We start from the raw sequence: 115,343 nt of genomic DNA on the forward strand, positions 1-115,343 counted from the left end.
CCATGGCGTCCGCCGGTAAGACCCTGGTCGAGCTGTTCGGTCTCGCCCGCGAGCTCAACATCGACGCCGAGGGCATCGACATGGGCCCGTCCCCCACGGACGCCGCCCTTGCCGCCGACCTGGCGCTGCCGATCGAGGAGCTGGAGCTCACTGTCCGCTCCTACAACTGCCTCAAGCGCGAGGGCATCCACTCCGTGGGTGAGCTCGTGGCGCGTTCCGAGGCCGACCTGCTCGACATCCGCAACTTCGGTGCGAAGTCGATCGACGAGGTCAAGGCGAAGCTGGCCGGCATGGGCCTGGCCCTGAAGGACAGCCCGCCCGGATTCGACCCGACCGCCGCCGCCGACGCCTTCGGCGCGGACGACGACGCGGACGCCGGGTTCGTGGAGACCGAGCAGTACTAAGAGCTCGGGCCTTACGGTCCGTACTCGGGTGCGGGTGCGCTGTGCTTGATCGCGCAGTTCCCCGCGCCCCTTCCGGACGACAACCCCTTCGGGGATTGTCGTCCGGATCTCTGACAGACGACCGTCTGCTCAGATACTGACCCCGGTACCTGATACGGCCGGGGCAGACACCTAGGAGAAGTACCATGCCGAAGCCCACCAAGGGTGCCCGTATGGGCGGCAGCGCCGCGCACGAGAAGCTGCTCCTCGCGAACCTCGCGAAGGCGCTCTTCGAGCACGGCCGCATCACCACCACCGAGGCGAAGGCGCGCAAGCTGCGTCCGTACGCCGAGCGTCTGGTCACCAAGGCGAAGAAGGGCGACCTTCACAACCGTCGTCAGGTGCTCCAGGTCATCACGGACAAGAGCATCGTGCACACGCTCTTCACCGAGATCGGCCCGCGCTACGAGAACCGTCCGGGTGGCTACACCCGCATCACCAAGATCGGTAACCGCCGTGGCGACAACGCGCCCATGGCTGTCATCGAGCTGGTCGAGGCGCTGACGGTGGCGCAGGAGGCGACCGGCGAGGCCGAGGCCGCGACCAAGCGCGCCGCGAAGGACAACGAGGCTGCCGAGGCCCAGGTCGACACGACCAAGGCCGAGGACGCCGAGGAGTCCAAGGACGCGTAAGCGTCTGCCGGGGCTGTTCGCGCAGTTCCCCGCGCCCCTGAGGGCGTTGTTGGCGGGCCCGTTCCCTCTTGGAGGGGGCGGGCCCGCCTTCGTGTGGGTGAGAGGATCCTGGGGTGAGTGACGAAGTAGAGGCCGGGCACGTCCGGGTCCGGCTCGATCTGTCGTACGACGGGAGCGAGTTCTCCGGGTGGGCCAAGCAGGCCGGGGGGCGGCGGACCGTGCAGGGGGAGATCGAGGACGCCCTGCGGACCGTGACGCGGTCGCGGGAGACCTACGAGCTGACCGTCGCGGGGCGTACCGATGCCGGTGTGCACGCGCGGGGGCAGGTCGCGCACGTCGATCTGCCGCGTGAGGTGTGGGCCGAGCACCACCAGAAGCTGCTCAAGCGGCTCGCCGGCCGGCTGCCCCGGGACGTCCGCGTCTGGGCCCTCAGGGAGGCCCCCAGCGGCTTCAACGCCCGCTTCTCGGCGGTCTGGAGGCGCTACGCGTACCGGGTGACCGACAACCCCGGGGGCGTGGACCCGCTGCTGCGCAGTCATGTGCTGTGGCACGACTGGCCCCTCGACGTCGACGCCATGAACGAGGCTGCCCGGGGGCTGCTGGGCGAGCACGACTTCGCCGCCTACTGCAAGAAGCGGGAAGGGGCGACCACCATCCGCACGCTCCAGGAGCTGAGCCTGGTGCGGGGCGAGGACGGGATCATCACCGCCACCGTGCGGGCCGACGCCTTCTGTCACAACATGGTGCGCTCGCTCATCGGGGCGCTGCTGTTCGTCGGGGACGGGCACCGGCCCGCCGACTGGCCCGGGAAGGTGCTGGCGGCCGGTGTGCGGGACTCCGCCGTGCACGTCGTACGGCCGCACGGGCTGACGCTGGAGGAGGTCGGCTACCCGGCCGACGAACTGCTCGCCGCGCGCAGCAAGGAGGCGCGCAACAAGCGGTCGCTGCCGTCGGCCGGTTGCTGCTGACGTCCGGTCACTCGTCGGCCGCGGCCGAGGCCTGGGCCTCACCGCGGCGGCGGATCTGGTTGAACGTGAACTGGCCCAGGTCGTCCCCGGTCTTGTAGACCGCGGTGTCCTTGGGCGTCACGTCCTTGCCGGTGGTGAAGCCGGCGTTGGTGAAGTAGGCGTAGCGGCCGTAGGAGTTGCTGGTCGTGCGGCAGAAGCCGGACTCGCAGAACGGCTTCACGCCGCCGCCGGAGAGCGACTTGATGAAGCTCTTCTTGGTGCTCTGCCCCTTGGCCTTGGTGGCCTGGGCCTCGGTGTCGAAGACGGCCACGCCGACCGTGACCGCCATCTGGTCCTTGAGGTAGGTCACGCGTATCAGGCGGGTGCAGTCGTTCCCGGTGAGGATCTTGGGGAGCGTGCCGCCGGCCGCCGAGGCGCAGGTGCGGGTGTCCGCCGTGGGGCCCTTCTTGTAGACCGTCTCGCCCATGGTGAGCTGGGTCCCCGGGAAGAGGGTCTCCGGGCTGAGCGGGGCCTTGTCCTTCTTCGCGCTGGCGATGAAGTCCTCGGGGTCCAGCGGGGGCGGGGCGCTGGTCGGGGCGAACGAGGGGGCCGAGGCGCTCTGGCTCGGGATGTCGGCCGACGGCAGGGAGGCCGGGTTCCCCTTGTTGTCGCCGCCCGCCGAGACGACGGCCACGGCGACGGCGGTGCCGATCGCGGCCGTGGCCAGCGCGCCACCGCCGATCAGCAGCACCCGGCGGCGCTTGTTGCGGGCCTCGGAGGCTTCGGCGAGCGCCGCCCAGTCCGGCGACTGGCCGCCCCCGCTGCTCCAGGGCTGCTGCGACTGCGGTTTCCAGGGATCCCACTGGGACTGAGGTCCCCCCTGCTGCCCATAGCTCATGGGCCGCATCTTAGACGGGACAAGGGGTGTGCTGGTCCGCCCGGATCGGCTCTCCAGCCCCTAGCGTTCCTTCCATGCGCACGGGCAAAGGCGACATCTCCGGGTGGTTGGGGCGACTGCTGCCGGCCGTGCTGTTGCTGGGGTGCCTGCTGTCGTGGCCGGTCCTCGCGGGCGGGGTGTGGCCGTCCGCCGTGGTGGCGGCGCTGGGGGCGTACCGTCGTCCGCGCGGTGGTGGATCCGTGCTGCGGTGGTGCGCCGCGGTCGCCGTGGAGGTGGCGCTGTCGGCGGTGTTTCCGTTCGCGCGGCCGGTGCGGCGCCGGACGCTGCGCAGGGTCGTCACGCTCTGTGCGGTCCTGTACGCCTCGGTGACCGAGCGGCTGCGGTGATACCGCGTTTTGACCCTTGTGGTGTACCCCGGTATTCTGCTTGTTCGTTGTGTATTGGCTTGCTCATTCTCACGGGACGGGCCCTTACACCGGTCCACCGGGCCGATGACCAGCGACCCCACGTACGCGGTATGCGTCGCCGCAGTGCGGTCCAGGCTGTCGTGATCGTTTCGGTGACCAGTTATGGACCATTCACTCGAAGCGAAGGCTACGAACCGTGCGTACGTACAGCCCCAAGCCCGGCGATGTGACGCGCCAGTGGCACGTCATCGACGCCCAGGACGTTGTCCTGGGTCGTCTCGCCACCACTGCCGCGACGCTCCTCCGGGGCAAGCACAAGCCGATCTACGCCCCCCACGTCGACGCTGGTGACTTCGTCATCATCATCAACGCGGACAAGGTGCACCTGTCCGGCAACAAGCGGACCCAGAAGATGGCGTACCGCCACTCCGGCTACCCGGGTGGTCTGCGCTCCGTCCGTTACGACGAGCTCCTCGACAAGAACCCCGAGAAGGCCATCGAGAAGGCCGTCAAGGGCATGCTCCCCAAGAACACGCTGGGCCGTCAGATGCTCTCGAAGCTGAAGGTCTACAAGGGTGACCAGCACCCGCACGGCGCGCAGCAGCCGCAGCCGTACGAGATCACCCAGGTCGCGCAGTAAGTCCGGCCACCCCCTAAGACTGAACAGAATCTGAGGAGAATCGTGGCCGAGACCACTGCCGAGCAGCCGCTCGAAGAGCTTGACATCGACAGCTACACCACCGAGTCCGAGGTCCCCGTCGAGGGTGAGTACACCTCGGAGTCCATGGCCTCCCGCTTCGGTGAGCCCCAGCCGGCCGCCGGCCTGGGCCGTCGTAAGAACGCCATCGCCCGCGTCCGGATCGTCCCGGGCACCGGCAAGTGGAAGATCAACGGTCGCACCCTCGAGGACTACTTCCCGAACAAGGTGCACCAGCAGGAAGTCAACGAGCCCTTCAAGGTGCTCGAGCTCGACGACCGCTACGACGTCGTCGCCCGCATCTCCGGTGGCGGTGTCTCCGGCCAGGCCGGTGCGCTCCGTCTCGGTGTCGCCCGTGCGCTGAACGAGGCGGACGTCGACAACAACCGCGGCCCGCTGAAGAAGGCCGGCTTCCTCAAGCGCGACGACCGTGCGGTCGAGCGCAAGAAGGCCGGTCTGAAGAAGGCCCGCAAGGCTCCGCAGTACAGCAAGCGCTAAACGCGACGCCCGTCCTGGCGACTGGCTTCGCAACGATCGCCCCGGCGGCACGGTTGTGCTGCCGGGGCGGTCTCGTTTACACAACCCCTACAGCCCCCGGACAGTCTCAGGGGGTGCACATCGGGGATGTGAGCCGCATTCTCTTCAGCAATTCGGAGGACACCACTGTGGGACGACTCTTCGGCACGGACGGCGTGCGCGGTGTCGCCAACGCGGATCTGACGGCGGAGATGGCCCTGGGCCTCTCCGTGGCCGCGGCACACGTACTGGCCGAGGCGGGCACGTTCGAGGGCCACCGGCCGAAAGCCGTGGTCGGGCGTGACCCCCGTGCGTCCGGGGAGTTCCTGGAAGCCGCCGTGGTGGCGGGCCTCGCCAGCGCCGGCGTGGACGTCCTGCGGGTCGGCGTGCTGCCGACGCCCGCCGTGGCGTATCTGACCGGGGAGCTGGGCGCCGACCTCGGTGTGATGCTCTCCGCGAGCCACAACGCCATGCCCGACAACGGCATCAAGTTCTTCGCCCGCGGTGGGCACAAGCTCGCCGACGAGCTGGAGGACCGGATCGAGTCCGTCTACGAGGAGCACCGCACCGGCGCCCCATGGGACCGGCCGACCGGGTCCGGGGTGGGCCGCGTGCGTGACTACGAGGAGGGCTCCGACCGGTACGTCGCGCATCTGCTGGGCGTCCTGCCCAACCGGCTCGACGGGCTGAAGGTCGTCCTCGACGAGGCGCACGGCGCCGCCGCCCGGGTGTCGCCGGAGGCGTTCCAGCAGGCCGGTGCCGAGGTCGTCACGATCGGGGCCGAGCCGGACGGGCTCAACATCAACGACGGGTGCGGTTCGACGCACCTGGACAAGATCAAGGCCGCCGTCGTCGAGCACGGTGCCGATCTCGGCATCGCGCACGACGGTGACGCCGACCGGTGCCTCGCCGTCGACCACAGCGGCGCGGAGGTGGACGGGGACCAGATCCTCGCCGTGCTCGCGCTGGCGATGCGGGAGCGGTCCGTGCTGCGGTCCGGCACGGTCGTGGCCACGGTGATGTCCAACCTCGGGTTCAAGCTCGCCATGGAGCGCGAGGGCATCCGGCTGGTGCAGACCGCCGTCGGTGACCGGTACGTGCTGGAGGAGATGAAGGAGCACGGGTTCGCCCTCGGCGGCGAGCAGTCCGGCCACGTCATCATCCTCGACCACGCGACGACCGGGGACGGGACGCTGACCGGGCTGATGCTGGCGGCGCGGGTGGCGCAGACCGGGCGTACGCTCGCGGATCTGGCCGGGGTCATGGAGCGGCTGCCGCAGGTGCTGATCAATGTGCCGGACGTCGACAGGGCCCGGGTGGGGACGTCCTCGGAGCTGGCGTCGGCGGTCGCGGATGCGGAGCGGGAGCTCGGGCAGACCGGGCGGGTGCTGCTGCGTCCCTCCGGGACGGAGCCGTTGGTCCGGGTGATGGTCGAGGCGGCCGATATCGAGCAGGCTCGGTCTGTTGCGGGGCGGTTGGCTGATGTGGTGAAGTCCGCGCTCGGCTAGAACCGGGTCGGAGGTGGGGGGTTCTGTCGTAGGCGGGCCGCGGGTTCGTCGTGGCTTGTCGCGCAGTTCCGCGCGCCCCTCAGGCGTCGGCCTTCTGGCGTTGTCTTGTCCAGAACCACTTCTGGGCCAGCAGAGTTGCCGTGCCGGCGACGATGATGCCCAGCAGGTTCAGCAGGAGCTGCTGGGTGGAGCCCCAGGTCTGGCTCGTGTCGCCGTAGCTCAGGGCCACTGCCGCGTTCGCCGCCGCGGGGACCGTGGTGACGGAGATGGCGACGCCCACCAGCGCGCCCGACTTGGCCGAGGTCAGGGAAAGGGTGCCGGCGATGCCGGCCAGGACCGCCACGACGAAGGAGAACCAGTCGGGGGCGTAGATGAAGCCGGTGTTGGGGCGGTCGGCTTCCAGCTGGGCCTCGGTGAACAGGCCGACCGCGTCCATGAAGAGGCTGAAGAGGACCGTCGTCGCCATCGCCACCGCGAAGCCCACCAGCAGGGCGATCAGCGAGCGCAGGGCGAGGCGCGGCCCGCGCTGGACGATCGCGGTGCAGATGCCGGCGAGGGGGCCGAACTCGGGGCCCACCGCCATGGCGCCCACGATCAGGATCGCGTTGTCCAGGACCACACCGCAGGCCGCGATCATCGTGGCGAGCGTGATGAACGCCAGGTAGGTGACGGAGAGGGTGGACTCCTCGTGCGTCGCGTCGCTCAGGCCCTCCCACAGGACGGCGTCCGCGCCCTCCCCCGGGGCGTCCGCCTCGGCCTTGTCGGCCCGCTCCGACAGGGACAGGTCGATGGTCTCGACCGCGATGGAACCGGTGGTGTCGATGCCCAGTTCCCGCAGCCCGGCGAGCAGTTCGTCGCCCGCCTCCCGCGCCACGTCGCACAGCACCACGTCCCCGGCGGGGTCACGGGCGGCGCCCGGCAGCACGACGAGGTGGGTGGTGCCGACCGTCTTCTCGATCAACCGGACCACCTCTTCGGTCCGGTCGGACGGTGTGATCAGACGCAGATGGAGCATGGCGCCCATCTAACCCGCCTTTCCCACCGGCGTCACAGCTTGCGCAGGCTGAGCCGCTGCACCTTGTGGTCCGGGCCCTTGCGCAGGACGAGGGTGGCGCGGCCGCGGGTCGGGGCGATGTTCTCGACCAGGTTCGGCCGGTTGATCGTGCGCCACATCGTCCGGGCGTAGTCGAGGGCCTCCTCCTCCGAGACCTGGGTGTACTTGCGGAAGTACGAGGAGGGGTCCTGGAAGGCGGTCGCGCGCAGCTTGCGGAAGCGGTTGAGGTACCAGGTCTCGACGTCCTCGACGCGGGCGTCGACGTACACGCTGAAGTCGAAGTAGTCGGCGAGACCGACCCGGGTGCGGCCGTCCTTGCCGGGCAGGGCGGGCTGGAGGACGTTCAGGCCCTCGACGATCAGGATGTCCGGGCGGCGGACCGTGAGCCGCTTGTCGGGGACGATGTCGTAGATCAGGTGGGAGTAGACGGGCGCGGTGACCTCGTCCTTGCCGGCCTTGATGTCGGCGACGAAGCGGGTCAGGGCGCGGCGGTCGTAGGACTCCGGGAAACCCTTGCGGGACATCAGGCCGCGGGCCTTGAGCTCCTTGGTGGGGAGCAGGAAGCCGTCGGTGGTGACCAGCTCCACGCGCGGATGCTCGGGCCAGCGCGAGAGCAGGGCCTGGAGGAGGCGGGCGACCGTCGACTTGCCCACCGCGACCGAGCCGGCCACCCCTATGACGAAGGGGGTGCCCGACTGGGAGCCCTGCTCGCCCAGGAACGTGTTCAGCGCGCCTCTGAGGCCGTCCGTGGCGCCGACGTAGAGATTGAGCAGGCGGGACAGCGGGAGGTAGATGTCCCGCACCTCGTCGAGGTCGATCACGTCGCCGAGACCGCGCAGCTTCTCGACCTCCTCAGCCGTGAGCGGCAGCGGCGTCTTGTCACGCAGCGCGCTCCACTCGGCTCGGGTGAGGTCGACGTAGGGAGTCGCCTCCGGGCGGGGCCGGTGGGCGCTCCGGGGCATCGAGGAGACCGGAGAGATCACAGTCCATTGTTACGGGCGTACGAACAGATGGTGAGGTGGGATCCGTCACGCCTGGTGTTCGACCGGCTTGCTCCTGATGAGGGCTGGTACAGGGGGGAATGTCAGTGGTGTGCGTCACAGTTGTGGGAGAGGTGGGCCCGGTCCGGGGTCCACGAACGCCTGGGGGTACCCATGACGTACGCGATTGAGGCGGAAGGCCTGGTCAAGCGGTTCAAGGAGACCGAGGCGCTGGCCGGCGTCGACCTGGCGGCCCGCAAGGGGACGGTGCTCGGGCTGCTGGGGCCCAATGGTGCGGGGAAGACGACCGCGGTGCGGATCTTCGCGACACTGCTGCGCCCGGACGGGGGCAGAGCCCGGGTGGCCGGTCACGACGTGGTCCGGGAGGCCGGGTTCGTCCGCTCCCTGGTCGGGCTGACCGGGCAGTACGCGGCGGTCGACGAGAACCTGACCGGCACGGAGAATCTGCTGCTCATCGGCCGGCTGCTGGGTCTGCCGAGGCGGGAGGCGAAGGCGCGGGCCGGTGAACTGCTGGAGCGGTTCCAGCTGACCCACGCGGCCGGGCGGGCCGCGAAGACCTTCTCGGGCGGCATGCGCAGACGCCTGGACCTCGCGGCCAGTCTGGTCGGCCGGCCCAGCATCCTCTTCCTCGACGAGCCGACCACGGGGCTTGATCCACACAGCCGTGGTGAGCTGTGGGACCTGCTGCGCGGCCTGGTCGCAGACGGTGCGACCGCCCTGCTGACCACGCAGTATCTGAACGAGGCCGATGTCCTCGCCGACGACATCGTGGTGATCGACAAGGGCCGCGTGATCGCCGAGGGCACGCCGGACCAGTTGAAGGCGCAGGTCGGGGGCCAGGTGCTGGAGCTCAGGCCGCTCGCCGGGCAGGACCTCGCGCGGGCGCACACACTGGTGGCCGGGGCCGCCGGGCCGCACGCCCGGATCGAGGGCGAGATGGTCACCGCCCCGGTGAAGGACCCCGAGCTGATGCCGGCCGTCGTGCGCGCGCTGGACCGGGAGGGCATCGCGGTCGGGGAGCTGGCCCTGCGCCGCTCCTCGCTCGACGAGGTCTTCCTGTCCCTGACCGGCCACCGCGCCGAGCCGGGCGCGGCCGAGGAGGACGGCGGCGCGGCCGTCCGGGAGGATCAGGAACTGGAGAAGGCGGTGAGCCGGTCATGACCGCAACCGCCACCACCCTCACCGCGCCGGTGACCGCGTCGGGCCGGGTGCCTCCTCTGGCCGGGCTGCGGCAGACCTTCACGATGGCCTGGCGGAGTCTGGTCGCCGTCAAGCACAACCCGCTCGAACTGGTCGACTACAGCATCACGCCGATCATGTTCGTGTTCCTGTTCACCTATGTGCTGGGCGGGCAGATGGCCGGCTCGCCCGAGGCGTATCTGAAGTACGCGCTGCCCGGGATCATCGTGCAGAACACCCTGTTCATGACGATGTACACGGCGATGGCGCTCAACACCGACCTCACCAAGGGCGTCTTCGACCGGCTGCGCAGTCTGCCCATCGCCCGCTCCGCTCCGCTGATCGGCCGGATCACCGCGGACCTCGCGAAGCACCTGTGGGCGCTGCTGCTGATGATCGGCCTCGGTCTGGCGCTCGGTTTCCGCATCACCGGCGGCTTCGGCGGCTTCCTGCTCGGCACCCTGCTGGTGGTGGTGTTCGCCGCGGCCGTCTCCTGGAGCGCGGTGCTGATCGGGATGCTGGCCGGCGACGCCGAGAAGGTCCAGGCGTTCGCGTTCACGATCATCTTCCCGATCACCTTCACCAGCAGCGCGTTCGTCGTCGTCGACACGATGCCCGGCTGGCTCCAGGCGTGGAGCGACGTCAATCCGGTGACCCATCTGTCGGACGCGTTCCGGGGGCTGCTGCTGGGCGGGGCGGTGGCGGAGCCGGTGCTGTGGTCGTTGGTGTGGGCGGCGGGCATCGCCCTGGTGTTCTATCCGTTGGCCATGCGGGCCTATCGGGCGAAAGTCTGATCCGGGCCTTCGTACCCCGGTGGGAATTTCCGAATTCGGGCACGCGACGGCCTGTTCGGGGCGTGAATCGACCCTAAGCTGCCGCCCATGTGTGGAATCGTGGGATACGTGGGGCCGCAGTCCGCGCTCGAGGTCGTGATGGCCGGGCTCAAGCGGCTGGAGTACCGGGGGTACGACTCGGCGGGCGTCGCCGTCCTGGCCGACGGCGGGCTGGCGACGGCGAAGAAGGCCGGGAAGCTGCTCAACCTGGAGAAGGAGCTGGACGGCAGGCCGCTGCCGGCCGGCACGACGGGCATCGGGCACACCCGGTGGGCCACGCACGGCGGGCCTACGGACACCAACGCCCACCCGCACATCGACAACGCGGGCCGGGTCGCGGTGGTGCACAACGGCATCATCGAGAACTTCGCCCCGCTGCGTGCCGAACTCGCGGAGCGCGGCCACGACCTGGCCTCCGAGACGGACACCGAGGTCGTCGCGCATCTGCTCGCCGAGGAGTTCTCCTCCTGCGCGGATCTCGCCGAGGCGATGCGGCTGGTGTGCCGGCGGCTGGAGGGCGCGTTCACGCTGGTCGCGGTGCACGCCGACGAGCCGGACGTGGTGGTGGGCGCGCGGCGGAACTCACCGCTGGTGGTCGGCGTCGGTCAGGGCGAGGCCTTCCTCGCCTCGGACGTCGCCGCGTTCATCGCCCACACCCGTTCGGCGATCGAGCTCGGCCAGGACCAGGTGGTGGAGCTGCGCCGGGACGGCGTGACGGTGACGGGCTTCGACGGCCGCCCGGCCGACGTGCGCTCCTACCACGTCGACTGGGACGCCTCGGCCGCCGAGAAGGGCGGCTACGACTACTTCATGCTCAAGGAGATCGCCGAGCAGCCCAAGGCGGTCGCCGACACGCTCCTGGGCCGGATCGACGGGTCCGGTTCGCTGACGCTGGACGAGGTGCGGATCCCCCCGCGGGTGCTGCGGGAGACCGACAAGGTCGTCATCGTCGCCTGCGGTACGGCCTTCCACGCCGGGATGATCGCCAAGTACGCGATCGAGCACTTCACGCGGCTGCCCTGCGAGGTGGAGCTGGCGAGCGAGTTCCGCTACCGGGATCCGATCCTGGACGCGCAGACGCTGGTCATCGCCATCTCCCAGTCCGGCGAGACCATGGACACGCTGATGGCGCTGCGGCACGCCCGCGAGCAGGGCTCCAAGGTGCTGGCGATCTGCAACACCAACGGTTCGACGATTCCCCGTGAGTCGGACGCGGTGCTGTACACGCACGCCGGGCCGGAGGTGGCCGTCGCCTCGACCAAGGCGTTCCTGACGCAGCTCGTGGCGTGCTACCTGGTCGCCCTGTACCTCGGTCAGGTGCGGGGCACGAAGTGGGGCGACGAGATCCGGGCGGTGATCCGCGACCTGTCGTCGATCTCCGGTGCGGTGGAACAGGTGCTGGGCACGATGGAGCCGGTGCGGGAGCTGGCGCGCACGCTGGCCTCGAAGAAGACGGTGCTGTTCCTCGGCCGGCACGTGGGGTATCCGGTGGCGCTCGAAGGGGCGCTGAAGCTCAAGGAACTCGCCTATATGCACGCGGAGGGGTTCGCGGCCGGGGAGCTGAAGCACGGGCCGATCGCACTGATCGAGGAGGACCTGCCGGTGGTCGTGGTGGTGCCGTCGCCGCGCGGGCGGTCGGTGCTGCACGACAAGATCGTGTCCAACATCCAGGAGATCCGGGCGCGGGGTGCGCGCACGATCGTGATCGCCGAGGAGGGTGACGAGGCGGTCGTGCCGTACGCGGATCACCTGGTCCGGATCCCCGCCACGCCGACCCTGCTGCAGCCGCTCGTCGCGACGGTGCCGCTCCAGGTGTTCGCCTGCGAGCTCGCGACGGCCCGGGGGAACGAGGTGGACCAGCCGCGGAACCTGGCCAAGTCGGTCACGGTGGAGTGAGCGGGCAGCCGGAGTGAACGCCGAGGGGCGAAGGGCCGGATGCCCTTCGCCCCTCGGCTCAGCCGGTCGGGCCGTCAGGTGCTCAGACGGGCAGGCAGGTCGCGGGGACCTCAGATGGGCAGGCAGGTCGCGGGGACCCAGCCCTCCACGCTGGTGCTGTTGGGGCCGCCGAAGTACCACTTGTTGCTCGTCTTGCCGCAGGCCGTGTAGCTGCCGCCGGTGACGGGCTTGCTGCCGCCGAAGCAGATGCCGCCCTTCTGGCCCTTGCCCCAGGTGCCGAGCGCGGTCGAGCTCGTCTTGGGCTGGCTGCGGAGGTTGACGGTCGCCTTCGGCTTGACGTTGGTCAGCGCGCTGCTGCAATCGGGCTTGGTCGCCGCGGCGGCGGTGCCGGCGGTGGCGACGGTGCCGGTGAGGGCCGTGGCGAGGAGAGCTATGGCACTGGCCGCGGTCCCCAGCGACGTGAACTTCATGGACTGTGTCCTCCCGTTTGGTGCGATGCCGTTTGCACATCGCGGTCAGCGCGAACTCTATAGCGGGGAGGGACAGTTGAGGATCACGGGGGTCGGCCGGGCGGTGTCCGGGAGTCGTTCGCGCCGGACCGGGCCCGTCACCGTAGGGTGCTGCCCATGAGCATCATCGGGGTCGGCATCGACGTTGCCGAGATCGAGCGGTTCGCGGCTTCACTGGAGCGTACGCCCGCGTTGGCGGCGCGGCTGTTCGTGGCGCGGGAGTTGCTGCTGCCCAGCGGGGAGCGGCGGGGCGTCGCCTCCCTCGCCGCGCGCTTCGCGGCCAAGGAGGCACTGGCCAAGGCGCTCGGCGCCCCGCCCGGGCTGCTGTGGACGGACGCCGAGGTGTGTGTCGAGGACAGCGGGCAGCCCCGGCTGCGGGTGAGCGGGACGGTGGCCGCGCGGGCCGCCGAGCTCGGCGTGCGCGGCTGGCACGTCTCCCTGAGCCATGACGCGGGGGTGGCCTCCGCCGTGGTGATCGCGGAGGGCTGAGGGGCTAGGCCAGGGACCAGAGCAGCGTGATCGTGCCGATGAGGCCGATCGCGCCCAGGGCCGTACCGGCCGCCGCGGGCCACAGCCGGCCCGTGCCCTTGCGGGCGTAGTGCAGGCCCATCGTCCCGAACGTCACCGCGAGGGCGCCGGCCAACGCCGTCCACGGGATGAGGAACGCCCAGGTGCCCACCGCCGAGAAGGCGCCGAGGACCAGGGCCGTGGGGCCGAGGGCGGTGGCGGGGGTGTCCGTGTCGCCGGGTGCTGCCGAGCTGGTCATGTCTCGTCGATCCCCTTTTTGAACGAGTTCAAAACACGGCTCGATCGTACGCCCGGGGCGTCGTCCGTGGGGCAGGACCCCCGAAAACCCCCCGCCGGGTGTGGTGGACGGGTTCCGAGGCATGTGTGGTGCCGGGGGAATGGGCCTGTGTGTGCGGAGAACGGGTCTGCGTGTGAGGGGGAGTGGGCCGGTGGTCCTGCGGGAAACTCGACCGCATGCGTACTGCGTACAGCGTGGAGACGGTCCGGAACGCCGAACGGGAGCTGATGGCGCGGCTGCCGGAGGGGGCGCTGATGCAACGCGCCGCCGCCGGGCTCGCCGCGGCCTGCGCCGACCTGCTGGGGCGGGTGTACGGCAGCAGGGTCGTGCTGCTGGTCGGCAGTGGTGACAACGGGGGTGACGCCCTGTACGCCGGGGCCAGGCTGGCCCGCCGCGGGGCCGGGGTCACGGCGGTGCTGCTCGCGCCGGAGCGGACGCACGCGGCGGGGCTCGCGGCGTTGCGGCGGGCCGGGGGGCGGGTCGCGGGCGCCGGCGACGGGGAGGCGCTCGTCGAGGGCGCGGACCTCGTCGTCGACGGGATCGTCGGGATCGGCGGGAAGGGCGGGCTGCGGTCGGACGCGGTGCCGTTGGCCGCCGCCGCCGGGCGCTCGCGCGGTGCCGTCGTCGCCGTCGACCTGCCTAGCGGTGTCGACGCCGACACCGGCGAGGTGCACGGGCATGCCGTACGGGCCGATCTGACCGTGACGTTCGGGACGCACAAGCCGGGGCTCCTGATCGATCCGGCACGGGAGTACGCGGGGTCGGTGCGGCTCGTCGACATCGGGCTGGAGCTGCCGGTCGAGCCGGAGCTGGAGGCGTTGCAGCACGAGGACGTGGCCCGGCTGCTGCCGGTGCCGGGGGCGGAGAGCGACAAGTACCGGCGGGGCGTGGTCGGGATCGCCGCCGGATCGGCGCGCTACCCGGGGGCCGCGGTGCTCGCCGTCTCGGGCGCGCTGCGGGGCGGGGCCGGGGCCGTGCGCTACGTCGGGCCGGCCGGGCACGCCGTCATCGCGCGGTTTCCCGAGACGCTCGTGTCGGATCAGGGGCCGAAGCACGCCGGGCGGGTGCAGGCGTGGGTCGTCGGGCCGGGGGCCGGGGACGACGCGGTGACGGTGGCGGAGGTACTGGCGGCGGACGTGCCGGTGCTGATCGACGCGGACGGGTTGCGGCTGGCGGACGCGGAGGTCGTGCGGGGGCGGCGGGCGCCGACGCTGATGACGCCGCACGCGGGGGAGGCGGCGGCCCTGCTGGGTGTGGAGCGGGCGGAGGTCGAGGGTGGCCGGCTGGCGGCGGTCCGGGAGCTGGCGCGGCGGTACGGGGCGACGGTGTTGCTGAAGGGATCCACGACGCTGGTGGCCGACTCGGGGGGTGGGGCGGTGCGGGTGAATCCGACGGGGACGGGGTGGCTGGCCACGGCCGGGAGCGGGGACGTGCTGTCGGGGCTGGGCGGGTCGTTGCTGGCGGCGGGGTTGTCGGCGGTGGACGCGGGGAGTGTGGGGGCGTATCTGCACGGGCTCGCCGGGCGGTTGGCGGCGGATGGGGCGCCGGTGGGGGCGCATGATGTGGCGGATGCGGTTCCGGAGGCTTGGCGGAATGTTCTTGGCTGAGTGAGTGACGGTGGCTGCGGAGGTCGCGGTGGCTGTGGAGGTCGCGGTGGCGGTGGGCGGTCGGTGCGGGTGGGTGGGGGGTGCTGTGGGGTTGGGTCGCCCCCTCCCCCCTTCCCTTCCCGACTCCGGGGGCTGCCGCCCCCGGGCCCCCGCTTCGGCCTGAACGGCCCCGTCCTCGAGCGCCGGACGGGCTGAGGGGCTTCGGTCGGCTGAATGGCATCGGGCCGAAACCGAATCGCCCGGCGGCGGTAGCCGGCCCGGCGGTGGGCCTGCCGTCGCAGTGGGGTCCGGGGGCTCTGAGACACTGGGCGCGATGAGCGAGAGAACAGCCACGTCCGCGCCCCTGCGGGCCCGGGCCGAGATCGATCTGGCCGCCCTGCGGGCCAATGTGCGGGCTCTGCGCGCCCATGCGCCGGGCGCGGCCGTGATGGCCGTGGTGAAGTCCGAGGCGTACGGACACGGGGCCGTGCCGTGTGCCCGGGCCGCCGTAGCCGCCGGGGCGAGCTGGCTGGGCACGGCCACGCCCGAGGAGGCCTTCGCCCTGCGCGCCGCCGGGCTGCGGGGCCGCATCATGTGCTGGCTGTGGACGCCCGGCGGCCCCTGGCGCGAGGCGATCGAGGCCGAGTTGGACGTGTCCGTGAGCGGGATGTGGGCCCTGGAGGAGATCGTCGCGGCGGCCCGGGAAGCCGGCCGGCCCGCCCGCGTCCAGCTCAAGGCCGACACCGGGCTCGGACGCAGCGGGTGCCAGCCCGGGGACGACTGGGCCGCGCTGGTCGGTGCGGCGCTGCGGGCCGAGGCCGAGGGGCTGCTGCGCGTGACGGGGCTGTGGTCGCACTTCGCCTGTGCCGACGAGCCCGGGCATCCCTCCATCGCCGCCCAGCTCGGCGTGTTCCGCGAGATGGTCGCGTACGCCGAGGGACAGGGCGTACGGCCAGAGGTCCGGCACATCGCCAACTCGCCGGCCACGCTCACGCTCCCCGAGAGCCACTTCGACCTGGTCCGCACCGGCATCGCCACCTACGGCATCTCGCCCAGCCCCGAGCTGGGCACCCCGGCCGACTTCGGGCTGCGCCCCGTGATGACGCTGTCCGCCTCGCTGGCCCTGGTCAAGCGCGTACCGGGCGGGCACGGCGTCAGCTACGGCCACCACTACGTGACACCCGGCGCGACCACCCTCGGCCTGGTGCCGCTGGGCTACGCCGACGGCATCCCGCGGCACGCCTCCTCGGCCGGGCCGGTCCTCGTCGAGGGCAAGTGGCGCACGGTCGCCGGGCGGGTCGCGATGGACCAGTTCGTGGTCGATCTTGGGGGCGACGAGCCCGCGGCGGGGGACGAGGCGGTCCTCTTCGGGCCCGGGGACCGCGGGGAGCCCACCGCGGAGGACTGGGCCCAGGCGGCCGGAACCATCGCCTACGAGATCGTGACCCGGATCGGAACGCGTGTTCCGCGCGTCTATGTGAATGAGGAACGGGACGGGTAACCAGGACGGGGAACCCGTCACACGAGACACAGCACGAACCTCGGCAACACCAGCACCATCCGACCCAGCAGGTCATCCCACCGGCACCCCGGCGAAGAGGAGCGGTACGTGAGCGAGAGCAGTGCGGAGGTCGTCGCGGACGTCGCCTCCGCAGCCGTCGCGGCCTCCGCCGCGGGGGCGGCGGGAGGCTGGCGCCGTGCGACCGGCATCGCCGGCGTGGCGATAGGCGTGGTGGCCACGGGCGCGGCCGCCGGTGTCGCCCTGGAACGGATGACGGTCGGCCGCGGCATGCGCCAGAAGGCCCGGCTCGCCCTGGACTCGGCCGGGCCGTACGGCTCGCTGCGCGGCATGCCGGGCAAGGCGTTCGCCGACGACGGCACCGAGCTGTACTACGAGGTCGACGACCTCGACCCGGAGGCCGCACCGGCCGCCATCGGCCCGCGCCGCCGGCGGCTCTTCGGCCGCAAGTCACCCGCTCCCGTCACCGTGGTCTTCAGCCACGGCTACTGCCTGAGCCAGGACTCCTGGCACTTCCAGCGGGCGGCCCTGCGGGGCGTCGTGCGGACCGTGCACTGGGACCAGCGCAGCCACGGCCGGTCCGGTCGTGGCGTGGCCCAGGGGCGGGACGACGAGCCGGTCACGATCGAGCAGCTGGGCCGGGACCTCAAGGCCGTCATAGACGCGGCGGCCCCCGAGGGCCCGCTCGTGCTCGTCGGGCACTCGATGGGCGGCATGACGGTCATGGCGCTGGCGGATCAGTACCCCGAGCTGATCCGCGAGCGGGTCGTCGGGGTCGCCTTCGTGGGGACGTCCTCCGGGCGGCTCGGCGAGGTCAACTACGGCCTGCCGGTCGCCGGGGTCAACGTGGTGCGGCGCGTGCTGCCCGGAGTGCTGAAGGCGCTGGGGCAGCGGGCCGAGCTGGTGGAGAAGGGACGCCGGGCGACCGCGGACCTGTTCGCCGGGATCATCAAGCGGTACTCCTTCGCGTCCCGGGACGTCGACCCCGCCGTCGCCCGGTTCGCCGAGCGGATGATCGAGAGCACGCCGATCGACGTGGTCGCCGAGTACTACCCGGCGTTCAACGACCACGACAAGACCGAGGCGCTCGCCCACTTCGCGGAGCTGCCCGTGCTCGTCCTGGCCGGGGTGCAGGATCTGGTCACGCCGAGTGAGCACAGCGAGGCCATCGCCGACCTGCTCCCCGACGCCGAGCTGGTCCTGGTGCCGGACGCGGGCCACCTGGTGATGCTGGAACACCCGGAAGTGGTCACCGACCGCCTCGCCGACCTGCTCACCCGCACGGGTGCCGTGCCCGCAGGGGCTACCGTGAAGGGCTATGGAAGCACCAGCACCGCACAGCCCGGCTGAGTCCGGATCCGTCCAGATCGTCGTCACGTCCCCCGAGCAGATGCGGGAGCTGGGCCGCCGGCTCGCGAAACTGCTGCGCGCCGGTGACCTGGTGATGCTCAGCGGCGAGCTCGGCGCGGGCAAGACGACGCTGACCCGTGGTCTGGGCGAGGGGCTCGGCGTGCGCGGGGCCGTCACCTCGCCGACGTTCGTGATCGCCCGGGTGCACCCCTCGCTGGGCGAGGGGCCGCCGCTGGTCCACGTCGACGCCTATCGCCTCTCCGGCGGTCTGGACGAGATGGAGGACCTCGACCTCGACGTCTCGCTGCCCGACTCCGTGGTGGTCGTGGAGTGGGGCGAGGGCAAGGTCGAGGAGCTGACCGAGGACCGGCTCCAGGTCGTGATCCACCGGGCGGTCGGCGACACGACCGACGAGGTCCGGCAGATGACGGTCACCGGTCTGGGGGAACGCTGGGCCGAGGCGGACCTGAGCGTGCTCGCCGCCTGAGCGCGCTCTGCCCGGGTACCCGCCGCCCGAAGCCCCCGGGTGAGTCCCGGCGTGCGGTCATTTGATGGACGTTCCGACAAGACGTCGGCAAGATGTTGCGTCCGGCGTCTTGTGCGTGGTCACATGGTATCCAGTCCGTAGTTAGGTGTGCCTAACTTCGTTTGCCCCGGCCCTTCGGGAGGCGTCCATGTCGGCTACAGAGAGCAAGGGGCAGCCGCAGCGGTTCGCGGTCGCCGGGGTGTCCATGCGCGACCTGCTGGCGGCCGGCGAGGCGGCGGCGCTGATCTCCACGCCCCCGCGCGCTCCCGACCCGGAGTTCTCCGATCGAGTCCCCGAGCACCGCGAAGCCGCCTAGGACCTGTCGTCACATTCCCGTCTGCCGCGCGACGCCCGGACCTGGGACCGGCCCGGACGGCTGGTCCTAGCGGACGACCACGACCGTGCGGCCGATCGTCGCGAACGTCCACATCGCGTCGCCGTCCGCGCGGGACTCACGGATACCGCCCGTGCGGGCCTTCGGACCGGAGGCCGGGGCGGAGGCGGCCGGGCCTCCCACGGCCGAGCTGAAGCCGATCACCACGCCGTCGACGGTCGCGAAGCGCACCACGTGCTCGATCGGGACGCCGTCGGACCCGGTGACCGAGTTCGAGCGGGACGTCACCGAGTAGCTGCCCGGCGCCGGGTCCACCGCGCTCGGAACCACCTTGAACGTACGGCTGACCGCCTCGTCCGCGGCGACCAGCCACACCCGGTCGCCGCGCAGCGAGTACACGACCCGGGCGCCCTTGCCCGAGTCGCCGGGCAGTGCCGTGGGGTCCTTCTTCACCTGGGGCGCCTTCGACGTGCCCGCCGCCGGGGCGGCGCCCGCGTGCGCCGCTCTGCCGAGGCCGGGGGGAAGGGACTCGGCTGCCTGATGGGCGAGGTAGCCGACCGTCGCGAGGGCCGCGGCGGTGAGCCCGGCCACGATTCCCGAGCTGCTGGCTGACACCGGAGTCCACCTCACGTCGTATCGCTGTCGTGACGGTAGGTGACGGTAGCAGCACGTGACGACCCGACAGGTGCGGCCGTGCCGGGCCCCGGGGAGCCGTAGGCTGTTTGCGTGCTCTTGCTCGCTCTGGATACCGCCACGCCCGCCGTCACCGTCGCGCTGCACGACGGACGCGATGTCATCACCTCCTCGAGTCAGGTGGACGCGCGCCGGCACGGGGAACTGCTGCTGCCGGCGATCGACCGGGTCTTCGCCGAGGCCGGTCTGCGGCTCGACGCCGTCACGGGGATCGTCGCCGGGATCGGTCCGGGACCGTACACCGGGCTGCGCGTCGGCCTGATGACCGCGGACACCTTCGGGCTCGCGCTCGGTGTCCCCGTGCACGGCGTGTGCACGCTGGACGGCCTCGCCTACGCCGCCGACCTGGAGGGCCCGTTCGTCGTCGCGACCGACGCCCGCCGCAAGGAGGTGTACTGGGCCCGCTACAGCGACTCCCGGACCCGGGTCACCGACCCGGCCGTGGACCGGCCCGCCGACATCGCCGAGCAGGTCGAGGGGCTGCCCGCGATCGGTGCGGGCGCGCTGCTGTACCCGGACACCTTCCCCAAGGCGCACGAGCCGGAGCACGTGTCCGCCGCCGCCCTCGCCCGGCTGGCCGCCGAGAAGCTGGCGGCCGGCGAGGAACTCCCCGCGCCCCGGCCGCTCTACCTGCGCCGCCCCGACGCCCAGGTCCCCAAGAACTACAAGGTGGTCACCCCCAAGTGACCGAACCCGTGACGTGTGCGCTGCGCGAGATGCGCTGGTGGGACATCGACTCCGTGCTGGAACTCGAGCGGGACCTGTTCCCCGAGGACGCCTGGTCCCGGGGCATGTTCTGGTCCGAGCTGGCCCATGCGCGGGGACCCGGGGCCAACCGGCGCTACGTGGTCGCCGAGGACGGCTCCCGGATCGTCGGCTACGCCGGTCTGGTCGCCACCGGCGAGCAGGCCGACGTCCAGACCCTCGCCGTCTCCCGCGAGCTGTGGGGCACCGGCCTCGGCGGCCGGCTGCTGGCCGAGCTGCTGCGGGCGGCCGGTGCCTTCGAGTGCGCCGAGGTGATGCTGGAGTGCCGGGTCGACAACGTCCGCGCACAGAAGCTGTACGAGCGCTTCGGCTTCGAGCCCATCGGTTTCCGGCGCGGCTACTACCAGCCCGGGAACGTGGACGCCCTGGTGATGCGCCTGACCGCCCCCGAGAACTCCGTACAAGGAACCGAGATCAATGGCTGACGAACCCCTCGTACTGGGAATCGAGACCTCCTGCGACGAGACCGGCGTCGGCATCGTGCGGGGCACCACCCTGCTGGCCGACGCCGTGGCCTCCAGCGTCGACGAGCACGCCCGCTTCGGCGGCGTCGTCCCGGAGGTCGCGAGCCGCGCCCATCTGGAGGCGATGGTCCCGACCATCGACCGGGCGCTGAAGGAGGCGGGCGTCACCGCCCGCGACCTCGACGGCGTCGCCGTCACCGCCGGACCCGGGCTCGCCGGTGCCCTGCTGGTCGGCGTCTCCGCGGCGAAGGCCTACGCCTACGCCCTCGGCAAGCCCCTCTACGGCGTCAACCACCTCGCCTCGCACATCTGCGTGGACCAGCTGGAGCACGGCGCGCTGCCCGAGCCGACCATGGCCCTGCTGGTCTCCGGCGGCCACTCCTCGCTGCTGCTGTCCTCGGACATCACCTCCGACGTCCGCCCGATGGGCGCCACCATCGACGACGCGGCCGGCGAGGCCTTCGACAAGATCGCCCGCGTGCTGAACCTGGGTTTCCCCGGCGGCCCGGTCATCGACCGGTACGCGAAGGAGGGCGACCCGAACGCGATCGCCTTCCCCCGCGGTCTGACCGGCCCGCGCGACCCGGCCTACGACTTCTCCTTCTCGGGGCTGAAGACCGCCGTGGCCCGCTGGATCGAGGCCAGGCGGGCGGCGGGAGAGGAGGTGCCGGTACGGGACGTGGCGGCGTCCTTCCAGGAGGCGGTCGTCGACGTGCTGACCCGCAAGGCCGTCCGGGCCTGCAAGGACGAGGGCGTCGACCACCTGATGATCGGCGGCGGCGTGGCCGCCAACTCGCGGCTGCGCGTCCTCGCCCAGGAGCGCTGCGAGGCCGCCGGCATCCGGTTGCGCGTGCCGCGGCCCAAGCTGTGCACGGACAACGGCGCGATGGTCGCCGCCCTCGGCGCCGAGATGGTCGCCCGCAACCGGGCGGCGTCGGCCTGGGACCTGTCGGCGGACTCGTCCCTGCCGGTCACCGAGCCGCACGTGCCCGGGCACGACCACGACCATGTGCACGAGGTCAGCAAGGAGAACCTCTACTCGTGACGGTCGCGTTGATGTGGGAGGCCCGGGCGTCCGAGGGGCGGGGTGCGGACCTGCTCGCCTGGGCCCGGGCGCAGGAGCTCGTGCGTGAGCCCCTGCGCCGGGAGTTCCTCCGGGCGCCGCAGGACCGGGTCCTCGTCATCACCTGGTGGGACGCGCCCTACGACGCCGAGCTGCCCGAACTGCCCGAGCCGGACGGGGAACTGGTCACGCGGGCGGTGCACCGGTGGCGGTTCGAGTCGGTCTCCGAAGGCTGACCGGGGCCGGCCCGGGTCTCACGCCACCTCGGTCTCGCAGCGCAGCCGCCGGTCGGGGCCGAGCACCCGGACCGGGCCCGTCAGGGTGAGGTGCGCGGTGTGCCGTACGTCCGCGCTCGACGCCGCCAGCCTCAGCTCCACGGCGCCCGGCTCGACCACCCGGCGGCCCGAGCGGTCGGTGAAGGACGACAGGTCCGCGTGGAAGCGGAAGGTCACCCGGGCCGCGTCGCCCGGGGCCGCAGTCACCCGCTGGTAGCCGATCAGCCGCATGTCGGGGCGCGTCACGGACGCCACCGGGTCGTGCAGATACAGCTGCACCACCTCCGCGGCCTCACGAGCGCCGGTGTTGCGGACGGTTACCGACACCTCGTACGAGCCGTCCGTGCCGATCTCGACCGGCCCGGTGGCGGCGGGCACCTCCCAGGCGAACGCCGCGTACGAGCGGCCGTGGCCGAAGGCGTACAGCGGGGTCGGGTCGAGGTTGCTGACCTCGCCCGCCAGGCCCAGGGGCGGCTGGAGGTAGGTCCAGGGCTGCCCGCCGGGCAGCCGCGGGACGCTGACGGGCAGGCGACCGGAGGGGTTGACCCGGCCCGACAGGACGCCCGCGACCGCCGGGCCGCCCTCCTCGCCCGGGAAGAACGCCTGGACGACCGCGCCCAGCCGGCCGTGCCAGCGGCCCAGCGCGTAGGGGCGGCCGGTCAGCAGCACCAGCACCACCGGGACGCCGGTGGCGACCAGCGCGTCCAGCAACTCGCCCTGGGCGCCCGGCAGGCCGAGGTCCGTCGCGTCGCAGCCCTCGCCCGAGGTGCCCCGGCCGAACAGGCCCGCCCGGTCGCCGAGGACCGCCACGCACACGTCCGCCTCGGCGGTGCGGGCGATCGCCTCCTCGAAGCCCCCCGTATCCGGGTCGGTCACGTCGCAGCCCTGCGCGAACGTCACCTTGGCGTCGGGGAGTTCGGAGCGCAGGGCGTCCAGGACGGTCGGGATCTCGATGCCGACCGGCACGTCGGGGTGGTGGGGCAGGACATGGGACGGGAAGGAGTAGCAGCCCAGCATGGCCAGGGAGTCGGCCGCCCGGGGGCCGACCACCGCGATACGGGTGTCGGGGGCCAGCGGGAGCAGGCCGTCGGGGTTGTCGAGCAGGACCACCGACTCCTCGGCCAGGCGGCGGGCCAGGATCCGGTTGCCCGTCGAGTCGAGATCGACCGCCGCGGCCGGCTCGGGCGCCCAGTCCTCGTCGAGCAGGCCCAGTTCGCACTTCTGGAGCAGGACGCGGCGGGCCGCACGGTCCACGAGCTCCTCGGGGACCGCACCCGAGCGGACCGCCTCCAGCAGCGGCCTGCCGTAGCACTTGACGGTGGGCAGCTCGACGTCGATGCCGGCGGTGAGGGCCGCGTGGGCCGCCGCGGCCGGGGTCGCGGCGACCCGGTGGAGGGTCTGGAGGAAGCCGACGCCGAAGTAGTCGGCGACGACCGTGCCGGTGAAGCCCCACTCCTCGCGCAGGAGACGGGTCAGCAGCCCCGGGTCCGCGGAGGCCGGCACCCCGTCCGTCTCGGTGTAGGCGGCCATCACCGAGCGGGCCCCGCCCTCGCGCAGGGCCATCTCGAAGGGCGGCAGGGTGACGTCGGCGAACTCGCGGACCCCGGCCCGCACCGGGGCGAGGTTGCGGGCGCCGGCCGAAGAGGCGTACCCGGCGAAGTGCTTGAGCGTGGCGACGACCCCGGCCGACTCCAGGCCCCGCACATAGGCCGTGCCGACCGTGGCGACCAGGTACGGGTCCTCGCCGATGGTCTCCTCCACGCGGCCCCAGCGCGGATCGCGGACGACGTCCAGCACCGGGGCGAGGCCCTGGTGCACACCGGCCGAGCGCAGGTCGTCGCCGATGCGGCGGGCCATCTCCTCGACCAGCGGCGGATCCCAGGTCGCGCCCCAGGCCAGCGGAACCGGGTAGGCCGTGGCCCGCCATGCGGTGAAGCCGGCCAGGCACTCCTCGTGCGCGATCGCCGGGATGCCGAAGCGTCCGGCCGCGGTGATACGGCGCTGGGCACGCGCCAGGGCCTGCGCGCCGACTGCCGGATCCACGGGGGCGGTGCCGAAGGAGCGCGTCAGCTGGCCGAGGCCATGGGTGATCAGCTCGTCCCAGTCGTAGTCGACGGTCATGTCGTGCTGGTGCGGAGCGACTCCGTCGCCGTCCGTCGCGGCGCCCACCCACACGCCGTACAACTGGGCGGTCTTCTCCTCCAGGGTCATCCGGGAGAGCAGGTCGTCGACGCGGGCGGCGGCGGGCAGCGCGGGGTCACGCCAGGGCGCGGTGGTCATGAAGCTCCTGTCGGGTGGACGGACGGCCCTCTCACGAACGTTCCTACTCACGAACATTCCTACGAATGTTTCGTAATGAACTTCGAATGTTCCGGGAACCTATGGCGGTGTGAGGACTTCGTCAAGGGGGCCCGCAGGGTTACGATCGCCGCCATGACATCCCCGGAGCCCGTTGAAAGCCGGACGCAGACCCGGATGCGGGGGCGCACGGCGCAGACCGCGACGCTCGCTGAGATCGCCCGAGAGGCGGGCGTCTCGGCGCCGACTGTTTCGAAGGTCCTCAACGGCCGGGCCGACGTCGCCCCGGCCACCCGGTCCCGCGTCGAGGACCTGCTGCGCGCCCACGGCTACCGGCGTCGCCGTGCCGAGGCGACCCGCTCACCCCTGATCGACCTGGTCTTCCACGAGCTGGAGAGCGCCTGGGCGATGGAGGTCATCCGGGGCGTGGAGAACGTGGCCCGGGACGCCGGGCTCAGTGTCGTGCTGTCCGAGAGCGCGGGGCGGCTCACGCCGGGGCGGACCTGGGCCGACCAGGTCGCCGCGCGCCGGCCGCACGGCGTGATCCTGGTCCTGTCCGGGCTCGACGAGTCGCAGCGCGCGCTGCTGACCAGCCGTTCCATCCCGTTCGTGGTGATGGACCCGGCCGGCGACCCCGGCGCCGACGTGCCGTCGATCGGCGCGACCAACTGGCAGGGCGGCCTCGCCGCCACCCGGCATCTGGTCGAGCTGGGACACCGCAGGATCGGCGCGATCAGCGGGCCCTCGCAGATGATGTGCAGCCGGGCCCGGATCGACGGCTACCGGGCCGCGCTGGAGACGGCAGGGCTCCCGGTGGATCCCGCCCTGATCGCCACCGGCGACTTCCACCACGAGGCCGGCTACCGGCGGGGCCTGGAACTGCTGCGCCGCCCGGACCGGCCGACCGCCGTCTTCGCCGGGAACGACCTCCAGGCGCTCGGGCTGTACGAGGCCGCGCGCGAACTGGGGTTGCGCATTCCGGAGGACCTGAGCGTGGTCGGCTTCGACGATCTGCCGGTGGCGCCCTGGGTCGGGCCGCCGCTGACGACCGTACGGCAGCCGCTGACGGAGATGGCCGAGGCCGCGGCCAAGCTGGTCCTCGACCTCGGGCGGGACGAGGGGACGGAGGCGGCGACGAGGGTGGAGCTGGCGACGACTCTGGTGGTGCGCAGCAGCACGGCGGGGCCGCCGGAGGAGTAGAAGCTGTGTTGACGGGTGTGCCGGACGCCTCCGCACCGCACCGAAGCCAATCGGTTGCACCGCCGAAACTTTCGGCGACAGGGCTCAACGGCTCGGTGCGGGAGCCATCCGGTGCCGCTGGTGACACCGGTGTGAGCCCGGGCCATGAAATCTGAGAATTTCCGAAGAAAGGGCGCCCTGGGCTCCCTGCCCGTAATAATTCGGACTTACGTTCCTGCCCGTGACGGGACTCAACGGGGACGAGGGTACGGACGTGGGCCGGCGGTCGAGAGCACTGAAGATCGCCGGCCTCACTCTGGCGGGGACGCTGGTGCTGGGCGCCGGAGCCGCGGGCTGGGCCTACTGGCATCTCAGCGACAACATCAAAGGCGTCGACATCGACAACGCGCTGGGCGACGACCGGCCGCCGAAGCCGATGACCACACCGTCGCCCTCCGGCCCGGCCCTGCCGAGTGAGGCCCTCAACATCCTGGTCCTGGGCTCGGACTCGCGCAGCGGCGAGGAGAACCGCCGGCTCGGCGGCGGGGACAGCTCCGGCGCCCGCTCCGACACGACGATGGTCGTCCACCTCGACGCCGGGCGGACCAGTGCGACGGTGGTGAGCATCCCGCGCGACACCCTGGTCACCCGCCCGTCCTGCCCTCGGCCGTCCGGCGGTTCGACGGCGGTCGCCCACCACTCCATGTTCAACAGCGCGTACGAGGTCGGCGGGCCGGTCTGTGCGGTGAAGACGGTCGAGGAGATGACGAACGTCCGCATGGACCACTACCTCGAGATCGACTTCTCGGGCTTCGCCAAGCTGGTCGACGCGCTCGGCGGTGTCACCGTCACCACGGACGAGGACATCGCCGACGAGGACAGTCGGCTGCGGCTCGAGGCGGGCACCCACCACCTCGACGGCACCCAGGCCCTCGGGCTGGCCCGCACCCGGCACGGCATAGGCGACGGCAGCGACCTGGGCCGTATAGGTCTCCAGCAGAAGCTGGTGAAGGCCCTGCTGGAGCAGATCGCCTCCCAGGACCTGCTCACCGATCCGGCGAAGCTGTACCGCGTCGCGGACACGGTCACCGCCGGCCTCACCACGGACACCGGCCTGGACTCCCTCGCCGAACTGACCCGGCTCGCCCAGAGCCTGCAGGGCCTCCCGGCGAGCGGGGTGCGGACGGTGATGATGCCCGTGGTGCAGGCCCCGTCGGACCCCAACCGGGTGGTGGCCGAGGAGCCCGAGGCGGGGAAGCTGTGGGAGTCGCTGCGCTGACCTGTGTGAACGTGTCCCGGAAAAGATCTCCGAGAAATTCCGGCGAGCATGTCGATCCGTCGTTCTCCCGATCGACGCAGGGGTGAGAGCGGGGAACAGCCCCGCCGGCCGAAGACCCCGAGGAGTCACCATGCCGCGCTTTCTCACCCTGATCCGCATCGACGAGAAGAACGCGCCCGCGGACGGCCCGAGCCCCGAGCTCATGGAGCGGATGGGCACGCTGCTGGAGGAGATCACCAAGGCGGGCGTCATGCTCGACACGGCCGGGCTCACGCCGACCTCGGACGGCAGCCGGGTGACCTGGGAAGGCGGACAGCTCTCCGTCACCGACGGTCCCTTCACCGAGTCCAAGGAGGTCATCGGCGGCTACTCGATCAGCCAGTGCAAGGACAAGGCCGAGGCGATCGAGTGGACCAAGCGGTTCCTGTCGCTGCACGAGGACTACTGGACGATCACCGCCGAGGTCCGGCAGATCGCCGAGGACTGACGGGTCCGAGCGGCCGCTTCCGCTTGGCCGGGCGCCACGCGGGGTGTCTGATGGTGGGCTGTGACCCCGCAGCCCACCCCGGCCTCGCAGCCCACCCCACCCCCGCCACCCCGGCCCGGCCGTACAACCGAGGGCGCGGAGGGCGCCGAGGGCGCCGAAGTCGTCGAGGGCGCCGAAGTCGTCGAGGTCGTCGAAGTCGTCGAGGTCGTCGAGACCGTCTTTCGGATGGAGTCGCCCCGGATCATCGCCGCAGTCGCACGGGTCGTCCGGGACGTCGGGATCGCCGAGGAACTCGCGCAGGACGCGCTGGTCGCGGCACTGGAGCAGTGGCCGCGGGACGGGGTGCCCGACAACCCGGGCGCCTGGCTCATGACCGCCGCCCGGCACCGCGCCGTCGACCTGGTCCGGCGCCGGGAGAACTACGCCCGCAAGCTGGCGGAGATCGGCCGGGACCTGTCGGAGACGGCTCCCCCTCAGGAGCCCGCCGACCCCGACGACATCGACGACGACCTGCTCCGCCTCGTCTTCACGGCCTGCCACCCGGTGCTGTCCACCGAGGCCCGCACCGCCCTCACCCTGCGCCTGCTCGGCGGCCTGACCACGACCGAGATCGCCCGCGCCTTCCTGGTCCCGGAGCCGACGGTCGCGCAGCGCATCGTCCGCGCCAAGCGCACCCTCGCGACGAGGAACGTCGCCTTCGAGGTGCCGCACGGCCCCGACCGCGAGGCCCGCCTCGGCTCGGTCCTCGACGTCATCTACCTCATCTTCAACGAGGGCTACGCCGCCACGGCCGGCGACGACTGGCTCCGCCCCTCCCTGTGCGAGGACGCCCTGCGCCTGGCCCGGGTGCTCTCGGCCCTCATGCCGAAGGAAACCGAGGTGCACGGCCTCACCGCGCTCCTGGAGCTCCAGGCCTCCCGCACGGCCGCCCGCACCGGCCCCTCCGGCGAGCCGGTCCTGCTGAAGGACCAGAACCGCGCCCGCTGGAACCGCATGCTCATCGCCCGCGGCATCACCGCCCTGGGCCGGGCCGAGGCCACCTCCTCCGGCGCCCCGGGCCCGTACCTCCTCCAGGCGGCCATCGCCGCCTGCCACGCGCACGCGTACACCTACGAGGAGACCGACTGGTCCCGCATCGCCACCCTCTACGGCCTCCTGGCCGCCCGCTCCCCGTCCCCCGTCGTGGAGCTGAACCGCGCGGTGGCCGTCTCGATGTCCGAGGGCCCGGCCGCCGCCCTCGCCCTCGTCGACGCCCTGACCGGCGACCCCGCCCTGCGCGACTACCACCTGCTGCCCAGCGTCCGCGGCGACCTCCTGGCCCGCCTCGGTCGTACGGCCGAGGCCCGGGCGGAGTTCGAACGCGCGGCGTCGCTCACGCGCAACGAGCGGGAGCGGGACCTGCTGCTGCGCCGGGCGGCCGAACCGTCCTGAAGGTCAGGCAGGGTGCCCGATGAGCATCGCCGGTGCCCCCGCGACCCGGGTCAGGAACACCGTGGCCGCGTGCGGCCCCTGCGGTTTGACCTTCTTGCGGAGCTCCTCCGGCTCGACCGCCGAACCCCGCTTCTTGACGGTGAGAACGCCGACCCGGCGCTCCCTCAGCAGCGCCTTCAACTTCTTGACGTTGAAGGGCAGATGGTCGGTGATCTCGTAGGCGGTGGCGTACGGGGTCGGGTGCAGGGCGTCGGCCGTGACGTACGCGATGGTCGGATCGAGCAGCCCGCCGCCCACCCGGTCGGCCACCTCCGCGACCAGGTGGGCGCGGATGACGGCGCCGTCGGGCTCGTAGAGGTAGCGGCCGGGCGGGCGGACCTCCGGGTCGGGCAGGCCGCGGGAGAGCAGGGTGCGGGGGCCCGGCAGGAGGGTGGCCCGCACCGCCCCCGGCTCGGTGCCGAACCACAGCACCGCCTCCTTGACGTCCCCGCCGTCGGAGATCCACTCGGCCTCGGCGTCCTCGGGGACCGCCTCGTGCGGGATGCCGGGGGCGACCTTCAGCGCGGCGCCGCGCGGGGCCCGGCGGGCCGCGGAGACCGCCCAGGAGAGGGGCGGTGAGTAGGCCTCGGGGTCGAAGATCCGGCCACGGCCGCCGCGCCGGGCGGGGTCGACGAACACGGCGTCGAAACCGGTCGTGTCCACGTCCATGACATCCGCCTCGCGCACCTCGACGAGGCCGGACAGTCCCAGCGCGTCGGCGTTCGCCCGGGCCACCGCGGCCGTCTGCGCGTCCCGGTCCACGGCCAGCACCCGGATCCCGGCACGGGCCAGCGCGATCGCGTCACCGCCGATGCCGCAGCACAGGTCGGCGACCGAGGTGATGCCCGCCTCGGCCATCCGCCGGGCCCGGTAGGCCGCCACGCTCGCCCGGGTCGACTGCTCGACGCCGTTCGGCGTGAAGAACATCCGGCCCGCGTCCTCGGCCCCGAACTTCACCACCGCCCGCTGCCGCAGCCGCGCCTGCCCGAGCGCCGCCGACACCAGCTCGGCGGGGTGCTCGCGGCGCAGCCGGGTCGCGACGGCCAGCTCCTGCGCCGGGTCGGTGTCCCGCACCTCGTCGAGCAGGGCGCGGCCTTCGGGGGTGAGGAGGGGAGCGAGGTCGTTCACCGGATCATTGTCGGCCACGGCGGCGGGCGGGTGGCGTGTGGGCCAGTCGGTGGATGGTGGGGCGCCGGCCGCGGTGTCGGGCGGGGATCGAGGGGAGGCGCTGCGAGGATCCGGCACCATGCGAGCAGTCGTACAAAATGACAAAAGCCGGGCGCGGGGGGCATCGGGACGAAGGTCCGCGGGCGTGCGGATCGGCCTCACCGTGCTCGTCCTCGCCGCCATCGCCTCCGGCTGCGCGCAGGACGGCGGCAGCGACCGGGTCACCCCGGCGGGCGGCCAGCAGCCCCTCGACGCGCCCCCGGCCCGCGCGCTCGACTCCTACGCAACCAAGCTGCGCGCCGCGCACGCCGCCCGGGTCGCCGCTGCGCACCGCTGGGGTCTGCGCAAGGTCCCCCGCGCCGCCCCGCCGGCCCCGGCGAAGAAGCCGAGGATCAGGACCCGCAAGGGCTTCGAGGTGGACGGCCACCGGGAGCTGGACCTGCCGCCCGTCTTCACCAGGATCCCCACCCGCGACAAGGTCGTCTTCCTCACCATCGACGACGGCGCCGAGAAGGACCCGGCCTTCCTGCGGATGATGAGCGACCTGGACGTCCCGTACACCGCCTTCCTCAGCGGCTACCTGGTCAAGGACGACACCCGCTACTTCCGGACGATGCAGTCCAAGGGCGTGGTCCTGAACAACCACACCCTCCACCACCCCAATCTGCGGGGCATGTCCTACCGGGCGCAGAAGCGCGAGATCTGCGGCATGCAGCGCTATGTGCAAAGGCAGTTCGGCAAGCGCCCGGCCCTCTTCCGCCCGCCCTACGGCAGCTACGACCGGGCGACCCTGCGCGCCGCCAAGACCTGTGGCATCGCGTACGTCCCCCTGTGGAACGAGGAGGTCTTCGCCGACCACTGGGAGTACCGCGAGGGGGACCGCAAGCTGCGCCGGGGCGACATCGTCCTCACCCACTTCCGGGGCCGCGACCAGTGGAAGGGCACGATGGCCGACATGGTGCGCCGTTTCCTGAACAAGGCGACGGCCCAGGGGTACGCGGTCGGGCGGCTGGAGGACTACCTGTGAGGCGGCCGGCCGCCGCCCTGCTGTGCGCGGTCCTGCTGGCCGGCTGCGCCGGGGGCGCGGGGGAGCCGCCGGGCGCAGCTGACGGCCGGGCGCAGGACCCGCCCCGCGCGGTGCGCGCCCCCCACGCGCTTCCGCCCGTCGTGGACCACGTCCCCACCCGCGAACCCGTCGTCTTCCTCACCTACGACGACGGCGCCGAACGCGACCCCCGCTTCGTCGGCCTCGTCCGCGAACGGCGCCTGCCCGTCAGCATGTTCCTCACCGACAGCGTCGTGGGCCCCGGCTACGGCCACTTCGCCCGGCTGCGCGCGGTCGGCGCGTCCATCCAGAACCACACCCTCGACCACCCCGCCCTGCGCGGCCTGCCCTACGCCGGCCAACGCGCCGAGATCTGCGGCCAGCAGCACAAGCTCCGCTCCCGCTTCGGCATCACCCCCCGCCTCTTCCGCCCGCCCTACGGCACGTACGACAGGACGACCCTGCGCGCGGCAGCCGACTGCGGCATCACGGCGGTCGTCCTGTGGCGGGCGTCCCTGAACACCGACGGCGAACTGACCTACACCCGGGGCGAGCGGGGCCTGCGGCCGGGCGACATCGTCTCCGTGCCGGCGGGCGAGACGATGACCCCGAGCCTGACGGAACGGACCATGCGCCTGCTGCGCGAGATCGAGCGGAAGGGGCTTCGGGTGGGCCGGCTGGAGGACCACTTGTAGGACCACCCGTGGGACCACCTGCAGAGCCGTCCCTGGGACCACCTCCAGGACCGCCCCCGGGGCCACCCGTGGGACCACCTGCATGACCCCCGACGGACCGTCCGGCGGACCAACTGGAGGAGCACTCGGCCGACGCGCGGTCGGCAATTAGCAGTCCGCTTGACCGAGTGCTAATCGCAGTCATAGTCTCGGCTTTGGCACTCCCCCTAGGAGAGTGCCAACACAGCGACGGGCAGGTCCGGCACCCGCGACGACGGATCCACCTGGTCGCCACCTCAGACAGTTAACCCCGTGAGATCTCCGAAGGGGGAGGTCGGATCGTGACGACCACCAGCTCCAAGGTTGCCATCAAGCCGCTCGAGGACCGCATTGTGGTCCAGCCGCTCGACGCCGAGCAGACCACCGCCTCTGGCCTGGTCATCCCGGACACCGCCAAGGAGAAGCCCCAGGAGGGCGTCGTCCTGGCCGTGGGCCCGGGCCGCTTCGAGGACGGCAACCGTCTTCCGCTCGACGTCTCCGTCGGTGACGTCGTGCTCTACAGCAAGTACGGCGGCACCGAGGTGAAGTACAACGGCGAGGAGTACCTCGTCCTCTCGGCCCGCGACGTGCTCGCGATCGTCGAGAAGTAATTCACCCCAAGCACATTGCTTTTGAAGCTGCGCCCCTGGCCCCCCGCGATCGACATGAAGCCGGGCGCCCGGGGCGCAGTGCCGTATATCCCAGATTCGGAAGAGGGCTCACGCTCCCATGGCGAAGATCCTGAAGTTCGACGAGGACGCCCGTCGCGCCCTCGAGCGCGGCGTCAACAAGCTTGCCGACACGGTCAAGGTGACGATCGGCCCCAAGGGCCGCAACGTCGTCATCGACAAGAAGTTCGGCGCTCCCACCATCACCAACGACGGTGTGACCATCGCCCGTGAGGTCGAGGTCGAGGACCCGTACGAGAACCTCGGTGCCCAGCTGGTCAAGGAGGTGGCGACCAAGACCAACGACATCGCGGGTGACGGTACGACCACCGCGACCGTGCTCGCCCAGGCGCTCGTGCGCGAGGGCCTGAAGAACGTCGCCGCCGGTGCCTCCCCGGCCGCCCTGAAGAAGGGCATCGACGCCGCCGTCGCCGCGGTCTCCGAGGAGCTCCTCGCGACCGCCCGGCCGATCGACGAGAAGTCCGACATCGCCGCCGTCGCCGGTCTGTCCGCCCAGGACCAGCAGGTCGGCGAGCTCATCGCCGAGGCGATGGACAAGGTCGGCAAGGACGGTGTCATCACCGTCGAGGAGTCCAACACCTTCGGTCTGGAGCTGGACTTCACCGAGGGCATGGCCTTCGACAAGGGCTACCTGTCGCCGTACTTCGTGACGGACCAGGAGCGCATGGAAGCCGTCCTGGACGACCCGTACATTCTCATCACGCAGGGCAAGATCTCCGCCATCGCGGACCTCCTGCCGCTGCTGGAGAAGATCATCCAGTCGAACGCCTCCAAGCCGCTGCTGATCATCGCCGAGGACGTCGAGGGCGAGGCCCTGTCGACCCTCGTCGTGAACAAGATCCGCGGCACGTTCAACGCCGTCGCCGTGAAGGCCCCCGGCTTCGGCGACCGCCGCAAGGCGATGCTGCAGGACCTGGCGGTCCTCACCGGCGCCACGGTCGTCTCCGAGGAGGTCGGCCTCAAGCTCGACCAGGTCGGCCTGGACGTGCTCGGCTCCGCCCGCCGCGTCACCGTCACCAAGGACGACACCACCATCGTCGACGGCGCCGGCAAGAAGGAAGACGTGCAGGCCCGCGTCGCCCAGATCAAGGCCGAGATCGAGACCACGGACTCCGACTGGGACCGCGAGAAGCTCCAGGAGCGCCTCGCGAAGCTGGCCGGCGGCGTGTGCGTCATCCGCGTGGGTGCCGCCACCGAGGTCGAGCTCAAGGAGCGCAAGCACCGTCTGGAGGACGCCATCTCCGCGACCCGCGCCGCGGTCGAGGAGGGCATCGTCTCCGGTGGTGGCTCCGCCCTGGTCCACGCCGTCAAGGTCCTCGAGGGCAACCTCGGCAAGTCCGGCGACGAGGCCACGGGTGTCGCGGTCGTCCGCAAGGCCGCCGTCGAGCCGCTGCGCTGGATCGCCGAGAACGCCGGCCTCGAGGGCTACGTCATCACCTCCAAGGTCGCCGAGCTCGACAAGAACCAGGGCTTCAACGCCGCCACCGGCGAGTACGGCGACCTGGTCAAGGCCGGCGTCATCGACCCGGTGAAGGTCACCCGCTCCGCCCTGGAGAACGCCGCCTCCATCGCCTCCCTCCTCCTCACGACCGAGACCCTGGTCGTCGAGAAGAAGGAAGAGGAGGAGCCGGCCGCGGCGGGCCACGGCCACGGCCACGCCCACTGACGACCAAGGTCGCCAGAGCCTGAGTGAGGGCCCGGCACCCCGGAAACGGGGTGCCGGGCCCTCACCGTTTCTCTCCACCCGTTTCTCTCCACCGGACAGGGAACCGCGGCGGCGGTCGGCGGCCTCCTAGGCACCGGAGCAGAAGGGGGATGCGATGAGCCAGGTGCTGTACGAGGAGCGGTCCCGCAATCCGCTGGCGCGCACCGTGGAACTCGCCGAGGACCGGCTGCGCAGGGGCGGCCGGACCACACCGCTGGACGAGCTGAACCTCGGCGCCATGGCCGAGGTGTATCTGCGTGGGCACTGGCTCGGCGGCGGCGGTGCCGAACGCCCGCTCGCCTCGCTCGCGCAGGGCCCGGGTGTCGTCCCGGTCACCCGCGTCACCGGCACCACCGCGCCCCTGAAGGTGCGCCGGACCGCCGACTTCGCCCGGGCGCTCGGCGAACTCGCCGTGCGCAGGTGCGGCGGGCCGGACCAGGTGGCCGCCCTCGCCGCTCGGGCACAGGGGGAGGGCGTGCCGCTGTGGATCGCCCGGCGGTACGCGCCGGGACCCGCCGGGCCGGTCGCCGTCGCCGTGGACCGGCGTCTGGTCCGCGTGGACGTCTGGGGCCCGGGTGCTCCCGCCGTGCGCCTGCGAGCCCCCCACGGGTTCCGCGGTGACTCGACGGTTCCGGGCAGTGGCCTGGTCATGACCGTCGGAGACGCCGGTGCCCGGCTGATCCTGCAGAAGAAGTTCCGCAAGTCCAGGAGCAGCGTGGAGATAGGCCTGCCCGACCGGCGCTGGACCCTGCGCCGTGAGACCGCGGAGAGCTCGGTGCTGCTGCGCGACGGGCGGCGGGTCGCGCTGCTGACCCGCCCCGGCCGACGGCCCGGTCCGCAGCCCGGCTCGGTGCTGCTGCCGCTGGCCGACGTGCGCCACGAGAGCCCCGACCCACTGGACGCCGTCATGGCACACGCCGTCGCCGTCTCCTTCGGCCTCGGCGACACGACGGGCCTGGCCAGGTTCCGTACCGTGAACTCCCGCCGGGACACGGACGGCGACACCTGGGACCGCCCCTGGTTCAGCAACCTGGGCAGGGACCGTGACGACAACGAACCCGGCGGTGGCGACGGCTGGGGGAGCGACGGCGGAGACGGAGGAGACGGGGGCGGGGGCGGCGGAGACGGAGGCGGCGGGGACGGCGGAGGCGGCGGAGGCGGCGACTGATGTTGAGCACGGCACGCGAGTCCAGGTCCGGCAGGCTATTGGCAGGCCGCCGACGGGAAGCTGTTCCGCAAGCTCGTCCGCCTGATCGCCGAGATCCAGCGGGACCCCTTCACGGGTATCAGCAAACCGGAGCCGTTGAAGGGCTACCTGTCGGGCTACTGGTCGCGCCGGATCGACGACGAGTACCGCCTCGTCTACCGGGCAACCGAGAAGGAAATCGTGATCATCAAGGCCCGGTACCACTACTGACGGTCCGGAGGCCGTCCCGGCTCACCCGATGGCCGGCCCGGCGGCTACCACGGCCCGGACGGTCTTGCCGGGTGCGCATGGGCGTCGGCCTGGGGGGAGGCGCGCCGGGGTAGGAGATGGACCGCTCCTCGAACCACATCGTGCGGGTCGACACCCGCGGTCGCCCGGACAGAGGAGGTGTGGACACCGCGCAACCTCGTGTGCGCGGTGTCCACAGACGGCTCGGCCGAGCCGTAGGAACCCCTCGGCGTCAGAGTTCCGTGGGCTCCAACGCCCCCAGCTGCTGCATCAGTCCCAGCCGGTCGTACTGCCACCAGCCCTCGGCGATCTTCCCGTCCGGCGTGCAGCGGTGGATGGTCGTTCCCGTCATGGTGACGTCCTGCCCCGTCGGCGGGATCCCGAGGAAGTCGCCCTTGTGGCGCCCGTGGAACGTCCACCGGGTGCACACCCGGTCGCCCTGCGCGATCTGGTCCTCGATGGTGAACGAGAAGTCGAACCCGCCCCGCCACACCTCCACCTCGCGCCGGAGGGCGTCCAGCCCGATCACGTCCTGCACATTGGCGGGGTCGTGGTCGTGGTAGTCCTCGATGAACACGTCGTTGAACGGCGGCGCGTCCCCCTGGCCCGGCGCGAGCTCGAAGAACCTGCGCGCGGTGGCCGCGTACAACTGCTCGTCCCGCACCACGTCCAGATCCGTGAAGGTCGGCGTCTCCTCGCAGATCGCCACCATGTCCTGGAAGATCCGGTCGGTCTCCGGCAGCCCGGAGTTGCGCATCGCCTCCTCGTACGACGGGAACTCCACGATCTCCACGATGTGCGAGGAGTCGGCCCGGTCCTTCGCCACCACACTGTGCGACGCGGTCCGCTTTCCCTTGGTCTGCTCGACCCACCGGTCCATCAGCCGGTTCATCTCGTCGAGCCGGCTGGTCCTGCATTCGATGAGCTGTACGAAGGTCATGGCCTCGCCTCCGGCCCCCCTGGGTCCGGCTGAACAGCTTCATTGTCCCAAGGGGAAAGCCCGGCTGCCTCCCGGCTCATGAGGCAGGAGGGAAGGGGCGGAGCCGGCCGACGCGCGCCTACTGCGGCCCGTACTTCCGCCCCGTCCTGGAGGACACCGCCCCCAGCATCCCCCGCGGCACCAGCTTCGCCGCACCCATCAGCGCCTTGTAGCGCGGGTCCGGGACGGACAGCGTCTTGCCACGCGCCAGATCGTGCAGTGCCGCCGCCACCAGCTTGTCCGCGTCGAGCCACATCCAGCCCGGGATGTTGTCCGTGCCCATCCCGGCCCGCTCATGGAACTCGGTGCGCACGAACCCCGGGCAGAGCGCCATCAGCCGTACGCCGCTGCCGGCCAGGTCGCGCGCCGCGCCCTGGGTGAACTGCACGACCCACGCCTTGGAGGCGCCGTAGGTGCCCCGGGGGACGAAGGCGGCCACCGACGCGACGTTGACCACGCCGCCCCGGCCGCGCTCGCGCATGGCCTCGGTCGCCGCCGACGTCAGCCGCAGCACCGCCTCGCAGTGCACCTTCAGCATCCGCAGCTCGTCGGCCATGGAGACGTCCAGGTAGCGGCCCTTGTTGCCGAACCCGGCGTTGTTGATCAGGAGGTCGACGGGGTTCCTGCGGTCGCCGAGACGTTCGGCCACCGCCTCGATCCCCTTGTCCTCGGCCAGGTCGGCCGTCAGCACCTCCGCCTCGATGCCGTGCCGGTCGTGCAGCTCGGTCGCCTGTTCCCGCAGCCGCTTGGTGTCGCGCGCCACCAGCACGAGGTTGTGCCCGTCGGCCGCCAGTCGCCGCGCGAACGCGGCTCCGATGCCTGCCGTCGATCCCGTAATCAGAGCCGTTGTCATGGCAGAAGGTTAGTGACCTGGACCGGGTGCGTCCGCTTCCCCGTGGGGCCGTCCGTGGTGAAGGGTCGGTGGAGACGGGCGTGGTGAGCGGCCGTCAGGCCCCGTACTTCTCCTTGTACTCCCGCGCCGTGCGCAGCAGCTCCGGGTGCAGGGCCTCGCCCGCGGCCAGCAGCCGCGGCAGCAGCGTCCGCTCGGTCGTCACCGCCCGGAACTGCAGGGCCACGGTCACGTCGTGGCCGGGCCGGTGCACGATCTCGACGGCATCGCCCGCGCGGACCTCCCCGGGCACGATCACCCGCAGATACGCCCCCGGCGCCCCCCGCTGCGTGAACCGCTTCACCCAGCCCTTCTCGTCCATGTGGCCCTGGAACGTGCGGCACGGAATCCGCCCGGAGGTGATCTCCAGCACCACCTCGGGCCCGACCCGCCAGCGCTCGCCGATCAGGGCACCGGACACGTCCAGTCCCCGGGTCGTGAGGTTCTCGCCGAACGCGCCGTCGGCCAGGGTCCGGCCCAGCTCTCGCTCCCACTCGTCCAGGTCCTCACGGGCCATGGCGTACACCGCCTGGTCGTCGCCGCCGTGGTGCTCCAGCTTGCACACCGCGTCACCGGCCAGACCGCTCCCGCCGATCCCCTGGGGCCCGGGCGCGGACACCCGCACCGGCCCGTCCACCGGCCGCTTGCCGATCCCGGTGACGCCCCCGGGGCCCTCCGCGTACGGAGCGGCTTCGGCACGGCCCAGATTCACAGACAGAAGCTTCATGTACGCACGGTAAGCGGCCGGTTCCCAAAGCGTCGACGCATTATTCGCATCGCCGTCAAAGGGGCGCTTATCCTTGAAGGGTGATCGAAGCTCGTCATCTCCGCGTCCTGCGCGCCGTCGCGACCACCGGCTCCTTCTCCGCCGCGGGCCGCGAGCTGGGCTGCACCCAGCCCGCCGTCAGCCAGCAGATGAAGGCCCTGGAAACCTCCGTCGGCACGCCGCTGCTGATCCGCACGGGACGCGAGATGCGCCTGACCCAGGCGGGCGAGGCCCTGGTGCGGCACGCCTCCGGGATCCTCGCCGGGCTCACGGCCGCGGAGGAGGAGGTCGCCGCCATCGCCGGGCTGCGCGCGGGCCGGGTCCGGCTCGTCTCCTTCCCCAGCGGCAGCTCCACCCTCGTCCCCACGGCCCTCGCGGCGCTGCGCGCGGCGCACCCCGGCACCCGTGTCTCCCTGGAGGAGGCCGAGCCGCCCGCCTCCGTGGGCCTGCTGCGCGAGGGCGACTGCGACGTGGCGCTCGCCTTCCGCTACGAGGGGGCGGCGGGCGCGCAGGAGGAGTGGGACGACCTCGTCGTACGGCCGCTGCTGTCGGACCGGCTGGTGGCGCTCGTGCCGGAGCGGCACCGGCTCGCGGGCGCGGAGTCCGTCGACATCGGCGAGCTCGCCGGTGAGCCGTGGATCGCGGGCTGCCCGCGCTGCCGCGGACAGCTGGTCGAGGTGTGCGCGGCGGCCGGCTTCACCCCGCGCATCGACTTCGCCACCGACGACTATCCGGCGGTGGTCGGGCTGGTCGGCGCCGGCCTGGGCGTGGCCGTGCTGCCCCAGCTGGCCGTCGAGTCGGTACGGCCCCGGGGGGCGCGCACCGTGCGGCTCGAACCGGCGGTGCGGCGGGAGATCGTCGCGCTGACGCTGCCCGACCTCGCGCAGGTCCCGGCGGTGGCCGCGACGCTCGACCAGCTGGCCCGGGCCGCCCGCCGCCAGTAGCGGCCCACCGCGTCAAAAACCAACGGCACGCGTGCGCGTGCCTGCGAAGAAACGTTCCTTCAATTGTTCGAGGCGGTGTGCCCGCCTGATGCCGACGCCGACACCAGCCGGTTGCGCGCCCGCCCCATGAGCTCTTCGCGCTCGTCCTCGGTCAGCCCGCCCCACACGCCGTACGGCTCACGCACCGCCAGCGCGTGAGCAGCACACTCGGCGCGTACCGGGCACCTCATGCAGACCTCTTTGGCCGAGTTCTCACGAGCGCTCCTCGCCGCACCGCGCTCACCCTCCGGATGGAAGAACAGCGAGCTGTCCACTCCGCGACAGGCAGCCAGCAGCTGCCAGTCCCACAGGTCCGCGTTCGGTCCGGGAAGGCGGGAGAAATCTGCCATTACGTGACCCCTTGTAGCCGTTATGAGCGGATCCGGTGTCTACGACCGTACAACTACGATCTAAGGAGATGAAAATATGACTCATTGCGAATCTAGCTCCAGACACTGGCAAACCGGAAGAAATGGGTCTGAATGGGGCATAGCTTGTGATGAAAGTTCGAGGGTCTGCTGCGCATATCTGCACCGTGTCCGCCCCCTCACGTAGAGTGCCGAAGATGGCAGCCACCCCCGTAACTCTTTCGAGTGACCGTCGTTGAGAGTGCGAGGCGGTTGAAGGAACAAGCGCTCGGGCGGGCGTCCGAGACGGTCGACCGCACAGGTGACGATTTCGTACCTTCCTGGAGGCTCAAGGTGACGCGCATCAGCTGCGGAGGGCGGCCATGACATCCGTCCTCGTCTGCGACGACTCCCCGCTTGCCCGAGAGGCGCTCCGTCGTGCGGTCGCGACCGTGCCCGGCGTAGAGCGCGTGACGACGGCGGCCAACGGCGAGGAAGTCCTCCGCCGCTGGGGGGCCGACCGCTCGGACCTGATTCTGATGGACGTACGCATGCCCGGACTGGGCGGCGTCGAGACGGTCCGGCGGCTGCTGTCCGCCGACCCCGGTGCGCGCATCATCATGCTCACCGTCGCCGAGGACCTGGACGGCGTGGCCCTCGCGGTCGCCGCCGGTGCCCGCGGCTATCTGCACAAGGACGCCTCCCGCGCGGAACTGCGCGCGACGGTGACCCAGGCCCTGGCCGACCCGACCTGGCGGCTCGCCCCGCGCCGGCTGCGCTCGGCCGAGATGGGCGCCGCGCCCACGCTCACGGCGCGTGAGATCCAGGTCCTCGAAGGCATGAGCCACGGCCGCTCGAACGCGGAGATCGGCCGTGAGCTGTTCCTCTCCGAGGACACCGTCAAGACGCACGCCCGGCGCCTGTTCAAGAAGCTGGGCGCCTCGGACCGGGCCCACGCCGTGGCGCTCGGCTTCCGGTGGGGTCTGGTGCGCTAGGGCCTGTCCTTCGGATCGGGCCGGCTTCGACGCGCGGCCTCCGGCGAGGGCCGGAGAGCGGGGGCACGCGGATGCCCCCGCGCGAGCCGTACCCGCGCGGACCGGAGCCGGCGGCCGACGGCGACGCCGGCGGGGAGCCGCTCCCGCCCGGGCCGGGCCGGCAGTCCGCAAGGGCGACGGCCGAGGTCCCCGGGATGATCCGAACGGCAGGTCCCAGCGGTCGTGGTGAGAGCAGGGAACGCCAGGTGGGCGCGGGTGGATCGGGGGTCCGCCGGAGGCCTGCTGCTCGTTTCGCCGCGGATGCCGCATCCTTGAGGGTGTGGAGTTCCTCGGGGACGAGTCGGTCGAGCGGAAGGGGAGGGCGCAGGGGATGAGTGCCGGCGCACCTGCTCATAACGCTTCGGTGCACAACAACGGGCGCGGTGCCGCGGACCCGGCGGCCGCAAGGCACCATGGACCGATGCGCGACGACGAGGCGGCCCACGCCCAGGGCCCGATCGGGGCGCTCGTCCACCGCGCCGTCGACGGGGACGAGCAGGCGACGCACGACCTGCTCGCCCATGTCCACCCCCTGGCCCTGCGCTACTGCCGCACCCGTCTGTCCCGTCTCCCGGGCGACGCGCGGCACTTCGTGGAGGACCTCGCGCAGGAGGTCTGCGTGGCGGTGCTCCTCGCCCTGCCCCGCTACCGGGACACCGGGCGTCCCTTCGAGGCGTTCGTCTTCGCCATCGCCGCCCACAAGGTCGCCGACCTGCAGCGCGCGGCGATGCGCCACCCCGGCTCGACGGCCGTCCCCTCCGACGAGATGCCCGAGCGCCCCGACGACTCCCTGGGCCCGGAGGAGCGCGCCCTGCTCAGCAGCGACGCGGAATGGGCCAAGAAACTCCTGGCCAACCTCCCCGAGAACCAGCGGGAGCTGCTCCTGCTGCGCATCGCGGTGGGGCTCACGGCCGAGGAGACCGGTCAGATGTTGGGAATGTCACCCGGTGCGGTCCGGGTTGCCCAGCACAGGGCGCTGAGTCGGCTGCGGGCGCTGGCCGAGCAGTAGTCCGGCTTGGCGAGCCTCTCAGTTGAACAGGCGGTGCGCCGCTTCCGTACGAACATACGAAGCCCGGAGCCTGACGGAACCGTGGAATGGGACAGCCGCGCTTCCCGTTAGCATGGACATCCGCACCGATCAAGGCCATTTGGGGAAGGTGTCATGACTGCCAACGTCGACGGAGTGCCCGGAAAATTCGCGACACTCGGGCTGACCTACGACGACGTGCTGCTGCTGCCGGGTGCATCCGAGGTGCTCCCCAACGCGGTCGACACCTCGTCCCGCATCTCCCGCAACGTCCGGGTCAACATCCCGCTGCTCTCCGCGGCGATGGACAAGGTGACCGAGTCCCGCATGGCGATCGCGATGGCCCGCCAGGGCGGCGTCGGCGTGCTGCACCGCAACCTCTCCATCGAGGACCAGGTCAACCAGGTCGACCTCGTGAAGCGCTCCGAGTCCGGCATGGTCACCGACCCGATCACGGTGCACCCCGACGCCACGCTCGCCGAGGCCGACGCCCTGTGCGCCAAGTTCCGCATCAGCGGCGTCCCCGTCACCGACGGCAACAAGAAGCTGCTCGGCATCGTCACCAACCGCGACATGGCCTTCGAGACCGACCGCACCCGTCAGGTGCGCGAGGTCATGACGCCGATGCCGCTGGTCACCGGCAAGGTCGGCATCTCCGGCGCCGACGCCATGGAGCTGCTGCGCCGCCACAAGATCGAGAAGCTTCCCCTGGTCGACGACGCGGGTGTCCTCAAGGGCCTCATCACGGTCAAGGACTTCGTCAAGGCCGAGCAGTACCCCAACGCGGCGAAGGACACCGAGGGCCGGCTGCTGGTCGGCGCCGCCGTGGGCGCCAGCCCCGAGGCCCTGGAGCGCGCCCAGGCGCTCGCCGGTGCCGGTGTGGACTTCCTGGTCGTCGACACCTCGCACGGCCACAACAGCAACGCGCTCAGCTGGATGGCGAAGATCAAGTCGAGCGTCGGCGTCGACGTGATCGGCGGCAACGTCGCCACGCGTGACGGCGCCCAGGCGCTGATCGACGCCGGCGTCGACGGCATCAAGGTGGGCGTGGGCCCCGGCTCGATCTGCACCACCCGCGTGGTCGCCGGTATCGGCGTCCCGCAGGTCACGGCCATCTACGAGGCGTCCCTCGCGGCCCGCCCGGCGGGCATCCCGCTGATCGGCGACGGCGGCCTGCAGTACTCCGGCGACATCGGCAAGGCCCTGGCCGCCGGTGCCGACACGGTGATGCTCGGCAGCCTCCTCGCGGGCTGTGAGGAGTCCCCGGGCGAGCTGCAGTTCATCAACGGCAAGCAGTTCAAGTCCTACCGCGGCATGGGCTCGCTCGGCGCGATGCAGTCCCGCGGCCAGGCCAAGTCGTACTCCAAGGACCGCTACTTCCAGGCCGAGGTCGGCTCCGACGACAAGCTCGTCCCCGAGGGCATCGAGGGCCAGGTGCCCTACCGCGGTCCGCTGGCCAACGTGCTGCACCAGCTCGTCGGCGGTCTGCGCCAGACCATGGGCTATGTGGGCGCCGCCTCCATCGACGAGATGGAGACCAAGGGCCGCTTCGTCCGGATCACCTCCGCGGGCCTCAAGGAGAGCCACCCGCACGACATCCAGATGACGGTCGAGGCGCCGAACTACAGCCGCAGCAAGTAGCGGCCCGGCCTTCCGAGGGCGGCTCCGGGGCATCCGGGGCCGCCCTCGTCGTGCCCGTCGGCGATACTGGAAGACGCTGCAACGCATCAGGGAAAGGCCACAGACGTGACTGAGATCGAGATCGGGCGCGGCAAGCGCGGCCGCCGGGCGTACGCCTTCGACGACATCGCCGTCGTCCCCAGCCGCCGTACGCGGGACCCGAAGGAGGTCTCGATCGCCTGGCAGATCGACGCCTACCGCTTCGAGCTGCCCTTCCTGGCCGCCCCCATGGACTCGGTCGTCTCCCCGGCCACCGCGATCCGCATCGGCGAGCTCGGCGGCCTCGGCGTGCTGAACCTCGAGGGCCTGTGGACGCGCTACGAGGACCCGCAGCCGCTGCTCGACGAGATCGCCGGGCTGGACTCGGAGACCGCGACCCGCCGTCTGCAGGAGATCTACGCGGCTCCCATCAAGGAGGAGCTGATCGGGCAGCGCATCAAGGAGGTGCGCGACTCCGGCGTCGTCACCGCCGCCGCGCTCTCCCCGCAGCGCACCGCCCAGTTCTCCAAGGCCGTCGTGGACGCGGGCGTGGACATCTTCGTCATCCGCGGTACGACGGTCTCGGCGGAGCACGTCTCCGGCGCGCACGAGCCGCTGAACCTGAAGCAGTTCATCTACGAGCTGGACGTCCCGGTGATCGTCGGCGGCTGCGCCACGTACACGGCGGCCCTGCACCTGATGCGCACCGGTGCGGCCGGCGTGCTGGTCGGCTTCGGCGGCGGCGCGGCGCACACCACGCGCAATGTCCTCGGCATCCAGGTCCCGATGGCCACGGCGGTCGCGGACGTGGCCGCCGCCCGCCGTGACTACATGGACGAGTCCGGCGGCCGGTATGTGCACGTGATCGCGGACGGCGGTGTCGGCTGGTCCGGCGACCTGCCCAAGGCGATCGCCTGCGGCGCCGACTCGGTCATGATGGGCTCCCCGCTCGCGCGCGCGACCGACGGTCCCGGCAAGGGGCACCACTGGGGCATGGAGGCCGTGAACGAGGAGCTGCCGCGCGGCAAGAAGGTCGACCTCGGCACGGTCGGGACCATCGAGGAGATCCTCACCGGCCCGTCCCACACCCCCGACGGCTCCATGAACCTCTTCGGCGCCCTGCGCCGCGCCATGGCCACCACCGGCTACAGCGAGCTGAAGGAGTTCCAGCGCGTCGAGGTCACGGTGGCGGACTCGCAGCACCGGCGGTAGTCCGCCCGGGAACGCGGAAGGGCCGGTCACCCCGGGTGGGTGACCGGCCCTTCTCATGTGCGGGGCCTTTCTCATGTGCCGCGAGGTGCCCTGCCCGGCCCCGTCACAGCCGGTGTGCCGCCCCCGTGGGCGCGGCGCCCCGCGTGTCGAGCAGCAGCTGGGCCTTCACCGACAGGCCCTGGAGGTCGTACGTGCGGTGCTGCTGGAGCAGGATGGTCAGGTCCGCGTCGGCTGCGGCCTCGTAGAGGGAGTCGGCGCGGGGGATGGGGCGGTCGAGGACGCTCCAGGTGGGGACGTGGGGGTCGTGGTAGCTGACCGAGGCGCCCAGCTCCATCAGGCGCAGGGCGATCTCCTGGGCGGGGGTGCCCTGGAGGTCGGCGAGGTCGGGCTTGTAGGTGACGCCCAGGAGCAGTACGCGGGCGCCCCGGGCCGACTTGCCGTGTTCGTTGAGGAGCGTGGCGGCGCGCTGGACGACGTAGCCCGGCATGCGGTTGTTGACCTCCTGGGCCAGTTCCACCATGCGCAGGCCGCGGCCGCCGCCGGCGGTCATGTCCTGGGGGACGGAGTGGCCGCCGACGCCGGGGCCCGGGCGGAAGGCCTGGAAGCCGAACGGCTTGGTCTCGGCGCAGCGGATGACGTCCCACAGGTCGACGCCCAGGTCGTTGCAGAGGACGGCCATCTCGTTGACGAGGGCGATGTTCACATGCCGGTAGTTGGTCTCCAGCAGCTGCACGGTCTCCGCTTCGCGGGGTCCACGCGCGCGTACCACCTTGTCGGTCAGCCGTCCGTGGAACGCGGCGGCGGACTCCGTGCAGGCCGGGGTGAGGCCGCCGATGACCTTGGGCGTGTTCGCCGGCGTGACGTCCCGGTTGCCGGGGTCGACGCGGCTGGGGGAGTACGCCAGGTGGAAGTCGCGGCCCGCGCGCAGCCCGGAGCCCTCTTCGAGGAGCGGACGCAGGAATTCCTCCGTGGTCCCCGGGTACACGGGGGACTCCAGGATCACCGTGGTGTGCGGGCGCAGATGGGCGGCCAGGGTACGGGCGGCCGCTTCGAGCTGGCTCAGATCGAGCCCGCCGTCCGCTCCCCGCGGGGTCGGCGCGCAGATGACCGCGGTGCGCACCCGGCCGAGCTCGGCCGGGTCGGTGGTCGGCCGGAAGCCTCCCGAGAGCATCCGGCGCAGTTCGGCGGGGCTGAGCGAGCCCGCCTCGGGTCCGGTCCGGTAGCCGAGCGTGGGGATGCCTGCGGCGACGGCGGCCTGGGCCAGGGGCAGGCCGTACGCGCCGAGTCCGATGACGGCGAGATCTGCGGGCATGGCGAGGCCGTCCTTCCCGATAGCCGAAGTGGGACAGGTACGCAAGCCCTGTGGACAGGACGGGCGAGCGCAATGTCAGACTAGGAGTAAATATGACCGATATGCGGGATTGCCCGGCCGAGTTTCGGTGAGTGTTCCGTGCGCGTTGTCCACAGGCTGAGGGTCCGTGGTGGCTGAAGTCGGGCAACCCGGTCAGAATCTGGGCAGGGGGATACGGACGGGGTCTCACCCGACGGGTGCGGCCCGCGCGACCGATGAGCGGGAGGCAGCGGTGAGGACAGCGACACTCGGACCGGCGCAGCGCGTCGAGTCACTCGCATCCATGGCCGAGCGCGAGCTGGACGTGCTGGTCGTGGGTGGAGGCGTGGTGGGTGCGGGCACCGCACTCGACGCCGTGACCCGGGGCCTGTGCACAGGTCTGGTCGAGGCGCGTGACTGGGCGTCCGGCACTTCCAGCCGGTCCAGCAAGCTCATCCACGGCGGTCTGCGCTATCTGGAGATGCTCGACTTCGCGCTCGTCCGCGAGGCCCTGAAGGAGCGCGGGCTGCTGCTGGAGCGGCTCGCCCCGCACCTGGTGAAACCCGTGCCGTTCCTGTACCCGTTGCAGCACAAGGGCTGGGAGCGGCTGTACGCCGGTGCGGGCGTCGCCCTGTACGACGCCATGTCCATGGCCCGCGGGCACGGCCGTGGCCTGCCGATGCACCGCCATCTGACGCGCTCTCACGCCCTGCGCGTGGCCCCCGCCTTGAAGAAGGACGCCCTGGTCGGGGCGTTGCAGTACTACGACGCCCAGATGGACGACGCGCGGTACGTGGCGAACCTGGTGCGCACGGCGGTGTCGTACGGCGCGAAGGCCGCCAACCGGGCGCCGGTGACGGGCTTCCTGCGCGAGGGCGAGCGGGTCGTCGGGGCCCGGGTGCAGGACGTCGAGGCGGGCGGCGAGTACGAGGTCCGCGCCAAGCAGGTCGTCAACGCGACCGGCGTGTGGACGGACGACACCCAGGCGATGGTCGGGGAGCGCGGCCAGTTCCACGTCCGCGCGTCCAAGGGCATCCACCTGGTCGTGCCGCGTGACCGCATCCACTCCACGACCGGGCTGATCCTGCGCACGGAGAAGTCGGTGCTGTTCGTCATCCCCTGGGGCCGGCACTGGATCATCGGCACCACGGACACCGAATGGGACCTCGACAAGGCCCACCCGGCCGCGTCCAGCGCGGACATCGACTACCTGCTGGAACATGTGAACTCGGTGCTGGCGGTGCCGCTGACCAGGGCCGACGTCCAGGGCGTGTACGCGGGCCTGCGGCCGCTGCTCGCGGGTGAGTCCGACGCGACCAGCAAGCTGTCCCGCGAGCACACCGTGGCGCACACGGTGCCCGGGCTGGTCGTCGTGGCGGGCGGCAAGTACACGACGTACCGGGTCATGGCCAAGGACGCGGTGGACGCGGCGGTGCACGGGCTGGACATGCGCGTCGCCGAGTGCGTCACCGAGGACGTGCCGCTGCTGGGCGCCGAGGGCTACCCGGCGCTGTGGAACGCGCGGGCGCGGATCGCCGCCCGGACCGGGCTCCACGTGGTGCGGGTCGAGCACCTGCTGAACCGCTACGGGACGATGACCGAGGAGCTCCTCGCTCTCATCGCCGAGGACCCGTCGCTGGGCAAGCCCCTCCCGGCGGCCGACGACTACCTGCGCGCCGAGATCGTGTACGCGGCCTCCCACGAGGGGGCGCGGCATCTGGACGACGTGCTGACCCGGCGGACGCGCATCTCGATCGAGACCTTCGACCGGGGCACCCGCAGCGCACGCGACGCCGCGGAGCTGATGGCGCCGGTGCTGGGCTGGGACAAGGGCCAGATCGAGCGCGAGGTCGAGCACTACCAGAAGCGGGTGGAGGCCGAGCGGGAGTCGCAGCGGCAGCCGGACGACCTGACCGCGGACGCGGCGCGGCTGGGGGCGCCGGACATCGTGCCGTTGTAGATCGCCCCACTGCCCGCCCCGCGGCGGCCGACTGTCACTCGAACGGGTGTAGGGAAGCGGGATCTTCGTTCGGGAGCGGGTCGTTCTACGAGGTGCGGGGGCAGAACTCGGCGGCGAGCATCGCGGGCTCGAGACCGGCATCTGCGATCGCGTCCGTGTTCACGCGGAAGGTGAGGACACGACGGCCGTCGACGGTGGCCGCGGTGCGCACGTAGCTGCCGGATATGTGCCCGTTGTGCCCCCACACCCTCGTGCCGCACGGAAGTTTTTCGGGAAACAGCCCCATGCCGTACGCGCCGTGTGCGGCACGGGTGTCGAGCATCTCGCGCAGCCAGTGCGGGGGCAGCAGCCGGCCGCCGAGCAGGGCCGCGTAGAAGCGGTCCAGGTCGGCGAGCGTGGACACCAACTCGCCCGCGGCTCCGGCCACCCGCGGGTCGAGTGCGGTGACGTCGGTTCCGTCGGCGGTGTAGGCGCGGCCGTGCGGTGAGGGCAGCGTGGACCGGGATCCGGGGAAGGAGGTGCCCGTCAGGCGCAGGGGAGTGATGATGCGGCGCTCAGCCTCTGTGGCGTACGAGTGCCCGGTGACCTGCCGGATGACCAGGCCGAGCAGGACGTAGTTGGTGTTGGAGTAGGAGAAGTGGCCGCGTGCGGCCGGGGGGTGGGTGACGGCGATGTTCAGGGCCTGACGGGGTGTGACGGGGGTGGCTCCGTCGGTGTCCGTGGTGAAGTCGGGCAGGCCGCTGGTGTGGGTGAGCAGGGAGCGCAGGGTCAGCGCGCGGCCGTCGTTGCCCGCTCCTCGCACCAGGCCCGGCAGGTGCTGCTCCACCGTGTCGGACAGCGAGAGCCGGTGCTCGGCGGCCAGTTGCAGCACGACCGTCGCGATGAACGTCTTCGTGATGCTTCCGGCGCGGAAGTGGTCCGACCGGGCGATTCCCGGCCCGTCGGCGGCGTAGCGGGTGGTGGTGCCCTCCTGGGCGAGCAGGGCCGCGGCCGGGGCCCTGCCCTGTGTCACCAGCAGGGGCAGTACCGCGTCGACCGGCGGCATCGAGAGGGCCGACGAGTCGGCCGGGAGCAGGGAGAGGAGCGCGGCGGCCGCGGGCAGTGCCAGCAATGTCCGGAACGACGGCATGCAGACTCCTCCCTGGTCGGGGCCCATCATGCAAGGCCACGCGGGCCGTGCCGCACCCGGGTGTCCGGGGGGCTGGGCCGCGGGGGCTCGCCAGGGGGCCCCTGGGCGCCGGGCACTTGTCGGGTGAGGGACAATGGAGGCTCTGTCAGGGCGGGTTGTATGAGGGGACGCATGTCGGAGGCGGAGCGGGCGGGCACATCTCGTCAGGACACTCGTCAGGACACCAGGGAGCGTCTCCTCGCGGGGCGTTACCGGTTGGGCAAGGTGCTCGGCCGCGGCGGCATGGGCACGGTGTGGCGCGCCGAGGACGAGACGCTGGGGCGGACGGTCGCCGTCAAGGAGCTGCGGTTCCCCACGAACATCGACCAGGAGGAGAAGCGGCGGCTGATCACGCGGACGCTGCGCGAGGCCAAGGCCATCGCCCGGATCCGCAACAACAGCGCCGTGACGGTCTTCGACGTCGTCCAGGAGGACGACCGGCCCTGGATCGTGATGGAGCTCGTCGAGGGCAAGTCGCTCGCCGAGGTCATCCGGGAGGACGGGCTGCTCGAGCCGAAGCGTGCCGCCGAGGTCGGGCTCGCCGTCCTCGACGTGCTGCGGTCCGCCCACCGCGAGGGCATCCTGCACCGCGACGTGAAGCCGTCGAACGTCCTGATCTCCGACGACGGCCGGGTCGTGCTCACCGACTTCGGCATCGCCCAGGTCGAGGGCGACCCGTCCATCACCTCGACCGGCATGCTCGTCGGCGCGCCCTCCTACATCTCCCCGGAGCGGGCGCGCGGGCACAAGCCGGGCCCGGCGGCCGACCTGTGGTCCCTCGGCGGGCTGCTGTACGCGGCGGTGGAAGGCGCGCCGCCGTACGACAAGGGGTCGGCCATAGCGACTCTCACGGCGGTGATGACCGAGCCGCTGGAGGAGCCGAAGAACGCGGGTCCGCTGAAGGACGTCATCCACGGACTGCTCACCAAGGACCCCGCGCAGCGGCTCGACGACGCGGGTGCCCGGGCGATGCTGAACTCGGTCCTGCACGCGCCCGAGCATCCCGAGCCGGAGCCGATGGACGCCACCAAGGTCGTGCCGCTGCCGGCGCAGCCCGACAGGGCCTCGCGCAAGGGGGGTTCGTCGGGATCCGGCGGCAAGCGCGGTGAGGAGGCCGGGGAGCGGCTGCGCGGGGCGCTGCGTTCCGTGCGCAAGGCCGCCTCGGGCAGCGCCGCCGCGGGAGGTGCCGCTGCGGCGGCCAAGTCCGGTGCGGGCGAGGCCTCTTCCGGGCCCGCCGGCACGGCCTCCTCCGCGTCGGACAGCGGTGCCGGCCGGAGTACGACCGCGGGTGCGGCGGGGACGCGGCCGGGCCCGGGAGCGGACGCCGCCGGCGGTGAGCGTGGTGCGCCGGAGACGAAGACGGCCTCTGGGGGGCGGAGTTCGGGATGGCCGGTGGTGCCGCCGCCGGACCTGCCGCCCAGGCCCGCGCCCCGGGCGCCGCTCACCGACGTGGTGCCGCGCCGGACTCTGTTGATCATCGCGGTGGTCGTGGCGCTCGCCGTGATCGGCACCGTGCTCGCCATCGTGCTCAGCGGTGACGACAAGGGCGCGAAGGGTGCCTCCGGCGAAGGCGGCGGGAAGACCGTCGCCACGGCGTCGGACGGCGCCGACACCAAGGGCGACAAGAGCGACGGCACGCGCACCGACGGCGCCGAGAGCGAGCCCGGGTCGTCCGGGCCCGCCTCGAACGGCACGCCCACCGGCCAGTCGGGCGACTCCTCGGACGAGGGCGGATCCGGCGGCGGGAAGGGCACCGCGGCGCAGTCGACTCACCAGGGGAAGCAGGGGTACTCCATCGGTCTGCCGAAGGGCTGGAAGTTCCAGTCCACGGCTGCCGCGGGCGACCGCTTCACCGGGCCCGACGGGCAGAAGCTGCTCGTCGCCTGGACGTCCACGCCCAAGGGGGACCCGGTGGCGGACTGGAGGAACCAGGAGCGCTACATGGTGCGGGCGCAGTACAAGAAGATCCGTATAGAGAAGGTGGACTACCGCGGCTGGAACACCGCCGACTGGGAGTTCACCTACATGGACGGTGGCACGAAGTACCGCACCATCGACAGGGGTTTCGTGGTCGACGGCACGTCCGGGTACGCGTTGATGTACACGGCCAAGGCGGCAGGCTGGGGCGGCGACATGCGCAAGGAGACGTGGCGGACGCTCACGCGGACCTTCGAACCCAAGTCCTGAGCATGGGGCGCCCCCGGATTGGGGAGTGAGATCTGGCATCCCCGCATTGCGGGTTGCCTGCGGCACGTATCGTAAATGTTTGCGGACCGTGCGCAGCCGAAACGGACCGCGGGGCGAACGGATGTGACCGACCGGGCTGCCGGGGGAGGCAACGTGGACGACTACGCGGGTCGGGTGCTGGCCGACCGCTACCGCCTGCCACTGCCGCCGTCCGACGAGTACGAACTCACCGAGACCCGGGCCTTCGACACCTACAGCGGACAGGAAGTCCTGGTCCGGCAGGTGCCGTTGCCCGAGGTGGTCGAGGCCGAGGTCCTCGACGCGGAGGGGCTGCCGGACGGTTTCACGGCACGTGACGGTGGCGCCCGGCGGTCCGGCGCCCGGGCGGGCGCGGGCACCCGGCGGCCCGCGGATCCGGTGGTGCGGCGTGCGGTGGAGGCGGCGCAGGCCGCCGCTGCCATTCCCGACCACCCCCGACTCGACCAGGTCTTCGACGTGTTCGCCGAGGGCGGTTCGCTGTGGATCGTCAGCGAGCTGGTGGCCGCCCGTCCGCTGGCCGCGCTGCTCGCCGAGAAGCCGCTGACGCCGTACCGGGCGGCCGAGGTGGCCTCCGACGTCCTGATGGCCCTTCGGGTACTGCACGCGCACGGCTGGGTGCACCGGAACATCACCGCGCGTACGGTGCTCGTGTGCGACGACGGCCGGGTGATGCTGACCGGCCTCGCGGTGGGCGCGGCCGAGGAGGCGCTGTGCGGATACGACCCGGTACCCGAACCGCCCTTCGAGGAGTCCGGGCAGGGGTCCGGGCACGAGCCGGGGGCGCAGGGCGGCGGTGCCGGGCGGGCGCTCGGCGTCGGTGGTCCGGGGGGTTCCGGGCCGGGTGGGGGCATCGGCGGTGCGGGTGATCCCGAGGCGGCGCGGCGTGCGGCCATAGAGGCCCGCGAGGCCCGGGGCCTGCCCTCGGCCGGGGGCGAGAGCGCGAGCGGCGGTTCGGTCGTACCGGTGCGTGGACCGGTGGAGGGCGGCGCGGACCCGCGGGCGGCGCGTGCCGGAGCGATCGCGGCCTACCGGGCCGGTGCCCGGGCCGCCGCACGGGTGCAGGAGGCACAGCAGGGCGGGCGGGCGGCACTGCCCGGAGCCCGCACCGACCCGGACGCCGGTGTCGCGCCCCACGTCAACGGATCGGCGCAGTCGCCGTACATCCCCGGACAGGGCACCGCCCCCGGGGCCGTACCGCCCGGGCGGATCGCCGATCCCTACGGTGTGGGCGGCAACCCACGGACGACGGCCTGGCACGGCGCGGCACCCCGCGGCACGACCGGCGGGGCGACGGCGGCGCAGGGCCGGGAGCAGCCGGCGCTCCCCCCGGCCCCGGACACCGCGGCCCACGGCGAGCCCACCCGGTGGGACGACCTGGTCGCCGACACCCCCGCACCCCGGCGCGGCCCGGCCACGGCGCTGGCCGCCGAGCGTGCGCGGCAGGCGCGGATGGCCGTGGTCGGACCCGTGACCGAGCGCTGGGCGCCCGAGCAGGCGGGGTCGGTGCACGAGAACTGGCAGCTGGCCGCGCCGATCGGTCCGGCGACCGACCTGTGGGCGCTCGGCGCGCTGCTCTTCAGGGCCGTGCAGGGGCATGCGCCCTACCCGGAGGAGTCGACGGCCGAGCTGGTGCAGATGGTGTGCGCCGAGCCGCCCGCGTACGCCGAGGAGTGCGGGCCGCTGCGGCCGGTCGTGGAGTCGCTGCTGCGTCAGGACCCGACCGAACGCCTCGATTTCGAGGAGGTGCGCGGCTGGCTGCGCTCGCTGGTGCGCTCGGCGCCCGAGCCGGAGGCCGGGGTACACGTGGTCGCCGCGCCGCCCGTCGACGCCCGGCGGCTGCCCGTCGTACGGCGTCGGGGCGAGCTCGTGCGCCGGCGGCGGGCCGGGCTTCCCGCGCACCACGGGCGTCACAAGCGGGCCAAGGAGGAGTCCGGTTCGCCGCGCCGCCTCGGCCGCACCCTGCTCGTGCTGGTCCTGCTCGCGATGGCCGCGGCGATCGCCTACGCCATGCTGTTCATGCCGAAGGCGAAGACCGAGGGCGCGGACGGCGCGGACCGCACCGGAGCCGCCGGCGAGGTCAGCCAGGCGCCCGAGCCGGACGCCGGCAGCGATCCCCGGCCCGACCAGACCTCGCCCGGGCCGGAGAAGAGCCCGTCGTCGGCCGGCACCACCGAGACCCAGACCACCGGCCCGGACGTCGCCGACGGCTTCACCCTGCGCAAGGACTCGGCGGGCTTCCAGGTCGCCGTCGCCAAGGGCTGGGAGCGCAGCCCGCGCAATGGCAGCGGTCAGGTCGTCTACTCCAAGGGCGACTTCGAGCTCATCGTCGTCGCGGGCCGGGACAGCGCGTCGTCGTACGGCAGTGACCCGATGGCCTACCAGCGGGAGAGGGAGCGCGAGTTGCAGCCCTACCGCGACTCCAGCTGGGCCACCTCCACCGGGCTGAAGACGATCGAGGTGGGCGGACGGACCATGGCCGAGGGGCAGTTCACCTGGACCGGCGGCGACGGGGGCGAGCTGTACGTGCGCAATTTGGCGATGCTGGTCGAGGGGCGCTACCACGTGGTCCAGGTGCGCGGCCCGGAATCCGAACGTGACGAGGTGACGCGGATGTACGAGCAGGCGGCGGCGACGTACCAGGCCACGGGCTGAGCGACCGGCGCGCCGCCTGTACGCCCCGGTTCACACTCTGGTTGCCTCACGTCCCGGCAGGCGACAACCGTCACAGTGCGGTCACCGTGGTACCCCGCTTGTTCCCTGGTTGAGGGCGGGTCCTTACGCTGACCCTGTCAAGACCATTGCGGGGCAACGTGAATCAGATGCAGGGCCTGCTCGTCGCGGGCCGCTACCGGCTGGCCGAATCCATCGGCAACGGCGGCATGGGCCGGGTCTGGCGTGCCCATGACGAGGTGCTGCACCGGTCCGTCGCCATCAAGGAGTTGACCGCCGCCCTCTACGTCTCGGAGAGCGAGCAGGCGATCCTGCTGGCGCGCACCCGGGCGGAGGCCAGGGCGGCGGCGCGCATCAACCACTCCGCGGTCGTCACGGTGCACGACGTGCTGGAGCACGACGGCCGCCCCTGGATCGTGATGGAGCTGGTCGAGGGCCGCTCCCTGGCCGACGCGGTAAAGGAGGACGGGCGCGTCGAGCCCCGCGAGGCGGCGCGCATCGGCCTGTGGGTGCTGCGGGCCCTGCGCGCCGCGCACACCGCCGGCGTCCTGCACCGCGACATCAAGCCGGGCAACGTGCTCCTCGGCCGCGACGGACGCGTCCTGCTCACGGACTTCGGCATCGCCCAGATCGAGGGCGACACCACCATCACACGCACCGGAGAGGTCGTCGGATCGGTCGACTACCTGGCGCCCGAGCGCGTACGCGGCCACGACCCGGGCCCGTCCTCCGACCTGTGGGCCCTGGGCGCGACGCTCTACACGGCGGTGGAGGGCCGGTCCCCGTTCCGCCGCACCACGCCGCTGACCACCATGCAGGCCGTGGTGGAGGAGGAGGCCGCCGAGCTCCAGCACGCCGGCCCGCTCACGCCCGTCATCATCTCCCTGCTGCGCAAGGACCCGAACACCCGGCCCAACGCGTCCGAGGCGGAGCAGATGCTCGCCGAGGCGGCGGAGGGACGGCGGCCGAACGGGGCGCAGGCGTACGTGCCCACGCAGTACGGCGGGGCGACGCCGTACCGGGACTCCCACAGCGGCACGGGGACGGCCGCCACAGGCACGTCCGGCACCCGCCCGCTCGGCACCGGCTCGGGTTCGCACACCCGCACACCGCTCCCGCCGCTGGCCGGCACCCCGGCCAGCGGGACGTCCACGGCCGGTACTTCGCCCTACGGTGCCACCGGTCCCACCACGCTCGGCCCGGCGGCGACGGGCCCGCAGCCGGCCGGTACGGGCAGGCGCCGCAGGCTGCGCACCCTCGCCCTGGTCGTCGCGCTCGCGGCCATCATCGGCGGGGCCACGGCCGTGGTGCTCCAGCAGTGGCACCAGAACCGGCAGGGCGACTCCGGCTCGTCGGTCTCGACGACGGAGGGGCCGGGGGGATCGGTTCCGGACAGCTGGATCCGCTACGACGACCCCGCCGGGTTCAGCCTCTATCTGCCGAAGGGCTGGAAGCGGACGCCCTTCGGCCCGCAGGGCGAGCTCAAGCAGATCGACTACTCACCGGACGGCGGACGGCACTTCGTCCGGATCGCCGTCGACACGTCACCGGACTTCGCCGACGCCAAGTCCCACCAGGAGGATCTGGAGCAGCAGGTCCAGAGGCTGGTCGACTACAAGCGGGTGACCATGGAGGAGAACATCTACCGGGACCGCAAGGGCTCGCTGTGGGAGTACACCTGGACGGCGCTGGCCAAGGACCCGCCCTACGTCGCCGGGCCGCGCCACGCCATCGAGGAGACGTACTTCTCGCGGGACGGTGTCGAGTACGCGATCTACATGTCCACACCGCAGAAGGACTGGGCGAAGACGAGCAAGCAGTTCAAATGGGTGCTGCAGGGCTGGCGGGAGAAGGCCTCCTGAGGCGGGGCCACTTCTGACGAAGGCCGACGGGGGCTGTCTGTTTCGGCCACCGGCAGCTCGCCGCCCCGGAGTGGTTCCGTCCGTTGGGGCATGATTGCCGCATGGGGACCGAGGGGCACAACAGGCGTGTCATCGCGGGCCGTTACCGGCTCGAGGAGAGACTCGGGCGCGGTGGCATGGGCGTGGTCTGGCGGGCGACGGACCGGCTGCTCGGCCGCAGCGTGGCCGTCAAGGAGCTCCCCTACGACGAGACGCTGTCCGCGGCGCAGGCCCGCCGGCAACGGGACCGTACGCTGCGCGAGGCCCGGGCCCTCGCCCAGCTGAGCCACCCGCACATCATCGTCGTCCACGACGTCGTCGAGGACGACGAACGCCCCTACATCGTCATGGAGTTGATCGAGGGCGGCTCGCTCGCCGACCGGCTCGCCCACCGGGGTCCCGTCGACGCCGCCGAAGCGGCCCGCATCGGCATCGCCCTGCTCGGTGCGCTGGGTGCCGCGCACGCGGCCGGGGTGCTGCACCGCGACCTCAAGCCGGACAACGTGCTGCTGGAGACGGGCACCGACCGGGTCGTCCTCACCGACTTCGGCATCGCCCAGGTCGTGGGCACCCCGACTCTCACCGAGAACGGAACCTTCGTGGGCTCGCCCGAGTACACCGCGCCCGAGCGGATGTCCGGGGCCAGGACCGGGCCAGAGTCCGACCTGTGGTCGCTGGGCGCGCTGCTGTGCGCGGTCCTCAGCGGGGAGTCCCCGTTCCACCGCGACTCGCTGGGCGGCATCTTGCACGCGGTCGTGGTGGGCGACATCCAGCCGCCCGCGCAGGCCGGGCCGCTGCTGCCCGTCGTACGCGGTCTGCTGGAGCGCGACCCGGACCGGCGGCTGGACGGGGACCGGGCGGAACGGATGCTCCGGGCCTTCCGCGACACGGGCTTCACCCCCATGTCGCCGCCCGAGTACGCGCCGACGGTGGGGGACGTGCCGCGCCGAGGGCCGCTGGACCTCGCCGTCCGGCAACCCTCCGCGTCGCCGGTGGACCTGTCCGGTCCGGGCCGGCCGGAGGAACCCTTCCTCCGGCAGCCCACGCGGCGCGTGCTCATCGCGGCGCTGCTGGTCGCGGCGATGGCGGGAGCGGGGGTGTCCGCGGCGGCCCTGCTCGCGGGGGAGGGCGACGGGGACGGCGGCCCCACGCCGACGAGTTCCGCACCGGCGCCGCCGACGCCGCCGATGACGCCGAAGGCGCCGACGGCTCAGACGACCCGGCCGGCCTCCCCGAGCGCGCCCGCGGCCACTCCGTGACGGTGCCCGAGCCTCACTTCGTGACGGTGCCCGAGCCTCACTTTGTGACGGCGCCCGAGTCCGACCCCGTGACGGCGCCCTGCCCCCCCGCACCGCACCGCACGACACCGCGGCAAAGAGGGCGATAAGCCCCCGTCGACGTCACGGGTCGGTGACCGGCTCGCGTCCTTTGTGGATTCGCGGGCGGTTGGCGCGATATGGATGAACCCATGAGCAACAACGGGGGAGCCCGATCCGGGGCCGACGAGCCGACGAGTTTTGTACTGCAACCGCCGAACCAGCAGGCGCCGGTGCCGGGCAATCCCTACGCCGCGCCGGCCGCTTCACCCACCCAGATCGTGCCGCCCCAGGCGGCTCAGGCGGCCCAGTCGGCCCAGACGCCCGAAGACCCCGGTGCGGGACGGCTCATCGCCGGACGCTACCGGCTGCTGGCCAAGCTCGGGCACGGCGGCATGGGCACGGTGTGGCGGGCCAAGGACGAGACGGTGGACCGGGAGGTCGCCGTCAAGGAACCTCGCGTCCCGGAGCATCTTCCCGAACGCGAACGCTCCAACGCCTTCGAGCGAATGCGCCGCGAGGCCCGGGCGGCGGCCCGGCTCGACCACCCGGCGGTCGTCGACGTGCACGACGTCGCGGTCGTGGAGGACCAGCCCTGGATCGTGATGGAGCTGGTGCGGGGCCGCTCACTGGGCGACGCGCTCCAGGAGGGCACCCTGTCCGCACGCGAGGCCGCCCGGATCGGCCTCGAGGTGCTCGGCGCGCTGGAGGCCGCGCACGCGGCGGGCATCCTGCACCGCGACGTGAAACCCGACAACGTGCTGCTCGGCCGGCACGACCGGGTCGTCCTCACGGACTTCGGGATCGCCCAGATCGAGGGCGAGACCAACCTGACCGACACCGGCGGCTTCGTCGGCTCGCCCGAGTACATCGCGCCCGAGCGCGTGCTCGGGCAGCGCCCGGGACCCGCCAGCGACCTGTGGTCCCTGGGAGTGGTGCTCTACGCGGCGACGGAGGGCGTCTCCCCGTTCCGCCGCAGCAACACCCCCGCCACGCTCCAGTCCGTCCTCAACGCCACACCCGCGCCGGCGGCTTCGGCCCAGGGCCCGCTCGCCGAGGCCGTCAACGGCCTGCTGCACAAGGACCCGGCCCGCCGACCGAACGCCGCGCAGGTGCGGGCCCTGCTGGAGGCGGCCGCGAACCCGCCCTCCGCCCAGCCCACGCAGGCCGTGCGGGTCACGGGCCCGGGCGGGGGCGGCCGGGGCGTCCGGCTCGGCAGGAAGGCCTGGATCGGACTGGGTGCCGCGGCTGTCGCGGCGGCGGTGACGGCGTACCTGGTGATCGCGGACCCGTTCGCCGGGCCGCTGCCCGAGGGCTGGGAGGTCAAGCAGGAGAAGGACGTAGCCGCGTCGTTCGCCGTCCCCGCCGAGTACCAGCGGACCGTGCCCGACCGGAAGTCCGACCAGGGCCACTGGGTCACGTACACCGACTGGAGCGGCAGCATCTGGATCGGCCTGACGCTGGAGAAGAAGGCCGAGGACACCGGCGGCAACATCGCGGGCTCCGCGGCCGCCGAGATGTACGACGACGACACCCGGTTCAAGGAGAGCGGCAGCTACGAGCTCGACATGGACGAGGGGCCGAAGAAGTCCGACCCCAAGGTGACCACGTACCGGGACAAGAAGGCCGCCCGGAACACCGTCCCCTTCACAACCGACGACAGTGAGAACCCCCGCCCCCGGGAACTCCAGATCTTCTACTACCGGACCCCGGGCGGCGACATGTACAAGCTCACCGTCAGCTACCCGGGCAAGGGCGACTTCACCGAGCGCGGACGCGAGGTGGCGAGCGCGGCCATCGCGAACCTGGACATCGACAAGACCTGAACCGGTGGTCCAACTGCCCTGAGAACGACCCGCGTCGACAAGGGCCCGCCGCGCGGGGTACTGATGGGGCATGAGCAACGACGGGGGCGGGACGGACGACGCCCGGGGCCGGCTGGTCGGCGGGCGGTACCGGCTGATCGAGCGCATCGGCTCCGGCGGCACCGGCACCGTCTGGCGGGCCCACGACGAACGCGCCCAGTGTGAAGTCGCGGTCAGACAGCCCCGGTTGCCGGGCGGTCCGGACGGCGAGGCCCATCGGCGGGCGGCCCACCGGCTCCACCGCGAGGCCCGGGCCGCGGCCCGTGTCGACCACCCCGCCGCCGTCACCATCCACGACGTGGTCGTCGAGGCCGAGCAGCGGGACGAACGACCCGGCCCCGTGGGCCCCGACGAACTCGACGCGACCGAGACGCTCGACGGGCTGCCGTGGATCGTCATGGAGCTGGTGCCCGGCGAGTCCCTGCGCGAGGCGCTCCGCCGCGGCCCGGTCGACGTGCGCGAAGCCGCCCGGATCGGTCTCGCCGTGCTCGGTGCCCTGCGCGCCGCGCACTCCGTCGGCATCGTGCACCGGGACGTGAAGCCCGCCCATGTGCTGCTCGGCCCGCACGGGCGGGTGGTCGTCACCGACTTCGGCATCGCCCATGTCCAGGGCGAGGGCTCCCGCACGGCGGGCGGGGAGTCGGCCGGGGACTCGCTGGAGTTCGTCGCGCCCGAGCGGGTGTCCGGCCGCATCGCGGGGCCCGCGTCCGACCTGTGGTCGCTGGGTGCCCTGCTGTACACGGCCGTCGAGGGCTCGTCCCCGTTCCTGCGGGTCACGCCGGAGGCCACGCTAGCCGCGGTCCTCGCCGCCGAGCCGCCCGAACCGACGCGGGCCGGCCCCCTCGGGCCGCTGATCGCCCGACTGCTGGGCCCGGACCCCGAACAGCGGCCGGCCGCCGAGGAGGTCGCGAAGGACCTGGAGGCGGCGGCGGGTCCGGTACCGGACCCGACACCGGCACCAGCACCGGCACCGGCACCGGCATTGACACCGACGCCGGCCGTGCGGCCGCAGCCGACCGAACCCATACGCACCCCGGACGACTCGGTATCCGCCGGTCAGCCCGACCCGATACCCGCCACCGCGCCCTCGCAACACCCCGCCCCCGCGCTCGCAGCCCAGGACGGTCCCTCGCCCGCCGCCCAGGACAGCCCCCCGCCCGCCCCGCCCGCCCCTCGCCAGAGCCTCCTCCGCCCCGGCCCCCTCGCCCTCCTTTCCGCGTTGCTCGCCGGGGGCATAGGGGCCGTCACCCAACTCGCGCAGCCCGGCAGCGCGGAGAGCGCCGGGCGGGCCGCCGGCGTGGCCGACGCCTGGGTTCCGCACCACGAGCCGGACATGGCCGCCGTACTCCACCTCCCGCCCCACTACCGCCCGCTCGGCCGGACGGGCAGCGCGACCGACCAGCCCCGCACCGTGCTCTACGCCGACGAACGGACCGGCACGATCCAGGTCCGTCTCCTCTCCTGGGACAGCGCCCCGTCCATCCCGATGGACCAGGCCGGGAAGGCGCACGGCGCCCCAGGGGAAACGCGCTACACCCGCACCACCGTCCAGGGCCGGGAAGCCGCCCTCGCCGACACCACGTACCTCCGGGGCGACACCCCGAGGCGGGTCATGCGGCTGATCGCCCGCACCGGCGACGACCGCATGTACGAACTGCGCGTCGACATGCCCAGGGGCACGCCGGAGGAGGAGGAAGGCACCTCGGTGTTCGAGGGGGCCCGGGCGCGGCTCGGCGGCGCCCCGGGATCGTGAAAGTCCGGATCACCTCAACCGGTCAGCGCACAACGTCCTGATCAGCGTGTTTGTTGCCAGCAGTCACTGGCGTCGTGTGTGCACTCGGTGAAGCCGTATTACCGACGGGTACCCAAAGCCTGCGTCGCGGCATACTCTGCGCCTCATGACGGACGCGCAGGCCGCCGAGAAGACGGCAGAGACCGGCACGGCACAGACCGGCACGAACCCCCTCGCCCCCGCCCCGGAGGGCGCCCGCACCGCCGCGGACGTGGTCACGCCCGAGCTGGTCGCCCAGCTCACCAAGGGCGTCGCCGGCTCCGGCCGGACCGCCAACCACACGCCGTTCACCGGCGAGAAGCTGGCCGACCTCCCCGAGTCGACGCCCGAGGACGTGGCGAAGGCCTTCGAGGCGGCCCGGGCCGCGCAGCGCGTGTGGGCGCAGACCCCCGTACGGCAGCGCGCCGCCGTCCTGCTCCGCTTCCACGACCTGGTGCTGGAGCGTCAGGCCGAGGTGCTCGACCTCATCCAGCTGGAGACCGGCAAGGCCCGGCTGCACGCCCACGAGGAGGTCCAGGCCGTCGCGGTCGCCGCCCGGCACTACGGCCGCAAGGCCCCCGCCTACCTCCGGCCCAAGCGGCACGCCGGCGCCATGCCGACCCTGACGAAGGTCACCGAACTGCGCCACCCGCGCGGTGTCGTCGGCCAGATCGCCCCCTGGAACTACCCCCTGGAGCTGTCGGTCGGCGACGCGCTCCCGGCCTTCGTCGCGGGCAACGCCGTCGTCATGAAGCCGGACACGGAGACCTGCCTGACCGCCCTGTGGGCCCGTGACCTGCTGATCGAGGCCGGCCTGCCCGCCGAGGTCTTCCAGATCGTCCTCGGCGACGGCCCGGTCGTCGGCCCCGAGGTCGTCCGGCACGCCGACTACGTCTCCTTCACCGGCTCCACCCGCACCGGCCGCGAGGTCGCCCAGGGCGCGGCGGCCCGGCTGGTGGGCGTCTCCCTCGAACTCGGCGGCAAGAACGCCATGCTGGTCCTGGAGGACGCCGACCTCGAGAAGGCCGCGGCCGGCGCCGTCCGCGCCTGTTTCTCCTCCGCCGGCCAGCTCTGCATCTCCATCGAGCGGCTCTACGTCCACGAGTCGATCGCGGACGCCTTCCTGGAGCGCTTCGCCGCCCGCACGAAGGCCATGCGCCTCGGCACGTCCCTGGCGTACGGCGCCGACATGGGTTCCCTGGTCGGCGAGCGCCAGCTCGAGACGGTCACGCGGCACGTGGAGGAGGCCGTCGCCAAGGGCGCGAAGGTCGTCGCGGGCGGTGTGGCACGCCCCGACATCGGCCCGTACTTCTTCGAGCCCACGATCCTCGACGGGGTCGTCACGGACATGTCCGTCTGCGGCGAGGAGACCTTCGGCCCGGTCGTGTCGGTCTACCGCTTCACCGACGAGGACGAGGTCATAGAGCGCGCCAACGCCACGGCGTACGGCCTGAACTCCTCGGTCTGGACGAAGAACGGCCGCCGCGGCCAGGAGGTCGCCGCCCGCCTGCGCACCGGCACGGTCAACATCAACGACGGTTACGCCCCCGCCTACGGCAGCGTCCAGTCCCCGATGGGCGGCATGAAGGACTCCGGCCTCGGCCGCCGCCACGGCTCCGAGGGCATCCTCAAGTACACCGAGGCCCAGACGGTCGCCCATCAGCGCGTGCTCCCCATGGCCCCCTCGCTGGGCATGGACGACGAGAAGTACGCCCAGTTCATGAGCAGGAGCCTGCGCCTGATGAAGGCGTTCCGGTTCCGGTAGACGACGCTCGCTCAGCCACTCGAAGGGGAGACGGCACGTGCCACAGGACGCTTACGACTACGACGTCATCGTCGTGGGTTCCGGCTTCGGCGGCTCGGTGACCGCCCTGCGCCTCACTGAAAAGGGATACAAGGTCGGCGTCCTGGAGGCCGGCCGCCGCTTCACCCGCGAGACCCTCCCGAAGAACTCCTGGGACCTCAAGAAGTACCTCTGGGCCCCGAAGCTCGGCATGTACGGCATCCAGCGCATCCATCTGCTGGGCAACGTCATGGTGCTGGCCGGCGCGGGCGTCGGCGGCGGCTCCCTGAACTACGCCAACACCCTCTACGTCCCGCCGAAGCCGTTCTTCGAGGACCCCCAGTGGCGTGACATCACCGACTGGCAGGAGGAGCTGGCGCCGTACTACGACCAGGCCCGGCGCATGCTGGGCGTACGGCTCAACCCGACCATGACCCCCTCCGACGTCCATCTGAAGGCGGCGGCGGAGCGCATGGGCTGCGGCGACTCCTTCCACATGGCCCCGGTCGGCGTCTTCTTCGGCGACGGCGAGGACGCCGACGGCTCGGCGAAGGCCAAGCCGGGCCAGGAGGTGCCCGACCCGTACTTCGGCGGTGCGGGCCCCTCCCGCAAGGCCTGCGCGGAGTGCGGCGAGTGCATGACCGGCTGCCGCCACGGCGCGAAGAACACCCTCAACGAGAACTACCTGTACCTCGCCGAGAAGGCCGGCGCGGTCGTCCACCCCATGACCACGGTCGTGTCGGTCACCGACGACTCCCGTGGTGGCTACGCCGTCGCCACCCAGCCCACCGACGGCCGCGGCAAGAACAAGGGCCGCACCTACACGGCCCAGCGGGTGGTCCTCGCCGCCGGCACCTACGGCACCCAGACCCTGCTGCACCGCATGAAGGCGGGCGGCCTGCTGCCGCACCTCTCGGACAGGCTGGGCGAGCTGACCCGCACCAACTCCGAGGCCCTGGTCGGCGCCCAGACCGACGACCGGCGCTACCGCAAGGCGCACGGCGCGCCCAAGGCCGACTTCACCCGGGGCGTGGCCATCACGTCCTCCATCCACCCCGACGAAAACACCCACATCGAGCCGGTCCGCTACGGCAAGGGCTCCAACTCGATGGGCGGCCTGTCCATCCTTCAGGTGCCGTACGCGGGGACGAACTCGGGCACCTCGCGGGTCCTGGGCTTCCTCGCCAACGCGGTGAAGCACCCGGTGCTGGTGCTGCGCTCCCTGTCGAACCGCCGCTGGTCGGAGCGGACCATCATCGGCCTGGTGATGCAGTCGCTGGACAACTCCCTGACGACCTACGTGAAACCGTCGGGTGTCGGCCGCGGCCTGCTCACCGCCCGCCAGGGCCACGGCGCCCCCAACCCCAAGCAGATCAAGGCCGCCACGGAGGGGGCGTCGGCACTCGCCGCCGAGATCAACGGCTTCGCCGGCTCCAACGTCGGCGAGTTGATGGGCACCCCGCTCACCGCCCACTTCCTGGGCGGCTGTCCGATCGGAGACTCCCGCGAGTCCGGCGTGATCGACCCGTACCACCGCCTCTACGGCCACCCCGGCATCTCGGTCGTCGACGGCGCCGCGGTCTCCGCCAACCTGGGCGTCAACCCGTCCCTCACCATCACGGCCCAGGCCGAGCGGGCGATGTCGTACTGGCCCAACAAGGGAGAGGAGGACCCGCGCCCGCAGCAGGGCACCTACGAGCGTCTCCAGCCCGTCGAGCCCAAGTCCCCGGCGGTCCCGGCGGAGGCGTTCGGCGCGCTGCGGCTGCCGTTCCTCGGAATGCCGGCCGTGCCGCCGAAGCCCAAGGGCTGAGCGAGAGCGGAACACAGAAGAGGGACCTGCGCCCCCCTCCGAGCGCAGGTCCCTCTTCTGTGTGGTGCAACGGCCTGCCGGCCGCTACGGCTTAGGCCTGGACGCCGGCCTTGCGGCGACGGACCACGAAGATCGCACCGGCACCGGCGACGACCGCGGCACCACCGACGAGGCTGATCATCGGCAGGGCAGAACTGGAGCCGGTCTCGGCGAGGTTGCCCTCGACCTCGATCGGCTTGGCCTCGCCCTGAGGCCTGATGTCCTTCGGCGGCTTCTGGCCCGACGGCTTGGAGTCGTCCACGTCGCCCGGCTCCGAGCCCGCCTTGAGGATCTGGAACGGGTAGACGTCGCCGTTCTCGAAGCAGTCGCCGTCGCTCGTGTCGTAGCCACCGGCGGCGATCGCCAGGCTGTCGCCCACGGGCGCGCCGGCGTCGATCTTCACGCGCAGGTCGATGCTGACCTTCTGGCCGGCGTCGAGCGGGAACTCACCGAAGAAGAACCCGTTGTTGAAGCCCGTGTCCGCGAAGTCGTTGGTCCACTTGCCCGTGCTCGGGTTGCGGTACTCGAAGTGCGCGTACTTGTCGAAGAGCTGGTCCTCCTCGGACTCCAGGTCCCCGAGGGAGAACGCGGTGGCCATGACCTGCAGGGACTCGATGTCCGTCGTGCTGGTGTTCTTGACGTTGAACTTGAACGTCTTCCAGCCGCTGCCTGCGACGATCTTCTCCGGGAAGCCGGACAGGCCCACGGAGATGTTCGCCTCCTCGCAGTCCGAGGGTTCCTCGTCGTCACCGTCGGAGGGCTCGCTCGGAGTGACGGAGGCCGACGCCGAAGCGCTGGCGGATGTCGACGCACTGGCCGACGTGGACGCGGTGGCCTCGGGAGCGGACTCGCTCGCGGACACGCTCGGGCTCGGCGTCGTCTCGGCGGGCGTGGACTCGGTCGCGGACGGCGAGGCCGACGTCTCGGGAGCGGACTCGCTCACCGACGTGCTCGGCGTGGGCGTCGTTTCGTCGGTCGCGTACGCGGCCGGTGCCGCGAGCAGTGCCACCGGGGCTATGACCGCCGTAGCGGCCGCTGCTGCCATGGCGCGGCGAAGCTTCATGAAGACCTCGGAGAGTCCGGGCGTACCGCAGGATGCGGTACGAACGTTGGGGGAGGCCTCCGCGTGTGGGGCGCGGGAGTGGCCCTTGATTCAGCAGGTTTGATCCGTGAAACCTGTGAATGGTTGTGCTGGCATTCACGGAATTTTTATGTGGGCTGAGTCACACACAAGACCTTCTTGTGAAGGCGCTCACCACCCGCTTAGATCTTTGCTTCGTGTCTGAAAAGCCGTCCGACGATCAGCCGTCGGCCTCGGAGATCCCCGACGACGTCTGGGAGCAGTTCACCCGTGACACCGAGCGGGACATCCGTTCCTCCGCCCCGAAGGAGCCGTCTGCCCGGGCCCGCATGGTGACCGAGCGCCTGCGTGAGCAGGACGCCCGGGGTGAGGTGCCTCCGGGGTGGCGAACGGGCCCCGCCTGGCAGGAGATGAACGGCCGTGCGACCCGGCGCCGCAAGCTGTGGACCGTCCTCGGCGTGGCGGTCGCCGCCGCCGTCGCGCTGGTGGCCCTGAAGCCGTCGCTGCTGCCCGGCGACCCCTTCGGTACCGGGGAGTCCGGGGCCGCCGAGGCCTCACCGCTGCCCGACGAGACGGCGGCGCCCACCGCAGCACCGGGTGCGTCGGACCCCGAAACCCCCACTCTGGACCGGCCCTTCGCCGGCTCCCCGGCCGAGCGCTGGGCCGACGGCGAGGCCGGCATCGTCCTGCCGGAGGCGAAGGCCGTCGGCGCGGTCTCCGCGGAGCGGGTGGAACAGGCGCTGAAACTGACGAAGAAGCTGCTGGTGGGGGCCAACCTCGACCCGAACACCGTCCGCGGTGCCCGCCCCGGGGCCGCGCTCTCCCTGCTCGACCCCAAGCAGCCCGGGCTCCTCGACGACCTCGGCACCGGACTGCGCTCCCCGAGCAGGAAGCACGACCCGGTGACTCTGTTCAGCCGCTTCGACCCCGGCGAGGTGCGGCCGGCCGGTGACGTGATCAAGACCCGCGGGCGCATGACGTTCAAGAAGGGCACGCAGGGAGGCGTGGCGGTGCGCGCCGACTACACCTTCGTCTACCCGGTCGTCCGGGCGGACGGCCCCACCGAGGTCACCCGCACCATCGTGCGCCGGGTCCTCGACGTCGAAGTCGCCGACCCCGCCCGCTACGAGGTGACCCCCGGCCGCCTGCTCCTGATGAACTACGACCAGGAGATAGGCAACTCCTCCTGCTTCGTCTACGACGGCTATCTGCACCCGGAGTTCCCGTCGAGCAGGTCCGAGGGCCCCGACCCGAGCGGCCCGGCGACGGACCCGTACGACCGGAGCAGGCCCGTCGAGCACAACGACGAGGGCGACTGCGGCACGCTGACCCGCACCTGAGCCGAGTCGTGCGCCCCGCTCGAGCAGAGCGAAGGGCCCTGCGGGGTGGAGCCGCAGGGCCCTTCTTCTCGTTAGCACCGACGTCAGGGCAGCGCCGGTGCCTGGAAGCGGCGCCGGGGGGTAGCGCCGCTGGTCTGTACCTTTGACGATCGGGGCAATGCGGGTGTCCGCGGGGGGACTTGGACTGTGTACGCATCGTGCTGGATGAACGCGGCGCCCGCAACCGTTTGACCCAGACTTGTGCATTTATGCAAGGTCCGCCGGTCGGCCCCGGGCGTCCCCGGAGCCGACCGTTCTCTTGGGTGACCGGGCTGCTGTCCCCTGCCGTCCGGTCACTTCCCTGGAGCGAGGTCCCACGACGCACGGCACGATCCGTGCGTCTCATCGCCCCAGTGAGCCACGCGTGGTTCTCTCGGGTCCGCGCCTGGCTGGCACGGACACCGGGACCAACGAAAGGGTCCCGGGGCGGTCACGCGCCGTACGGGTGAGAAGGATGCGCACGTCTGTCCTGGGAACAGGGACCCGGGCCCGGGCGGGGGCGTCAGATCTTGCCGCGGCACAGCTCCAGCAGGGTCATCGCGAGCGCGGTGCCCGGCTTGCCCAGCGCCTCCCTGTAGTGGCCGAGGACGTCCATCTCGCGGGAGAGGTTCACACGCCGGCCGCCGGAGGCGATCCGCGCCTCCTGGATGACGGCGGACACGGCCACCCGTTCCTGGATCAGGCCGATGATCCGGTCGTCGAGCGCGTCGATCCGCTCGCGCGCGCCGCTGATCACGTCGGCGGCCTCGGGAGTACGGGCGCCGGTCACGTCGATGGTGGTCACAGGGGGCTCCTCTCGGGGTGAGGCTGCCCCGGGGCGGCAGGGCCCGGACGACGACAGGCGCCCCGGGCCTTGTCGGCCCGGGGCGCCTGGGAAGTCGCTTGTCAGTTGCTCAAGCAGCACGACCATGGCGTCCGGCGGGCCGGATGCCATAGGTAAAGACGAACGTCTGGTGCTTGAACATGGGGGCAAGTATGCACCCCCTCCGAGGGCCGTCCAAGCCGGTTCGCATCCTGAGACGGGGTGGTCGTCCGGTGCACGGAAGGAGTCCGGCCGCCCCCCGGTAGAATCGGGTGGCACAAGACCCCCGCCCCACCGCCGGAAGGCACCCCGTGTCATCAGCGACTCCCGCTGCCACCGCCGCCGACACCGTCCTGGTCGTCGACTTCGGCGCGCAGTACGCCCAGCTCATCGCCCGTCGTGTCCGCGAGGCGCGGGTCTACAGCGAGATCGTGCCGAGCACCATGCCGGTCCGGGAGATGCTCGCCAAGAACCCCGCGGCGATCATCCTCTCCGGCGGCCCCTCGTCGGTCTACGCGGAGGGCGCGCCCAGCCTGGACCGCGAGATCTTCGAGGCGGGCGTCCCCGTCTTCGGCATGTGCTACGGCTTCCAGCTGATGGCCAGCGCCCTCGGCGGCACCGTCGACAACACCGGCGCCCGCGAGTACGGCCGCACCGACCTGCACGTCTCCAAGGTGTCCTCCACCCTCTTCGAGGGCACCCCCGCCGAGCAGCCCGTCTGGATGTCGCACGGCGACGCCTGCTCCGCCGCCCCCGAGGGCTTCACCGTCACGGCCTCCACGGACGTCGTGCCGGTCGCCGCCTTCGAGAACGACGAGAAGAAGCTCTACGGCGTCCAGTACCACCCCGAGGTGATGCACTCCACGCACGGGCAGCAGGTGCTGGAGCACTTCCTGTACCGGGGCGCGGGGCTCACGCCGGACTGGACGACCGGCAACGTCATCGAGGAGCAGGTCGCCGCGATCCGCGAGCAGGTCGGTGACCGGCGCGCCATCTGCGGCCTGTCCGGCGGCGTGGACTCCGCTGTCGCCGCGGCCCTCGTCCAGAAGGCCATCGGCTCCCAGCTGACCTGCGTCTACGTCGACCACGGCCTGATGCGCAAGGGCGAGACCGAGCAGGTCGAGAAGGACTTCGTGGCCGCGACCGGCGTGCAGCTGAAGGTCGTGGACGCCGAGGAGCGGTTCCTCAAGGCGCTGGCCGGGGTCTCCGACCCCGAGGAGAAGCGGAAGATCATCGGCCGCGAGTTCATCCGCGTCTTCGAGCAGGCCCAGGCCGAGATCATCGCGGACGAGGGCCCGGCCGTGGAGTTCCTCGTGCAGGGCACGCTCTACCCGGACGTCGTCGAGTCCGGCGGCGGCACCGGCACGGCCAACATCAAGTCCCACCACAACGTGGGCGGCCTGCCCGAGGACCTCGAGTTCCAGCTGATCGAGCCGCTGCGCAAGCTCTTCAAGGACGAGGTCCGCATGGTCGGCCAGGAGCTCGGCCTGCCGGAGGAGATCGTCCAGCGCCAGCCGTTCCCCGGCCCGGGCCTCGGCATCCGGATCGTCGGCGAGGTCACCAAGGAGCGCCTGGACCTGCTGCGCGAGGCCGACGCCATCGCCCGCGAGGAGCTGACGGCGGCCGGCCTCGACCGCGACATCTGGCAGTGCCCGGTGGTGCTGCTCGCCGACGTCCGCAGCGTCGGCGTCCAGGGCGACGGCCGCACCTACGGCCACCCCATCGTCCTGCGCCCCGTCTCGTCCGAGGACGCCATGACGGCCGACTGGTCGCGCCTGCCGTACGAGGTCCTCGCCCGGATCTCCACGCGGATCACCAACGAGGTGAAGGACGTCAACCGTGTCGTCCTCGACGTGACCTCGAAGCCGCCGGGCACCATCGAGTGGGAGTGATCCCACGGCCGGCTCGCGACGCCGGCATGATCCAAGCGACAGGCTCTAAGTGCGCTTGATCGTGCGCAGCGGAGTGCCGGGCGTCCAGATCTGGACGACGAGGTACGTGTCGTCCTCGATGCAGGTCCTCACGACCTCCGTCAGCTCGGTGCGGAAGAGGTGGAACGGCTCCGGCGGTTCCACCTCTTCGACGTATCCGGCCTTGGTCGCCACGTCGTCGACCTCGATCGCCCGGCCGCTGATCCGGACGTCGCCGCCGCCCATGCCCGTGCCCTCCCCCGGGTTCGCCTGGAGCGCGAAGCGCGGGTCGCGGCGCAGGTCGTGGGCCTTGACCGAGTCCGGCATCATGCCGAGCCACAGTTCGCCGTTGAGGAACCGCACCTCCAGGCCGCTGGTGCGGGGCGAACCGTCCTTGCGGAGGGTGGCGAGGACGTGGTGGGTGTAGGCGCCGAAACGCTTCTCGACAAGGCCGGCCAGGTCCGGTTCGGCGGTGACGAAAACCGCCCAGTTCGCAGTCATGGCACGAGTGTCGCGCCGAAACCCGACATCTTCTGTCGGCTATTCGTGGGGTGGGGGAGCCAGGGGGCACACGCGTGGGCACACGGTGCTCAGGGGGGCGCTCGGGTCATCTTCACGATTCGCTTCTGTCCTTCCCGGCCGCACGGACGGTAATTTCCCGCCCGTACGCAGAACCAGCGCTGGAGGACCTATGAGCGGGCCCACCCCGCCCCTGCCGCTGCCCACCGACCGGCTGCGGTTCGCCATGCCGCCGATGCACGAGTCGCTCGAGGACGAGCGCCGGCACCGCAAGGAACGGCTCGCCGGCGCCCTGAGGATCTTCGGCCGGCTCGGCTTCGAGGACGGCGTCTCCGGGCACATCACCGCCCGCGACCCGGAATTCACCGACTGCTTCTGGGTCAACCCGTTCGGGATGCCCTTCCGGCACGTCACCGTCAGCGACCTGGTGCTCGCCAACCAGGACGGCCAGGTCGTCGAGGGCGGCTACCACGTCAACCAGGCGGCCTTCACCGTGCACGCCCAGGTCCATGCCGCCCGGCCCGACGTGGTCGCCGTCGCCCACTGCCACTCGGTGCACGGCCGGGCGCTCGCGGCCCTCGGCGAACTGCTGGAGCCGATCACGCAGGAGAGCTGCGCCTTCTACGAGGACCACGCCCTCTACGACGCGTACACGGGCGTCTCCGTCGACGCGGAGGAGGGGCGGCGCATCGCGGCCGTCCTCGGCTCCCGCAAGGCGCTCGTGCTGCGCAACCACGGGCTGCTGACCGTCGGCGACTCGGTGGACGCGGCGGCCTGGTGGTTCGTGTCGATGGAGCGCTCCTGCCAGGTGCAGCTGACGGCGCAGGCGGCCGGGCGGCCGGTCCGGATCGATCACCGGATGGCCGTGGCGACACGGGAACAGCTGGGCGGCGACCTCGTGGCGTGGATCAACTATCAGCCGATGTGGGAGGACGTCAGCCGGAGTGAGCCGGGCCTGCTGAGCTGACGCGGGGGCCGCTGAGCTGACCCGGGTGAGCTGACGCGGGGGCCGTCGAGCTGACGCGGGGTCCGTCGCCGAGCTGACGCGGGTGAGCTGACGTCGGGTCCGTCGCCGAGCTGGCGCCCGGCCCGCCGAGCCGGCTCAGAAGCCGCGCAGGACCACTGCCTTCGTCCTCGCGAACTCCTCCTCCGTGAGCACCCCGTCGTGGTGGAGCCGGCCCAGCTCGCGCAGCCGGCGCAGGAGCACGTCCTGGTGGTCGGAGGCCGGGGGCGGCACGGGCGAGCGGAAGGGGAGCTCGCCGTTCCCGGAAGCGGCGCGCGTGGACGGGTGCGGCAGCCGGGCCGTGACCGCCGCGGCGACGAGCGCGGCGAGCAGATCCCGGCGGGCGCTGCCCCACAGGTCCAGGGCGTACGGGTCCTTCTCCGGCGGCAGCTTCGAGAACTCCGTCTCACGGGTCACGAAGCGCAGCGAACCGTCCTCGTGGCCCGTGTGCGGCAACCACTCGACCCGCACGAGGTCGCCCATGCTGATGATCCGCGGGCCGGTGGCGCGTTTGACCCGCTCGGAGGTGTCGGCCCAGTCGATCCGCAGCCGCGTGCCGTCGAAGGAGACCGTCCCGTCCGAGGTGCGCACCGAGACCGGAACCGGCGGGCCGGGCAGCAGATAGGCCTTCGCGGGCTCCTTGGCGATCCGGTCGAGCAGCAGCGCGCGGCGGATCTCCTCGGCGACGTACTCGGCGACCCCCGTCCGGTCGGCGTCCACCGTCAGCCGGTAGGGATCGGCCGCGTCCGGCAGCCGCCCGCAGGTCGCCTGGAGCAGGGGGTCGGCGCCCTCACGCAGCCGCAACCGCAGCCGCCCACGCCTGCGTTCGGTCTCCAGCACGATGCCGGAGACCGCCGCGAGCGGCACGGCGATCTCCCCGTACGTCTGCCGGAACAGCGGAACGGAGCGGTGCAGACCGGGTGTGATCCGGACCGTGTCGCCGTCGAAGGCCCAGGTCCCGTCCCGCTGGATGATCTCGGCCATAGAGGGATTCTCCCAGCCGGGTCAACACAGCACGCCGAACTTCACTCGTGTTGACCAGAGGGGGCGGACGGGAACCGGGTGGTGTAGGGCACAATTCGCTGTCGTCGCGGGGGAGTTGTACAGCGGTGTTTCCGGGGTCCGGAAGGCCGGCGGTGGTTGGGTCGCGGGAAGGCGGGCGTCGGGCGTGGCGGTGCGGGAGGCGGGACAGGGCGGCGCGGACGCGGGCGGGTACGCGGGCGCGGGCGGGTACGCGGGCGCGGGCGGGTACGCGGGCGCGCGTACGGGTGCCTATGCCGAGGGGTACTCAGGTCGCTACGCCGGTGGTCACACCGGCGGACGCCAGGGTGGTTCCGGTGACGACCACGCAGGCGGGTGCGCCTGCGGGGACTGCCCGCACGGTGCGCGTGAGGGGCACCGGCGGGCCGTCGCCGCGTTCCTGCGCCGGCGGGACGAGTTCGCGGCAGGGCAGGGGCTGCCGGCCGCCGTGGCCCACTCCGCGTCGGCCTCCCGCCAGTGGGTCTCCGAGGAACTGGCGCAGTCCGCCGAGCACGTCGCCGAACGGGGGCGGGCCGAGGGGCAGGCGTGGCTGACGGGTCTGTGGCGCCGCACCGCGGCCGTGGTCTGGGCCGCCGTGGTGCTGTTGCTGCTCGGGCAGGCCCTCACGGCGGTCGGCGCGGGCTGGACGGCGGCGCGCACGGCCGGGCTGTCCGCGGCGCTGGTGATGGCCCTGTCGCTGACCGCCGCGTCCTGGTACCACCGGGCGAAGGGCGGGGTGCTGGCGCCGGTGATCGGTGAGGACAACCGGCTGTCCACGTCCCGTACGGTCGCCGCGGCGTGGGTGCTCTTCGTGGCCTACTCCGTGCTCGTCCTCGCGGGACGGCTGGCCGCCGCCTCCCGGCAGCGGGAGCGGGACGCGCTGATCTCCGGGCTGGATCTCGCCCGGGGCGCCGGGATCGTGACCGTGCTCGCCGTGCTGTGCGGGATCGCCGTGCTCGTGCGGCGGGTGGTCGGTCTGCGGGTGCTGGGGCAACGGCTGCAGAAGGTGCGCGCCGACCGGCCCCGGGCCGCCGATCTGCTGACCGACGACGCGGGACGGGGCACCTTCGCCGACATCCAGTACGTCGTGATCAGCGGTGTCGCCCTCGTCTTCGCGGCGGTACGGCTGGCCCGGCGGCCGGAGCAGCTGCCGGACCTGCCGTGGGGGCTGGCGGTGGTGGTGCTGGTGTCGGCGGCGACGTATCTGGCCGGCAAGTACGCGGAGGGCGGCCGACCGGTCATCCTCTCCGTGGTCCGGGCCCGGGAGGCGGGCGACCTCGACGGGCCGATCCGCACCGGGGACGACATCGAGATCCGGGGCGCGGGATTCGTGCCGCCGGGGGCGCAGGGGGCCGACCGGCTGGCCCGGATGGTCGTGCGCGTGGGCGCGGTGCACGTCCACGTGCCGCTGGTCCCGGTACCCGGCGGGTTCCGCAACCCGACGGACACCCTGCTGACCGTCCCGGTGCCGGCGGATGTGGAGCCGGGGAGGGTGGAGGTACAGGTGGTCACGGCGGCGGGGGTGGAGACCAACCGGTACGCGATCGACGTGACGGAGTGAGTGGGGGAGTCAGGGAGGGAGGCAGATCTGCGACGCCCCTGACGCCCCCGCACCACCCGGCGGAACCACACAAGCCGCTCGCGCAGGATTGAGCGCGGTCCGTTTGTCGTACGTATCGTCTGTTGAGGGGGTCTCGGCACCGGCGAGAGGCGGCTAGCAGCGATGACTCACAGTATGCGAACGGACACGCACTCCCCGCACTTCGGCGAGGGAGGAGGCTGGCGGGACAACGCCACCCGCTACGCCCTGCTGCCGCTGCGCATCTTCCTGGGCGTCACCTTCATCTACGCCGGCCTGGACAAACTCACCGACAGCGCCTTCATGAAGGACTCCGGTGCCGGCTCGATCGGCGACATGATGCGTGCCGTACGCGACTCCTCCGCCATTCCCGCCCTGGTCGACCTGTCCCTCAAGAGCCCCGTCGGCTTCGGCTACGCCATCGCCTTCGGGGAACTGGCCGTCGGCATCGGGACCCTGCTGGGCCTGTTCGCCCGGCTGGCCGCGCTCGGCGGCGCGCTGATCTCCCTCAGCCTGTGGCTGACCGTGAGCTGGGCCTCCGACCCGTACTACTACGGCAACGACCTCGCCTACCTCATGGCCTGGACCCCCCTGATCCTGGCGGGCGCGCCCGTGCTGTCCCTCGACGCCGCGCTACGGTCCCGGCGACGTCAGCGGAGCGGCGGGTACCGGTAGCGGGCCGGCGGGTACCGGCTGCCGGCCGGTAGCAGCCGGCAGCCGGTAGCGGGCCGCTGACCGTCAGGCCGGGTCTGGGCCCGTACGGCCCCCCTGGCGGCGCCGGCGTGCGCGGCCCGTCAGGAACGCCACCGCGCCGGCGAGGCACAGCCCGCCCGTGACGAGGGGGATCGCCACGAACCACGGGGTCTCCCAGGCGCCGCCCGCGTCACCCGCGTAGAGGACGCCCGTCAGCATGAGGACGCTGCCGGCGAGCAGTTTTCCGGGCTGGATTTCATGACGAAGCACGGGTCACCTCCGCCTGTCCCATGCCGACGTGGAGGTCCAGGTCGATCGTGCCGGACGTCTCGACGCCCTTGGCGGGGGAGAGGGTGATCTCCTTGTGCCGCCCCGGCTGCACGTCCACGTCCTTCGGGTCGTCGCCCGGCAGCTGGAGATCGCCGACCCCCACCTCGACGTCCAGCCGCACCGTCACGCCGTCGGGCACGAGCACTCTGAGCTTGCCCATGCCGACCTCCGCCTGCGTCGTCACCGTCTGCTTCCCGGACACGTCCAGCTTGCTCAGGTCCAGTGTGCCGACACCGGTTCCCAGGTCGTAGCGCGGCCGTACGTCCGCCACCGTGGCGGGCTGCCAGGTGGTGCGCGCCCAGTGGGTGTCGATGTCCTTGGGCAGGGCCGCCGCGCCGGCGAGCAGGCCGGCCGTGAGGATCGCCAGGAAGATCGAGCCGGCGCCGGTCCGGCCCAGGAAGGCGCTGACGGCTATGCCCAGGCCCAGGACGGCGACCGCACAGGCCAGGCCCGTCTGCAGGCTGGTGCCGAGCGGATGCCCGTCCCAGGTGCGGCTCGTGCCCAGGGCTCCCGCGAGCAGGGCCAGCAGGAAGACCCAGCCTCCGATCCAGCGCGGGCCGCGCGGCCGGGGCGGCGCGGGGCGCTGGGTGGGTATGTCCTCGCGGGCGCCGGACCGGGGGGTGCCGGGCCGGGTGCCGAGGCTGATGTTGACGGCCGCGGCGACATCCAGGTCATGGGTGTCGCGAGGGCCCCACAGGTAGCCCGTGCCGCCGATGTGGGTGCCGTCCTTGACGATCGGGTCGCGCCACCAGGAGGGCGTGGTGAGGAGGATCGGCGGCGCCTGGGGCTCCGGCGGGGCGTCGGCCGCGGCCTGCGCGGCCAGGGGGTCGGGGCTGTTGGCGCCGCGCTGGCGCGACCAGTAGCCGGCGCCCGCGAGGAGGAGGGAGAGGACGACGGCGAAGGTCAGCACCCCGCCGTTGTTCAGCATGGTCAGGAACACTCCGCAGCCCACCAGCGCGAACAGCACGGCCGCCAGGGCCTGGCCGTCGACGCGGCCGGTGAGCAGCTTGCGGACCTCGTTCTCCTCCTCGTCGTCGTACGGGACGAAGAGCCAGGCGAAGCCGTAGAAGATGAGGCCGATGCCGCCGGTGGCGGAGAGCACGGCGAGGGTGATGCGGAAGATCGCCGGGTCCATGTCGCACTGCCGCCCGAGTCCTGCGCAGACGCCGGCCAGGGCCTTGTGGCGGCGGTCGCGGCGGAAGGCGTGGGGAGGCCCGGCCGGGACGGCTTCCTCGGCGGCGGCTGTACCGGATGCTCCTCCCTGCTCTCCCGCGTCCGCGCGCCCGGGTGCGGAGCCCGCGGCGGGCGCGGCATCCTCCGGCCCTGCGCCCGCAGCGGGGCGTGGGCCGGAGCCGGGTCCCGGACCCGTCGCGGCGTGCTGGTGATCGGTCATGGGTCCATGGTGACGGGCGCGGCGTCCCGGCGGGAGTCGGAACGACCCTGGCCGGACCCTGATATCGGCCCTGAGAGGCCGCTCGGGAAGCGTTCGAGGGGGAGGTCCGCGGAGATCAGGGGAGCCCTAGGGGTCGACCCTGATGCTCCTGTCTCCCGCACATGTGACCATCAATGGCATGTCGGAAGCCGCAGCAGCGCCACTCGCCGAACCGCGGCCGCCGCGCAAGCTCTACCGCAGCAGTGACGGACGCTGGCTCGGGGGCGTGGCGCGGGGCCTCGCCGGGCATCTCGGGCTGCCCGTGATCTGGGTCCGGCTGGTCTTCGTCGGCCTGTTCATGGCCGACGGACTCGGCGCGCTGCTGTACGCCGCGTTCTGGTTCTTCGTCCCGCTCGGCGTCGGCGGTGTGGAGGCGCAGAAGCCGCCGTCGCCCCTGACGGAGACCTCGTCCGACGGCCGCCGCAGGCTCGTCGCGCGCAGACCCGACAAGGGCCAGATCGTGGCCCTGCTCCTCATGGTCGTGGTGGCCATGGTCTTCGTCGGCAATGTGAACCTCAGCGGCGGAGCCAGGGCGTACCTCTGGCCGACGGTGTTCGTCGGCGCGGGTGTCGCCCTGGTCTGGCGGCAGGCGGACAACGCCCGCCGGGCCCGCTGGGCCGAGGTCGGCCGCCGCCGGCGCACGGTCACGCTGCTGCGCTCGGTGGGTGGCGTCCTGCTGGTGACGGCCGGCGTCTCCGGCATCTTCGTCCTGCAAGGGTCCGCGGCCCACCTCGGATCGGTCCTGCAGGCGGCCCTCGCGGTCCTCGTGGGGATAACGCTGCTCGCCGGGCCGTATCTGGTGCGCATGACGCAGGACCTCTCCGAGGAGCGCCTGATGCGCATCCGCGCCCAGGAGCGCGCGGAGGTCGCCGCCCATGTGCACGACTCGGTGCTGCACACCCTCACCCTGATACAGCGCAACGCGGAGAACGCGAACGAGGTCCGCCGCCTGGCCCGAGCCCAGGAGCGCGACCTGCGCACCTGGCTCTACAAGCCCGAGGGCACCGGCAAGGACGAGGCCGACGAGCCCACCACCCTCGCCGACGCCGTCCGGCGCAACGCGGCCGAGGTCGAGGACAAGCACGGCGTGCCCATCGAGGTCGTGGTCGTGGGCGACTGCCCGCTCGACGAGAGGATCTCCGCGCAGATGCAGGCCGCGCGGGAAGCAATGGTGAACGCCGCCAAGTACGGTGGCGAGGGCGGCGCCGTCCAGGTCTTCGCCGAGGTCGAGGGGAAGACGGTCTTCGTGTCCGTCCGGGACCGCGGCCCCGGCTTCGACCTCGGCTCGATACCCGCCGACCGGATGGGTGTCAGAGAATCGATCATCGGCCGCATGGAGCGCAACGGCGGTACGGCGCGGCTGCGCGCGGTGCCGGACGGCGGCACGGAGGTCGAGCTGGAGATGGAGAGGGCGGAGAAGACGTCATGAGCGACCCGACCGAGGCGAACGGTACGGCGGGATCGGCGGAGGCGGCCGGACCCGCGGAGTCGGGCGGCGGCCCCGGGCGTCATGTGCGCGTGGTCCTCGTGGACGACCACCGCATGTTCCGCACGGGGGTCCAGGCCGAGATCGGACAGACCGAGCAGACCGGAGTCGAGGTCGTCGGCGAGGCCGCGGACGTCGACCAGGCCGTCACGGTCATCACCGCGACCCGGCCCGAGGTGGTCCTCCTCGATGTGCACCTGCCGGGCGGGGGCGGCGTGGAAGTGCTGCGCCGCTGCGCCCCGTTGATGGGCGACACCGAGCAGCCGGTCCGCTTCCTCGCGCTGTCCGTGTCGGACGCGGCCGAAGACGTGATCGGCGTGATCCGTGGCGGGGCCCGCGGGTACGTCACCAAGACGATCACCGGCACGGACCTGGTGAACTCCGTGTTCCGTGTCCAGGAGGGCGACGCGGTCTTCTCCCCGCGCCTCGCCGGGTTCGTCCTGGACGCCTTCGCCTCCACGGACGCGCCGCCGGTCGACGAGGACCTGGACCGCCTGACCCAGCGCGAGCGCGAGGTGCTGCGGCTCATCGCGCGGGGCTACGCGTACAAGGAGATCGCCAAGCAGCTGTACATCTCCGTGAAGACGGTCGAGTCGCACGTCTCGGCGGTGCTGCGCAAGCTCCAGCTGTCGAACCGGCACGAGCTGACGCGCTGGGCGACGGCTCGCCGGCTGGTCTGACGCCGGCGCTCACACCACCCGGGTCGCCCCCGCGAACGGCATCTCGTCCAGCGGGGCGACACGCACCGGCGCGGAGGGGTTCGGTGCGTGGATCATCCGGCCGTTGCCGACGTAGATGCCGACATGGCTGATGCCGGCGTAGAAGAAGACCAGGTCGCCGGGGAGGAGTTCGGAGCGGGAGACGCGGCGGCCGGCGGCGATCTGGGAGTACGTCGTACGGGGCAGGGAGACGCCTGCGGCACGGTACGCGGCCTGGACGAGGCCCGAGCAGTCGAAGGCGTTCGGGCCGGTGGCGCCCCAGACGTAGGGGCTGCCGAGCTTCTGGTAGGCGTAGGAGACGGCCGTGGCGGCGCGGGAGTTGGGCGCCTGGGCCGTGGCGGGGCCGGGGGCCGTGAGGGTGTCCCGCGGGCCCGTCGAGCGCGAGGCACGGTCGGTCGATGCGCCCAGCCGGGAACGTTCCTGCACACTGAGCCGGGAGAGCAGCTGCCGTGCCGAGCCCAGTTTGCCGGTGATCGTCTTCTTGTGCCGCTTCAGCTCCGTCTGCCGCGACTTCAGGGACGTCAGCTCGATGTGGGCGGCCCCGCGCAGCTGCTCGATCTCCCGCAGCTGTCTGCGCACGCCCGCGACGGCGGCGTTCTGCCGGTTGCCGGCCCGCTCCACGAACTCGGCGTTCTCCAGGTACCGGTCGGGATCGTCGGACAGGGCGAGCTGCACCGCGGGGTCGAGGCCCCCGGCCCGGTACTGCGCGGCGGCAACCGAACCCAGCGCGTCGCGGGCGGAGTTGAGCCGCTCCTCCTTGCGCGCCGCCTGGTCCTGGAGGTCCTTCAGCCGCTGCCCGGCCGCCTCGGCCTTCTCCTTCGCGCCGTTGTACTTCTCGGTGGCGACCTCCGCCTCCTGGTACAGCTCGTCCACCTCGGCCTTGACCTGGGCGGGGCTGAGCTGTGGTTCGGCGTGTCCGGTGCCGTCCAGGCCCGTCGCCGTCGCCGCGCCCGCGAGGGCGATCGTGGCGGCCGTACGGGCCTTGCTGCCACCCGTCGAGCGCTGTCGGGGCTTGCGGTGCGCTGCCACCTGGAGGCCACGTCCTTTCCTCGACCGCCGAGGGGTGGGTGCGGCTGCCGGGGGGAGCGGACGGGCGGCCTGCGCGTCCGGCGACGGCCCGCACAGGGGGAGCGGATCGCCGCCGGACTTTTCGGCGGTGGTGTCCGACTGCCGCCCCTGGCCCGGGCGGCGGTGGGGAGCCGGGCACCTGGTGGAGGACGCTAAACGTCGCCGTACCGGGCCCGTGGCGGGTGTGCGGAAGTGGCGCGAGAGGACCGACGGTGACCGTATGCGACCGTGGACCCGCCGGGGCGCCGCCCACTTCACTCAGCGTGATGACCGATGCGCCGGATTCTGAGCGAGTGACCGTGATCGGGTGCTATGGGGCGCATATATGCATCACTGGGCCGGTGTCGGGTGCCTCTAGGCCCCTCATTAGGCTCCGGCCTCATGGACGTACTCATCCACCTCTTCGTCGGCCTCCACATCATCGGCATCGCCTCGCTCCTGGGAGGCTTCCTCACCCAGATGAAGGCGATGGGCGAGGGTACCGCCCGCTTCACCCCCGCGATGCTGCACGGCGCGTTCACGATGCTGGTCACCGGAGTGGTTCTCGTCGGCCTCAACCAGGCCGACGACCAGTCGGTGAACAACGTGAAGATCGGCGTGAAGCTGGCCCTGCTGATCGTGATCCTCGGCCTGGTCTATGTGAAGCGTGACGACGAGAAGGTGGACAAGGGGCTCTTCGGCCTGGTGGGTCTGCTGACCACGGCGAACATCTTCATCGCCGTGCTCTGGACCTGACCCGGGAGCGCCGGGCGCCGGCCCGGGCGGCGGCGAGAGCCCAGGCGGTGCACGCGAGCCAGGCGGCCACCGCGATCCACAGCAGCACCTCCCCGGCGGCGTCGAGCCAGGCGACGTCGAGCGCGGCGGCGACCGCCAGGGTGGCCGCCGCCGTCACCACCACGGCGAACACGGTCGCCCAGCGCCGCACGTCGTAGTGGTGCCGCGGCCAGAACAGCTCGGCGAGGATCAGGGCGACGCAGGCGATCAGCGCGAGCACGAGCAGCGTGACGGTCGTCGTGCGCAGGGCGCTGCTGTTCTCCTCGTTCCACAGGTACAGGCGCGAGCTGTCGGCACTGAGGAGCTTCGCCCCGGCCATCGAGGACACGGCGAGGGCGCCCGCCGCGAGCCAGTGGTCCCCGCGTCCCTCCTCCACCTGCCGGGGCTGGAAGCGGAACAGGGCGAAACAGTAGAGGGCGAGCCCGAGCCAGAACAGCACCAGGGCCGCGTGGGCGAGCCAGGCCGCCGAATCCGCCGCGGCGAGCGTCGCGCCGAGCACGGCGAGCCCTTCGGTGGCCACACACCGCAGGAACACCGTTCCGCGCCACCCCTGGGTCTCCGCGGTGAGCAGCACCGCCCAGAGCAGCATGGCGAGGGCGAGCAGAGCCTCGGCGAGGTGCTGCCGGCCTGCCGCGGAGAAGCCGGTGCCGAGGACGGCGGTCGCCGCCACGAGGGTGAGCGCGGCAGGCGTCTCCGCCCGCCACACGCCGTGCCACCGCTGGGCGAGGCCCGCGGCCGCCACCAGCCAGGCCGCGCAGGCCAGGCCGAGGGCGATGCGGGAGAGGACCTCGTACCCCGCCGAGTCGAGACCGACCGACACGATGCCGGTCGCCAGCGCATACGTCGCCCACCAGGTGGCAAACAGGGAGGGACCGGACATAGCGCCGATGCTAGAGAGCGCCGCGCGGGTTGAGAGAGGGGCACGCGCGTGTGCCCCTCAAAAACCTGGCGGGACTTCTAGGCCGGGCGTACCACGCTGTGGATCGCGGACTCGCCGTCGTAGTAGATCGACTCCTCGCGCACGTACGTGCCGGGCTTCGGGGCGTGGATCATCATGCCGTTGCCGATGTAGATCCCGACGTGGGTGACGTCGTCGTAGAAGAAAACCAGGTCGCCGGGCCGGGCCTGGGAGAGCGGGACCGTGGTGCCGGCGTTCACCTGGTCGTAGGTCGTGCGCGGCAGGGTGACGCCCGCGGCCTTCCAGGCGGCCCCGGTGAGGCCGGAGCAGTCGTAGGAGCCGGGGCCGACCGCGCCCCACACGTACGGCTTGCCGATCTGGGCCCGGGCGAAGGCGAGCGCCTTGTCGGCCTTGGTGGCGTACGAGGAGTCGGCCGGGGCCGTCGAGGAGGACGAGCCGGAACCCGACCCCGACGAGGAGGACCCGCTGTCCTGCTGCCGAGCCGCCTCGTCCTGGGCCTTCTGCTGCGCGGCCTGCTGCCGGGCCAGCTCGTCGGCCTTCCGGGTGGCCTCCGCCCGCTTCTCCTTCTCGATCGCCGCGAGCCGGGCCTTCTCCTCGGCGGTCAGCTTCGACATCAGCTCGCGGGCGTCGGCGAGCTTCCGCTGGACGGTGGCCTTGGCCGTCCGCAGGCCGGCCTGCGAGTCGGTGAGCGTCTCGAGGCTCTCGGTGGCCTCCTGCCGCTTCTTCATCGTCTCGGACTGCTGCGTGACGTAGTCGTCGACCGCGACCTTCTGCCGGCCGGTCATCCGGTCCATCAGCTGGGTCTGGTCGAAGTAGTCCTGCGGGGTGTCCGCGAGCAGGAACGTCGCGGTGTCCGGGGCGGCGGCGCCGGTACGGTACTGGGCGGAGGCGAAGGACCCCAGCTCCTCGCGCGCCTCGTTGAGCTTCTGGGTGCGCTCGGCGACGTCGTCGAGGAGGGTGTCGACGCGCTTGCGCTGCTTCGCGGTCTGCTCCTTGGCCGCGTTGTACTTGTCGGTCGCCGACTCTGCCTGGCGGTACAGGTCGTCGACCTTCTTCTCGACTTCCTCCAGGCTGGGCTTGTCGTCGGCCGCGGGGGCGGCGTTGGCCGACTGGGACAGCAGGGCCACGGAGGTGAGGGCCGCCGTTGCGAGGGCGGGGGTCCGTATGCCTGCCACGCGCGTACCCGTAGGGCGCGACTTGCGGTGCGACGCCAAGGGAGGCGACTCCTTCCACGTTCCGCCTACCGAGTTAGCTGTCGGGTTCGGGCGGGTGGTTCGGAAGGTTTGCCCTACGGCCGTCTCCGTACAGGGAGCCGGGCCGATTCACCCCAGGTTCACGGTTGGGTCCCCGGCTCCGGCTGCCGCTGCGGCGTGCCGGACTCGGCGGAGGCCGCGCGGCCCGGCGACGTTCGCCGGTGGGGGTCATGCGGCCTGGTCGCACGGTAGCCAACTCGTGTGGCGCCTGTGAAGGTTGATGGGTGATATGCCCGATACATTTTCGTGACCTTGTTCCCGAGCGTTGCCGAGAGTGAGCGATCGAGGGGGTTTGATCACGAATCATCCGCAATTGCGGGGGGTGTAGCAGCCCGTGATCGTGCTGTCATGGAGGGCGACAACGCGCCGCCGGTCCGGCCCGCGGGTGCCCCGGCGCGGGGCGATGTTCTCAGGGCGGCGGCGGGCTGTCAGTGGGGCGCCCTAGACTCGGAGAGCGATGAGCAGCCTCTTTGACGACAACTTCCTGGCGAACCTCCAGGCCCAGCGGGGCCCGGCCGACGAGCCCCCGCCGCCACCCGAGGACGATCACGTACCGGAGCCGATTCCGGACGATCTGTTCGACGGGAAGTTCGACGCGCCCCCGCACCGATGGGGGTCCCCCCGCTCGAGCGGAGCCGAGAGTGGGGGAGGCTACTACCGCGACGGCGCCCCCCGCCCGGTGATCGACTCCGCCGCGCTGCTGGAAGGGCTGAACGACAACCAGCGCGCCGCCGTCGTCCACTCCGGCTCCCCGCTGCTCATCGTGGCCGGAGCCGGCTCCGGCAAGACCCGGGTGCTCACGCACCGCATCGCCCACCTGCTCGCCGAGCGGGACGTGCACCCCGGCCAGATCCTCGCGATCACCTTCACCAACAAGGCCGCCGGCGAGATGAAGGAGCGCGTCGAGCAGCTCGTCGGCCCGCGCGCCAACGCCATGTGGGTCATGACCTTCCACAGCGCGTGCGTGCGCATCCTGCGCCGGGAGAGCAAGAAGCTCGGCTTCACCTCCTCCTTCTCGATCTACGACGCCGCCGACTCCAAGCGCCTCATGGCCCTGGTCTGCCGCGACCTGGACCTCGACCCCAAGCGCTTCCCGCCCAAGTCCTTCAGCGCCAAGATCAGCAACCTGAAGAACGAGCTGATCGACGAGGAGGACTTCGCCGCCCAGGCCACCGACGGCTTCGAGAAGACCCTCGCCCAGGCCTACGCCATGTACCAGTCGCGGCTGCGCGAGGCGAACGCCCTCGACTTCGACGACCTGATCATGACGACGGTCAACCTGCTGCGCGCCTTCCCGGACGTCGCCGAGCACTACCGCCGCCGCTTCCGCCATGTGCTGGTGGACGAGTACCAGGACACCAACCACGCCCAGTACGCCCTCGTCCGCGAGCTCGTCGGCACCGTTGAGCACCCCGTCGACGTCCCGCCCGAGGCGGAGGTCCCGCCCGCCGAGCTGTGCGTGGTGGGTGACGCCGACCAGTCGATCTACGCCTTCCGCGGCGCGACGATCCGCAACATCCTCCAGTTCGAGGAGGACTACCCGGACGCCACGACGATCCTGCTCGAGCAGAACTACCGCTCCACACAGACGATCCTCAGCGCCGCCAACGCCGTCATCGAGCGCAACGAGTCCCGCCGCCCCAAGAACCTGTGGACCAACGCGGGCAGCGGCGCACAGATCACCGGCTACGTCGCCGACACCGAGCACGACGAGGCGCAGTTCGTCGCCGAGGAGATAGACCGCCTCACCGACGCGGGCGATGCCAAGGCCGGCGACGTCGCCGTCTTCTACCGCACCAACGCCCAGTCCCGTGTCTTCGAAGAGATCTTCATCCGCGTCGGCCTGCCCTACAAGGTCGTCGGCGGCGTCCGCTTCTACGAGCGCAAGGAGGTCCGGGACGTCCTGGCCTACCTGCGGGTGCTCGCCAACCCGGAGGACTCGGTGCCGCTGCGCCGCATCCTCAACGTCCCCAAGCGGGGCATCGGCGACCGCGCCGAGGCGATGATCGACGCCCTGTCCCAGCGCGAGAAGATCAGCTTCCCGCAGGCGCTCAAGCGCGTCGACGAGGCGTACGGCATGGCCGCGCGCTCCACCAACGCCGTCAAGCGGTTCAACACGCTGATGGAGGACCTCCGCACCATCGTCGAGTCCGGCGCCGGCCCGGCCACGGTGCTGGAGGCCGTCCTGGAGCGCACCGGCTACCTCGCCGAGCTCCAGGCCTCCACGGACCCGCAGGACGAGACCCGGATCGAGAACCTCCAGGAACTCGCGGCCGTCGCCATGGAGTTCGAGCAGGAGCGCGGCGAGGACGAGCAGAGCACCCTGTCCGACTTCCTCGAACAGGTCGCGCTGGTCGCCGACTCCGACCAGATCCCCGATGAGGAGGACGGCGACGGTGTCATCACGCTGATGACCCTGCACACCGCCAAGGGCCTGGAGTTCCCGGTCGTCTTCCTGACCGGCATGGAGGACGGCGTCTTCCCGCACATGCGCGCCCTCGGCCAGACCAAGGAGCTGGAGGAGGAGCGGCGCCTGGCCTACGTCGGCATCACGCGCGCGCGGGAGCGGCTCTACCTGACCCGGTCCACGCTGCGCAGCGCCTGGGGCCAGCCCTCGTACAACCCCCCCTCCCGGTTCCTGGAGGAGATCCCGCCGGCCCACGTGGAGTGGAAGCGGACGGGAGCGACCGCGCCCGCGTCCTCCGGGCCGGTCTCGGCGGTGGCGGCCTCGCTGTCGTCGTCCCGCTCGCGCTCGTCGGCGTCGGGCGCCTCCGGGTTCGCCACCCGCCGCACCTCGGAGAAGCCCGTGGTGTCACTGGCGGTCGGGGACCGGGTCACCCACGACCAGTTCGGACTCGGGACCGTCGTCGGGGTCAAGGGCACGGGCGGCAACGCCGAGGCGACGATCGACTTCGGCGACACCAAGCCGAAGCGGCTGCTGCTGCGGTACGCGCCGGTGGAGAAGCTGTAGCGCCCTGAGAAGTGCCGGTGGGCCCCGTCCGCTCGACGGGCGGGGGCTGCCGGGACGTTACGACGGGTCGACGCCGTGGCTGCGCAGCCACGGGAGCGGGTCGATGGCCGAGCCGCCGCCCGGGCGCACCTCGAAGTGCAGGTGCGGTCCGGTGGAGTTGCCGGAGTTGCCGGAGCGCGCGATCGGATCGCCGGCCTTCACGGTCGTACCCGAGGCGACCGTGTACGTGGAGAGGTGGCAGTACCACGTCTCCGTGCCGTCCTTCGCGGTCACGATCATCATGTTGCCGTACGCGCTGTTCCACTGCGTGCGGACGGTGCCGTCGGTCGCGGCCATCACGGTCGTGCCGTACGAGACGGGGAAGTCGATGCCGCTGTGCAGGGACATCCAGTTGATGCCGGACTGCCCGTAGTAGGCGCTGAGTCCGTGCCGCGCGACCGGCAGGGCGAACTTGGGACGCAGCCGCTCCTTGCGGGCCGCCTCCTCCGCCGCCCTCTTCCTGTCGGCCACCTGCTGGGCCTTGAGGTCGATGCGCTCCTGCGTACGGCTGGCCCGGTCGGCGAAGTCGTCGGCGCCGGCGGACAGGCTCTGCAGCTGCGTGTCCAGCTTGTTGTTGGCGGCGGCCGGCTTGACCGGCTGCGCGTCCGCCGCCGTCGTCTGCGCCTCCGCGGCGCTGTCGTCGGAGAGCGTGCCGACGGAGGCGGCGGCGATCCCGGCGACACCCATCACACAGGCGGAGGGCACCGCGATGGTCATCAGCGCCGAGCGCTTGGGGGGCGTACGGCGGCGGGAGCGGGAGCCGGCGCGCGAGGCCGCCCGGGGGGAGGGGGCCGCAGTGACGTCCTCCTGGTCGTCCAGGAGCGGGGCGACGACGGGCAGTTCACCCGTGGCGGCCGGCTCATCGCCGTCCGCGGCGGGGTCGCGGTAGTCCGCCCCGGCGGATTCGTCGTACGTGACCTGGTCGAAAGTCGCGGTCTCGAGCTGGTCGAAGGTCGCGGTCTCGAGCTGGTCGAACGGCGTGGCCCCGTGCTGGTCGAAGGTTTCGGCGGGGTGCTCGTACGCGTCGGGCGCCGGTGCGGCGGTGCCGTCGGCGTTCCACTGCGTCGCGTCGTAGGCGCCCGTGTCGAAGGTCTGCGTGCCCCACTCCCAGTGCTGGGTGTGGTCGGCGGGGTTGCCGGCCTGGTCGGGCTGGAGCCAGGCGCCCGCGTCCCACTGCCCGCTGACGTCCGGGGACGGGGCCTGGGAGGGGATGGCCGACATGGGCTGCTGCTCGGGCGTCCAGGAGGTCGTGTCGTAGACGCCGGTGTCGTAGGCGGCGTGGTGCTGGGCCGCGTAGGCGTCGTAGTGCACGTTCTCGTGCGTGCCGGTGGGCCAGTGGCCGGTGCCGTAAGTGCCCATGTCCTGGCCGCTGCCCGGCATGTCGCCGAAGAGGGGGTCGGTCGCGAAGCTCGCGGTGCCGTGCCCGGTGGCGTCGAAACCGGCGCCGTGGGTACCGGTGGGGTGGGCACCGGTGGCGTCAAAACCGGTGGCGGCGTAGTCGCCGTACGTGGTGAAGTCGCCGTACTGGGCTTCCTGGGTGCCGTACGACGCGTAGTGCGCGGAGGCGGCGTCGGAAGCCGGAGCCGGGGTCATGGTCCCCGACGGGTGACGGTCGTTCACCAACTTCTCTTTCGCCTCGACAACAGGGGCTGCCAGAGCAGTGCGGCGACTGTACCCGGCGGTACGCGGGCACGACAATCTTCGGCAGGTTTCGCGCGCGCAGGAAACGGGCATTCGACCGTCTTTTGGCGGACGGCGGGCACGGGTTTGGCTCTGTGTTCGAAGTTTGTTCGAGCTTGATCGGTGCTGTGGTGCCGAGTGATCGCTGTATGACGAGTCTCAGGCGACTGTCAGACCGGCGGCGCGTTCGGTGGAGGGTTCACCCGGGTGGGCCGTGTCGAGGACCTGCCGGATGCCGTTGGCGACGGCGGGGTGCACGGGCAGGGCGAGATGACCGATGCCGGTCACACGCACGTTCTGCGCCATCAGATCCGGATGATCGATGCGGGCCGTCTCCGGCGGGTCCATCACATGGTCCAGGTCGCTCCAGAAGCCCACGAAGTGCGTACGGCAGTCAGGGGCGGGCAGAGTGAGCTCCTCGAGCACCGGTGAGCCGGGGCGCATCTGGCGCACGATGGGGTGCGCGTCCGCCACGGGCATCACCCGGGTCCCCGAGTGCGGCGTGCCGAGCGTGACAAGGGTCCGCACGCGTGCGTCGCCGCCGAGACGCTGTACGTAGTAACGCGCTATCAGGCCGCCGAGACTGTGCCCGACGACATCGACCTGCCCGGCCCCCGTGCGCTCGCAGATCTCCTCGATGCGACGGCCGAGCAGCTCGGCGGCCGCGCGTATGTCGCAGGTCAGGGGTGAGTAGTTGAGGGACTCGATCCGCTGCCTGCCGTGCTGGGCGAGGCTGCGGCGCAGCAGGACGAAGACCGAGCGGTTGTCGATGAAGCCGTGCAGCAGCAGAACCGGAGGCTTGGCCTCCGTGGGCAGTTGGGCGGCGCCGTCCACGGGCAGGGCCGGGACGGGGGTGCGCCGCTCCTGGGTGATGCCGGACGGGTAGAGGAGGAGATGCCCGGCCAGGATCGCGATCTCCAGTGCGGTGGCCTTGAGGAGAGCCAGGGAGAGTCCCGCCAGCCTGCCCGGCAGCAGGCGCTCGCAGAACGGTAGAAAGGGCAGAGCCGCCCTGGTGACCTTCATGGCCGTCCTCCTGTCGGCACGCGGGAGGACGCCTGCGCCCCCCATGTGCCCTCGTGGGGAGCAGCTGCGAAGACGGCCGGCGATGACCGCGAGAGCGGCGTGAGCCGCGTGAGCTGCGAGGGCAGAGCGCGGCGTGTGGCGTGTGGGACGCCGGTGGTGCGACGGGGGTCCCCGATCGGTGGGGTGACGAGGCTCCCCGCTGGTGCGCCGTGTCTGCCCTGCGTGCCCTGCGTGCCCTGCGTGTTGTGCGTGCGGTGCTTGGCCTGTGTGCCTTCGCCGAGGCGCGGTTCCGCCGCGGTGCGTGGTCGGTGCGGCGGTACGGCGACTTCGGTGCGACTCCCCTTGCGCTTGTCCCATCGTGTGATTTCCCCCTCGCTGTCCACCGCGAAACTGCCGGTTGCGGGATCCTGGAGATAACGTTCGTTCACTTGCCCGGACGGTTCGGGGTGGGGTGTCCGTGCGGTGCGGCGTGTACGGCTTGCCCGATGTGTGCGGTACTTGTCGGTACGGATGGATGTAGTCGCTTCATGGAGGCAGTGATGGGTGTGGCAGCCGGTCCGATCCGCGTGGTGGTGGCCAAGCCGGGGCTCGACGGCCACGATCGCGGGGCCAAGGTGATCGCGCGGGCCCTGCGCGACGCCGGTATGGAGGTCATCTACACCGGCCTCCACCAGACTCCCGAGCAGATCGTCGACACGGCGATCCAGGAGGACGCCGACGCGATCGGCCTGTCCATCCTCTCCGGAGCGCACAACACGCTCTTCGCGGCGGTGATCGAACTGCTCAAGGAGCGGGACGCGGAGGACATCCTGGTCTTCGGCGGCGGGATCATCCCCGAGGCGGACATCCCTCTTCTGAAGGAGAAGGGCGTCGCGGAGATCTTCACCCCGGGCGCGACGACGGGGTCGATCGTGGACTGGGTCAGGACCAACGCCCGCCAGCCCGCGCAGGCATAGAACTCCGGCGGTCCGGCCCGGGCTCCCTTGCCCGGCCGGGGCCGGTGCGCCACCGGTTCGTTGCCCGGCCGGGGCCGGTGCGTCCCCGGTTCGGCGGGGCGCAACGACTGTTTCTCTCGGCCGCCCAGGTCGTCGGCGTGCTCCAACGAAGCCTTGGTGTGCTCCAACGACCAACGCATCCTCGGTGTGCTCCCAACGCATTCTCGGTGTGCTCCCACGAGTCGTCTGCGTGCACCGAAGGGCCGGCTGCCGGGCGGCGCCTGGTGCTGCCGGCTGCCGCGTGGAGAGAGACGGGTGGCGCGTGGAGAGAGACGGGTCGCGGATAACGGGTTGCGGCGCGCGTTGCCGAGGCCGCGGACGGGGCAGGACCCTCCCAGCTCCTCGGTGGACGGGGGGCAGGCTCCTTCCAGCTCCTCGGTGGACGGGGGTCAGCCCCCTCGCAGCTCCTCCGTTGACGGGCGTCAGGCCCCTTCCAGCTCCTCGGTCATCGCCGCGCGCAAGCGCAGGGTCGTGACCAGGCGTTGGAAGGCCTCCGCCCAGTAGCCGCCGGCTCCGGGGGACGCGTCCTCCGGTTCGTCGGGCACGGCCAGCAGGGCGTCGAGCCGGGAGGCCTCGGACGGATCGAGGCAGCGCTCGGCCAGGCCCATGACTCCGCTGAAACTCCATGGATAACTCCCCGCGTCCCGAGCGATGTTGAGCGCGTCCACCACCGCCCGGCCGAGCGGCGCCGCCCACGGCACCGCGCACACCCCGAGCAGCTGGAAGGCCTCGGACAACCCGTGCGCGGCGATGAAACCGGCCACCCACTCGGCCCGTTCGGCGGCGTCCAGCGTGCCGAGCAGCTTGGCGCGTTCGGCCAGCGACACCGCACCCGGACCACCCGCGTCCGCCGCCGACGGCTCGCCGAGCAGCGCCCGTGACCACTCGGCGTCCCGCTGGCGCACCGCCGCCCGGCACCACGCCGCGTGCAGTTCGCCCTGCCAGTCGTCCGCCACCGGCAGCGCCACGATCTCCTGGGGCGTGCGTCCGCCGAGCCGCCGTGGCCAGGTCGCGAGCGGTGCCGCCTCCACCAACTGACCGAGCCACCAGGACCGTTCGCCGCGTCCTGCGGGGGCCTTCGCCACGACGCCGTCGCGTTCCATGCCCGGATCGCACTCGTGCGGAGCCTCGACGGCGATCGTCGGAGCATTCGTCGTGGTCCCTGCTGGTTCCCCGTTCTCGACGCCGTTCCCTCCGGGCTGTGCGGTCCGTGTGTGGTCGATGGCCACACACGCCCCGGCCCTGACCGCCATCCGCGCGGCCAGCGCCGAACCGGGCAGGGCGGACAGCAGTTCCGCCGCCGTCGCCCGGACGTTGCGGCTGCGGTCGGCCAGGGCCTGCTCCAGGAACGGCTCGTCGTCCGGGCTCAGGCCCGCGCGCAGGGAGTCGAGGAACATCAGCCGGTCCTCGGCCCGTTCCGTCGCCCAGGTCGTCGCGAGCAGGTCGCGTGCGGCGGCCGGTTCGCGGGACCGCAGGGCGGACAGCAGGGCGACCCGTTCGGCGAACAGGCCCTCCTGCCATAGCTGCTGGACGCTCTCGTCGTCCTGGGGTTGCGGCGGGGCCGCTCCGCCGCCCGGGGTCGCACGCAGGGCGAACCGCCAGTCCGGGTTCAGCCGGGCCAGCCACAGGGCACGTGGCCCCGCGAACTCCAGCGCCGCCGGCCGCAGATCGGTACGGCCCCGGGCCGCGTCCAGCAACGCCGGGAGCACCTGCGGAGGGGGTGCGAACCCACGGGCGTTCGCCAAAGCGAGCCACTGCGGCAGCAGTTCCGTCAGATCGGGCGCCGCTCCCCGCCGGCCGCCGCCGGACGGGCCGGGCCGGTCGGCCAGCAGCATCGCGAGTCGGCGGGCGGCCGCCGGGGGCAGGGCCGGACGCGGGTCCTCCGGGGCAGGCTGCAGAGGCTCGGCCGCCCGCGCCGGGCGCCGACCGGCCCGGCGCCGTACGGTCTCCACGGCCGCCGCGTCCAGCAGCGCCGCGGGCGCGTCCGGGCCCGGTGCGGTGCCCGGCGGGGTGCGGCGGTCGGTGCCCAGCAGCGCGGTGGTGACGAGCCCCTCCCAGACGTCCGCGCCGGGCGCGTCCACAGGAGCGGAGGTCCTGGTCATGAGGTTCCTTTCCGAGGGACGCCCGGTGGTTGAAGGCTCGCCCTCACCCGTTGTCCCGTGATGCGTGAACGGTTGTTGGATCTGTGAGAAGGGCGTATGCGGTGGTGACGCCGTGGGTGAGACCACCGTCGGCTCAGCACAGCGCGACCGCGTCACCCGTGCCCTCGGGCCAAGCCGTCAGCGGGGTGAAGCCCTGGTGGCCGTACTCGCCGAAGACTCTGACCGGGGCGCCGCCCGACAGCGCGACGAGCCGCCACAGGCCCGGCCGGGAGCGGGTGGCGGGGGTGAGTGGCAACGCCGCGTCCCCGTCGGCGTCCGCCAGCTGCCAGGAGTCGCCGTCCGGGGCCGGAACGACCCGGTTCAGCGTCACCGGGACGGACTCCAGCCACGGATCGTCCCGCAGGGCGTCGCCGTAACGGGCCGCCGCCTGGGACGTGGTCATCCCGGGCGGACGTATCGCCGCCGGCGCGGGCGGGGCGAACTGCTCGCCCAGGGCCACCCGCTGCTGCCCGTCACCCGGATACGCGGACACCTCCGCCTCCAGGGCCAGTCCCACCGGCAGCGCCAGCTCCGGGGCGCGGCCCGCGGCGCCATAGGAGAGGAGCAGGACAGTGCGGTGCGAGCCCGCGCCGTGCAGCCAGATCCGGCGGGTCGTCAGGCGCGGGTCCGTCGTGTCGTACTGGGCGAGGACCAGCCAGCGGTCGCGCAGCGGCGGGCCGTCCGCGGAGGCCGGCAGGCCCATGCGGGAGCGGACCGTGGCGGCGAGGCCGTCCGGGAGCCGCTCGCGGCGCAGCCAGCCCCGACCGAGGAGATGCAGCAACGCGCACTCCTCCAGCAGCCGTACCGGCCAGCCCGGACCCGTCGACGGGATCGCACCCAACTCCCGCACCCGGCCCGCCAGACCCTGGGCCTGCGCGTCGACCATGCGGGCCGCCGTCTCCTCCCAGAGGCCGTACCCCGACTGCTCCGCCGTCGCCAGGCCGCCGCGCAGCAGATCGGCCAAGCGCTGCTCCAGCTCCACCGCGCCCGACGTGACCCGCTCGGCCCGGCGCTCCGCCCGGCGCCGCGCCGCCTCCGGATCAGCGGACCCGGACGGCGCACCGGAGACGTCCCCGGCCTTCTTCTCCGCGCGCCTGCGCCGCCCCGCCGCCCACTCCCCGGCCCATTCCGGAGCCTGCGCCCGCGGTACGGCCGCGACGTCGGCGGCCCAGAGCAGCAGCAGCCCGAGTGCGTGCTTGCACGGGAACTTGCGGCTCGGACAACTGCACTTGTACGCGGGACCTGCGGCGTCCGCGATGTCCACGACCGTCTGATACGGCTTGCTTCCGCTGCCCTTGCACAGCCCCCACACCGTCCCCTCGTCGGAACTCCCCGCCTCGGACCACGGCCCTGCCGCGCCCAGTTTGCTTCCCGCTTTGCGTGATGCGGCGTCAGGCGCCAGTGCCAGCACCTGGTCCGCGGTCCAGCGCACCCCCTGCTGAGTCATGTCATCGAAGGTAGATCCCACCACTGACAATCGGGTCCGCGAGCGGCCCCGGCATGGCGTTTCCGCAGGTCAGGACGGATTGTCAGTGGTGTGGTGCAACGTTGGTGCCAGATCCAAACCGGCCGAGCTGGAGGGGGACTTTGCCATGACTGTGTCCGTGGAGCCGACGTCCGTCGAAGCGGGGGAGACGGAAGCCGCCCAGGCGTTGCGACCGCACGCCGAGGACGCCTTCGCGCAGGAACTCGCCGCGCTGGCCGCCCAGGACGACCGGCCGCGCCCGGCCCGCTGGAAGCTGTCGCCGTGGGCCGTCGCGACCTACCTGCTCGGCGGCACGCTGCCGGACGGCACGGTGATCAGTCCCAAGTACGTCGGCCCGCGCCGCATCGTCGAGGTCGCCGTCACCACGCTCGCCACCGACCGCGCCCTGCTCCTGCTCGGCGTGCCGGGCACGGCGAAGACGTGGGTGTCCGAGCACCTGGCCGCCGCCGTCAGCGGCGACTCCACGCTGCTGGTGCAGGGCACCGCCGGCACCCCGGAAGAGGCCATCCGCTACGGCTGGAACTACGCGCAGCTGCTCGCCCACGGCCCGAGCCGCGACGCCCTCGTACCCAGCCCGGTGATGCGGGCCATGGCGGAGGGCATGACGGCCCGCGTCGAGGAGCTGACCCGCATCCCGGCCGACGTGCAGGACACGCTCATCACGATCCTGTCCGAGAAGACGCTGCCGATACCGGAGCTCGGCCAGGAAGTGCAGGCGGTCCGCGGCTTCAACCTGATCGCCACGGCCAACGACCGCGACCGCGGGGTCAACGACCTGTCCAGCGCCCTGCGCCGCCGCTTCAACACGGTGGTGCTGCCGCTGCCGGAGAGCCCCGAGGCCGAGGTCGACATCGTCTCGCGGCGCGTCGACCAGATCGGCCGCTCCCTCGACCTGCCGGCCGCCCCCGACGGGCTGGTCGAGATCCGCCGGGTCGTCACGGTCTTCCGCGAGCTGCGCGACGGGGTCACCGCCGACGGCCGGACGAAGCTGAAATCGCCCAGCGGCACGCTGTCCACGGCCGAGGCGATCTCCGTCGTCACCAACGGGCTGGCCCTGGCGGCCCACTTCGGCGACGGCGTGCTGCGGCCGGGCGATGTCGCCGCGGGCATCCTCGGCGCGGTGGTCCGCGACCCGGCGGCGGACCGGGTCATCTGGCAGGAGTACCTGGAGACGGTGGTCCGCGAGCGGGACGGCTGGAAGGACTTCTACCGCGCCTGCCGCGAGGTGAGCGTGTGAGCGACACGGGGGTGGCTGTCCCAGGTGGCAGGACGGCGGACCGAGCGGTGGGACGACGGCCCGGGCGGTGGGGCGGCGGCCCGTGGGGCAGCGATGGGTGGCCGGTTCGGGTGGGGACGTGTGGGACGGGAGGGGGATGAAGTGACCAGTGTGGAAAGCGCCGTGGGCCACGGGGTCGGGGCGGGGCCGGTGCTGCTCGGGGTGCGGCATCACGGGCCCGGGTCGGCGCGGGCGGTGCGGGCGGCGCTGGAGGAGGTCCGGCCGCGGGTCGTGCTGATCGAAGGGCCGCCCGAGGCCGACGCCCTGATCCCGCTCGCAGCCGACGAGGAGATGCGGCCGCCGGTCGCCCTGCTCGCCCACGCCGTGGACGAGCCCGGCCGCTCGGCGTTCTGGCCCCTGGCCGGGTTCTCGCCGGAATGGGTCGCCCTCCGCTGGGCCCTGGACCACGGCGTCCCGGCCCGCTTCATCGACCTGCCGGCCACGCACACGCTGGCCTGGGGGAGCCAGGAGGAAGCGGAGACACCGGAGGGCGAACGCCCGCCGGACGCCGAGACGGCGACGGTGGACGGAGACACCGGCCCCGGCCCGGCCACCCTGCGGATCGATCCGCTCCGCGTGCTCGCCGAGACCGCGGGCTACGACGACCCGGAGCGCTGGTGGGAGGACGTCGTGGAGCACCGGGGTGCGGGGGAGGGCGACGCCCTCGCGCCGTTCACCGCGCTGGAGGAGGCCATGGGCGCACTCCGGGAGACCTACGGCAGCGGGGGACACGACCGGGACCTGGTGCGGGAGGCATACATGCGGCTCCAGGTGCGGGCCGCGCAGCGGGAGTTCGACGATGCGGTGGCCGTCGTCTGCGGGGCGTGGCACGTGCCCGCGCTGCGGCGGAAGACCACCGTCGCCGCCGACAAGGCGCTGCTCAAGGGCCTGCCCAAGGTCAAGACGGACCTGACCTGGGTGCCGTGGACCCACAGGCGGCTGTCCCGAAGCAGCGGGTACGGCGCCGGTATCGACTCCCCCGGCTGGTACGGGCACCTGTTCAGCGCCCCCGACCGGCCGGTGGAGCGGTGGCTGACCAAGGTGGCGGGGCTGCTGCGCGCCGAGGACCGGATCGTCTCCTCCGCCCATGTCATCGAGGCGGTGCGGCTGGCCGAGACCCTCGCCGCGATGCGCGGCCGTCCGCTGCCCGGCCTGAGCGAGACGACCGACGCGGTGCGGGCGGTGATGTGCGAGGGCTCGGACGTGCCGCTGGAACTGGTGCGGGACCGGCTGGTCGTGGGAGACGTGCTGGGACAGGTGCCGCCGTCCGCGCCGGCGGTGCCGTTGCAGCGGGACCTCGCCCGGCTGCAACGCCGGCTGCGGCTGAAGCCGGAGGCGCTGGAGCGCGAGCTGGAACTCGACCTGCGCAAGGAGAACGACGCCGCCCGCGGCAGACTGCTGCACCGGCTGCGGCTGCTCGGCATCGCATGGGGGGAACAAGCCACCTCGCGGGGCAGCACGGGCACGTTCCGGGAGACGTGGCGGCTGCGCTGGGAGCCCGAGCTGTCGGTTCGGATCGCCGAGGCAGGAGTGTGGGGCACGACCGTCCTGTCCGCCGCGACCGCCAAGGCCGAGTCGGACGCCGTCACCGCGCGGGGTCTCGCCGACGTCACCGCGCTCGCCGAGCACTGCCTCCTGGCCGAACTGCCCGGCGCGCTGCCGATGGTGATGCGGATCCTCGCCGACCGGGCGGCCCTCGACACGGACGTCGGCCATCTCGCCCAGGCCCTCCCGGCCCTGGTCCGTTCCCTGCGCTACGGCGACGTGCGCGGCACGGACACCGGCGCCCTGGCGGAGGTCGCCGCGGGACTGGCCGAGCGGGTCTTCGTCGGGCTGCCCCCGGCCTGCGCCGCGCTCGACGCCGACGCCGCCGAGGAGATGCGGCGCCATGTGGAGGCGGTGCACCAGGCCGTGGGCCTCCTGGGCGACGCGCCCGCGGCGGGGCACGGCCGGCTGAGAGGCCGCTGGCAGTCGGTGCTGCGGGTGCTGTCCGGGCGGGACACCGTGCCCGGCGTCATCCGGGGGCGGGCCGTGCGGCTTCTGCTCGACGACGGGGAGCTGGCCCACGACGAGGCGGCCCTGCTGATGGGACTCGTCCTGTCACCGGGCACACCGCCGGCGGACGCGGCCGCGTGGATCGAGGGCTTCGTCGGCGGGGGCTCCGGGGGCGGGCTGCTCCTGGTGCACGACGAACGGCTGCTCGGGCTGGTCGACGCGTGGCTGACCGGGGTTCCCGCCGAGGCCTTCACGGACGTACTGCCGCTGCTGCGGCGGACGTTCTCGGCGTACGAGCCCGGGGTGCGCCGGACCCTCGGTGAACTGGTCCGGCGAGGGCCGGGGGCCGGGGGTGGCGCCACCGCCACCGGCGCGGTGATACCCGGCTTCGCGGCCGACCTCGACCTGGAGCGCGCGGACGCCGTGCTGCCGGTCGTACGGCTGCTGCTCGGGCTGGACGACGTGGACGAGGACACGAACAACGACCTGGCGGGGGTGACGGGATGACGACCGTGGCAGTGAGGGAGCGGACGACGAGGCCGGCGGCGGGGGACACCGCGACGGGCGGACTCCGGGTGGAAGTACGGCCCGCGACGACCGTGCCGGTGATCCCGCTGTGGGAACGGCCTCGCAAGGGAGGACGGGGATGACGGCCGAGGTGACGGACCCGGCGCAAGAGCGGCTGCGGCGCTGGCGGCTCGTACTCGGAGGGGACTCCGCGGACGGCACCGGCTGCGCGCTGTCGGGTCAGGACGCGGCGATGGACGGGGCGCTGACCGCGCTCTACGGCAGAAAGGAAGGCAGGTCACAAGGGGGCCGGGACCGTTCGGCGGGGCTCGGGGCGTCGGCGCCCTCGGTGGCGCGCTGGCTCGGGGACATCCGCACGTACTTCCCCTCCTCCGTCGTGCAGGTCATGCAGCGCGACGCCATCGACCGGCTCGGTCTCGCCACGCTGCTGCTGGAGCCGGAGATGCTGGAGGCGGTGGAGGCCGATGTGCATCTCGTCGGCACGCTGCTGTCACTCAACAAGGCGATGCCGGAGACGACGAAGGAGACGGCCCGGGCCGTCGTGCGCAAGGTCGTCGACGACCTGGAGAAGCGGCTCGCCACCCGCACCCGGGCCACCCTCACCGGCGCGCTCGACCGCAGCGCCCGGATCAACCGGCCCCGCCACCACGACATCGACTGGAACCGCACCATCGCGGCCAACCTCAAGCACTACCTGCCCGAGTACCGAACGATCGTGCCGGAGCGGCTCATCGGGTACGGGCGGGCAGCCCAGTCCACGAAGAAGGAGGTCATCCTCTGTATCGACCAGTCGGGATCCATGGCGGCGTCGGTGGTGTACGCCTCGGTGTTCGGGGCGGTGCTCGCCTCGATGCGGACGATCTCCACGCGACTCGTCGTCTTCGACACGGCGGTCGTGGACCTCACGGACCAGCTGGACGACCCGGTCGACGTGCTGTTCGGCACGCAGCTCGGCGGTGGCACGGACATCAACCGGGCGCTCGCCTACTGCCAGTCGCAGATCACCCGGCCCGCGGAGACGGTGGTCGTACTGATCAGCGACCTCTACGAAGGCGGCATCCGCAACGAGATGCTCAAGCGGGTCGCCGCGATGAAGGCGGCGGGCGTGCAGTTCGTGGCGCTGCTGGCCCTCTCGGACGAGGGGGCGCCAGCGTACGACCGGGAACACGCGACGGCGCTCGCGGCACTTGGGGCACCGGCGTTCGCCTGCACGCCCGATCTGTTCCCGGAGGTGATGGCGGCCGCGATCGAGAAGCGGCCGTTGCCGATACCGGACGCGGCGTGAAGGGCCTGGAGGAGGCGGGCAGATGACGCCGTGCCGATGCGCCGTCGTCCGACTCGGAGCAGGAAAACGGACATGACGGTCCATCGGTGAGCAAGGGCTTGCGTAACCTCCGCACCCCCGTGCGAGGATCGGCGCCTGCTCGGCCGTGCCTGCTGCCGGCCGGGCAGTGCCGCTTCCGTCGTACGGGAGGAAGCTCCCCTCGTGACCTGGTCAGCAGCCCTGCCCGATGCCGCGTTGCGCGCGCTGCGCACAGCGGCCGGGCGGCGTGCGCTCCAAGTGGCGCTGCTGGTGGGCGGGTTGCTGGCCATCGGGCTGCTCTGCGGGGGGCGGGCGTATGCGGAGAGCGGCGCAGGGGAGCTGCCGGAGGGGCGGGGCGGGCGGTTCGTCAGCGGCGTTCACGTTCTGGGGGTTGTGGCGGAGCGGCTCGGTGGGGCTGCCGGTGACGCGGGGGAGGCCGTGAGAGAGGGGGTGGCAGAGGGCCGGGTGAAGCCGCCGTCGCCGTCGCGACCAACGTCGTCGTCGCTGCCGTCGTCGTCACTGCCATCGCCTTCGCCTTCGCCTTCGCAGTCGCAGTCGCGGTCGCAGTCGTTTGAGCGGGGGTCGGGCGTCGGGCGGCCGGAGCTGTCGAGGGAGCCGTCGCACCCGGTCCTGCCCAAGCCTTCGTCGCACCTCGTGCGGACCGACTCACCCGCCCTACCCGCGCCCGCACCCCCGCCCAGTGACAACGCGCTCCCAGGAATGCCTCCTCTCCCCGCGTTGCCCCTCCCCACCCCCGTCGCGGCCGCCCCGCAACCGGGTGGGGCGACGACGCCGGTGGCGGTCGCCACCGAACGGCCGTCGCACGCCGGGACACCCGGCACCGTCGGCCACGGCGACGAGCCCCACGCGGCACCCGCGGGCGGCCCGATGTCCCCCGGCACCCCCATGCACCACGGCAGACGCACACATCACACCGGCCGCATCGGCCACCCCGGGCCGTCGTCCAGCCACCCCGGGCCGTCGTCCAGCCACCCTGGGCCGTCGTCCAGCCACCCTGGGCCGTTGTCCAGCCACTCCGGGCCGTCGGGCAGCCACCCCGGGCCGTCGTTCGCCCACTCCGGGCCGTCGGCCACCCACGGCGGACCCGCCCCGGCCGACGGCGGCTCGTCGGGGCACGGTGACGTCCACGCCGTCACCCCGGGCCTCCGGGCGCCGCTGACGCTCGTGGCCGGGCTCGTGGCCCGTGACGAAGCGGCCGATGCCCGGGGCAGTCACCAGGACATCTCCCTCTTCCCCGGCTAGCACGGGCAGAGCGCCGAGGCTTACCCGCCGTCGGCCCGCCCTCTGTGGCGGAGAGATCCCCCAGCTCTTCACGAGATGTCACGCCCGGACGGCCGAAAGCCGTCGGTGGTCCGAGGCCGAAGCCTCGTGGAGGGGCCGGCCGGTCCCCATTGGGGTGGGGACCGACCGGCCCGAGCCCCGGAGAGCCGGACCCTGAACAGGGCCTTCGCGCTCCTCCGGGGGTGTCCGGCGGGCCTCACCGGGTCAACCCCAGCCCGGTGAGGCCCCGCACCCGCTTCTCACGCCCGGCACGCCGTGCCAGAGAGCGCGGCATCATGTGACAGGTATCACCGCTCAGGTGTGACCCTCGATTTAGAGGCCTCCCGGAAGCAGCGATAACCTGCGAGACGGACATGCCGCGCGCTCGGACACCGTGTGCGCCTCCCTTGTGACAGACAGCGGACGTCACGTTGCCCTCGCGGCACGCCCACGCAGACAACGAACCGCGAGATCACTGATAGGGACGGAAGCGCGTGGACCTGTTCGAGTACCAGGCGAGGGACCTCTTCGCCAAGCACGATGTACCGGTGCTGGCCGGTGAAGTCATCGACACGCCTGAGGCGGCCCGCGCAGCCACCGAGCGCCTCGGTGGCAAGTCCGTCGTCAAGGCCCAGGTGAAGGTCGGTGGCCGCGGCAAGGCCGGCGGCGTGAAGCTGGCGGCGACCCCCGACGAGGCGGTCGAGCACGCCACCAACATCCTCGGCATGGACATCAAGGGCCACACGGTCCACAAGGTGATGATCGCCGAGACGGCCCCGGAGATCGTGGAGGAGTACTACGTCTCCTTCCTCCTGGACCGTGCCAACCGCACCTTCCTCTCCATCGCGTCCGTCGAGGGCGGCATGGAGATCGAGGAGGTGGCGGAGACCCGCCCCGAGGCCGTCGCCAAGACGCCGATCGACGCCAACGTGGGCGTGACCCCCGAGGTCGCCCGCCAGATCGTCCAGGCGGCGAACTTCCCGGCCGAGGTCGCCGACAAGGTCGAGAACGTCCTGGTCACCCTGTGGAAGACCTTCGTCGAAGAGGACGCGCTCCTCGTCGAGGTCAACCCGCTGGCCAAGGTCGCCTCCGGTGACGTCATCGCCCTGGACGGCAAGGTCTCCCTGGACGAGAACGCCGAGTTCCGTCAGCCGGAGCACGAGGCCCTCCAGGACAAGGACGCGGCCAACCCGCTCGAGGCCGCCGCCAAGGAGAAGAACCTCAACTACGTCAAGCTCGACGGTGAGGTCGGCATCATCGGCAACGGCGCGGGTCTCGTCATGAGCACCCTGGACGTCGTCGCGTACGCCGGTGAGGCGCACGGCGGCGTGAAGCCGGCCAACTTCCTCGACATCGGTGGCGGCGCCTCCGCCGCCGTCATGGCGAACGGCCTGGAGATCATCCTCGGCGACCCGGACGTCAAGTCCGTCTTCGTCAACGTCTTCGGTGGCATCACCGCCTGTGACGAGGTCGCCAACGGCATCGTCCAGGCGCTGCAGCTGCTCAAGGACAAGGGCGAGGAGGTCACCAAGCCCCTGGTCGTCCGTCTGGACGGCAACAACGCGGAGCTCGGGCGCAAGATCCTCTCCGACGCCAACCACCCGCTGGTTCAGCGCGTGGACACCATGGACGGAGCGGCCGACAAGGCCGCCGAGCTCGCGGCTGCGAAGTAAGGGACGAGGGACTAAACAGCCATGGCTATCTTCCTCAACAAGGACAGCAAGGTCATCGTCCAGGGCATGACCGGTGCCACGGGCATGAAGCACACCAAGCTCATGCTGGCCGACGGCACGAACGTCGTCGGTGGCGTGAACCCCCGCAAGGCGGGCACGTCCGTCGACATCGACGGCACCGAGATCCCGGTCTTCGGCACGGTCGCCGAGGCCATGGAGAAGACGGGCGCGAACGTGTCCGTCCTCTTCGTGCCGCCGGCCTTCGCCAAGGCGGCCGTCGTCGAGGCCATCGACGCCGAGATCCCGCTCGCGGTCGTCATCACCGAGGGCATCGCCGTCCATGACTCGGCCGCGTTCTACGCGTACGCCGTGTCCCAGGGCAACAAGACCCGGATCATCGGCCCGAACTGCCCCGGCCTCATCACGCCGGGCCAGTCCAACGCCGGCATCATCCCGGGCGACATCACCAAGCCGGGCCGCATCGGCCTGGTCTCGAAGTCCGGCACGCTGACGTACCAGATGATGTACGAGCTGCGTGACATCGGCTTCTCCTCCGCCGTCGGCATCGGTGGCGACCCGGTCATCGGCACGACCCACATCGACGCGCTCGCCGCGTTCGAGGCCGACCCCGACACCGACCTGATCGTGATGATCGGTGAGATCGGCGGCGACGCCGAGGAGCGGGCCGCGGCCTTCATCAAGGAGAACGTGAAGAAGCCGGTCGTCGGCTACGTCGCGGGCTTCACCGCGCCCGAGGGCAAGACCATGGGCCACGCCGGCGCCATCGTCTCCGGCTCCTCCGGCACGGCTGCCGCGAAGAAGGAGGCCCTCGAGGCCGCCGGCGTCAAGGTCGGCAAGACGCCGACCGAGACGGCCAAGCTGGCGCGCGAGATCCTCGCGGGCTGAAGCACGCACGACGGCTGAGCCGCAGAGCTACGGCTCATCGGTGGGCCCGCCCCCTGCACCGGGGGGCGGGCCCACCGCCGTATCCACGCTTCCGCAGCCCGGTCACCGCAGCCCGGTCACCGCAGCCCGGTCACCGCAGCCCGGTCACCGAAGCCCGGTCACCCAAGCCCGGTCACCGCAGCCCGGTCACCGCAGCCCGGTCACCCAAGCCCGGTCACCGCAGCCGATAGCCGCAGCCCGGTCACCGCAGCTGTGGAAGCAGTCGGTCCGGTCCCTTCTGCTCCTCCTTGCGCAGCTTGGCGCGCAGTTCCTGCTCCGACTCCGACAGGGGGCCGGGCGCGACCGGTGGCGGTACGCCCTGCACCGTCTCTCCCGCCGGTACCGGAGGCTCGTAGTGGGTGGGGGCCGTGCGGAGGGTGAGGGCCGTGGTGCCGATCAGGGCCACGGTGAAGGCGATGGCGGCCCGGGTCCAGAACCGGGCCCTGCGTTCCCCGCCCTTGCGCACGACCGTCGGTTTCGCGGCCCGCAGCCGCTCGGTGGAGGCCAGCTCGACCAGCCGCCAGTGCAGTGTTTCCGGGTCCGCCAGCTCCGGGAGCCGCTCGGCGAGCGCCTCGCGCGCGTGCGCCAGCCGGTTCACGGCCGCGCGGGTGCTCGCCTCGGTCTCCGCCGCCGTCTCCGGCAGGCCGAGCCCGACGCCGTCGTAGAGCACCAGCGTGCGGCGGTAGGACGGCGGGAGCTTCAGCAGGGTGTCCATCAGCGCCCGGTCGAAGGCGTCGGGCGGCGGCGGCTCGGGGTGCCGGTGGCGCAGCCGGAGCCGGTGCCACGGCGAGAGCGCGCACTCGTAGGCCATCGCGCGCACCCAGCCCGCCGGGTCGCGGTCGCGGGCCACCTCGGGCCAGCGCTGCCAGGCGATCTGGAAGGCCCGCTCCACCGACTCCCGGGCCAGTTCACGACGGCCCGTCAGCAGATAGGTCTGCCGGACCAGCGCGGGTGCGCAGAAGGCGTACAGCGCGTCGAAGGCCTGATCGGGGGTCAGCGCGGCGATGGCGTCGTCCGGGCGGCGCGGGGGCGTCGAACGCCGGCGCTCGGTGAGGATGACGTGGTGCTGTCCGTGAGGGAGGACGGGGGTCCGGCTGTGGTGCGGGACTGAGGTGCGGTTGTGATGAGGGGTGCCGGGGGGACGGCTGTGGTCCGTGACGGGGGTGCGGGTGTGGTCCGGGCCGGTGACGGGGCCGTGTCCCCGGTCCTTCGTGGCGGGCGGTCGCTTCCGGTCGTCGGCGGCGGCCTTGCGCCGGGTCCGGGCGGTTCGCCGGGAGACCGCGGCCGGGGGTGCCGGCTCGGGGGTGTCGTCATGGGCGTCCCCCTGAGCAGGCGTCACCTCCGATCGCTCGCCCAGCGAGTTGAGCAGCTTCGCGTACTTCTCCCCTTTGCGGCCGCGCGGCGTGACCCGGCCGGTCTCCCATCCGCGCACCGTCTCACCGGTGACGCCCACCCGGGAGGCCAGCTGAGCCCGTGTCAGCGAGGCTGCCTCGCGCAGGCGTCGGCGTTCCTTGGGTGGAGGGAGCGGGAGGGCAGGGCTCTGCGTCACAGGGTGCCCCTCCGTCCGAAAAAGTACATAAACGTATTTTGAGCGACACAGCGAGGGTTCGCCTGTTACGCCGGTAAAGCGCGTGTCGTTGGGAGCATGGCGGGCGTGACCGAGATGCCCGCTCGCCGACGTTCGCCGTCACCGCTGCTCACCCGGACGCGTGACCGCTCGCCCGGACTGGTCGACGGCCTCACGGCCGGCGCGCTCGCGGCGGGCCTCGGGCTCGCGTCGTTCGCCGTGCTCGTGCTGCTGCTGTGGATCCTCTCGCCGTATCCGGACAGCGGGCCCGGCGGCGCCATGCACGTGGCGGCGGCGCTGTGGCTGCTGGCGCACGGTGCCGAGCTGGTCCGCACCGACACGCTCTCCGGCGTCCCCGCCCCCCTCGGCCTCCCGCCGCTGCTGCTGCTCGCCCTGCCGGTGTGGCTGCTGCACCGGGCGGCCCGGGACGCCACGGACGGCGGAGGAGCAGACGAGGACGACGACAACGACGACGAGCACGGCTATGGCTACGGCTACGGCCATGCAGAGGACCTCACCGTTGCCGCGGGCCGGCCCCTGGCCTCCCCCCGCACCGCGTGGACGAGCGTCGTCCTCGGCTACCTCGCCGTCGCCGTGCCCGCCGCCCTCTACGCCGCCGACGGTGCGCTGCGGCCGTCGTGGGTGTGGACCGGGGTGTGCATCCCGCTGGTCGCCGTCGTGGCGGCGGGGGCGGGCGTCTGGTCGGCGTACGGCCGTCCGGGCCGGCCGCTGCGGCGGCTGCTGGGCGTGCTGCCGGCGGGAGTGCGCCCGCTGGTGCTCGGCCCGGACGGACGCCCCGGTGTCGCCGCCCGGGCCTCGGCGGCCGGGGTGGCGGTGCTCCTCGGGGGTGGTGCGCTGCTGGTGGTGGTGTCGCTGGCGTGGCACGGGGCGGCGGCCCAGGCGTCGCTGCTCCGGCTGACCGAGGGGTGGTCGGGGCGGTTCGCCGTGCTGCTGCTGTGTGTGGCCCTGCTCCCGAACGCGGCGGTGTGGGGCGCCGCCTACGCCCTCGGCCCCGGTTTCGCCCTCGGCGCCGGCCACGCGGTCGGCCCGCTGGCCTCGGCGCCGGCGCCCTTCTTGCCGCCGTTCCCGCTGCTGGCGGCGGTACCGGAGGCGGGGCGGGGGACACCGTTGCACTGGGCGGCCGGGGCGGTGCCGGTGGTCGCCGCGGTGGCCGTGGGCTGGATCGTGGCCACGGGTGCGGTGGCAGCGGAGCGTGGTGGGACGGGGCCCGGCAGCACGCGGGCGGCCGGCTGGTCGACCGGCCGCACCGTCCGTGCCGCCGCGCTGGCGTCGGTACTGTGCGCGGCCGTGCTCGGGGCGCTGGCCGGGCTGTCGGGCGGTCCGCTCGGTGCCGGTGTGCTGTCCCGGTTCGGCCCGGTCTGGTGGCAGGCCGCCGCCGCGACGCTGGCCTGGCTGGCCATGCTCGCGATCCCGACGGCGGTGGGAGTACGGGCCTGGCGGTGCCGGTCGCCCCGGGCGGAGCAGCCGAGCATCGCCGGCCAGCGAGAGGGCAGGGCCGAGGGCACCCACGGCCCCGGGCGGCTGAGGCAGGGCGCCCGACTGGGCCGAGGCCGCTTCACGCGCACCGGAGTGGCCGGGATCGCGGGGGTGGCCGGGGGTGCGGGGGGCCTGGACGGCACCCGGGGCGGCCGACGGGCCGATGCTTTTCGGGGTGCCGAGTCGTCCGCGAGTGACGGGGACGCGGAGAGCTTTTGGATTTTGGACGGCACGGGTGGTGCTCGAGCCGCTGACGGGCCTCGGGGTGCCGGACGGACCGACGGCTCCAGGGGTGCCGGCTCGTCCGCGGGTGACGAGGACGCCGAGGCCTTCTGGGGTGGGGTTCACGGGATGCCGTCGTCGCACACCACGGACCCGGCGTCGAACGAGTCCCTCGCCCCCCACGCCCCCTACGAGCCCTCCGAACCCTACGAGCCCTCCGAGCCCTACGAGCACGACGCCCTCTACGGCCTGCGCGATCAGGACCGCGACACAGACCTCGGGCACTACGACTTCCTGCCGTCCGACCCGGCCCCGTCCGACCCGGCCCCGTCGGACCGGTCAGCCCGGCCGGAGACCACCTGAACCTCAGGGGTCAGTCAGCGCTCGTCAGTCGTTCGTCCCCAGGAACCCCCGGAGCTCCTCCGGCAGAAGCTTGGAGCAGGACTGCTTCGCCTCGTTCGTGAGGGCGTCGCTGGTGCACGTGTAGTAGTCGCGGTAGACCAGCTGCGCCGTGAAGGTCGCGGCGACCAGGGCGATCGCCAGGGACGCCGTGACCAGACCGCTCACCGCCGCCGTCGTCTGGGGACGTCCGCCGCCCTGCTGCTCGGGGGCGGGGGAGTCCGGGTCGGGCCTGCGGGGCTTGGCGCGCAGGGAGCTGATGGCCCAGTAGAGGGCGAGCGCGCCGAGCAGCAGTGCCACGTACGGCCAGCTGAAGAGGGCGAAGAAGAAGGCCCACATGCCCGACAGCAGGGCATAGCGCGCCCGGCGCTGCGCGGGATCCGTCGGGTCCCAGCGCATGTTCGGGCCGCCGCCCTGTTGGCCGCCGCCCTGGCCCTCGGGTCCACCGCGGGGACGCTCCCCGAAGCCGCCGGGGGAGCGGCCGGGCTGCTGGTCGCTCCACTGGCTGCCCCAGGGCGAGCGGTTTCCGCCGTCGCCGTCACCGGAGCCCTGGGAGTCGTCGCCCGACGGGCGCCGCGGCTGCCAGGGCCGGTCCGGCGTGCCCTCGGGCGGCGGGGCGAAGGGGTTGTCCTCCTGGGAGCCGCGCCCCCGCCCCTGCCCGCCGTCGCCGTCCGAGGGCGCGTCGGGCGGTGAGCTGGGGCGCTCCCGCAGCAGCACGGCGCCGCGCTCCCCTCCCTGCGGCAACAGCTGGGGGAACGTGAGGAGTCGCAGGCTGCGGTCCGGCATCAAGTGAGCGTCTTCCCGTTGGTGAGGAGCAATGTGTGGACAGAACGGAACGGCGTCGGACCCGGGTCCGTCACTTCCTGAACGCACCACGTCCGGACGTCGTTCCCGAACCGGCTCCGTCCAGACGCTACCTTCCGGCCCTGCCCCCGTCCCGTGGGGGCCGTCCGGTGTGCCGGTATCGTTGCTGACGGTCGACCGGTTCGTAGGCTTCCCCGTATCCGGGGACGCAAAGCATTCGTATGAATGTACAAAACGCTGAGCGCCGACCGCCTTGGACAGACGCTTCCCCGAGAAAGGCCCCCACCGTGGCCGCCAAGCCCGTGGCCCCGCGCGCCAAGCGCCTCGTCGTGCTGGTCTCCGGATCCGGCACCAACCTCCAGGCGCTGCTCGACGAGATCGCCGCCGTCGGCGCACCGGAGTACGGGGCCGAGATCGTGGCCGTCGGTGCGGACCGCGAGGGCATCGAGGGGCTGGCGCGGGCCGAGCGCGCCGGGCTGCCGGCCTTCGTGTGCAAGGTCAGGGACCACGGCAGCCGCGAGGAGTGGGACGCCGCCCTCGCCGAGGCAGTCGCGGCGTACGAGCCCGACCTCGTCGTCTCCGCCGGGTTCATGAAGATCGTCGGCAAGGAGTTCCTCGCGCGGTTCGGCGGGCGGTTCGTCAACACGCACCCCGCGCTCCTGCCCAGTTTCCCGGGAGCCCACGGCGTGCGGGACGCGCTCGCGTACGGCGCCAAGGTCACCGGCTGCACCGTCCACTTCGTCGACGACGGCGTCGACACCGGGCCGATCATCGCGCAGGGCGTGGTGGAGATCCGGGACGAGGACGACGAAGGCGCTCTGCACGAGCGCATCAAGGAAGTCGAGCGAAGGCTGCTCGTCGAGGTCGTGGGGCGCCTCGCCCGCAACGGCCATCGCATTGAGGGACGAAAGGTAGTTATCCAGTGACCGCCGAGAGCAACAAGCGGCCCCTTCGCCGGGCGCTCGTCAGCGTCTACGACAAGACCGGTCTTGAGGACCTCGCGCGCGGGCTCCACGAGGCCGGGGTCGAGCTCGTCTCCACCGGCTCCACCGCCGCGAAGATCGCCGCTGCCGGCGTCCCCGTCACCAAGGTCGAGGAGCTCACCGGCTTCCCCGAGTGCCTGGACGGCCGGGTCAAGACCCTGCACCCGCGCGTGCACGCGGGCATCCTCGCCGACCTGCGCCTGGACAGCCACCGCGAGCAGCTCGCCGAGCTGGGTGTCGAGCCGTTCGACCTCGTCGTCGTGAACCTCTACCCGTTCCGCGAGACCGTCGCCTCCGGTGCCTCGCCCGACGAGTGCGTCGAGCAGATCGACATCGGCGGTCCGTCGATGGTCCGGGCCGCCGCCAAGAACCACCCGTCGGTCGCGGTCGTCACCAGCCCGGCCCGCTACGCCGATGTCCTCAAGGCCGTCCAGAGCGGCGGCTTCGACCTCGCCACCCGCAAGCGGCTCGCCGCCGAGGCCTTCCAGCACACGGCCGCCTACGACGTGGCCGTCGCCTCCTGGTTCGCCTCCTCCTACGCGCCGGTGGACGAGTCGGAGTTCCCCGACTTCCTCGGCGCCACCTGGGAGCGCGAGCACACCCTGCGCTACGGCGAGAACCCGCACCAGCCCGCCGCGCTCTACGTCTCCCCGGAGGGCGGCGGCCTCGCCCAGGCCGAGCAGCTGCACGGCAAGGAGATGTCGTACAACAACTACACGGACACGGACGCCGCCCGCCGTGCCGCGTACGACCACGCCGAGCCCTGTGTCGCGATCATCAAGCACGCCAACCCCTGCGGCATCGCCGTCGGCGCGGATGTCGCCGAGGCGCACCGCAAGGCGCACGCCTGTGACCCGCTGTCGGCGTTCGGCGGCGTGATCGCGGTCAACCGCCCGGTCAGCAAGGAGATGGCGGAGCAGGTCGCGGAGATCTTCACCGAGGTCATCGTCGCGCCCGACTACGAGGACGGGGCCCTTGAGGCCCTCACCAAGAAGAAGAACATCCGCGTGCTGCGCTGCGCCGACGGACCGGCCGCGCCCGTCGAGGTCAAGCCGATCGACGGCGGCGCGCTGCTCCAGGTCACCGACCGCCTCCAGGCCGACGGCGACGACCCGGCCAACTGGACGCTGGCGACCGGCGAGGCGCTCAGCGCCGACGAGCTGGCCGAGCTGGCGTTCGCCTGGAGGGCCTGTCGCGCGGTGAAGTCCAACGCGATCCTGCTCGCCAAGGACGGCGCCTCGGTCGGCGTCGGCATGGGGCAGGTCAACCGGGTGGACTCCGCGAAGCTGGCCGTCGAGCGGGCCGGTGCCGAGCGTGCCGCTGGCGCTTACGCCGCCTCCGACGCGTTCTTCCCCTTCCCGGACGGCCTGGAGATCCTCACCGCCGCCGGAGTCAAGGCCGTGGTCCAGCCCGGCGGTTCGGTCCGTGACGAGCTGGTCGTGGAGGCCGCGCAGAAGGCCGGCGTCACGATGTACTTCACGGGTACGCGGCACTTCTTCCACTGAGTCCGTCTCTTCCACTGAACCCGTCTCTTCCACTAGTCCGTCGACGGAGCGGGCCGGCGCAACCCCGCCGGCCCGCTCCGCCGTCTCAGGCGTCAGACCTCGTACCGCCCGGTCTCCAGGGTCGTCCTCTGACGCCGGGTCAACGCCCTTGTCAGCGACGTCACTTCCGGCTGTCGGGCGCGTACTCCTCGAGGAAGTGGGCGACGCGGTCGGCATAGGCGCGGACGTCCGGGGGCACGCCCTTCGTCGCGTTCACCGTGCGGTACGACGTGCGGTACGCGGAGGCGATCAGGACTTGCCGGTCGCCGGGCAGGCCCTCGTGCAGGCGCGGGGCGATCCAGCACAGGTAGCGGCCCATCGCCGGGATGGACTCGGCGGGCGGGAAGGGCGGCCGGGGGACCGTCTCGCCGGGGGTGCCGTCCTCGTTCATCCACCAGCGCAGGACGCGCGGGGTCCAGCGGGCGATGCCGTACTCGTTGTGGTCGGGGTCGGAGAGATCCGGGTCGAAGTCGCTCTCCACCTTCAGCATGGCGGCGATCAGGACCGGCGTGACCTCCTTCTGGTCGCAGTCGTGCGCCGTCTCGACGATCAGCAGCCGGTAGGCGGGCGGAACGCCCCGGTCGGTGCGGAGCTCGGAGGCGCCGTACGCGGCGGCGGAGACGTTCGCGGACGCGCCGGATCCGGTGGTGCCGCCGCCGGCCCCGCCGGCACCCGCCCGGACGCTGATGCCGTAGGCGAGGGCGGCCAGGGCCGCGGCGGCCCCGGCCAGGACGGCCGCGACGGCCCCGCGGCGCAAGCGGCGGCGGGCAGGGCGCAGACGGCGGGCAGGGTGCAGACGGCGGGCGGTGCTCAGACGGCGGGCGGTGTGCAGACGGGGCAGGCCGAAGACGTGCCGGTCCGGGCCCGCGGCCGCCGTCACCCGGCGCAGCAGCACGGTGCCGCCGATGCGCTGCCGGTGCGTCCGGGTCAGGCAGGCGCGCACGATCTCCCGCCACTCCTCGGGCAGTTCCGGCGACAGGCGCAGTTCGTCGGCGCCGCGGGCGTAGGCCGCCGCCGCGTCGCGCCGGGCGGTCGAGGTGGCGCCGGGCAGCGGGAAGGTGCCGGTGAGCACGAGGTGGGCGAGGACACCGAAGGCCCAGATGTCGGCGGACGGGCGGATACGGCGGCCCCGTTCGCCGATCTCGGTCCAGAGCAGTTCCGGCGGGGTGTAGTCGGGGGTGGAGAAGGCCGGCGTGTAGGCGTGGGTGCCCTCCAGCTCCGCAGCCATGTTGAAGTCGGCGAGGCGCACCGAACCGTCCGCCATCAGCAGCACGTTGGCCGGCTTCAGATCGCCGTGCACCCAGCCGGCGCCGTGCAACTGGGCGAGTCCCTCGGCGATCTGGGCGAGCAGCGCGGGGCCGGACGCGGGCCGGGGCGTCGCGGCGAGCAGCGCCGACAGGGAGCCCTCGGCACGCTCCAGGACGAGGACGGTGGCGCCGTCCAGCTCCGGCCGGCCCGGGTCGTCGACCGTCAGCGTCTGGTACATCCGCAGCAGCCGCGGATGCCGCAGCCGCCGGTACAGCTCGACCTCCCGCTCGGCCAGTTCGCGCAGGTGGGTCAGCCGGCGGGGCGTGGCCGTCCCGGTGGGCAGGAACTTCAGCGCGGCCGTGGGCGGCAGTCCGGTGCCGTCACCGACGCGCCGGGCCGCGTACACACTGCCGAAGGCGCCCGTCGCGATGGGCTCACGCACCTCCCAGCCGCCGACCCGGTAGCCCTTGGGCACGGGTACGGCGTACGCCTCGGTCACCGGATCGGCCCGGCCGGACGAAGGCCGCCGAAGAGCCGGAAGGCGCCGCGCGCGAGCCTGTCGGGGGTGCGGTCTCGCTCGTCCTCCGTGGTCGGCGGAGGTACCACGATGATGCTGTACAAGGTGCTCTCCCCGTGCCTGAACAGCTACCACCGTCAGGGTAGGGCGACGCACCAGGGCCGTGCCCCCCTCGTACGGGTGAGACACGGCCCTTGGATGTGATTGGCGCGAACTGGTCCGGTCGTCGACCGGGTCCGTTCAGTACCGGGGGCGGTTGAACCAGGCCTTGCCGTTGGCATTGCCGACGAACACGGCCACCAGGATGGCGAGAACGGTGTGCACCAGGCCCACGATGACGAACGGGTAGATGCCGAGGACCGCCGTGATGATGGCGAAGACCAGGATGGTGACCCGGGCGCCGTTGCCGCCGTTCTTGAACTTGGTCGCCAGGACGGCCGCGAACACCAGCCAGGCCAGGCCGAACACCACGTAGCCCCAGATCAGGCCGGTCGAGTCACCGACCAGGTCCTGGAAGGCGGTGTTGTCCTTGAGGGACTCGTCGTCCTTCGCGGCGTTGAGGGCCACGGCGGAGAAGGCGAAGAGGGCCACGCCGAGGACCTGCAGACCGACGATCACCCAGAGCATCACGCGGGCCGCGCCCACCGAGCCGGGCATGGTGGTCGGGGCGGCCGGGCCGCCGTAGGGGGAGACCGGAGGGGCCTGCGGGTAGCCGTAACCGGGCGCCTGTCCCTGGCCCTGCGGGTATCCGTAGCCCGGCTGCTGCGGCTGCTGCCCCTGGGGAGCGCCGTAGGGGTTGTTCGGGTCGCCGTAGCTCATGGGGGCTTTCCTCCGTTGGTCCTTGTGCGGGGACGACGCGTGACATCCGCACGGAGGAAAACCTTCAGTATTGCGACCGTCCCCCCGTTGAGCTGCCCGCGGCACTTGTCATGTCATCGTTCTGCACCACTGACCGGCTTGTCCAGCCGCATTCCCGATGTGTTGTGCAAGTGCAACATCACCGATCATGGGCGGATACGGGGTGGGGGAGCCCCCGGTGCCCGGATTGCGGGCGGATTGGAACCGCGGCGGGGTCATCCGCGAGGATGGGGTCATGACCGCCCAGATTCTCGATGGCAAGGCCACCGCAGCCGCGATCAAGTCCGATCTGACCGCCCGCGTGGCGGCGCTGAAGGAGAAGGGCGTCACGCCCGGCCTCGGCACGATCCTGGTCGGGGACGACCCCGGCAGCCAGAAGTACGTCGCCGGCAAGCACCGCGACTGCGCGCAGGTGGGCATCGCCTCCATCCAGCGCGAACTGCCCGCCACGGCGACCCAGGAAGAGATCGAGGCGGCCGTCCGCGAGCTCAACGAGGACCCGGCCTGCACCGGGTACATCGTGCAACTGCCGCTGCCCAAGGGCATCGACGAGAACCGCATCCTCGAGCTGATGGACCCGGACAAGGACGCGGACGGGCTGCACCCGATGAACCTGGGGCGCCTCGTCCTCAACGAGCCCGCCCCGCTGCCCTGCACCCCGAACGGCGTGCTGACGCTGCTGCGCCGCTACGGCGTGGAGATCAAGGGCGCCGAGGTCGTGGTCGTCGGACGCGGCGTGACCATCGGCCGGCCGATGCCGCTGCTGCTCACCCGCCGCAGCGAGAACGCCACCGTGACGCAGTGCCACACCGGCACGCGTGACCTGTCGGCGCACCTCAAGCGCGCGGACATCATCGTGGCCGCCGCCGGTTCCGCCCACCTCATCCGCGCCGAGGACGTCAAGCCCGGCGCGGCCGTGCTCGACGTCGGCGTCTCCCGCAGCGCCGAGGGCAAGATCGTGGGCGACGTCCACCCCGACGTCGCCGAGGTCGCCGCCTGGATCTCCCCGAACCCCGGCGGGGTCGGCCCGATGACCCGTGCGCAGCTGCTCGTCAACGTGGTCGAGGCGGCGGAGCGCAGTGTCGGCTGAGCACCGGACCCCGAGCGGGGCCGAGCAGCGGACGTCGGGCGGGGCCGAGCAGCGGGCCCCGAGCGGGGCCGAGCAGCGGACGTCGGACGGGGCCGAGCAGCGGGCCCCGGGCGACGCTGAGCACCGGACCGCGGGCGAGCACGAGACGCCCGGCGGGCAGGAGAGGCCGCGGGGACACGAGTCACCGGAGGAACTCACCGTCCGGGACCCCGTCAGCGCGCCCGACGCCGAAGGGCGGCCGCGGCGGGCCACCCGGCGCTTCCCGCTGTTCACCAAGGACACCGCGCGGCCCGAGGGCGGTGGCCGGGCCGCGCCCGGGGACGCTCCCGCGCCCGCCCGGCAGTGGCCCGTCCTCGCCGTGCTGGGGCTGGCCGGGCTCGGGCTGCTCGTGACGGCGTTCGGCCAGTTCCGGATCGGCACGCTGCTGATCGGCGTCGCCCTGCTGAGCGGTGGTGCGATGCGCTGGCTGCTGCCGGACGTCGGCATGCTCGCCGTCCGCTCCCGCTTCACGGACATCGTCACCTACGGCCTGATGGGCACCGTGATCGTGCTGCTGGCGCTGATGGCACAGCCGGATCCGCTGCTGCAGATCCCGTTCCTGAAGGACACCCTGCACTTCACGGTCACCAGCGAATGACGAGGACGGCGGTCCGTCCCCTCCCCCGAGGAAGGACGGCCCGCCGTCACCACCCACCCTCGTGCACGGCGAACGGCCTGTTCAACGGCTGTCAGAGCGCTGTGGCACGGAAGTGACAGTTCCGGTACGTCCTGCTTCCGGTTCAGATCCGATACCGCACAAAGTGGTGCGACGACGGGGGTGGCAGGGACAATCAGGACGGTCCAAGGGGGTACCGCGCGCGGACACCGTGCTCCTGTGCGCCCCCCGGCGGGGAACTGAGATCCTGAGTGGACGCATCCCTGTGGGTATCCACATCGGGAACTCGGCCAAGGCCGCCAGGCGCGGGGCGAACAGCGCGAGAAATATCAGCACGACCGGGGGGAAGAGGGGGAGCAATGCCTCGTTGGAAGGCCTTGCCGGATGAGCTCGATCCACAGATCAGGGAGTTCACCAGCCAGTTGCGCAGACTCGTGGACCGCAGCGGTCTGAGCGTCGCGTCGGTTGCGGACCGCACGGGCTACAGCAAGACGTCGTGGGAGCGTTATCTGAACGGCCGGCTGCTCGCGCCCAAGGGCGCGATCGTCGCCCTGGCGGAGGTCACCGGCACCAATCCGGTGCACCTGACCACGATGTGGGAGCTCGCCGAGCGCGCCTGGAGCCGCTCGGAGATGCGTCACGACATGACGATGGAGGCCATACGGATCTCCCAGGCGCGCGCCGCGCTGGGGGAGTTCGGCGGGCAGGACTTCTCCGACCCCTCCGCCGGTGGCAAGGCGGCCTCGGCGGACGAGGGCAGGGCGGCCTCCGCGGGCGGCGGCAAGCCCGCCCGCCGGAGCGGCGGCACCACGGTCACGCCGGGCATCGCGGGACCGGCCGGTGTGGCCCCGACGGTGCCGCCGCAGCCGACGGCGCCCGAGGTCCAGGACTCCACCGGGGCGGGTGTGCGGGAGGAGAGCGGCCGGGCCGCCGAGCCCGAGGTCAACTCGTGGGGGCTGGCCGGGTACCAGGGTCCGTCACCGAGCGGCGGGCGCTCCGCGGGCGGGGGTGCGGGTGCGGCTGCGGGCGCGGGCCGGGGATCGCACCCCGGATCGTCCTCGGGCCTCGGGTGGACGCCCGGCGTCGGGGCCGACCCGTACGCCGAGCCCCAGGACGCCGTCCCGGGCGGGGCCGGTGGTGCGGGTGGTGCACGTGGTGCAGGTGGTGGCGGTAGTGCGGGCGGGACCCGTCGGACCGCCTCCGCCTCCGCCTCCGCCTCTGCCTCGTCCTCCGCCTCCGCCTCCGCGGGCAAGAAGCGGACCGTGACCTTCCTCGCGGGGGTCGTGGGCGTGCTCGTGGTGATCGCCGGCGCGTTCTACGTCACCGGCGGCGGTGGCGACGACGAGGCCAAGGGCGGCACCAAGTCGCCCTCGCCGACCGTCAGCAGCGACGCGAAGCTGCCGCCCGGCGTGAAGTGCAGCGGCGACAGTTGCACCGGCAAGGACGCGGAGGCCATGGGGTGCAGCGGTGATCTGGTGACCACCGCCCAGACCGCGACCGTCGGCACGACCGTCGTCGAGGTCCGCTACAGCGAGACCTGCAAGGCGGCCTGGGGCCGCATCACCCAGGGGACCCAGGGCGACGAGGTCCAGATCAGCTCGGGCAAGGCGAAGCAGACCGGCAGCATCACCGAGGCCGGTGACGCCATCGCCTACACCCCGATGGTCGCCGTGAAGAACGCCGCCGACGCCAAGGCCTGCACGACCCTGGCGGCCGGCCAGAAGGGCTGCACGAAGTAGTCGAGGGGCGGCTCCGCCGGGCCGACGGGTTGCGCTGCCTGGTCGCCGGGTGGCTCTGCCGGTCAGTCGGCGGGGCCGCTGGTCGCCGGGTGGCTCTGCTGGTCAGTCGGCGGATCCGCTGGTCGCCGTGGCTCTGCCGGTCAGCTGACGGAACCCCTGGTCGCCGGGCCGCTCTGCCGGTCAGTCGGCGGAACCCCTGGTCTCCGGGTGGCTCTGTCCGTCAGCTGACGGAACCCCTGGTCGCCGGGCCGCTCCGCCGGTCAGTCGACAGAACCCCTGGTCCCCGGGCCGCTCTGCCGGTCAGCTGACGGAACCCCTGGTCGCCGGGCCGCTCTGCCGGTCAGTCGGCGGAACCCCTGGTCGCCGGGCCGCTCTGCCCGTCAGTCGACGGAACCGCCGGTCGCCGTGTGGCTCCGCCGGTCAGTCGACGGAACCCCTGGTCTCCGGGCCGCTCTGCCCGTCAGTCCACCGAACCCCTGGTCGCCGACTGACGTCGCACCGGTAGACCTCCCGCCGGTAGACCTCCCGCCGACAGCCATCCCGCCGCTCGAAAACCCGCCCCCCAACCCGCGCGAAGAATTTCCGAACGGGAGGAATGTCCGCCGGAATCGGGGGCACGCGAACCGTACCCCCACGGGAGTCCGGCATGGTCGGTATCCCCCCAGGCGGCCGCTTTCGTCCCTCCTCTCCCGGACGGGCGGCCGCCTCTCGCGTAGGGGCGGGGCCGCGCGGAAGGGGGTTGTGGGCCGGGCCACACCGACCCGGACGTACGGGATCCCGGATGCGCGATAGCCTGACGGCTGGATGGATCTCTT

The 115,343-nt window shown here is 72.3% G+C and carries 96 protein-coding genes, 2 pseudogenes and 1 riboswitch (1 of these 99 running past the window's edge); of the genes and pseudogenes, 66 read left to right on the top strand and 32 right to left on the bottom strand.

Annotation, left to right across the window (positions count from 1 at the left end; all coding sequences use genetic code 11):
- From IGS69_RS21150 to truA, 3 genes are all read left to right on the top strand, one after another.
- Positions 1-404, top strand: the final stretch of a protein-coding gene (locus IGS69_RS21150; protein WP_003966937.1) for a DNA-directed RNA polymerase subunit alpha. 619 nt of this gene lie to the left of the window's left edge; 404 of the gene's 1,023 nt are visible here — the last part of the coding sequence; the start codon falls outside the window, past its left edge; its stop codon occupies positions 402-404.
- Between the two features lie 185 nt (positions 405-589).
- Positions 590-1,075 (top strand): 50S ribosomal protein L17, encoded by a 486-nt coding sequence (rplQ, locus tag IGS69_RS21155; RefSeq protein WP_031105230.1) that lies wholly within the window; start codon positions 590-592, stop codon positions 1,073-1,075.
- Between the two features lie 113 nt (positions 1,076-1,188).
- Entirely contained in the window at positions 1,189-2,043 is an 855-nt protein-coding gene (gene truA / locus IGS69_RS21160) for a tRNA pseudouridine(38-40) synthase TruA (RefSeq protein WP_190902077.1), read from the top strand.
- 7 nt (positions 2,044-2,050) lie between these two features.
- On the opposite strand, the gene IGS69_RS21165 is transcribed toward truA, so the two are convergent.
- Positions 2,051-2,920, bottom strand: coding sequence for a hypothetical protein (locus tag IGS69_RS21165; RefSeq protein ID WP_190902079.1), 870 nt, complete (start codon positions 2,918-2,920; stop codon positions 2,051-2,053).
- Positions 2,921-2,994: 74 nt separating this feature from the next.
- Between IGS69_RS21165 and IGS69_RS21170 the strand changes: the two genes are divergently transcribed.
- The 4 genes from IGS69_RS21170 to glmM all read left to right on the top strand — a co-directional run bounded on the left by IGS69_RS21170 (position 2,995) and on the right by glmM (position 6,048).
- Positions 2,995-3,306, top strand: coding sequence for a hypothetical protein (locus IGS69_RS21170; protein WP_190902081.1), 312 nt, complete (start codon positions 2,995-2,997; stop codon positions 3,304-3,306).
- A gap of 217 nt (positions 3,307-3,523) precedes the next feature.
- On the top strand, positions 3,524-3,967 hold the full coding sequence (gene rplM, locus IGS69_RS21175; protein WP_010036634.1) for a 50S ribosomal protein L13: 444 nt from the start codon (positions 3,524-3,526) through the stop codon (positions 3,965-3,967).
- Positions 3,968-4,009: 42 nt separating this feature from the next.
- Complete coding sequence (rpsI, locus tag IGS69_RS21180) at positions 4,010-4,522, top strand: 30S ribosomal protein S9 (protein WP_030854572.1); 513 nt, start codon at positions 4,010-4,012, stop codon at positions 4,520-4,522.
- Between the two features lie 167 nt (positions 4,523-4,689).
- Positions 4,690-6,048 carry a phosphoglucosamine mutase gene (gene glmM / locus IGS69_RS21185; protein ID WP_190902083.1) on the top strand — a complete coding sequence of 453 codons (1,359 nt, stop codon included), beginning with the start codon at positions 4,690-4,692 and terminating at the stop codon, positions 6,046-6,048.
- A gap of 79 nt (positions 6,049-6,127) precedes the next feature.
- On the opposite strand, the gene IGS69_RS21190 is transcribed toward glmM, so the two are convergent.
- On the bottom strand, positions 6,128-7,063 hold the full coding sequence (locus tag IGS69_RS21190) for a DUF389 domain-containing protein (protein WP_190904583.1): 936 nt from the start codon (positions 7,061-7,063) through the stop codon (positions 6,128-6,130).
- Positions 7,064-7,095: 32 nt separating this feature from the next.
- Entirely contained in the window at positions 7,096-8,064 is a 969-nt protein-coding gene (coaA, locus tag IGS69_RS21195; protein ID WP_190904584.1) for a type I pantothenate kinase, read from the bottom strand.
- 192 nt (positions 8,065-8,256) lie between these two features.
- Here coaA and IGS69_RS21200 point away from each other — a divergent pair, with 192 nt between their 5' ends.
- The 3 genes from IGS69_RS21200 to glmS all read left to right on the top strand — a co-directional run bounded on the left by IGS69_RS21200 (position 8,257) and on the right by glmS (position 12,011).
- Positions 8,257-9,264 carry an ATP-binding cassette domain-containing protein gene (locus IGS69_RS21200; protein WP_190902093.1) on the top strand — a complete coding sequence of 336 codons (1,008 nt, stop codon included), beginning with the start codon at positions 8,257-8,259 and terminating at the stop codon, positions 9,262-9,264.
- On the top strand, positions 9,261-10,076 hold the full coding sequence (locus IGS69_RS21205; protein ID WP_190902095.1) for an ABC transporter permease: 816 nt from the start codon (positions 9,261-9,263) through the stop codon (positions 10,074-10,076). Before IGS69_RS21200 ends, IGS69_RS21205 begins: the two co-directional genes overlap by 4 nt.
- 87 nt (positions 10,077-10,163) lie before the next feature.
- Positions 10,164-12,011 carry a glutamine--fructose-6-phosphate transaminase (isomerizing) gene (gene glmS / locus IGS69_RS21210; RefSeq protein WP_190902097.1) on the top strand — a complete coding sequence of 616 codons (1,848 nt, stop codon included), beginning with the start codon at positions 10,164-10,166 and terminating at the stop codon, positions 12,009-12,011.
- A gap of 110 nt (positions 12,012-12,121) precedes the next feature.
- Here glmS and IGS69_RS21215 read toward each other — a convergent pair whose 3' ends face one another.
- Positions 12,122-12,481 (bottom strand): hypothetical protein, encoded by a 360-nt coding sequence (locus IGS69_RS21215; RefSeq protein ID WP_190902099.1) that lies wholly within the window; start codon positions 12,479-12,481, stop codon positions 12,122-12,124.
- A gap of 156 nt (positions 12,482-12,637) precedes the next feature.
- On the opposite strand from IGS69_RS21215, the gene IGS69_RS21220 reads away from it, so the two are divergent.
- Complete coding sequence (locus IGS69_RS21220) at positions 12,638-13,009, top strand: holo-ACP synthase (protein ID WP_190902101.1); 372 nt, start codon at positions 12,638-12,640, stop codon at positions 13,007-13,009.
- 4 nt (positions 13,010-13,013) lie between these two features.
- Here the strand turns inward: IGS69_RS21220 and IGS69_RS21225 are convergent, their stop codons facing one another.
- Positions 13,014-13,286 carry a hypothetical protein gene (locus IGS69_RS21225; RefSeq protein ID WP_190902103.1) on the bottom strand — a complete coding sequence of 91 codons (273 nt, stop codon included), beginning with the start codon at positions 13,284-13,286 and terminating at the stop codon, positions 13,014-13,016.
- Positions 13,287-13,501: 215 nt separating this feature from the next.
- Here IGS69_RS21225 and IGS69_RS21230 point away from each other — a divergent pair, with 215 nt between their 5' ends.
- From IGS69_RS21230 to IGS69_RS21250, 5 genes are all read left to right on the top strand, one after another.
- Entirely contained in the window at positions 13,502-14,932 is a 1,431-nt protein-coding gene (locus tag IGS69_RS21230; protein ID WP_190902105.1) for an NAD(P)H-hydrate dehydratase, read from the top strand.
- Positions 14,933-15,245: 313 nt separating this feature from the next.
- Positions 15,246-16,412, top strand: coding sequence for an alanine racemase (gene alr / locus IGS69_RS21235; protein WP_190902107.1), 1,167 nt, complete (start codon positions 15,246-15,248; stop codon positions 16,410-16,412).
- A 108-nt stretch (positions 16,413-16,520) separates the two neighbouring features.
- The gene (locus tag IGS69_RS21240) at positions 16,521-17,780 is read left to right on the top strand and encodes an alpha/beta fold hydrolase (RefSeq protein WP_190902109.1); all 1,260 of its coding nucleotides are present in this window, start codon (positions 16,521-16,523) and stop codon (positions 17,778-17,780) included.
- Positions 17,749-18,267 (top strand): tRNA (adenosine(37)-N6)-threonylcarbamoyltransferase complex ATPase subunit type 1 TsaE, encoded by a 519-nt coding sequence (gene tsaE, locus IGS69_RS21245; protein WP_030854610.1) that lies wholly within the window; start codon positions 17,749-17,751, stop codon positions 18,265-18,267. The genes IGS69_RS21240 and tsaE overlap by 32 nt, the downstream gene beginning before the upstream one ends.
- Before the next feature lie 187 nt (positions 18,268-18,454).
- Positions 18,455-18,622 (top strand): hypothetical protein, encoded by a 168-nt coding sequence (locus tag IGS69_RS21250; RefSeq protein ID WP_190902111.1) that lies wholly within the window; start codon positions 18,455-18,457, stop codon positions 18,620-18,622.
- A gap of 66 nt (positions 18,623-18,688) precedes the next feature.
- Here the strand turns inward: IGS69_RS21250 and IGS69_RS21255 are convergent, their stop codons facing one another.
- Positions 18,689-19,255 (bottom strand): hypothetical protein, encoded by a 567-nt coding sequence (locus IGS69_RS21255; protein WP_190902113.1) that lies wholly within the window; start codon positions 19,253-19,255, stop codon positions 18,689-18,691.
- 111 nt (positions 19,256-19,366) lie between these two features.
- On the opposite strand from IGS69_RS21255, the gene tsaB reads away from it, so the two are divergent.
- The 4 genes from tsaB to IGS69_RS21275 are packed head-to-tail and all read left to right on the top strand — an operon-like array spanning position 19,367 to position 21,861.
- Positions 19,367-20,020, top strand: a complete 654-nt coding sequence (gene tsaB, locus IGS69_RS21260) for a tRNA (adenosine(37)-N6)-threonylcarbamoyltransferase complex dimerization subunit type 1 TsaB (protein WP_190902115.1) — start codon at positions 19,367-19,369, stop codon at positions 20,018-20,020.
- Positions 20,017-20,523: a ribosomal protein S18-alanine N-acetyltransferase gene (rimI, locus tag IGS69_RS21265; protein WP_232543601.1), complete on the top strand. Its 507-nt coding sequence runs from the start codon at positions 20,017-20,019 to the stop codon at positions 20,521-20,523. Before tsaB ends, rimI begins: the two co-directional genes overlap by 4 nt.
- Positions 20,516-21,607: a tRNA (adenosine(37)-N6)-threonylcarbamoyltransferase complex transferase subunit TsaD gene (gene tsaD / locus IGS69_RS21270; RefSeq protein WP_190902117.1), complete on the top strand. Its 1,092-nt coding sequence runs from the start codon at positions 20,516-20,518 to the stop codon at positions 21,605-21,607. Before rimI ends, tsaD begins: the two co-directional genes overlap by 8 nt.
- Positions 21,604-21,861 (top strand): hypothetical protein, encoded by a 258-nt coding sequence (locus tag IGS69_RS21275; protein ID WP_190902119.1) that lies wholly within the window; start codon positions 21,604-21,606, stop codon positions 21,859-21,861. Before tsaD ends, IGS69_RS21275 begins: the two co-directional genes overlap by 4 nt.
- Positions 21,862-21,879: 18 nt before the next feature.
- On the opposite strand, the gene IGS69_RS21280 is transcribed toward IGS69_RS21275, so the two are convergent.
- A complete protein-coding gene (locus IGS69_RS21280; RefSeq protein WP_190902121.1) occupies positions 21,880-24,180 on the bottom strand; it encodes a beta-xylosidase/alpha-l-arabinosidase in 2,301 nt (766 codons plus the stop codon).
- A gap of 153 nt (positions 24,181-24,333) precedes the next feature.
- On the opposite strand from IGS69_RS21280, the gene IGS69_RS21285 reads away from it, so the two are divergent.
- From IGS69_RS21285 to IGS69_RS21300, 4 genes are all read left to right on the top strand, one after another.
- Positions 24,334-25,398 (top strand): LacI family DNA-binding transcriptional regulator, encoded by a 1,065-nt coding sequence (locus IGS69_RS21285; protein WP_190902123.1) that lies wholly within the window; start codon positions 24,334-24,336, stop codon positions 25,396-25,398.
- Between the two features lie 220 nt (positions 25,399-25,618).
- Positions 25,619-26,656 (top strand): LCP family protein, encoded by a 1,038-nt coding sequence (locus IGS69_RS21290; protein WP_385863205.1) that lies wholly within the window; start codon positions 25,619-25,621, stop codon positions 26,654-26,656.
- A gap of 130 nt (positions 26,657-26,786) precedes the next feature.
- Positions 26,787-27,143 (top strand): YciI family protein, encoded by a 357-nt coding sequence (locus tag IGS69_RS21295; RefSeq protein WP_190902125.1) that lies wholly within the window; start codon positions 26,787-26,789, stop codon positions 27,141-27,143.
- A 225-nt stretch (positions 27,144-27,368) separates the two neighbouring features.
- Positions 27,369-28,574: an RNA polymerase sigma factor gene (locus IGS69_RS21300; protein ID WP_190904587.1), complete on the top strand. Its 1,206-nt coding sequence runs from the start codon at positions 27,369-27,371 to the stop codon at positions 28,572-28,574.
- A gap of 3 nt (positions 28,575-28,577) precedes the next feature.
- Here the strand turns inward: IGS69_RS21300 and IGS69_RS21305 are convergent, their stop codons facing one another.
- Positions 28,578-29,741: a class I SAM-dependent methyltransferase gene (locus IGS69_RS21305; RefSeq protein ID WP_190902127.1), complete on the bottom strand. Its 1,164-nt coding sequence runs from the start codon at positions 29,739-29,741 to the stop codon at positions 28,578-28,580.
- Positions 29,742-29,925: 184 nt separating this feature from the next.
- On the opposite strand from IGS69_RS21305, the gene IGS69_RS21310 reads away from it, so the two are divergent.
- The 6 genes and pseudogenes from IGS69_RS21310 to IGS69_RS21335 form a co-directional block, all read left to right on the top strand.
- Positions 29,926-30,807 carry a polysaccharide deacetylase family protein gene (locus tag IGS69_RS21310; RefSeq protein ID WP_232543602.1) on the top strand — a complete coding sequence of 294 codons (882 nt, stop codon included), beginning with the start codon at positions 29,926-29,928 and terminating at the stop codon, positions 30,805-30,807.
- The gene (locus tag IGS69_RS21315; RefSeq protein ID WP_190902131.1) at positions 30,804-31,520 is read left to right on the top strand and encodes a polysaccharide deacetylase family protein; all 717 of its coding nucleotides are present in this window, start codon (positions 30,804-30,806) and stop codon (positions 31,518-31,520) included. Before IGS69_RS21310 ends, IGS69_RS21315 begins: the two co-directional genes overlap by 4 nt.
- A 320-nt stretch (positions 31,521-31,840) precedes the next feature.
- Complete coding sequence (gene groES, locus IGS69_RS21320) at positions 31,841-32,149, top strand: co-chaperone GroES (RefSeq protein ID WP_003974211.1); 309 nt, start codon at positions 31,841-31,843, stop codon at positions 32,147-32,149.
- Between the two features lie 118 nt (positions 32,150-32,267).
- On the top strand, positions 32,268-33,893 hold the full coding sequence (gene groL / locus IGS69_RS21325) for a chaperonin GroEL (protein WP_190902133.1): 1,626 nt from the start codon (positions 32,268-32,270) through the stop codon (positions 33,891-33,893).
- Positions 33,894-34,047: 154 nt separating this feature from the next.
- Positions 34,048-35,100, top strand: a complete 1,053-nt coding sequence (locus IGS69_RS21330; protein WP_190902135.1) for a hypothetical protein — start codon at positions 34,048-34,050, stop codon at positions 35,098-35,100.
- 36 nt (positions 35,101-35,136) lie between these two features.
- Positions 35,137-35,349, top strand: a pseudogene (locus IGS69_RS21335) (Txe/YoeB family addiction module toxin); the annotation flags it as partial.
- 250 nt (positions 35,350-35,599) lie between these two features.
- Here the strand turns inward: IGS69_RS21335 and IGS69_RS21340 are convergent.
- From IGS69_RS21340 to IGS69_RS21350, 3 genes are all read right to left on the bottom strand, one after another.
- Positions 35,600-36,307, bottom strand: a complete 708-nt coding sequence (locus IGS69_RS21340; protein ID WP_190902137.1) for an ester cyclase — start codon at positions 36,305-36,307, stop codon at positions 35,600-35,602.
- A gap of 118 nt (positions 36,308-36,425) precedes the next feature.
- Positions 36,426-37,199 carry an SDR family NAD(P)-dependent oxidoreductase gene (locus tag IGS69_RS21345; protein WP_190902139.1) on the bottom strand — a complete coding sequence of 258 codons (774 nt, stop codon included), beginning with the start codon at positions 37,197-37,199 and terminating at the stop codon, positions 36,426-36,428.
- Between the two features lie 94 nt (positions 37,200-37,293).
- Entirely contained in the window at positions 37,294-37,962 is a 669-nt protein-coding gene (locus IGS69_RS21350) for an MOSC domain-containing protein (RefSeq protein ID WP_190902141.1), read from the bottom strand.
- 80 nt (positions 37,963-38,042) lie between these two features.
- On the opposite strand from IGS69_RS21350, the gene IGS69_RS21355 reads away from it, so the two are divergent.
- Positions 38,043-38,945: a LysR family transcriptional regulator gene (locus tag IGS69_RS21355; RefSeq protein ID WP_190902142.1), complete on the top strand. Its 903-nt coding sequence runs from the start codon at positions 38,043-38,045 to the stop codon at positions 38,943-38,945.
- Positions 38,946-39,004: 59 nt separating this feature from the next.
- On the opposite strand, the gene IGS69_RS21360 is transcribed toward IGS69_RS21355, so the two are convergent.
- Positions 39,005-39,334, bottom strand: a complete 330-nt coding sequence (locus IGS69_RS21360) for a WhiB family transcriptional regulator (RefSeq protein WP_004927066.1) — start codon at positions 39,332-39,334, stop codon at positions 39,005-39,007.
- A gap of 380 nt (positions 39,335-39,714) precedes the next feature.
- Between IGS69_RS21360 and IGS69_RS21365 the strand changes: the two genes are divergently transcribed.
- The 4 genes from IGS69_RS21365 to IGS69_RS21380 all read left to right on the top strand — a co-directional run bounded on the left by IGS69_RS21365 (position 39,715) and on the right by IGS69_RS21380 (position 44,263).
- Positions 39,715-40,326, top strand: coding sequence for a response regulator transcription factor (locus tag IGS69_RS21365; protein WP_003948568.1), 612 nt, complete (start codon positions 39,715-39,717; stop codon positions 40,324-40,326).
- Between the two features lie 460 nt (positions 40,327-40,786).
- On the top strand, positions 40,787-41,374 hold the full coding sequence (locus tag IGS69_RS21370; RefSeq protein WP_185014700.1) for a sigma-70 family RNA polymerase sigma factor: 588 nt from the start codon (positions 40,787-40,789) through the stop codon (positions 41,372-41,374).
- Between the two features lie 153 nt (positions 41,375-41,527).
- On the top strand, positions 41,528-43,033 hold the full coding sequence (gene guaB / locus IGS69_RS21375; RefSeq protein WP_190902143.1) for an IMP dehydrogenase: 1,506 nt from the start codon (positions 41,528-41,530) through the stop codon (positions 43,031-43,033).
- 105 nt (positions 43,034-43,138) lie between these two features.
- A complete protein-coding gene (locus IGS69_RS21380; RefSeq protein ID WP_190902144.1) occupies positions 43,139-44,263 on the top strand; it encodes a GuaB3 family IMP dehydrogenase-related protein in 1,125 nt (374 codons plus the stop codon).
- Between the two features lie 103 nt (positions 44,264-44,366).
- On the opposite strand, the gene IGS69_RS21385 is transcribed toward IGS69_RS21380, so the two are convergent.
- Positions 44,367-45,575 carry a nucleotide sugar dehydrogenase gene (locus IGS69_RS21385; RefSeq protein WP_190902145.1) on the bottom strand — a complete coding sequence of 403 codons (1,209 nt, stop codon included), beginning with the start codon at positions 45,573-45,575 and terminating at the stop codon, positions 44,367-44,369.
- Positions 45,576-45,846: 271 nt separating this feature from the next.
- Between IGS69_RS21385 and IGS69_RS21390 the strand changes: the two genes are divergently transcribed.
- Positions 45,847-47,553 carry a glycerol-3-phosphate dehydrogenase/oxidase gene (locus tag IGS69_RS21390; protein ID WP_190902146.1) on the top strand — a complete coding sequence of 569 codons (1,707 nt, stop codon included), beginning with the start codon at positions 45,847-45,849 and terminating at the stop codon, positions 47,551-47,553.
- 85 nt (positions 47,554-47,638) lie between these two features.
- Here IGS69_RS21390 and IGS69_RS21395 read toward each other — a convergent pair whose 3' ends face one another.
- Positions 47,639-48,682, bottom strand: coding sequence for a serine hydrolase domain-containing protein (locus IGS69_RS21395; protein WP_190902147.1), 1,044 nt, complete (start codon positions 48,680-48,682; stop codon positions 47,639-47,641).
- Positions 48,683-48,853: 171 nt separating this feature from the next.
- Here IGS69_RS21395 and IGS69_RS21400 point away from each other — a divergent pair, with 171 nt between their 5' ends.
- The 8 genes from IGS69_RS21400 to IGS69_RS21435 all read left to right on the top strand — a co-directional run bounded on the left by IGS69_RS21400 (position 48,854) and on the right by IGS69_RS21435 (position 64,063).
- Positions 48,854-50,908 carry a serine/threonine-protein kinase gene (locus IGS69_RS21400; RefSeq protein WP_190902148.1) on the top strand — a complete coding sequence of 685 codons (2,055 nt, stop codon included), beginning with the start codon at positions 48,854-48,856 and terminating at the stop codon, positions 50,906-50,908.
- 153 nt (positions 50,909-51,061) lie between these two features.
- Positions 51,062-53,599, top strand: coding sequence for a protein kinase (locus IGS69_RS21405; protein ID WP_232543603.1), 2,538 nt, complete (start codon positions 51,062-51,064; stop codon positions 53,597-53,599).
- 167 nt (positions 53,600-53,766) lie between these two features.
- Positions 53,767-55,479 carry a serine/threonine-protein kinase gene (locus tag IGS69_RS21410; protein ID WP_190904588.1) on the top strand — a complete coding sequence of 571 codons (1,713 nt, stop codon included), beginning with the start codon at positions 53,767-53,769 and terminating at the stop codon, positions 55,477-55,479.
- A gap of 101 nt (positions 55,480-55,580) precedes the next feature.
- The gene (locus IGS69_RS21415) at positions 55,581-56,777 is read left to right on the top strand and encodes a serine/threonine-protein kinase (RefSeq protein WP_190902150.1); all 1,197 of its coding nucleotides are present in this window, start codon (positions 55,581-55,583) and stop codon (positions 56,775-56,777) included.
- A gap of 209 nt (positions 56,778-56,986) precedes the next feature.
- Positions 56,987-58,660 carry a serine/threonine-protein kinase gene (locus IGS69_RS21420; protein ID WP_190902151.1) on the top strand — a complete coding sequence of 558 codons (1,674 nt, stop codon included), beginning with the start codon at positions 56,987-56,989 and terminating at the stop codon, positions 58,658-58,660.
- Positions 58,661-58,730: 70 nt separating this feature from the next.
- Positions 58,731-60,452: a serine/threonine-protein kinase gene (locus IGS69_RS21425; protein WP_190902152.1), complete on the top strand. Its 1,722-nt coding sequence runs from the start codon at positions 58,731-58,733 to the stop codon at positions 60,450-60,452.
- A 145-nt stretch (positions 60,453-60,597) separates the two neighbouring features.
- The gene (locus tag IGS69_RS21430; RefSeq protein ID WP_190902153.1) at positions 60,598-62,235 is read left to right on the top strand and encodes a succinic semialdehyde dehydrogenase; all 1,638 of its coding nucleotides are present in this window, start codon (positions 60,598-60,600) and stop codon (positions 62,233-62,235) included.
- Positions 62,236-62,272: 37 nt separating this feature from the next.
- The gene (locus tag IGS69_RS21435; protein ID WP_190902154.1) at positions 62,273-64,063 is read left to right on the top strand and encodes a GMC family oxidoreductase N-terminal domain-containing protein; all 1,791 of its coding nucleotides are present in this window, start codon (positions 62,273-62,275) and stop codon (positions 64,061-64,063) included.
- Positions 64,064-64,154: 91 nt separating this feature from the next.
- On the opposite strand, the gene IGS69_RS21440 is transcribed toward IGS69_RS21435, so the two are convergent.
- The gene (locus tag IGS69_RS21440; protein ID WP_190902155.1) at positions 64,155-65,165 is read right to left on the bottom strand and encodes an LAETG motif-containing sortase-dependent surface protein; all 1,011 of its coding nucleotides are present in this window, start codon (positions 65,163-65,165) and stop codon (positions 64,155-64,157) included.
- A gap of 215 nt (positions 65,166-65,380) precedes the next feature.
- Here IGS69_RS21440 and IGS69_RS21445 point away from each other — a divergent pair, with 215 nt between their 5' ends.
- Positions 65,381-66,523: a hypothetical protein gene (locus tag IGS69_RS21445; RefSeq protein ID WP_190902156.1), complete on the top strand. Its 1,143-nt coding sequence runs from the start codon at positions 65,381-65,383 to the stop codon at positions 66,521-66,523.
- Positions 66,524-67,064: 541 nt separating this feature from the next.
- On the opposite strand, the gene IGS69_RS21450 is transcribed toward IGS69_RS21445, so the two are convergent.
- Entirely contained in the window at positions 67,065-67,346 is a 282-nt protein-coding gene (locus tag IGS69_RS21450; RefSeq protein WP_190902157.1) for a chorismate mutase, read from the bottom strand.
- A gap of 329 nt (positions 67,347-67,675) precedes the next feature.
- Between IGS69_RS21450 and guaA the strand changes: the two genes are divergently transcribed.
- On the top strand, positions 67,676-69,256 hold the full coding sequence (gene guaA / locus IGS69_RS21455; RefSeq protein ID WP_190902158.1) for a glutamine-hydrolyzing GMP synthase: 1,581 nt from the start codon (positions 67,676-67,678) through the stop codon (positions 69,254-69,256).
- A 45-nt stretch (positions 69,257-69,301) separates the two neighbouring features.
- On the opposite strand, the gene IGS69_RS21460 is transcribed toward guaA, so the two are convergent.
- Positions 69,302-69,775 (bottom strand): pyridoxamine 5'-phosphate oxidase family protein, encoded by a 474-nt coding sequence (locus IGS69_RS21460; protein ID WP_190902159.1) that lies wholly within the window; start codon positions 69,773-69,775, stop codon positions 69,302-69,304.
- A 190-nt stretch (positions 69,776-69,965) separates the two neighbouring features.
- On the opposite strand from IGS69_RS21460, the gene IGS69_RS21465 reads away from it, so the two are divergent.
- Positions 69,966-70,760: a class II aldolase/adducin family protein gene (locus IGS69_RS21465; RefSeq protein WP_190902160.1), complete on the top strand. Its 795-nt coding sequence runs from the start codon at positions 69,966-69,968 to the stop codon at positions 70,758-70,760.
- A 135-nt stretch (positions 70,761-70,895) separates the two neighbouring features.
- On the opposite strand, the gene IGS69_RS21470 is transcribed toward IGS69_RS21465, so the two are convergent.
- Positions 70,896-71,780 carry a DUF4429 domain-containing protein gene (locus IGS69_RS21470; RefSeq protein ID WP_190902161.1) on the bottom strand — a complete coding sequence of 295 codons (885 nt, stop codon included), beginning with the start codon at positions 71,778-71,780 and terminating at the stop codon, positions 70,896-70,898.
- A gap of 184 nt (positions 71,781-71,964) precedes the next feature.
- Here IGS69_RS21470 and IGS69_RS21475 point away from each other — a divergent pair, with 184 nt between their 5' ends.
- Both IGS69_RS21475 and IGS69_RS21480 read left to right on the top strand, forming a co-directional pair.
- The gene (locus IGS69_RS21475) at positions 71,965-73,377 is read left to right on the top strand and encodes a hypothetical protein (RefSeq protein WP_190902162.1); all 1,413 of its coding nucleotides are present in this window, start codon (positions 71,965-71,967) and stop codon (positions 73,375-73,377) included.
- Positions 73,378-73,539: 162 nt separating this feature from the next.
- A complete protein-coding gene (locus tag IGS69_RS21480; RefSeq protein WP_190902163.1) occupies positions 73,540-74,070 on the top strand; it encodes a DoxX family protein in 531 nt (176 codons plus the stop codon).
- Between the two features lie 63 nt (positions 74,071-74,133).
- Here the strand turns inward: IGS69_RS21480 and IGS69_RS21485 are convergent, their stop codons facing one another.
- Positions 74,134-74,358, bottom strand: a complete 225-nt coding sequence (locus tag IGS69_RS21485; RefSeq protein WP_190902164.1) for a hypothetical protein — start codon at positions 74,356-74,358, stop codon at positions 74,134-74,136.
- The gene (locus IGS69_RS21490) at positions 74,345-75,811 is read right to left on the bottom strand and encodes a PspC domain-containing protein (RefSeq protein ID WP_190902165.1); all 1,467 of its coding nucleotides are present in this window, start codon (positions 75,809-75,811) and stop codon (positions 74,345-74,347) included. Before IGS69_RS21490 ends, IGS69_RS21485 begins: the two co-directional genes overlap by 14 nt.
- A gap of 178 nt (positions 75,812-75,989) precedes the next feature.
- Between IGS69_RS21490 and IGS69_RS21495 the strand changes: the two genes are divergently transcribed.
- Together IGS69_RS21495 and IGS69_RS21500 are read left to right on the top strand one after the other, a co-directional pair.
- Complete coding sequence (locus IGS69_RS21495) at positions 75,990-77,279, top strand: ATP-binding protein (RefSeq protein WP_190902166.1); 1,290 nt, start codon at positions 75,990-75,992, stop codon at positions 77,277-77,279.
- Positions 77,276-78,016, top strand: coding sequence for a LuxR C-terminal-related transcriptional regulator (locus IGS69_RS21500; RefSeq protein WP_031107538.1), 741 nt, complete (start codon positions 77,276-77,278; stop codon positions 78,014-78,016). The genes IGS69_RS21495 and IGS69_RS21500 overlap by 4 nt, the downstream gene beginning before the upstream one ends.
- A gap of 9 nt (positions 78,017-78,025) precedes the next feature.
- Here IGS69_RS21500 and IGS69_RS21505 read toward each other — a convergent pair whose 3' ends face one another.
- Positions 78,026-79,084, bottom strand: coding sequence for a C40 family peptidase (locus IGS69_RS21505; protein WP_190902167.1), 1,059 nt, complete (start codon positions 79,082-79,084; stop codon positions 78,026-78,028).
- A 420-nt stretch (positions 79,085-79,504) separates the two neighbouring features.
- Here IGS69_RS21505 and IGS69_RS21510 point away from each other — a divergent pair, with 420 nt between their 5' ends.
- Positions 79,505-79,858, top strand: a complete 354-nt coding sequence (locus IGS69_RS21510) for a hypothetical protein (RefSeq protein WP_190902168.1) — start codon at positions 79,505-79,507, stop codon at positions 79,856-79,858.
- On the opposite strand, the gene IGS69_RS21515 is transcribed toward IGS69_RS21510, so the two are convergent.
- Together IGS69_RS21515 and IGS69_RS21520 are read right to left on the bottom strand one after the other, a co-directional pair.
- On the bottom strand, positions 79,836-80,777 hold the full coding sequence (locus IGS69_RS21515) for an SLAC1 family transporter (protein WP_190902169.1): 942 nt from the start codon (positions 80,775-80,777) through the stop codon (positions 79,836-79,838). The genes IGS69_RS21510 and IGS69_RS21515 overlap by 23 nt on opposite strands.
- A 77-nt stretch (positions 80,778-80,854) precedes the next feature.
- On the bottom strand, positions 80,855-82,030 hold the full coding sequence (locus IGS69_RS21520; RefSeq protein ID WP_190902170.1) for a C40 family peptidase: 1,176 nt from the start codon (positions 82,028-82,030) through the stop codon (positions 80,855-80,857).
- Positions 82,031-82,038: 8 nt separating this feature from the next.
- Positions 82,039-82,197: riboswitch (cyclic di-AMP (ydaO/yuaA leader) on the bottom strand.
- A gap of 329 nt (positions 82,198-82,526) precedes the next feature.
- Here IGS69_RS21520 and pcrA point away from each other — a divergent pair.
- Positions 82,527-85,040: a DNA helicase PcrA gene (gene pcrA, locus IGS69_RS21525; RefSeq protein ID WP_190902171.1), complete on the top strand. Its 2,514-nt coding sequence runs from the start codon at positions 82,527-82,529 to the stop codon at positions 85,038-85,040.
- A gap of 57 nt (positions 85,041-85,097) precedes the next feature.
- Here the strand turns inward: pcrA and IGS69_RS21530 are convergent, their stop codons facing one another.
- Together IGS69_RS21530 and IGS69_RS21535 are read right to left on the bottom strand one after the other, a co-directional pair.
- Complete coding sequence (locus IGS69_RS21530) at positions 85,098-86,699, bottom strand: M23 family metallopeptidase (protein ID WP_232543604.1); 1,602 nt, start codon at positions 86,697-86,699, stop codon at positions 85,098-85,100.
- Between the two features lie 219 nt (positions 86,700-86,918).
- Positions 86,919-87,782, bottom strand: a complete 864-nt coding sequence (locus IGS69_RS21535; protein WP_190902173.1) for an esterase/lipase family protein — start codon at positions 87,780-87,782, stop codon at positions 86,919-86,921.
- A 539-nt stretch (positions 87,783-88,321) separates the two neighbouring features.
- Between IGS69_RS21535 and IGS69_RS21540 the strand changes: the two genes are divergently transcribed.
- On the top strand, positions 88,322-88,738 hold the full coding sequence (locus IGS69_RS21540) for a cobalamin B12-binding domain-containing protein (RefSeq protein ID WP_185014672.1): 417 nt from the start codon (positions 88,322-88,324) through the stop codon (positions 88,736-88,738).
- A gap of 461 nt (positions 88,739-89,199) precedes the next feature.
- On the opposite strand, the gene IGS69_RS21545 is transcribed toward IGS69_RS21540, so the two are convergent.
- On the bottom strand, positions 89,200-90,879 hold the full coding sequence (locus tag IGS69_RS21545; RefSeq protein ID WP_190902174.1) for a DUF5691 domain-containing protein: 1,680 nt from the start codon (positions 90,877-90,879) through the stop codon (positions 89,200-89,202).
- A 133-nt stretch (positions 90,880-91,012) separates the two neighbouring features.
- Positions 91,013-92,365 (bottom strand): SWIM zinc finger family protein, encoded by a 1,353-nt coding sequence (locus tag IGS69_RS21550; protein ID WP_190902175.1) that lies wholly within the window; start codon positions 92,363-92,365, stop codon positions 91,013-91,015.
- A gap of 145 nt (positions 92,366-92,510) precedes the next feature.
- Here IGS69_RS21550 and IGS69_RS21555 point away from each other — a divergent pair, with 145 nt between their 5' ends.
- From IGS69_RS21555 to sucD, 6 genes are all read left to right on the top strand, one after another.
- Positions 92,511-93,641 carry an ATP-binding protein gene (locus tag IGS69_RS21555; RefSeq protein ID WP_030842011.1) on the top strand — a complete coding sequence of 377 codons (1,131 nt, stop codon included), beginning with the start codon at positions 92,511-92,513 and terminating at the stop codon, positions 93,639-93,641.
- A gap of 141 nt (positions 93,642-93,782) precedes the next feature.
- Entirely contained in the window at positions 93,783-96,182 is a 2,400-nt protein-coding gene (locus IGS69_RS21560) for a DUF5682 family protein (RefSeq protein WP_190902176.1), read from the top strand.
- 139 nt (positions 96,183-96,321) lie between these two features.
- Positions 96,322-97,488 carry a vWA domain-containing protein gene (locus IGS69_RS21565; protein ID WP_190902177.1) on the top strand — a complete coding sequence of 389 codons (1,167 nt, stop codon included), beginning with the start codon at positions 96,322-96,324 and terminating at the stop codon, positions 97,486-97,488.
- A 1,041-nt stretch (positions 97,489-98,529) separates the two neighbouring features.
- Complete coding sequence (locus IGS69_RS21570; RefSeq protein WP_190902178.1) at positions 98,530-98,769, top strand: hypothetical protein; 240 nt, start codon at positions 98,530-98,532, stop codon at positions 98,767-98,769.
- 512 nt (positions 98,770-99,281) lie between these two features.
- Positions 99,282-100,460: an ADP-forming succinate--CoA ligase subunit beta gene (sucC, locus tag IGS69_RS21575; RefSeq protein ID WP_190902179.1), complete on the top strand. Its 1,179-nt coding sequence runs from the start codon at positions 99,282-99,284 to the stop codon at positions 100,458-100,460.
- A gap of 21 nt (positions 100,461-100,481) precedes the next feature.
- Entirely contained in the window at positions 100,482-101,366 is an 885-nt protein-coding gene (sucD, locus tag IGS69_RS21580; RefSeq protein WP_190902180.1) for a succinate--CoA ligase subunit alpha, read from the top strand.
- A 241-nt stretch (positions 101,367-101,607) separates the two neighbouring features.
- Here the strand turns inward: sucD and IGS69_RS21585 are convergent, their stop codons facing one another.
- Entirely contained in the window at positions 101,608-102,954 is a 1,347-nt protein-coding gene (locus IGS69_RS21585; protein ID WP_190902181.1) for a helix-turn-helix domain-containing protein, read from the bottom strand.
- 96 nt (positions 102,955-103,050) lie between these two features.
- Here IGS69_RS21585 and IGS69_RS21590 point away from each other — a divergent pair, with 96 nt between their 5' ends.
- On the top strand, positions 103,051-105,054 hold the full coding sequence (locus IGS69_RS21590; protein ID WP_232543605.1) for a cell division protein PerM: 2,004 nt from the start codon (positions 103,051-103,053) through the stop codon (positions 105,052-105,054).
- Positions 105,055-105,078: 24 nt separating this feature from the next.
- On the opposite strand, the gene IGS69_RS21595 is transcribed toward IGS69_RS21590, so the two are convergent.
- The gene (locus tag IGS69_RS21595) at positions 105,079-105,876 is read right to left on the bottom strand and encodes a hypothetical protein (RefSeq protein ID WP_190902182.1); all 798 of its coding nucleotides are present in this window, start codon (positions 105,874-105,876) and stop codon (positions 105,079-105,081) included.
- Positions 105,877-106,181: 305 nt separating this feature from the next.
- Here IGS69_RS21595 and purN point away from each other — a divergent pair, with 305 nt between their 5' ends.
- The gene (gene purN, locus IGS69_RS21600) at positions 106,182-106,820 is read left to right on the top strand and encodes a phosphoribosylglycinamide formyltransferase (protein ID WP_190902183.1); all 639 of its coding nucleotides are present in this window, start codon (positions 106,182-106,184) and stop codon (positions 106,818-106,820) included.
- Positions 106,817-108,382 (top strand): bifunctional phosphoribosylaminoimidazolecarboxamide formyltransferase/IMP cyclohydrolase, encoded by a 1,566-nt coding sequence (purH, locus tag IGS69_RS21605; RefSeq protein ID WP_190902184.1) that lies wholly within the window; start codon positions 106,817-106,819, stop codon positions 108,380-108,382. Before purN ends, purH begins: the two co-directional genes overlap by 4 nt.
- A 160-nt stretch (positions 108,383-108,542) precedes the next feature.
- Here purH and IGS69_RS21610 read toward each other — a convergent pair whose 3' ends face one another.
- The 3 genes and pseudogenes from IGS69_RS21610 to IGS69_RS21615 all read right to left on the bottom strand — a co-directional run bounded on the left by IGS69_RS21610 (position 108,543) and on the right by IGS69_RS21615 (position 111,005).
- Positions 108,543-110,168, bottom strand: coding sequence for a serine/threonine protein kinase (locus IGS69_RS21610; RefSeq protein WP_190902185.1), 1,626 nt, complete (start codon positions 110,166-110,168; stop codon positions 108,543-108,545).
- A gap of 26 nt (positions 110,169-110,194) precedes the next feature.
- Positions 110,195-110,290, bottom strand: a pseudogene (locus IGS69_RS35230) (FHA domain-containing protein); the annotation flags it as partial.
- Between the two features lie 136 nt (positions 110,291-110,426).
- Positions 110,427-111,005 (bottom strand): hypothetical protein, encoded by a 579-nt coding sequence (locus IGS69_RS21615; protein WP_190902186.1) that lies wholly within the window; start codon positions 111,003-111,005, stop codon positions 110,427-110,429.
- Positions 111,006-111,279: 274 nt separating this feature from the next.
- On the opposite strand from IGS69_RS21615, the gene IGS69_RS21620 reads away from it, so the two are divergent.
- From IGS69_RS21620 to IGS69_RS21630, 3 genes are all read left to right on the top strand, one after another.
- On the top strand, positions 111,280-112,134 hold the full coding sequence (locus IGS69_RS21620) for a bifunctional methylenetetrahydrofolate dehydrogenase/methenyltetrahydrofolate cyclohydrolase (protein WP_031109204.1): 855 nt from the start codon (positions 111,280-111,282) through the stop codon (positions 112,132-112,134).
- Positions 112,124-112,771, top strand: coding sequence for a DUF3017 domain-containing protein (locus tag IGS69_RS21625; RefSeq protein ID WP_190902187.1), 648 nt, complete (start codon positions 112,124-112,126; stop codon positions 112,769-112,771). Before IGS69_RS21620 ends, IGS69_RS21625 begins: the two co-directional genes overlap by 11 nt.
- A 395-nt stretch (positions 112,772-113,166) precedes the next feature.
- Entirely contained in the window at positions 113,167-114,528 is a 1,362-nt protein-coding gene (locus IGS69_RS21630) for a helix-turn-helix domain-containing protein (protein ID WP_232543606.1), read from the top strand.
- Positions 114,529-115,343: the final 815 nt, after the last annotated feature.

It is taken from the genome of Streptomyces tuirus, assembly GCF_014701095.1.
Lineage (GTDB): Bacteria > Actinomycetota > Actinomycetes > Streptomycetales > Streptomycetaceae > Streptomyces > Streptomyces tuirus.

Bases quoted from the DNA above. Each gene is read 5' to 3' on its own strand.
- rplQ (WP_031105230.1), top strand. From the start codon at position 590: ATGCCGAAGCCCACCAAGGGTGCCCGTATGGGCGGCAGCGCCGCGCAC.
- IGS69_RS21165 (WP_190902079.1), bottom strand. From the start codon at position 2,920: ATGAGCTATGGGCAGCAGGGGGGACCTCAGTCCCAGTGGGATCCCTGG.
- IGS69_RS21170 (WP_190902081.1), top strand. From the start codon at position 2,995: ATGCGCACGGGCAAAGGCGACATCTCCGGGTGGTTGGGGCGACTGCTG.
- IGS69_RS21190 (WP_190904583.1), bottom strand. From the start codon at position 7,063: ATGCTCCATCTGCGTCTGATCACACCGTCCGACCGGACCGAAGAGGTG.
- coaA (WP_190904584.1), bottom strand. From the start codon at position 8,064: ATGCCCCGGAGCGCCCACCGGCCCCGCCCGGAGGCGACTCCCTACGTC.
- IGS69_RS21200 (WP_190902093.1), top strand. From the start codon at position 8,257: ATGACGTACGCGATTGAGGCGGAAGGCCTGGTCAAGCGGTTCAAGGAG.
- IGS69_RS21205 (WP_190902095.1), top strand. From the start codon at position 9,261: ATGACCGCAACCGCCACCACCCTCACCGCGCCGGTGACCGCGTCGGGC.
- glmS (WP_190902097.1), top strand. From the start codon at position 10,164: ATGTGTGGAATCGTGGGATACGTGGGGCCGCAGTCCGCGCTCGAGGTC.
- IGS69_RS21215 (WP_190902099.1), bottom strand. From the start codon at position 12,481: ATGAAGTTCACGTCGCTGGGGACCGCGGCCAGTGCCATAGCTCTCCTC.
- IGS69_RS21220 (WP_190902101.1), top strand. From the start codon at position 12,638: ATGAGCATCATCGGGGTCGGCATCGACGTTGCCGAGATCGAGCGGTTC.
- IGS69_RS21225 (WP_190902103.1), bottom strand. From the start codon at position 13,286: ATGACCAGCTCGGCAGCACCCGGCGACACGGACACCCCCGCCACCGCC.
- IGS69_RS21230 (WP_190902105.1), top strand. From the start codon at position 13,502: ATGCGTACTGCGTACAGCGTGGAGACGGTCCGGAACGCCGAACGGGAG.
- alr (WP_190902107.1), top strand. From the start codon at position 15,246: ATGAGCGAGAGAACAGCCACGTCCGCGCCCCTGCGGGCCCGGGCCGAG.
- tsaE (WP_030854610.1), top strand. From the start codon at position 17,749: ATGGAAGCACCAGCACCGCACAGCCCGGCTGAGTCCGGATCCGTCCAG.
- IGS69_RS21250 (WP_190902111.1), top strand. From the start codon at position 18,455: ATGTCGGCTACAGAGAGCAAGGGGCAGCCGCAGCGGTTCGCGGTCGCC.
- tsaD (WP_190902117.1), top strand. From the start codon at position 20,516: ATGGCTGACGAACCCCTCGTACTGGGAATCGAGACCTCCTGCGACGAG.
- IGS69_RS21280 (WP_190902121.1), bottom strand. From the start codon at position 24,180: ATGACCACCGCGCCCTGGCGTGACCCCGCGCTGCCCGCCGCCGCCCGC.
- IGS69_RS21285 (WP_190902123.1), top strand. From the start codon at position 24,334: ATGACATCCCCGGAGCCCGTTGAAAGCCGGACGCAGACCCGGATGCGG.
- IGS69_RS21295 (WP_190902125.1), top strand. From the start codon at position 26,787: ATGCCGCGCTTTCTCACCCTGATCCGCATCGACGAGAAGAACGCGCCC.
- IGS69_RS21300 (WP_190904587.1), top strand. From the start codon at position 27,369: ATGGAGTCGCCCCGGATCATCGCCGCAGTCGCACGGGTCGTCCGGGAC.
- groL (WP_190902133.1), top strand. From the start codon at position 32,268: ATGGCGAAGATCCTGAAGTTCGACGAGGACGCCCGTCGCGCCCTCGAG.
- IGS69_RS21330 (WP_190902135.1), top strand. From the start codon at position 34,048: ATGAGCCAGGTGCTGTACGAGGAGCGGTCCCGCAATCCGCTGGCGCGC.
- IGS69_RS21340 (WP_190902137.1), bottom strand. From the start codon at position 36,307: ATGACCTTCGTACAGCTCATCGAATGCAGGACCAGCCGGCTCGACGAG.
- IGS69_RS21345 (WP_190902139.1), bottom strand. From the start codon at position 37,199: ATGACAACGGCTCTGATTACGGGATCGACGGCAGGCATCGGAGCCGCG.
- IGS69_RS21350 (WP_190902141.1), bottom strand. From the start codon at position 37,962: ATGAAGCTTCTGTCTGTGAATCTGGGCCGTGCCGAAGCCGCTCCGTAC.
- IGS69_RS21360 (WP_004927066.1), bottom strand. From the start codon at position 39,334: ATGGCAGATTTCTCCCGCCTTCCCGGACCGAACGCGGACCTGTGGGAC.
- IGS69_RS21365 (WP_003948568.1), top strand. From the start codon at position 39,715: ATGACATCCGTCCTCGTCTGCGACGACTCCCCGCTTGCCCGAGAGGCG.
- IGS69_RS21370 (WP_185014700.1), top strand. From the start codon at position 40,787: ATGCGCGACGACGAGGCGGCCCACGCCCAGGGCCCGATCGGGGCGCTC.
- guaB (WP_190902143.1), top strand. From the start codon at position 41,528: ATGACTGCCAACGTCGACGGAGTGCCCGGAAAATTCGCGACACTCGGG.
- IGS69_RS21385 (WP_190902145.1), bottom strand. From the start codon at position 45,575: ATGCCCGCAGATCTCGCCGTCATCGGACTCGGCGCGTACGGCCTGCCC.
- IGS69_RS21395 (WP_190902147.1), bottom strand. From the start codon at position 48,682: ATGCCGTCGTTCCGGACATTGCTGGCACTGCCCGCGGCCGCCGCGCTC.
- IGS69_RS21400 (WP_190902148.1), top strand. From the start codon at position 48,854: ATGTCGGAGGCGGAGCGGGCGGGCACATCTCGTCAGGACACTCGTCAG.
- IGS69_RS21410 (WP_190904588.1), top strand. From the start codon at position 53,767: ATGCAGGGCCTGCTCGTCGCGGGCCGCTACCGGCTGGCCGAATCCATC.
- IGS69_RS21415 (WP_190902150.1), top strand. From the start codon at position 55,581: ATGGGGACCGAGGGGCACAACAGGCGTGTCATCGCGGGCCGTTACCGG.
- IGS69_RS21420 (WP_190902151.1), top strand. From the start codon at position 56,987: ATGAGCAACAACGGGGGAGCCCGATCCGGGGCCGACGAGCCGACGAGT.
- IGS69_RS21425 (WP_190902152.1), top strand. From the start codon at position 58,731: ATGAGCAACGACGGGGGCGGGACGGACGACGCCCGGGGCCGGCTGGTC.
- IGS69_RS21430 (WP_190902153.1), top strand. From the start codon at position 60,598: ATGACGGACGCGCAGGCCGCCGAGAAGACGGCAGAGACCGGCACGGCA.
- IGS69_RS21440 (WP_190902155.1), bottom strand. From the start codon at position 65,165: ATGAAGCTTCGCCGCGCCATGGCAGCAGCGGCCGCTACGGCGGTCATA.
- IGS69_RS21460 (WP_190902159.1), bottom strand. From the start codon at position 69,775: ATGACTGCGAACTGGGCGGTTTTCGTCACCGCCGAACCGGACCTGGCC.
- IGS69_RS21465 (WP_190902160.1), top strand. From the start codon at position 69,966: ATGAGCGGGCCCACCCCGCCCCTGCCGCTGCCCACCGACCGGCTGCGG.
- IGS69_RS21470 (WP_190902161.1), bottom strand. From the start codon at position 71,780: ATGGCCGAGATCATCCAGCGGGACGGGACCTGGGCCTTCGACGGCGAC.
- IGS69_RS21480 (WP_190902163.1), top strand. From the start codon at position 73,540: ATGACTCACAGTATGCGAACGGACACGCACTCCCCGCACTTCGGCGAG.
- IGS69_RS21490 (WP_190902165.1), bottom strand. From the start codon at position 75,811: ATGACCGATCACCAGCACGCCGCGACGGGTCCGGGACCCGGCTCCGGC.
- IGS69_RS21495 (WP_190902166.1), top strand. From the start codon at position 75,990: ATGTCGGAAGCCGCAGCAGCGCCACTCGCCGAACCGCGGCCGCCGCGC.
- IGS69_RS21500 (WP_031107538.1), top strand. From the start codon at position 77,276: ATGAGCGACCCGACCGAGGCGAACGGTACGGCGGGATCGGCGGAGGCG.
- IGS69_RS21510 (WP_190902168.1), top strand. From the start codon at position 79,505: ATGGACGTACTCATCCACCTCTTCGTCGGCCTCCACATCATCGGCATC.
- IGS69_RS21515 (WP_190902169.1), bottom strand. From the start codon at position 80,777: ATGTCCGGTCCCTCCCTGTTTGCCACCTGGTGGGCGACGTATGCGCTG.
- pcrA (WP_190902171.1), top strand. From the start codon at position 82,527: ATGAGCAGCCTCTTTGACGACAACTTCCTGGCGAACCTCCAGGCCCAG.
- IGS69_RS21535 (WP_190902173.1), bottom strand. From the start codon at position 87,782: ATGAAGGTCACCAGGGCGGCTCTGCCCTTTCTACCGTTCTGCGAGCGC.
- IGS69_RS21540 (WP_185014672.1), top strand. From the start codon at position 88,322: ATGGGTGTGGCAGCCGGTCCGATCCGCGTGGTGGTGGCCAAGCCGGGG.
- IGS69_RS21545 (WP_190902174.1), bottom strand. From the start codon at position 90,879: ATGACCAGGACCTCCGCTCCTGTGGACGCGCCCGGCGCGGACGTCTGG.
- IGS69_RS21550 (WP_190902175.1), bottom strand. From the start codon at position 92,365: ATGACTCAGCAGGGGGTGCGCTGGACCGCGGACCAGGTGCTGGCACTG.
- IGS69_RS21555 (WP_030842011.1), top strand. From the start codon at position 92,511: ATGACTGTGTCCGTGGAGCCGACGTCCGTCGAAGCGGGGGAGACGGAA.
- IGS69_RS21565 (WP_190902177.1), top strand. From the start codon at position 96,322: ATGACGGCCGAGGTGACGGACCCGGCGCAAGAGCGGCTGCGGCGCTGG.
- sucD (WP_190902180.1), top strand. From the start codon at position 100,482: ATGGCTATCTTCCTCAACAAGGACAGCAAGGTCATCGTCCAGGGCATG.
- IGS69_RS21590 (WP_232543605.1), top strand. From the start codon at position 103,051: ATGGCGGGCGTGACCGAGATGCCCGCTCGCCGACGTTCGCCGTCACCG.
- IGS69_RS21595 (WP_190902182.1), bottom strand. From the start codon at position 105,876: ATGCCGGACCGCAGCCTGCGACTCCTCACGTTCCCCCAGCTGTTGCCG.
- IGS69_RS21615 (WP_190902186.1), bottom strand. From the start codon at position 111,005: ATGAGCTACGGCGACCCGAACAACCCCTACGGCGCTCCCCAGGGGCAG.
- IGS69_RS21620 (WP_031109204.1), top strand. From the start codon at position 111,280: ATGACCGCCCAGATTCTCGATGGCAAGGCCACCGCAGCCGCGATCAAG.